Source organism: Stutzerimonas stutzeri, assembly GCF_002890895.1.
In the GTDB taxonomy this organism is placed as follows: Bacteria; Pseudomonadota; Gammaproteobacteria; order Pseudomonadales; family Pseudomonadaceae; genus Stutzerimonas; species Stutzerimonas stutzeri_AB.
Map to the genome: position 1 here is coordinate 1 of NZ_POUL01000013.1, position 115,343 is coordinate 115,343.

General features: G+C 60.5%; 101 protein-coding genes, 3 tRNA genes and 1 pseudogene (1 of these 105 running past the window's edge). 62 read left to right on the forward strand and 43 right to left on the reverse strand.

All coding sequences use genetic code 11. From position 1 onward, the window contains the following. Window positions 1-193: 193 nt before the first annotated feature. The 5 genes from CXK96_RS18750 to CXK96_RS18770 form a co-directional block, all read right to left on the reverse strand. Window positions 194-1,066: a metal ABC transporter substrate-binding protein gene (locus CXK96_RS18750; protein ID WP_102837952.1), complete on the reverse strand. Its 873-nt coding sequence runs from the start codon at window positions 1,064-1,066 to the stop codon at window positions 194-196. Between the two features lie 9 nt (window positions 1,067-1,075). Further along, window positions 1,076-1,894, reverse strand: coding sequence for a metal ABC transporter permease (locus CXK96_RS18755; RefSeq protein WP_180981566.1), 819 nt, complete (start codon window positions 1,892-1,894; stop codon window positions 1,076-1,078). 41 nt (window positions 1,895-1,935) lie between these two features. Further along, complete coding sequence (locus CXK96_RS18760; protein ID WP_102837954.1) at window positions 1,936-2,607, reverse strand: metal ABC transporter ATP-binding protein; 672 nt, start codon at window positions 2,605-2,607, stop codon at window positions 1,936-1,938. A gap of 414 nt (window positions 2,608-3,021) precedes the next feature. Beyond that, on the reverse strand, window positions 3,022-3,777 hold the full coding sequence (locus tag CXK96_RS18765; protein WP_019340774.1) for a GntR family transcriptional regulator: 756 nt from the start codon (window positions 3,775-3,777) through the stop codon (window positions 3,022-3,024). A 110-nt stretch (window positions 3,778-3,887) separates the two neighbouring features. Continuing rightward, window positions 3,888-4,142 (reverse strand): hypothetical protein, encoded by a 255-nt coding sequence (locus CXK96_RS18770; protein WP_102837955.1) that lies wholly within the window; start codon window positions 4,140-4,142, stop codon window positions 3,888-3,890. A 3-nt stretch (window positions 4,143-4,145) separates the two neighbouring features. Here CXK96_RS18770 and CXK96_RS18775 point away from each other — a divergent pair, with 3 nt between their 5' ends. Continuing rightward, a complete protein-coding gene (locus CXK96_RS18775; protein WP_102837956.1) occupies window positions 4,146-5,492 on the forward strand; it encodes an NCS2 family permease in 1,347 nt (448 codons plus the stop codon). Between the two features lie 171 nt (window positions 5,493-5,663). Next, complete coding sequence (locus tag CXK96_RS18780) at window positions 5,664-6,290, forward strand: LysE family translocator (protein ID WP_102837957.1); 627 nt, start codon at window positions 5,664-5,666, stop codon at window positions 6,288-6,290. 188 nt (window positions 6,291-6,478) lie between these two features. Here the strand turns inward: CXK96_RS18780 and uraH are convergent, their stop codons facing one another. After that, complete coding sequence (gene uraH, locus CXK96_RS18785) at window positions 6,479-6,832, reverse strand: hydroxyisourate hydrolase (RefSeq protein ID WP_102838056.1); 354 nt, start codon at window positions 6,830-6,832, stop codon at window positions 6,479-6,481. A 358-nt stretch (window positions 6,833-7,190) separates the two neighbouring features. Between uraH and puuE the strand changes: the two genes are divergently transcribed. From puuE to CXK96_RS18830, 9 genes are all read left to right on the forward strand, one after another. After that, entirely contained in the window at window positions 7,191-8,123 is a 933-nt protein-coding gene (gene puuE, locus CXK96_RS18790) for an allantoinase PuuE (RefSeq protein ID WP_102837958.1), read from the forward strand. Continuing rightward, window positions 8,120-8,635, forward strand: a complete 516-nt coding sequence (gene uraD / locus CXK96_RS18795) for a 2-oxo-4-hydroxy-4-carboxy-5-ureidoimidazoline decarboxylase (RefSeq protein WP_102837959.1) — start codon at window positions 8,120-8,122, stop codon at window positions 8,633-8,635. The genes puuE and uraD overlap by 4 nt, the downstream gene beginning before the upstream one ends. A gap of 38 nt (window positions 8,636-8,673) precedes the next feature. After that, the gene (gene alc, locus CXK96_RS18800; protein ID WP_102837960.1) at window positions 8,674-9,669 is read left to right on the forward strand and encodes an allantoicase; all 996 of its coding nucleotides are present in this window, start codon (window positions 8,674-8,676) and stop codon (window positions 9,667-9,669) included. Window positions 9,670-9,736: 67 nt separating this feature from the next. Then, a complete protein-coding gene (locus tag CXK96_RS18805; protein WP_102837961.1) occupies window positions 9,737-10,261 on the forward strand; it encodes an ureidoglycolate lyase in 525 nt (174 codons plus the stop codon). Window positions 10,262-10,398: 137 nt separating this feature from the next. Next, window positions 10,399-11,652 carry a urate hydroxylase PuuD gene (locus CXK96_RS18810; RefSeq protein WP_102837962.1) on the forward strand — a complete coding sequence of 418 codons (1,254 nt, stop codon included), beginning with the start codon at window positions 10,399-10,401 and terminating at the stop codon, window positions 11,650-11,652. 211 nt (window positions 11,653-11,863) lie between these two features. After that, entirely contained in the window at window positions 11,864-13,213 is a 1,350-nt protein-coding gene (locus CXK96_RS18815; RefSeq protein ID WP_102837963.1) for a nucleobase:cation symporter-2 family protein, read from the forward strand. A gap of 159 nt (window positions 13,214-13,372) precedes the next feature. Then, entirely contained in the window at window positions 13,373-14,923 is a 1,551-nt protein-coding gene (locus CXK96_RS18820) for a cation:proton antiporter family protein (protein ID WP_102837964.1), read from the forward strand. A 212-nt stretch (window positions 14,924-15,135) separates the two neighbouring features. After that, window positions 15,136-16,635: a nucleobase:cation symporter-2 family protein gene (locus tag CXK96_RS18825; RefSeq protein WP_102837965.1), complete on the forward strand. Its 1,500-nt coding sequence runs from the start codon at window positions 15,136-15,138 to the stop codon at window positions 16,633-16,635. 75 nt (window positions 16,636-16,710) lie between these two features. Further along, window positions 16,711-17,532, forward strand: a complete 822-nt coding sequence (locus CXK96_RS18830) for a DUF5020 family protein (protein WP_102837966.1) — start codon at window positions 16,711-16,713, stop codon at window positions 17,530-17,532. Window positions 17,533-17,753: 221 nt separating this feature from the next. On the opposite strand, the gene CXK96_RS18835 is transcribed toward CXK96_RS18830, so the two are convergent. Then, a complete protein-coding gene (locus tag CXK96_RS18835; protein ID WP_102837967.1) occupies window positions 17,754-19,685 on the reverse strand; it encodes a methyl-accepting chemotaxis protein in 1,932 nt (643 codons plus the stop codon). Window positions 19,686-20,026: 341 nt separating this feature from the next. Between CXK96_RS18835 and CXK96_RS18840 the strand changes: the two genes are divergently transcribed. The 4 genes from CXK96_RS18840 (at window position 20,027) to CXK96_RS18855 (ending at window position 25,175) form a co-directional block, all read left to right on the forward strand. Further along, window positions 20,027-20,650, forward strand: a complete 624-nt coding sequence (locus CXK96_RS18840) for a TetR/AcrR family transcriptional regulator (protein WP_102837968.1) — start codon at window positions 20,027-20,029, stop codon at window positions 20,648-20,650. A 201-nt stretch (window positions 20,651-20,851) separates the two neighbouring features. Next, window positions 20,852-22,912, forward strand: coding sequence for a putative bifunctional diguanylate cyclase/phosphodiesterase (locus CXK96_RS18845; RefSeq protein WP_180981563.1), 2,061 nt, complete (start codon window positions 20,852-20,854; stop codon window positions 22,910-22,912). Between the two features lie 62 nt (window positions 22,913-22,974). Then, complete coding sequence (locus CXK96_RS18850; RefSeq protein WP_102837969.1) at window positions 22,975-23,658, forward strand: spermidine synthase; 684 nt, start codon at window positions 22,975-22,977, stop codon at window positions 23,656-23,658. A 131-nt stretch (window positions 23,659-23,789) separates the two neighbouring features. Then, on the forward strand, window positions 23,790-25,175 hold the full coding sequence (locus tag CXK96_RS18855; protein WP_102837970.1) for a diguanylate cyclase domain-containing protein: 1,386 nt from the start codon (window positions 23,790-23,792) through the stop codon (window positions 25,173-25,175). A 36-nt stretch (window positions 25,176-25,211) separates the two neighbouring features. Here CXK96_RS18855 and CXK96_RS18860 read toward each other — a convergent pair whose 3' ends face one another. After that, window positions 25,212-26,099, reverse strand: a complete 888-nt coding sequence (locus CXK96_RS18860; protein ID WP_372239354.1) for a GIDE domain-containing protein — start codon at window positions 26,097-26,099, stop codon at window positions 25,212-25,214. Beyond that, window positions 26,096-26,668 (reverse strand): LemA family protein, encoded by a 573-nt coding sequence (locus tag CXK96_RS18865; protein ID WP_102837972.1) that lies wholly within the window; start codon window positions 26,666-26,668, stop codon window positions 26,096-26,098. Before CXK96_RS18865 ends, CXK96_RS18860 begins: the two co-directional genes overlap by 4 nt. Before the next feature lie 189 nt (window positions 26,669-26,857). On the opposite strand from CXK96_RS18865, the gene CXK96_RS18870 reads away from it, so the two are divergent. The 7 genes from CXK96_RS18870 (at window position 26,858) to CXK96_RS18900 (ending at window position 38,270) form a co-directional block, all read left to right on the forward strand. After that, entirely contained in the window at window positions 26,858-28,201 is a 1,344-nt protein-coding gene (locus CXK96_RS18870) for an imelysin family protein (RefSeq protein WP_102837973.1), read from the forward strand. 171 nt (window positions 28,202-28,372) lie between these two features. Next, on the forward strand, window positions 28,373-29,788 hold the full coding sequence (locus CXK96_RS18875; RefSeq protein ID WP_102837974.1) for a di-heme oxidoredictase family protein: 1,416 nt from the start codon (window positions 28,373-28,375) through the stop codon (window positions 29,786-29,788). 42 nt (window positions 29,789-29,830) lie between these two features. Further along, entirely contained in the window at window positions 29,831-30,904 is a 1,074-nt protein-coding gene (locus CXK96_RS18880) for an imelysin family protein (RefSeq protein WP_102837975.1), read from the forward strand. A gap of 2 nt (window positions 30,905-30,906) precedes the next feature. Continuing rightward, window positions 30,907-32,001 carry a DUF1513 domain-containing protein gene (locus CXK96_RS18885; RefSeq protein WP_102837976.1) on the forward strand — a complete coding sequence of 365 codons (1,095 nt, stop codon included), beginning with the start codon at window positions 30,907-30,909 and terminating at the stop codon, window positions 31,999-32,001. Window positions 32,002-32,115: 114 nt separating this feature from the next. Beyond that, window positions 32,116-33,741, forward strand: coding sequence for a methyl-accepting chemotaxis protein (locus CXK96_RS18890; RefSeq protein WP_102837977.1), 1,626 nt, complete (start codon window positions 32,116-32,118; stop codon window positions 33,739-33,741). A gap of 293 nt (window positions 33,742-34,034) precedes the next feature. Further along, window positions 34,035-35,177, forward strand: a complete 1,143-nt coding sequence (locus CXK96_RS18895; protein ID WP_102837978.1) for an efflux RND transporter periplasmic adaptor subunit — start codon at window positions 34,035-34,037, stop codon at window positions 35,175-35,177. Between the two features lie 27 nt (window positions 35,178-35,204). After that, a complete protein-coding gene (locus tag CXK96_RS18900; protein ID WP_102837979.1) occupies window positions 35,205-38,270 on the forward strand; it encodes a multidrug efflux RND transporter permease subunit in 3,066 nt (1,021 codons plus the stop codon). Window positions 38,271-38,297: 27 nt separating this feature from the next. Here CXK96_RS18900 and CXK96_RS18905 read toward each other — a convergent pair whose 3' ends face one another. The 5 genes from CXK96_RS18905 to CXK96_RS18925 all read right to left on the reverse strand — a co-directional run bounded on the left by CXK96_RS18905 (window position 38,298) and on the right by CXK96_RS18925 (window position 42,275). Beyond that, the gene (locus tag CXK96_RS18905; protein WP_102837980.1) at window positions 38,298-38,528 is read right to left on the reverse strand and encodes a hypothetical protein; all 231 of its coding nucleotides are present in this window, start codon (window positions 38,526-38,528) and stop codon (window positions 38,298-38,300) included. Between the two features lie 198 nt (window positions 38,529-38,726). Then, window positions 38,727-40,376 carry a chaperonin GroEL gene (groL, locus tag CXK96_RS18910; RefSeq protein ID WP_019340747.1) on the reverse strand — a complete coding sequence of 550 codons (1,650 nt, stop codon included), beginning with the start codon at window positions 40,374-40,376 and terminating at the stop codon, window positions 38,727-38,729. Window positions 40,377-40,433: 57 nt separating this feature from the next. Next, the gene (locus tag CXK96_RS18915; protein ID WP_019340746.1) at window positions 40,434-40,727 is read right to left on the reverse strand and encodes a co-chaperone GroES; all 294 of its coding nucleotides are present in this window, start codon (window positions 40,725-40,727) and stop codon (window positions 40,434-40,436) included. 251 nt (window positions 40,728-40,978) lie between these two features. Beyond that, window positions 40,979-41,443, reverse strand: a complete 465-nt coding sequence (locus CXK96_RS18920; protein ID WP_102837981.1) for an FxsA family protein — start codon at window positions 41,441-41,443, stop codon at window positions 40,979-40,981. Window positions 41,444-41,570: 127 nt separating this feature from the next. After that, complete coding sequence (locus CXK96_RS18925) at window positions 41,571-42,275, reverse strand: HugZ family protein (protein ID WP_102837982.1); 705 nt, start codon at window positions 42,273-42,275, stop codon at window positions 41,571-41,573. 100 nt (window positions 42,276-42,375) lie between these two features. Here CXK96_RS18925 and CXK96_RS18930 point away from each other — a divergent pair, with 100 nt between their 5' ends. Then, window positions 42,376-43,134 (forward strand): SDR family oxidoreductase, encoded by a 759-nt coding sequence (locus CXK96_RS18930; protein WP_102837983.1) that lies wholly within the window; start codon window positions 42,376-42,378, stop codon window positions 43,132-43,134. Window positions 43,135-43,190: 56 nt separating this feature from the next. Here the strand turns inward: CXK96_RS18930 and CXK96_RS18935 are convergent, their stop codons facing one another. Next, a complete protein-coding gene (locus tag CXK96_RS18935) occupies window positions 43,191-44,207 on the reverse strand; it encodes a DUF481 domain-containing protein (protein WP_102838058.1) in 1,017 nt (338 codons plus the stop codon). A 129-nt stretch (window positions 44,208-44,336) separates the two neighbouring features. Here CXK96_RS18935 and CXK96_RS18940 point away from each other — a divergent pair, with 129 nt between their 5' ends. Together CXK96_RS18940 and CXK96_RS18945 are read left to right on the forward strand one after the other, a co-directional pair. Further along, window positions 44,337-44,708: an MGMT family protein gene (locus tag CXK96_RS18940; RefSeq protein ID WP_102837984.1), complete on the forward strand. Its 372-nt coding sequence runs from the start codon at window positions 44,337-44,339 to the stop codon at window positions 44,706-44,708. Window positions 44,709-44,744: 36 nt separating this feature from the next. Further along, window positions 44,745-46,445 carry an AmpG family muropeptide MFS transporter gene (locus CXK96_RS18945; protein ID WP_102837985.1) on the forward strand — a complete coding sequence of 567 codons (1,701 nt, stop codon included), beginning with the start codon at window positions 44,745-44,747 and terminating at the stop codon, window positions 46,443-46,445. A gap of 43 nt (window positions 46,446-46,488) precedes the next feature. Here CXK96_RS18945 and CXK96_RS18950 read toward each other — a convergent pair whose 3' ends face one another. Both CXK96_RS18950 and CXK96_RS18955 read right to left on the reverse strand, forming a co-directional pair. After that, window positions 46,489-47,313: a mechanosensitive ion channel family protein gene (locus CXK96_RS18950; protein WP_102837986.1), complete on the reverse strand. Its 825-nt coding sequence runs from the start codon at window positions 47,311-47,313 to the stop codon at window positions 46,489-46,491. 87 nt (window positions 47,314-47,400) lie between these two features. After that, window positions 47,401-47,880 (reverse strand): YajQ family cyclic di-GMP-binding protein, encoded by a 480-nt coding sequence (locus tag CXK96_RS18955; RefSeq protein WP_073302618.1) that lies wholly within the window; start codon window positions 47,878-47,880, stop codon window positions 47,401-47,403. 142 nt (window positions 47,881-48,022) lie between these two features. Here CXK96_RS18955 and CXK96_RS18960 point away from each other — a divergent pair, with 142 nt between their 5' ends. Genes CXK96_RS18960 through CXK96_RS18980 form a run of 5 tightly spaced genes read left to right on the forward strand, consistent with a single transcriptional unit; the run spans window position 48,023 to window position 53,587 of the window. Beyond that, a complete protein-coding gene (locus CXK96_RS18960) occupies window positions 48,023-48,991 on the forward strand; it encodes a response regulator (RefSeq protein ID WP_102837987.1) in 969 nt (322 codons plus the stop codon). Next, a complete protein-coding gene (locus CXK96_RS18965) occupies window positions 48,988-49,905 on the forward strand; it encodes a putative 2-dehydropantoate 2-reductase (protein WP_102837988.1) in 918 nt (305 codons plus the stop codon). Before CXK96_RS18960 ends, CXK96_RS18965 begins: the two co-directional genes overlap by 4 nt. A 42-nt stretch (window positions 49,906-49,947) precedes the next feature. After that, entirely contained in the window at window positions 49,948-51,963 is a 2,016-nt protein-coding gene (locus CXK96_RS18970; RefSeq protein ID WP_102837989.1) for an ATP-binding protein, read from the forward strand. A 15-nt stretch (window positions 51,964-51,978) separates the two neighbouring features. Then, the gene (locus CXK96_RS18975) at window positions 51,979-52,569 is read left to right on the forward strand and encodes a cob(I)yrinic acid a,c-diamide adenosyltransferase (protein ID WP_102837990.1); all 591 of its coding nucleotides are present in this window, start codon (window positions 51,979-51,981) and stop codon (window positions 52,567-52,569) included. Beyond that, the gene (locus CXK96_RS18980) at window positions 52,562-53,587 is read left to right on the forward strand and encodes an ion transporter (RefSeq protein ID WP_102838059.1); all 1,026 of its coding nucleotides are present in this window, start codon (window positions 52,562-52,564) and stop codon (window positions 53,585-53,587) included. The genes CXK96_RS18975 and CXK96_RS18980 overlap by 8 nt, the downstream gene beginning before the upstream one ends. On the opposite strand, the gene CXK96_RS18985 is transcribed toward CXK96_RS18980, so the two are convergent. The 7 genes from CXK96_RS18985 to secA form a co-directional block, all read right to left on the reverse strand. Next, window positions 53,584-54,357 carry an alpha/beta hydrolase family protein gene (locus CXK96_RS18985; RefSeq protein ID WP_102837991.1) on the reverse strand — a complete coding sequence of 258 codons (774 nt, stop codon included), beginning with the start codon at window positions 54,355-54,357 and terminating at the stop codon, window positions 53,584-53,586. The two genes, CXK96_RS18980 and CXK96_RS18985, sit on opposite strands and share 4 nt — an antisense overlap. Further along, the gene (locus CXK96_RS18990) at window positions 54,341-55,468 is read right to left on the reverse strand and encodes a DUF3182 family protein (RefSeq protein ID WP_102837992.1); all 1,128 of its coding nucleotides are present in this window, start codon (window positions 55,466-55,468) and stop codon (window positions 54,341-54,343) included. Before CXK96_RS18990 ends, CXK96_RS18985 begins: the two co-directional genes overlap by 17 nt. Before the next feature lie 229 nt (window positions 55,469-55,697). Then, on the reverse strand, window positions 55,698-57,263 hold the full coding sequence (gene ahpF, locus CXK96_RS18995; protein ID WP_102837993.1) for an alkyl hydroperoxide reductase subunit F: 1,566 nt from the start codon (window positions 57,261-57,263) through the stop codon (window positions 55,698-55,700). Window positions 57,264-57,402: 139 nt separating this feature from the next. Then, the gene (gene ahpC, locus CXK96_RS19000) at window positions 57,403-57,966 is read right to left on the reverse strand and encodes an alkyl hydroperoxide reductase subunit C (RefSeq protein WP_102837994.1); all 564 of its coding nucleotides are present in this window, start codon (window positions 57,964-57,966) and stop codon (window positions 57,403-57,405) included. Between the two features lie 192 nt (window positions 57,967-58,158). Next, window positions 58,159-59,097 (reverse strand): Nudix family hydrolase, encoded by a 939-nt coding sequence (locus CXK96_RS19005; protein WP_102837995.1) that lies wholly within the window; start codon window positions 59,095-59,097, stop codon window positions 58,159-58,161. 78 nt (window positions 59,098-59,175) lie between these two features. Further along, entirely contained in the window at window positions 59,176-60,393 is a 1,218-nt protein-coding gene (argJ, locus tag CXK96_RS19010; protein WP_102837996.1) for a bifunctional glutamate N-acetyltransferase/amino-acid acetyltransferase ArgJ, read from the reverse strand. A 112-nt stretch (window positions 60,394-60,505) separates the two neighbouring features. After that, window positions 60,506-63,244, reverse strand: coding sequence for a preprotein translocase subunit SecA (gene secA / locus CXK96_RS19015; protein ID WP_102837997.1), 2,739 nt, complete (start codon window positions 63,242-63,244; stop codon window positions 60,506-60,508). Window positions 63,245-63,483: 239 nt separating this feature from the next. Between secA and CXK96_RS19020 the strand changes: the two genes are divergently transcribed. The 4 genes from CXK96_RS19020 (at window position 63,484) to CXK96_RS19035 (ending at window position 65,311) form a co-directional block, all read left to right on the forward strand. After that, a complete protein-coding gene (locus CXK96_RS19020) occupies window positions 63,484-63,945 on the forward strand; it encodes a DUF721 domain-containing protein (protein ID WP_102837998.1) in 462 nt (153 codons plus the stop codon). A 130-nt stretch (window positions 63,946-64,075) separates the two neighbouring features. Further along, complete coding sequence (locus CXK96_RS19025) at window positions 64,076-64,540, forward strand: multidrug transporter (protein ID WP_102837999.1); 465 nt, start codon at window positions 64,076-64,078, stop codon at window positions 64,538-64,540. A 107-nt stretch (window positions 64,541-64,647) separates the two neighbouring features. Next, the gene (locus CXK96_RS19030) at window positions 64,648-64,911 is read left to right on the forward strand and encodes a YebG family protein (protein WP_102838000.1); all 264 of its coding nucleotides are present in this window, start codon (window positions 64,648-64,650) and stop codon (window positions 64,909-64,911) included. Window positions 64,912-65,041: 130 nt separating this feature from the next. Beyond that, entirely contained in the window at window positions 65,042-65,311 is a 270-nt protein-coding gene (locus CXK96_RS19035; RefSeq protein WP_102838001.1) for a DUF3509 domain-containing protein, read from the forward strand. A gap of 141 nt (window positions 65,312-65,452) precedes the next feature. Here the strand turns inward: CXK96_RS19035 and CXK96_RS19040 are convergent, their stop codons facing one another. The 4 genes from CXK96_RS19040 to CXK96_RS19055 all read right to left on the reverse strand — a co-directional run bounded on the left by CXK96_RS19040 (window position 65,453) and on the right by CXK96_RS19055 (window position 72,760). Beyond that, on the reverse strand, window positions 65,453-68,074 hold the full coding sequence (locus CXK96_RS19040; protein ID WP_102838002.1) for a LuxR C-terminal-related transcriptional regulator: 2,622 nt from the start codon (window positions 68,072-68,074) through the stop codon (window positions 65,453-65,455). Window positions 68,075-68,350: 276 nt separating this feature from the next. Continuing rightward, window positions 68,351-69,712, reverse strand: coding sequence for a DUF1329 domain-containing protein (locus CXK96_RS19045; RefSeq protein ID WP_102838003.1), 1,362 nt, complete (start codon window positions 69,710-69,712; stop codon window positions 68,351-68,353). A 108-nt stretch (window positions 69,713-69,820) separates the two neighbouring features. Next, window positions 69,821-71,722, reverse strand: coding sequence for a DUF1302 domain-containing protein (locus CXK96_RS19050; RefSeq protein WP_102838004.1), 1,902 nt, complete (start codon window positions 71,720-71,722; stop codon window positions 69,821-69,823). A gap of 480 nt (window positions 71,723-72,202) precedes the next feature. After that, window positions 72,203-72,760, reverse strand: coding sequence for a hypoxanthine-guanine phosphoribosyltransferase (locus CXK96_RS19055; protein ID WP_102838005.1), 558 nt, complete (start codon window positions 72,758-72,760; stop codon window positions 72,203-72,205). Window positions 72,761-72,935: 175 nt separating this feature from the next. Here CXK96_RS19055 and upp point away from each other — a divergent pair, with 175 nt between their 5' ends. The 3 genes from upp (at window position 72,936) to CXK96_RS19070 (ending at window position 75,250) form a co-directional block, all read left to right on the forward strand. Continuing rightward, a complete protein-coding gene (upp, locus tag CXK96_RS19060) occupies window positions 72,936-73,574 on the forward strand; it encodes a uracil phosphoribosyltransferase (RefSeq protein ID WP_102838006.1) in 639 nt (212 codons plus the stop codon). 2 nt (window positions 73,575-73,576) lie between these two features. Continuing rightward, entirely contained in the window at window positions 73,577-74,839 is a 1,263-nt protein-coding gene (locus tag CXK96_RS19065) for a uracil-xanthine permease family protein (protein WP_102838007.1), read from the forward strand. A 93-nt stretch (window positions 74,840-74,932) separates the two neighbouring features. After that, complete coding sequence (locus CXK96_RS19070) at window positions 74,933-75,250, forward strand: YkgJ family cysteine cluster protein (protein WP_102838008.1); 318 nt, start codon at window positions 74,933-74,935, stop codon at window positions 75,248-75,250. A gap of 32 nt (window positions 75,251-75,282) precedes the next feature. Here the strand turns inward: CXK96_RS19070 and CXK96_RS19075 are convergent, their stop codons facing one another. The 6 genes from CXK96_RS19075 to hemA all read right to left on the reverse strand — a co-directional run bounded on the left by CXK96_RS19075 (window position 75,283) and on the right by hemA (window position 80,693). Continuing rightward, window positions 75,283-75,801, reverse strand: coding sequence for an acyloxyacyl hydrolase (locus tag CXK96_RS19075; protein ID WP_102838009.1), 519 nt, complete (start codon window positions 75,799-75,801; stop codon window positions 75,283-75,285). A gap of 84 nt (window positions 75,802-75,885) precedes the next feature. Continuing rightward, window positions 75,886-76,677 carry a glutamate racemase gene (murI, locus tag CXK96_RS19080; RefSeq protein ID WP_102838060.1) on the reverse strand — a complete coding sequence of 264 codons (792 nt, stop codon included), beginning with the start codon at window positions 76,675-76,677 and terminating at the stop codon, window positions 75,886-75,888. Then, window positions 76,670-77,425, reverse strand: a complete 756-nt coding sequence (locus CXK96_RS19085) for a molybdopterin-synthase adenylyltransferase MoeB (protein WP_102838010.1) — start codon at window positions 77,423-77,425, stop codon at window positions 76,670-76,672. Before CXK96_RS19085 ends, murI begins: the two co-directional genes overlap by 8 nt. Window positions 77,426-77,444: 19 nt before the next feature. Continuing rightward, a complete protein-coding gene (gene prmC / locus CXK96_RS19090; RefSeq protein WP_102838011.1) occupies window positions 77,445-78,275 on the reverse strand; it encodes a peptide chain release factor N(5)-glutamine methyltransferase in 831 nt (276 codons plus the stop codon). A 70-nt stretch (window positions 78,276-78,345) separates the two neighbouring features. Then, the gene (gene prfA, locus CXK96_RS19095) at window positions 78,346-79,428 is read right to left on the reverse strand and encodes a peptide chain release factor 1 (RefSeq protein WP_102838012.1); all 1,083 of its coding nucleotides are present in this window, start codon (window positions 79,426-79,428) and stop codon (window positions 78,346-78,348) included. Further along, on the reverse strand, window positions 79,425-80,693 hold the full coding sequence (gene hemA / locus CXK96_RS19100; protein WP_102838013.1) for a glutamyl-tRNA reductase: 1,269 nt from the start codon (window positions 80,691-80,693) through the stop codon (window positions 79,425-79,427). The genes prfA and hemA overlap by 4 nt, the downstream gene beginning before the upstream one ends. 182 nt (window positions 80,694-80,875) lie before the next feature. Here hemA and CXK96_RS19105 point away from each other — a divergent pair, with 182 nt between their 5' ends. The 10 genes from CXK96_RS19105 (at window position 80,876) to CXK96_RS19150 (ending at window position 88,852) form a co-directional block, all read left to right on the forward strand. Further along, entirely contained in the window at window positions 80,876-82,603 is a 1,728-nt protein-coding gene (locus CXK96_RS19105; protein ID WP_102838014.1) for a tetratricopeptide repeat protein, read from the forward strand. Window positions 82,604-82,606: 3 nt separating this feature from the next. Then, a complete protein-coding gene (gene lolB / locus CXK96_RS19110; RefSeq protein ID WP_102838015.1) occupies window positions 82,607-83,227 on the forward strand; it encodes a lipoprotein insertase outer membrane protein LolB in 621 nt (206 codons plus the stop codon). Next, window positions 83,227-84,087: a 4-(cytidine 5'-diphospho)-2-C-methyl-D-erythritol kinase gene (gene ispE, locus CXK96_RS19115; protein ID WP_102838016.1), complete on the forward strand. Its 861-nt coding sequence runs from the start codon at window positions 83,227-83,229 to the stop codon at window positions 84,085-84,087. The genes lolB and ispE overlap by 1 nt, the downstream gene beginning before the upstream one ends. Before the next feature lie 14 nt (window positions 84,088-84,101). Further along, window positions 84,102-84,176 (forward strand) — tRNA-Gln (locus CXK96_RS19120). 53 nt (window positions 84,177-84,229) lie between these two features. Continuing rightward, a tRNA-Gln gene (locus CXK96_RS19125) sits at window positions 84,230-84,304 on the forward strand. 83 nt (window positions 84,305-84,387) lie between these two features. Further along, window positions 84,388-85,329, forward strand: a complete 942-nt coding sequence (locus CXK96_RS19130; protein ID WP_021208703.1) for a ribose-phosphate pyrophosphokinase — start codon at window positions 84,388-84,390, stop codon at window positions 85,327-85,329. Between the two features lie 124 nt (window positions 85,330-85,453). Beyond that, window positions 85,454-86,071, forward strand: coding sequence for a 50S ribosomal protein L25/general stress protein Ctc (locus tag CXK96_RS19135; RefSeq protein ID WP_102838017.1), 618 nt, complete (start codon window positions 85,454-85,456; stop codon window positions 86,069-86,071). Window positions 86,072-86,105: 34 nt separating this feature from the next. Beyond that, entirely contained in the window at window positions 86,106-86,690 is a 585-nt protein-coding gene (gene pth / locus CXK96_RS19140) for an aminoacyl-tRNA hydrolase (RefSeq protein ID WP_102838018.1), read from the forward strand. Window positions 86,691-86,828: 138 nt separating this feature from the next. Continuing rightward, window positions 86,829-87,929: a redox-regulated ATPase YchF gene (gene ychF / locus CXK96_RS19145; RefSeq protein ID WP_102838019.1), complete on the forward strand. Its 1,101-nt coding sequence runs from the start codon at window positions 86,829-86,831 to the stop codon at window positions 87,927-87,929. A 224-nt stretch (window positions 87,930-88,153) separates the two neighbouring features. After that, window positions 88,154-88,852 carry a DNA-3-methyladenine glycosylase gene (locus CXK96_RS19150; protein WP_102838020.1) on the forward strand — a complete coding sequence of 233 codons (699 nt, stop codon included), beginning with the start codon at window positions 88,154-88,156 and terminating at the stop codon, window positions 88,850-88,852. Window positions 88,853-88,860: 8 nt separating this feature from the next. Here CXK96_RS19150 and CXK96_RS19155 read toward each other — a convergent pair whose 3' ends face one another. Together CXK96_RS19155 and CXK96_RS19160 are read right to left on the reverse strand one after the other, a co-directional pair. Then, window positions 88,861-89,976, reverse strand: coding sequence for a metallophosphoesterase (locus CXK96_RS19155; RefSeq protein ID WP_102838021.1), 1,116 nt, complete (start codon window positions 89,974-89,976; stop codon window positions 88,861-88,863). Window positions 89,977-90,382: 406 nt separating this feature from the next. Next, window positions 90,383-90,577, reverse strand: coding sequence for a hypothetical protein (locus CXK96_RS19160; protein ID WP_102838022.1), 195 nt, complete (start codon window positions 90,575-90,577; stop codon window positions 90,383-90,385). 456 nt (window positions 90,578-91,033) lie between these two features. On the opposite strand from CXK96_RS19160, the gene CXK96_RS19170 reads away from it, so the two are divergent. After that, a tRNA-Met gene (locus CXK96_RS19170) sits at window positions 91,034-91,110 on the forward strand. Between the two features lie 77 nt (window positions 91,111-91,187). Continuing rightward, the gene (locus tag CXK96_RS19175; RefSeq protein ID WP_102838023.1) at window positions 91,188-91,415 is read left to right on the forward strand and encodes a hypothetical protein; all 228 of its coding nucleotides are present in this window, start codon (window positions 91,188-91,190) and stop codon (window positions 91,413-91,415) included. 51 nt (window positions 91,416-91,466) lie between these two features. Here CXK96_RS19175 and CXK96_RS21185 read toward each other — a convergent pair whose 3' ends face one another. Further along, complete coding sequence (locus CXK96_RS21185; protein WP_102838024.1) at window positions 91,467-91,685, reverse strand: class I SAM-dependent methyltransferase; 219 nt, start codon at window positions 91,683-91,685, stop codon at window positions 91,467-91,469. A gap of 276 nt (window positions 91,686-91,961) precedes the next feature. Further along, window positions 91,962-92,972 (reverse strand): zinc-dependent alcohol dehydrogenase family protein, encoded by a 1,011-nt coding sequence (locus tag CXK96_RS19185; protein ID WP_102838025.1) that lies wholly within the window; start codon window positions 92,970-92,972, stop codon window positions 91,962-91,964. Between the two features lie 378 nt (window positions 92,973-93,350). On the opposite strand from CXK96_RS19185, the pseudogene CXK96_RS19190 reads away from it, so the two are divergent. Beyond that, window positions 93,351-93,512 (forward strand): annotated as a pseudogene (locus CXK96_RS19190) (phosphate ABC transporter substrate-binding protein); the annotation flags it as partial. A 14-nt stretch (window positions 93,513-93,526) separates the two neighbouring features. Here CXK96_RS19190 and CXK96_RS19195 read toward each other — a convergent pair. Next, a complete protein-coding gene (locus CXK96_RS19195) occupies window positions 93,527-95,458 on the reverse strand; it encodes a sigma-54-dependent Fis family transcriptional regulator (RefSeq protein WP_102838026.1) in 1,932 nt (643 codons plus the stop codon). A gap of 396 nt (window positions 95,459-95,854) precedes the next feature. Between CXK96_RS19195 and CXK96_RS19200 the strand changes: the two genes are divergently transcribed. The 10 genes from CXK96_RS19200 (at window position 95,855) to CXK96_RS19245 (ending at window position 106,973) form a co-directional block, all read left to right on the forward strand. After that, entirely contained in the window at window positions 95,855-96,358 is a 504-nt protein-coding gene (locus tag CXK96_RS19200) for a gluconate 2-dehydrogenase subunit 3 family protein (RefSeq protein WP_102838027.1), read from the forward strand. Window positions 96,359-96,407: 49 nt separating this feature from the next. Next, window positions 96,408-97,985: a GMC family oxidoreductase gene (locus tag CXK96_RS19205; protein WP_102838028.1), complete on the forward strand. Its 1,578-nt coding sequence runs from the start codon at window positions 96,408-96,410 to the stop codon at window positions 97,983-97,985. Between the two features lie 25 nt (window positions 97,986-98,010). Beyond that, entirely contained in the window at window positions 98,011-99,000 is a 990-nt protein-coding gene (locus CXK96_RS19210; protein WP_041014664.1) for a thiamine pyrophosphate-dependent dehydrogenase E1 component subunit alpha, read from the forward strand. 99 nt (window positions 99,001-99,099) lie between these two features. Then, window positions 99,100-100,170: a 2,3-butanediol dehydrogenase gene (locus CXK96_RS19215; protein WP_102838061.1), complete on the forward strand. Its 1,071-nt coding sequence runs from the start codon at window positions 99,100-99,102 to the stop codon at window positions 100,168-100,170. A 13-nt stretch (window positions 100,171-100,183) separates the two neighbouring features. Continuing rightward, the gene (locus CXK96_RS19220) at window positions 100,184-101,206 is read left to right on the forward strand and encodes an alpha-ketoacid dehydrogenase subunit beta (protein WP_102838029.1); all 1,023 of its coding nucleotides are present in this window, start codon (window positions 100,184-100,186) and stop codon (window positions 101,204-101,206) included. A gap of 5 nt (window positions 101,207-101,211) precedes the next feature. Next, a complete protein-coding gene (locus CXK96_RS19225; protein ID WP_102838030.1) occupies window positions 101,212-101,445 on the forward strand; it encodes a lipoyl domain-containing protein in 234 nt (77 codons plus the stop codon). Between the two features lie 2 nt (window positions 101,446-101,447). Then, the gene (locus CXK96_RS19230; RefSeq protein WP_102838031.1) at window positions 101,448-102,149 is read left to right on the forward strand and encodes a 2-oxo acid dehydrogenase subunit E2; all 702 of its coding nucleotides are present in this window, start codon (window positions 101,448-101,450) and stop codon (window positions 102,147-102,149) included. Continuing rightward, the gene (locus CXK96_RS19235; RefSeq protein WP_102838032.1) at window positions 102,146-102,913 is read left to right on the forward strand and encodes a lipoate--protein ligase family protein; all 768 of its coding nucleotides are present in this window, start codon (window positions 102,146-102,148) and stop codon (window positions 102,911-102,913) included. The genes CXK96_RS19230 and CXK96_RS19235 overlap by 4 nt, the downstream gene beginning before the upstream one ends. A gap of 381 nt (window positions 102,914-103,294) precedes the next feature. After that, window positions 103,295-105,427, forward strand: a complete 2,133-nt coding sequence (locus CXK96_RS19240; RefSeq protein WP_102838033.1) for a PQQ-dependent dehydrogenase, methanol/ethanol family — start codon at window positions 103,295-103,297, stop codon at window positions 105,425-105,427. Between the two features lie 277 nt (window positions 105,428-105,704). Continuing rightward, window positions 105,705-106,973, forward strand: a complete 1,269-nt coding sequence (locus CXK96_RS19245) for a carbohydrate porin (RefSeq protein ID WP_102838034.1) — start codon at window positions 105,705-105,707, stop codon at window positions 106,971-106,973. A gap of 63 nt (window positions 106,974-107,036) precedes the next feature. On the opposite strand, the gene CXK96_RS19250 is transcribed toward CXK96_RS19245, so the two are convergent. Continuing rightward, window positions 107,037-107,624 (reverse strand): glutathione S-transferase family protein, encoded by a 588-nt coding sequence (locus CXK96_RS19250; protein ID WP_102838035.1) that lies wholly within the window; start codon window positions 107,622-107,624, stop codon window positions 107,037-107,039. After that, on the reverse strand, window positions 107,621-108,049 hold the full coding sequence (locus CXK96_RS19255; protein WP_102838036.1) for a VOC family protein: 429 nt from the start codon (window positions 108,047-108,049) through the stop codon (window positions 107,621-107,623). Before CXK96_RS19255 ends, CXK96_RS19250 begins: the two co-directional genes overlap by 4 nt. A gap of 111 nt (window positions 108,050-108,160) precedes the next feature. On the opposite strand from CXK96_RS19255, the gene CXK96_RS19260 reads away from it, so the two are divergent. Then, complete coding sequence (locus tag CXK96_RS19260) at window positions 108,161-109,063, forward strand: LysR family transcriptional regulator (protein WP_102838037.1); 903 nt, start codon at window positions 108,161-108,163, stop codon at window positions 109,061-109,063. Window positions 109,064-109,119: 56 nt separating this feature from the next. On the opposite strand, the gene CXK96_RS19265 is transcribed toward CXK96_RS19260, so the two are convergent. Both CXK96_RS19265 and CXK96_RS19270 read right to left on the reverse strand, forming a co-directional pair. Beyond that, window positions 109,120-110,946, reverse strand: a complete 1,827-nt coding sequence (locus tag CXK96_RS19265; RefSeq protein WP_102838038.1) for a sensor domain-containing diguanylate cyclase — start codon at window positions 110,944-110,946, stop codon at window positions 109,120-109,122. Between the two features lie 139 nt (window positions 110,947-111,085). After that, window positions 111,086-113,086 carry a TonB-dependent receptor family protein gene (locus tag CXK96_RS19270; RefSeq protein ID WP_102838039.1) on the reverse strand — a complete coding sequence of 667 codons (2,001 nt, stop codon included), beginning with the start codon at window positions 113,084-113,086 and terminating at the stop codon, window positions 111,086-111,088. Between the two features lie 543 nt (window positions 113,087-113,629). On the opposite strand from CXK96_RS19270, the gene CXK96_RS19275 reads away from it, so the two are divergent. Next, on the forward strand, window positions 113,630-115,343 hold the 5' portion of the coding sequence (locus CXK96_RS19275) for a PQQ-dependent dehydrogenase, methanol/ethanol family (RefSeq protein ID WP_102838040.1). 443 nt of this gene lie beyond the right edge of the window; 1,714 of the gene's 2,157 nt are visible here — the first part of the coding sequence; the start codon lies at window positions 113,630-113,632; its stop codon lies beyond the right edge, outside the window.

A 115,343-nucleotide genomic window follows, 5' to 3' on the forward strand; every position in this document is an offset into this window, starting at 1 on the left:
GGCCGCAGCGCTATCTACGTCGCAGGCTCAAAGCCTAAGGGTGGATACGGCTTCCTGGCCTTCCCCCGATGATCAGTCGGGAACTATCACCCCAACATAGCGTGGTAGTCGAGATACAAGGGTGGATGTCGCTTTCTACATCCACCGCCACGTCGCATCGAGCTCGATCAATGCATGGATCGCGTGATCCACCCTACCGCTTCAGCGCTGCCATCAGCGTTTCAAGGTTGTGCTCGAACATGCCGAGATAGGTGCTGGCCGGCCCTTCGCTGGCCAGCGCATCGGAGTAAAGGGTGCCGCCGACGTTGGCGCCGGCCTCTTCGGCGATTTGCTCGATCAAGCGCGGATCACGGATATTCTCGACGAACACCGCTCGCACACCTTCGTTGCGTAGTTGACGGATCAACGCCGCCACCTCGGCCGCCGAAGGTTCGTCGTGGGTCGACAGTCCCTGCGGCGCGATGAAATCCAGCTGCCAGGCTTGGCCTAGGTAGCCGAACGCATCATGACTGGTCACGACCTTGCGCTGACTGGCCGGCAAGCTCGCGATCTGCGCATCGGCCCTCTTCAGCAAGGCATGCAGCCGGCCCAGGTAGGCGTCACGTCGCGCTTCATAGCCTTCACGATGATCCGGGTCGAGTTGCACGAGCGCCTTGGTGATGTTGCGCACGTAGATCTCGGCGTTAATCAGGCTCTGCCACGCATGCGGATCCGGTACCTGTTCGCCGTCTTCCTCCAGCATCAACGGAACAACGCCCGCACTGGCATTGATGCGCTTTCCCGCAGGATCGCTACTGGCCAGCAGCCGCTCCAACCAAGGTTCGAAACCCAGACCGTTGGCGACGATCAGGTCAGCCCGCAGCAGTGCCTTGGCGTCATCCGGGCTGGGCTCATAAACATGCGCATCGGCATCCGCGTCGACCAGATTGGTCAGTTCAATCCGATCACCACCGACTTGCTGGGCAAGGTCAGCGAGAATGCTGAAGCTGGTGACGACATTGAGCTTTTCCTCGGCATGCAGTGAAAGCGGCAGCCACAGCGTGAGCACAAAAAACAGGTATCGCATGGTGAAACCTCAGACGGTGATGGGAAAAGCGCGCGAGCGCAGCAGGCCTTGAACAGGCCCAGCCACGACCGAAAACAGATAGAAGGCGCCGGCTAGCAGCACGATGCACGGCCCACTGGGCAGGCTGGCATGGAAGGAGAGCAGCAGCCCCAGCCATACGCACACGGCCCCAATCAGCGCGGCCAGCGGCAGCAGCACCGGCAACCGTCTGCTCCAGAAGCGCGCCGCAGCGGCAGGCAACATCATCAGCCCAACCACCATCAGCGCGCCGATGGCCTGGAAGCCAATAACCAGATTGAGCACGACCAGCGTGAGAAAGGCCGCGTGTGCCAACGGCCCGAAGCGGCTGACGCTACGCAGAAACAGTGGATCAAGGCTATCCAGCGCCAGAGCGCGGTAAGTCAGTGCAAGTACCAGTAGGCTGAACACAGCCGTGCCGAGCATGCCCACCAGTGTGGTCATGTCGACCGCCAGTGCCGAGCCAAACAACAGGTGCAACAGGTCCAGCTTGCGACCCGCCAGTCCGAGCAGCAACACGCCACTGGCGAGCGAAATGGGATAGAGCGCGGCCAGACTGGCGTCTTCACGTAGGCCAGTTCGCCGACTGACCCAGGCCGCCGCTCCCGCCATTCCCAGCCCGGCCACGAGGCCGCCGAGGGTCAGCGCCGGCAGACTCAAACCAAACAACCAGAACGCCAATGCCGCGCCGGGCAAGATGCCGTGGGCGATGGCATCTCCGATCAGGCTCATCCGCCTGAGGATGAGAAACACACCCAGTGGTCCGGCACTGCAGGCCAGCGCCACGCCACCAAACAAGGCGCGACGCATAAAGGCGAACTCAGCAAATGGCGACCACAGTAGATCGAGCGTCACGCGACCTGCCCAAGCCGTTGACGGTCGGCCATGAACTGCTGGATGGGCGCGGCGATGCACCCGTTGCGCGCGATCAGCAAGCCGCCGCAGCGCTTTTCGCTAAGACCTGCAAGGTTGTGGCTGACGAGGACCAGAGTCCTTCCCTGCTGCCGCCAGCGCTCAATATGCTGCCAGAGCAAACGCAGCCCCACGTCATCCAGCGCCGCCTCTGGCTCATCCAGCAACAGCACCTGGGCGTCAGTCAGACTCAGACGCGCCAACAGCGCCCGCTGCAATTCCCCGCCGGACAAAGCGTGCAGGCCCTGGCTCTGCAAATCCAATAGGCCCCAATCCGTCAACGCTTGTTTCAAGCGTGTCTGGCGCTCGGCACGCCCGAGACGGCTACGCCAGAAACCGCCGCTGACCAGTTCGGCCAGGCGAATCGGAAATTGCCGGTCGACATGCTGCTGTTGAGGCAAATAAGACACCCCACCCAGAAGTGGAACGCCAATATCGACCCGACCCGCAACTGGACGATCAAGGCCGGCGATGACCTTGAGCAGACTGCTCTTACCGGAACCATTGCTCCCGATCACGGCCGTCAGGCTTCCAGCCTCCAGCGCCAGATCCAGCGGCGGTGTCAGCGCTCGCCCACCCGCGCCCCATTGCAAACCCTGGAATTGAATCATCATCACCTCGGATATTTCGGCACCCGCAACACACCGTTCGACCGTACAAGCGGAAGCGCCTAATGTACTGGTTATAACATAACATTATGCGCATCGAGATCGTCCCGCACAACGGCGATATGCACCGCTAGGGATTGAGGCGCAGCGCGGCGAGCCAGGCGGCACTAGGTACGAGTTGGAAAACGGATAGCGGGCCGACCAGCACCGTATGCAGCCTCAAACGAACGAGACAGAAATTGGTGGGCTTTTTTGACTTAACGCTGGATGGCGGGACGTTTAGCGAAGCGCTGTCCGAAGGAGATAGAGCTCAGTGCAGAGCTGATAGAAAGGTGAGCGCGGACGCGAGAGCGGCGCCTTCAGCGGCTCGGCCGTCAGAGACGCACCGAGCCAATTCCATTTGAAGCTGGAAGAACGCTAGCGGGCTGTACGCGGCTTTTTCTTGGCCAGGGCCAGATGCGAAAACACCGCATGGAGATCATCCGACGCGCTGTCTTCATCGAGGTTGAGCTTGCTGTCGATGTGATCCATGTGATGCATCATCAGGCGCACCGCCTTTTCGCTGTCTCGAGCGGCGATGGCGTCGATCAGCTCGTTGTGCTCATCGAACGAGCAATGCGAGCGGTTGCCGCTTTCGTACTGCGCGATGATCAGCGAGGTCTGCGACACCAGGCTGCGCTGGAAGCTCACCAGCGGCGCGTTCTTCGCCGCCTCGGCCAGCTTCAGATGAAACTCCCCGGAAAGACGGATTCCAGCGCCACGATCGCCGCGGGCGAAACAGTCCTGCTCGTCGGTCACCATTTGCCGCAGCTCGCTCAGCTGCTCAGCGCTGGCATGTTGCACGGCCAGCTCGGTAATCGCGCGTTCCACCATGCGCCGGGCAAAGAAGATCTGCCGCGCTTCATCGACGCTCGGGCTGGCAACTACCGCGCCGCGATTGGGCCGCAGCAGCACCACGCCTTCATGGGCAAGCCGTGACAAGGCGCGACGAATGATGGTGCGACTCACGCCGAAAATCTCGCCCAACGCCTCTTCGCTGAGCTTGGTGCCCGGCGCCAGGCGCTGTTCAAGGATTGCATCAAAGATGTGGGCGTAAACGATGTCGTCCTGTGTCCCGGTACGGGCCTTGCCGCTTCGTGTCGGCTTTTTCAGAGGCTGCAACTGTTCGTTCATGGTGACTCGCGTCGGAATTGTCGGCAGATCGAACTTTACTGCCTTTCGTTACGCAGCTGGGAGTCGCCAACAGCGAAACAAGGAAATAAAGCGCTTTTTATTGTGCACAATCAGTGAATCCAGAAATATTCCAGAATGTCGAGAAGACGCCCTACTTCGTGCTCTTTCACCTCAACATTGCTTAGCGGGAACAGCGAATACGCCATAGTCACCGAAATGCCTGTTGCATTTCTTGTATACAAAAGCATAATCGCGTCAAGCCTTTCTGACCTTTCGGTCAACAAACCGAATGAAAGCGCCCCACCATCACCTGCCCTCGAGAGCCACTGCTCTAGGTGATAGACAACAAGAACGATGAGGAACACCTTGTGGAAACCACCAAGCAGGAACAGCCGGCCCTCGGCCTGCAGCCGAAAAACCCCGGCTTGCTCGACCGATTCTTCAAACTCAGTGCTCACCGAACCACTATCAAGACAGAGTTGCTAGCCGGCCTGACGACCTTCGTCACCATGGCTTACATCATCTTCGTCAACCCGAACATCATGGCCGATGCGGGTATCGACCACGGCGCCGCATTCGTCGCCACCTGCATCGGGGCGGCCCTCGGCTGCCTCCTGATGGGCCTGTACGCCAACTGGCCGGTGGGCCTGGCACCGGGCATGGGCCTCAACGCGTTCTTCACCTATACCGTGGTCGGTGAGATGGGCTACAGCTGGGAGATCGCCCTTGGCGCGGTGTTCATCTCCGGCATCCTGTTCATGATCATGAGCCTGTCCCGCCTGCGCGAATGGTTGCTCAACAGCATTCCAATGAGTCTGCGCTTCGCCATGGGCGCCGGGGTCGGGTTGTTTCTAGGGCTGATTGGCCTCAAGACCGCAGGCATCGTTGTCGACAGCCCGGCCACCCTGCTGACCATGGGTTCGTTCGGCGAGCCCACTGCCCTGCTCGCGGCGGTGTGCTTCCTGATGATCGCCGTGCTCAGCCACCGCAACGTCTTCGGTGCCATCCTGCTGAGCATGCTGGTGGTGACCGGCATCGGCTGGGCAATGGGTCTGGTCGAGTACAACGGCGTGGTGTCGATGCCGCCCAGCCTGGCGCCGACCTGGCTGGCGATGGATATCGCCGGCGCGCTGAATGTCGCGATGGTCAGCGTGATCCTCGCGTTCCTCTTCGTGAACATGTTCGATACCGCCGGCACCCTGATGGGCGTCGCGCACCGTGCGCACCTGGTGGATGAGGACGGCAAGATCCAGAACCTCTCCCGCGCGCTGAAAGCCGACAGCACGTCCAGCGTCGTGGGTGCCTTCGTAGGCTGTCCGCCGGTGACCAGCTATGTGGAAAGCGCTTCAGGCGTTGCCGCGGGCGGACGCACCGGCTTGACTGCGGTGACCGTCGGCGCACTGTTCCTTATCGCGATGTTCTTCGCGCCGCTGGCCGGCATGATCCCTGCCTATGCAACTGCGGGGGCGTTGATTTACGTCGCGATGCTGATGATGAGCGGTCTGGCCAATATCGACTGGAAGGATCACACCGACACCATTCCGGCTATCGTCACCGTGGTGATGATGCCGCTGACCTTCTCCATCGCCAATGGCATCGCGCTGGGGTTCCTGACCTATGCGACGCTCAAGCTGCTGACCGGACAGCGCGACAAGGTTTCGATCAGCCTGTACGTGTTGTGTGTGATCTTCATCGCCAAGTTCGCCTTTCTTTAATCAGGCGAACCAGTGGCCCCACCGTTCCGGCGGTGGGGCTTTTTGACGTTTTGAAGCCTGCGGATTGCGGTTGGAAGAACTGTAATGATGCAACCTGATCCACCCCCGCAGCCGCGTGGTAGCCCAATCCACGCTACCTACATTTTCTAATTGCTACCGAGGAGTGCCGAAATGAGCCTGGAAACCTGGTTGTTGTTTGCGAGCGCGGCGCTGGTGGTCATCCTGATCCCCGGCCCGCTGTCGCTGCTGATGATCAGCAACAGTCTCAACTACGGACTCCGCCGTTCCTGGCCGGCCTTCGTCGGCGGGGTTAGCGCCTCGATCTGCCTGCTCTGCGCCTCGGCGTTGGGCCTTGGGGCGCTGCTGCTGGCGTCGGAGCAGGTATTCAGCGTTCTGAAAATCATCGGCGCCTTCTACTTGTTTTATCTGGCCTGGCAGAGCTGGCAGGAATCGCGCCGCCCCGCCAACGCGCCCAGTGTGGCGACCGCTGAGGTCAGCCCGCGCTTTCGCCAGCTGTTCTGGCGCGCGTTTGGCCTGGGCGCCAGCAACCCGAAGGACATCCTGTTCTTTGCGGCCTTCCTGCCGCAATTCCTCAGTGCGGATCGGCCCTTCATGCCGCAGCTACTGGTGATGATCCTGACCTGGGCGGTGCTGGACCTCTGCTGCAAGCTGGCGTACGGGCTGGGGGCGCATGGCGCGGCGCGCTACCTGCGCACCGGGAAGGGGCAGGTTTGGTTCAACCGAACCAGCGCTGCGCTGTTTGGAAGCGCGGGAGCGGCTTCCTTGATGAGTCGGTGAGGGTTCCATGAAGCGGTGGGTAGGCTTCGCGCTAGCCACCCTACCGGCCTGCGCCAACAGCGGTCAGACACCACCGAACGCCACCTCAAAAAAAACCCGCCATAGAGGCGGGTCGGGGACTCAGGGGAGTCAAGGTTTCACGCATGGGAGAGGTAACCGCCGTACCGATAACGGCACGGCAGGTGCCATCAGCTGCCTCGATAGGTCGAGTAGCTGTACGGCGAAATCAGTAGCGGCACGTGGTAATGATCCTGCTCGGCGCTGATGCCGAAGCGCAGTACCACCACATCGAGAAAAGCCGGCTCGGGCAGCGTTACGCCGCGTCCGCGGTAATAGTCGCCCGCCGAGAACTGCAGCTGATAGACGCCGGAACGATAGTCGTCACCGTCCAGCAGAGGTGAGTCGCAGCGGCCATCGCTGTTGGTCTGGCGCGTGGTCACCAGCTCCAGGCGTTCGCCTTCAACGCGATAGAGTTCAATGCGGATATTGCTGCCTGGGCAGCCGTGAGCGGCATCCAGTACATGAGTAGTCAAACGTCCCATAGATTCCAGCATCAGCGATTGGCCGCCAATGCCCGCCTCCTCTTGGTGTGTGAGTGGTGGAGTGAGTCGAGCATAGCATCCCGCAAGAAAAAACAAAGACAGTTTCTGCAAAAATTGTACACAATTTATAAATCCTCACCTTGGCTCAGTTCCTGCTGGTCAGCATCGGATGGCAAGGCTCTGGCCGGCAGAATATGCAATGAACGCTATGAGGTGAATGCCAAGACCCCAGGTTCAGACGGTCGGCTTGTCGAGATTTTTGATTTACAAACTGCAAAACGTTTTGTATACAATTGAGCCATGACGGTTGCCTGCACTTTACAGCGGCAACCCGCGGATCAAACAAGGAATAACAACAGTGAGCGCAGACTACCCTCGCGACCTCATCGGCTATGCCGAGAATCCACCCCATCCGCAATGGCCGGGCAATGCCCGTATCGCCCTGTCGTTCGTGCTCAACTACGAAGAAGGCGGCGAGCGTTGCGTGCTGCATGGCGACAAGGAATCCGAAGCCTTCCTGTCCGAGATGGTTTCAGCCCAGCCCCTGCAGGGCGTGCGCAACATGAGCATGGAGTCGCTCTACGAATACGGAAGCCGTGCCGGGGTGTGGCGCCTGCTCAAGCTGTTCCGCAAGAACGACATTCCGCTCACGATCTTCGCCGTAGCGATGGCCGCGCAGCGTCACCCGGACGTAATCAAGGCCATGGCCGCCGACGGGCACGAGATCTGCAGTCATGGCTATCGCTGGATCGACTACCAGTACATGGATGAAGCGCAAGAGCGCGAGCACATGCAGGAAGCCATCCGCATCCTTACCGACATCACTGGCGAGCGTCCGCTGGGCTGGTACACCGGCCGCACCGGGCCGAATACTCGCCGGCTGGTGCGCGAGGAAGGCGGCTTCCTCTATGACTCCGATACTTATGACGACGACCTGCCCTACTGGGACCCGGAATCGACGCCCGACAAGCCACACCTGGTGATCCCCTACACGCTGGACACCAACGACATGCGTTTCACCCAAGTGCAGGGCTTCAATACCGGTGACGACTTCTTCAATTACCTGAAGGATGCGTTCGACGTGCTCTATGCCGAAGGCTGTGAAGGCGCGCCGAAAATGCTGTCCATTGGCATGCACTGCCGCTTGCTGGGCCGTCCCGCACGTCTTGCCGCGCTGCAGCGCTTCATCGAGTACGCCAAGGGCCACGAGCAGGTGTGGTTCGCCCGCCGTGTCGACATAGCCCGCCACTGGCACTCGACTCACCCGCTTACTCAGGAACGCAGCCTATGACCCCGTTCAAGACCATCAAGCCGTCCACCCTGGACCGCGACGCCTTTATCTCGACCTTCGCTGATGTCTACGAGCACTCGCCGTGGGTCGCCGACACTGTTTATCAGGCCGGTGTGGACGAGACGCTGGACTACGTGGAGGTGATGCACACCCGCATGTCGCAGGCCATGTTGTCGGCTCACCACGACACCCAGCTGGCACTGATCAACGCTCACCCGGACCTTGCCGGCAAGGCTGCCGTACGCGGCGAGCTGACCGCATCGAGCACCGCCGAGCAGGCCGGTGCCGGGATTCATGAATGCACGGCCGAAGAGTTCGCCCGCTTTACCGAGCTGAACGATGCCTACAAGGCCAAGTTCGGCTTCATCTTCATCATGGCGGTCAAGGGCAGTAACCGGCACCAGATCCTTGCAGCCTTCGAGGAGCGCATGAATAACTCGCAAGAGCAGGAATTCGCCCGCGCCCTGGCCGAAATCAACAAGATCGCCCTGTTCCGTCTGCAGGCGATGTAAGCAAGCACCATCAGACGACACGAAGAGAAGAACAACGTATGAAAAGCTACGCCGTACCTTTCGAAAAATACGTCAACCTGGCCGACGCCCGTCTGGGCACCAAGGCCATCTCCGTCACCGACGACTGGTTCGCCGACGTCAACCGGCTGTTCCAGCCGACGCCGGCCGTATGGAAGGAGGGCGTTTTCGATGACAACGGCAAGTGGATGGACGGCTGGGAGTCGCGCCGCAAGCGCTTCGAAGGCTACGACCACGCGGTCGTTCGCCTCGGCGTGCCCGGCTCGATCAAGGGCGTCGACATCGACACCAGCTTCTTCACCGGCAACTTCCCGCCCTCCGCCTCACTGGAAGCCTGCTTCCTCGCCGAAGGCGACCCGGACGACAACACCCAGTGGACTGAAATCCTTCCCGCGGTAGAGCTGCAAGGCAACAGCCACCATTACCACGAGATCGCGTTCGACAAGCCGGTCAGCCACCTACGCTTCAACATCTACCCGGATGGTGGTGTCGCCCGTCTGCGCGTGCACGGCATTCCGTACCGCGACTGGAGCACGGTTGGTGACAACGAGCAGCTCGACCTGGCCTCGGCGCTCAACGGCGGCCGCGCACTGGCCTGCTCCGATGAGCATTTCGGTCGCATGAGCAACATTCTCAACCCGGGTCGCGGCATCAACATGGGCGACGGCTGGGAAACCGCCCGCCGCCGCACGCCGGGCAACGATTGGGTCATCGTCGCGCTGGGCACCCCTGGCGAAATCGAGCGCATCGTCGTCGACACCCTGCACTTCAAAGGCAACTACCCGGACAGCTGCAACATCCAGGCGGCCTTTGTTAAAGGCGGCACCGACAGCCAGATCGAGACCCAGAGCCTGTTCTGGCGTGAACTGTTGCCGAGCCAGAAGCTGGAAATGCACGCCGAACACGAGTTCAGCGAGCAGATCGCCAAGCTTGGTCCGATCACCCACGTGCGCCTGAACATCTTCCCCGACGGTGGCGTCAGCCGTCTGCGGTTGTTCGGCAAGGCAGTGAAGTAAAAACTCCTGTAGGAGCGAGCTTGCTCGCAAGCTCGCTCCTACATAAACACCAAACAGAGCAGTCCCTATGCGCACACTCAAGATCGAACCGCTGACCAAGGAAGCCTTTGCCCCCTTCGGTGATGTCATCGAAACCGAAGGCAGCGACTACTTCATGATCAATAACGGTTCCACCCGCCGCTATCACAAGCTGGCGTCGGTCGAGACCGCGCAGCCGGACGACAGGGCCATCATCAGCATCTTCGCCGCCGACGCGCTGGAAATGCCGCTGGTCATTCGCATGCTCGAAAGACACCCGCAGGGCAGCCAGGCTTTCATTCCGCTGCTCGGCAACCCCTTTCTGGTCGTGGTCGCGCCACCTGGCGATGCACCTGTACCGGGTAACGTCCGCGCCTTCCGCAGCAACGGCAGGCAGGGCGTCAATTACCACCGCGGCGTCTGGCACCACCCGGTGCTGACGATCGAAAAGCGGGATGAATTCCTGGTGGTCGATCGCAGCGGTTCTGGCAACAACTGCGACGAGCATTTTTTCACCGAGGACGAGCAGCTTCTCCTCGACCCCCACCGGGACTCCGGCCAGGCAACCGATTGATCAGCGCGGGCATGACCGGCGCGGCTGTGGACTAGCCGACACCAGACATGCGTGCTTCAGAACAAGCGGAACACTTGCGACGAGTCGAATAAGAAGAAACAACGGTTGGCGTGCCAGCCGTGCAAGAGGTAATTATCGTGGAAGCACATCTGACCGAATGGCTGAACCTTACTGTTCGCTGGATACACATGATCGTCGGCATCGCCTGGATCGGTGCGTCGTTCTACTTCGTCTGGCTGGAAAACAACCTTAACCGCGCCAACCCCCGCGACGGCCTGTCGGGCGATCTCTGGGCGATTCACGGCGGCGGTATCTACCACCTGGAAAAGTACAAGCTGGCACCGCCACAGATGCCGGACAACCTGCACTGGTTCAAGTGGGAGGCCTACACCACCTGGCTGTCGGGCGTGACCCTGCTGATGGTGGTCTACTACCTCAACCCTTCGCTCTACCTGATCGCGCCTGGCAGTGATCTGGCGCCGGCCATGGCCATTGCCATCGGTTTCGGCTCGCTGATCGTCGGCTGGTTCGTCTATGACGTGCTCTGTGACTCGCCGCTTGGCAAGAAGCCCGCACTGCTCGGCCTGATCCTGTTTGTCCTGGTGATCTTCGCTGCCTGGGCCTATTCGCAGGTCTTCAGCGGACGTGCGGCGTACATCCACACCGGCGCGCTGATCGGAACCATCATGGTCGGCAACGTGTTCCGCATCATCATGCCGGCACAACGTGCGCTGGTCGCTGCCATCGAGCAGAACCGCACGCCGGACCCATTGCTGCCCGCCAAGGGCCTGCTGCGCTCGCGCCACAACAACTACTTCACCCTGCCGGTGCTGTTCATCATGATCAGCAACCACTTCCCGAGCACCTACGGCAGCCAGTACAACTGGCTGATCCTGGCCGGTATCTCGGTACTCGCGGTGCTGGTGCGTCACTACTTCAACACCCGTCATGACAGCAATCGCTTCGCCTGGACACTGCCTGCTGCTGCGGTTGGCATGATCTGTCTGGCGTTCGTCACTGCGCCGAACCGCCAGGGTGGCGTACCCAATGCGGTGCCAACCAGTCCGCGTGAGCAAAGCCTCGAAGCCCAGCAGGCCGCTGCCGCAGCACCGGCCGCGCAAGCCGGCAACAGCGAGTTTGCCGCGGTTCATCGGGTGATCAACGAGCGCTGCACCGTTTGCCACGCCGCGCAGCCAAGCAGCCCGCTGTTCAGCGCAGCGCCCGCAGGCGTGATGTTTGATACGCCCGAGCAGATCCGCCTGCAGGCTGCGAAGATTCATGCGCAAGCCGTGGCCAGTCAGATCATGCCGCTGGGCAACATGACCAACATGACTCAGGACGAGCGCGACCTGCTCGGAGCCTGGATCGACAAGGGCGCGCCGATCGACTGATCGCCGCTCACCAGCCGCGCTTTCGAGCGCGGCTTTTTTTCACCTCTTCAACGCTCAAGCCGCGCTGCACCAGGCGAGGCCTCAGCTCAACCCGAGATCAAGCCCAGCGGACGGCGACAGCCGCAACCCCGAGCACCCTTATACCCGGCCCCGCTCGTTCGGCGGGGCCACCGCGACCATCCAATAACAAAAGCGTCCGAGGTGTTTTTGCATGAACGATGTGACCGAGCGAGAGACCGCACCCGCCACAGAGAAGCGGCTGCCCTTGCTGCAGATGCTGCTGGTGAGTTTCCAGCACGTGCTGCTGATGTATGGCGGCGCGGTTGCCGTCCCGCTGATCGTGGGCCAGGCAGCAGGGCTGTCTCGTGAGGAGATCGCCTTCCTGATCAACGCCGATCTTCTGGTGGCCGGCATCGCCACGGTCGTGCAATCGATGGGCATCGGGCCGGTGGGCATCCGCATGCCGGTGATGATGGGCGCCAGCTTCGCGGCGGTCAGCAGCATGGTAGTGATGGCCGGCATGCCCGGCGTGGGCATGACCGGAATTTTCGGCGCGACTATCGCAGCCGGCTTCTTCGGCCTATTGATTGCGCCGTTCGTGTGCAAGATCGTCCGCCTGTTTCCCCCGCTGGTAACGGGCACCGTGATTACCGCCATCGGCCTTTCGCTGTTCCCGGTCGCAGTGAACTGGGCGGGTGGTGGCAGCGGCACCGGTCAGTTCGGCGCCCTGCCCTACCTAGGCGTGGCGGCAGCCGTGCTGGCGGTGATTCTGCTGATCAACCAGTTCATGCGCGGCTTCTGGGTCAACGTCTCGGTCTTGATCGGCATGGCGCTGGGCTACGTACTCGCCGGCAGCCTGGGCATGGTCGACTTGTCCGGCATCAACGCCGCGCCGGCATTCCAGGTGGTCACGCCGAATCACTTCGGGGCGCCGCAGTTCCTGCTCGCACCGATCCTGTCGATGTGCCTCGTGGTGGTGATCATCTTTGTCGAATCAGCCGGCATGTTTCTCGCGCTGGGCAAGATCACCGGGCAGGAGGTCGACCCGAAGCAGCTGCGCCGTGGCCTGCTGTGCGATGCCGGCGCGACCTTCCTGGCCGGGTTCATGAACACCTTTACCCACTCCTCTTTCGCGCAGAACATCGGCCTGGTGCAGATGACCGGCGTACGTAGCCGCTTCGTCACGGCGATTGCCGGGCTGTTCCTGATCAGCCTGAGCCTGCTGCCCAAGGCCGCATTCATGGTGGCTTCGATTCCGGCGGCGGTGCTGGGCGGCGCCGGCATCGCCATGTTCGGCATGGTCGCGGCCACTGGTATCAAGATTCTTCAGGAAGCTGACATCGGTGACCGTCGAAACCAGCTGCTGGTGGCGGTGAGCATCGGCCTCGGGATGGTGCCGGTAGTCCGCCCTGAGTTCTTTGCGCATCTGCCGCATTGGATGGAGCCGATCACCCACAGCGGTATCGCGGTGGCGACGCTCAGCGCGGTGACCCTCAACCTGCTGTTCAACGTGCTCGGTGGCGCCGAACGCCAGGCGCTCACAGGCGCTGCGCATCACTGACAATACCGTCCCAAATAAGCCCCCAGGCCCGCCATGTGCGGGCCTTATTTTTTCTGCCTTGCTTTATTCTCCAGCCGCCCGACACTCGACAAGCACCGCACCACCGTTAAAATGCCCCGCCGTCCTATCCCCGCCCGCCCGAACGAGAAGGTCTGACCCATGATCGAAGCAACCTGGATCGCCTTCGCATTCATCCTCGGCCTTGCGACACGCTCGATCGGGCTGCCACCCCTGATTGGTTATCTGGCTGCCGGCTTTGCCCTCGCCGCCTTTGGCGAACATTTCGGGGTCGGCCCGACCGACAGTGTGATTCTCGAGCACCTCGCGCACCTGGGCGTGCTGCTGCTGCTGTTCACGGTCGGTCTCAAGCTCAAGCTGAGCAACCTGGTGCGCCGCGAAGTCATCGGCGGCAGCCTGCTCCACTTCGGCATATCCAGCCTGGTGGTAATGCCGGCGATTCTGCTGTTTCTCGACACCAGCTGGCGCGACAGTCTGTTGCTGGCGATCGCCTTGTCGTTCTCCAGTACCGTACTGGCCGCGAAAGTGCTTGAAGGCAAACGCGAACTGCGCGCCTTTCATGGCCGTGTCGCCATTGGAGTCCTGATCATTCAGGACCTGATCGCTCTGGTGGTGATGAGCATCGCCAGCGGCAAGGTGCCGTCAGCCTGGGCGCTGCTGGTGTTCGGCTTACCATTACTGCGCCCGCTGCTGTTCCGCCTGCTCGATCACAGCGGCCACGAGGAACTGATGGTGTTGCTGGGGCTGATGCTGGCGCTGGTCGCCGGCGGTCTCGGCTTTGAATATGTGGGCCTGAGCTCCGAGCTGGGCGCGCTGGCCTTCGGTGCGATGCTGGCCAAACACAAGCGCGCCACCGAGCTTTCCAATTCACTCTGGGCGATCAAGGAAGTCTTCCTGGTCGGGTTCTTTCTGCAGATCGGCATCGGTGGCCTGCCGGACATGAACGCCATGCTCTTCGCCGGCGCAGTAGCACTGCTGTTGCCGCTCAAGGGCGCGCTGTTCTTTTTCCTGTTCCTGCTGTTCCGCCTGCGCGCGCGCAGTGCCTTTCTCAGCGCTGCAAGCCTAACCAACTACAGTGAGTTCGGCCTGATTGTCGCCAGCGTGGTGCTGCCGCAATGGCTTACCCCACTGGCCATCACCGTGGCCCTGTCGTTTGTTGTCTCTGCTCAGCTCAACCGGATTTCACACCCGCTCTACGACCGCTTTGCCAGACGCCTGATCCCTCTGGAGCGCAACACACGCCACCCAGACGAACAGCCGGTGTCGCTGGGCGACGCGCAGATCCTGATCATGGGTATGGGCCGCACCGGACGTGCCGCCTACGATCATCTGCAGAATCAGGGCTGGCGATTGATCAGTCTCGATTCCGACCCGGTAACCGTGGAAAAAAGCAGCGAAAAAGGCCGCCACGTACTGTTCGCTGACGCCGAAGACCAGATGTTCTGGGAGAGCCTGGAGATGAACAAGGTCGAGGCGGTGATCCTGGCGATGAACGATGCGGAAGCGAAGATCATCTCCACGCGCAAACTGCGTGGCAAAGGTTTCGATGGGCTGATCGTCTCCCACGCGATGTACGAAGACATCGCCCAGCAGATCGAGGAGGCCGGCGCGGATCGCACTTACCTGACCATGAGCGAAGCCGGTGCGGGCCTGGCGGAGAACGTCGCGCGGGAACTGCAGCCAAACCGCTGACTGACATTGAATCAAGCCCACCCAGCGGACAATCACTGCCCTGCCAGCGCAATTGTGCACAATCGTTAAATTAATTGTTTCAACAGCTGTTCACAGGTTGTTATAGTCGAGCCCAACCTGACCGAACGAACAGCTTTTCGACGGTCAGTCTACGAGGTCCGTGCAGCCTCGGAAGCCCATGACCGAACAATAACGAATGGCAGGCTTGACTCATGACCGCAACCGAATCCAGGAGCGGTGACGCTCCCAACCAGGACCTGATCTATCAGCTCGAAGATCGCCCGGGTCCGATCCCCGCTACGTTCGCCGCGATACAGCACGTACTCGCCAGCTTCGTCGGCGTCATCACACCGACCCTGATCATCGGCAGCGTGCTGGGGTTGGGCGACTATGTCCCCTACCTCGTGAGCATGGCGCTGTTCGTCTCGGGCCTCGGCACCTTTATCCAGGCCAAGCGGATCGGCCCGATCGGCGCCGGCATGCTTTGTCTGCAGGGCACCAGCTTCGGCTTTCTCAGCGTGATTCTGGCGGCCGGCTTTATCGTGAAGAATCGGGGTGGCAGCCCTGAAGACATCCTAGCCACGCTGTTCGGCGTCGGCTTCTGCGCGGCCTTCGTCGAAATCGCTGTCAGCCGCTATATCGATAAACTGCGCCGAATCATCACGCCGGTGGTCACCGGCACCATCATCAGCCTGATGGGTCTGTCGCTGATCAAGGTCTCGATGACCGACATCGCCGGCGGCTACGGCGCAGAAAACCCAGGCGCCTTGCCGAATCTGGCGCTGGCCGGTCTGGTCCTCGGCACCATCATCGTCCTCAACCGCTTTGGCCTCCCCTTGCTGCGCTTGTCGGCGGTAATCGTGGCGCTGGTGGTGGGCTACGCGGCCGCTTGGATGATGGGCATGGTGGATTTTTCCAGCCTGGCCGCCTTGCCGGCAGTCAGCGTGCCGCAACCGTTCAAGTTCGGCTTTGCCTTCGATTGGATGGCCTTCATCCCCATCGCGGTGATCTTTCTGATTACGCCGCTGGAGACAGCCGGTGATCTGACCGCTAACTCGATGATCTCGCGTGAGCCGGTCAAGGGCCCGCTGTACATGAAGCGCATCAAGGGCGGCATTCTCGGCGACGGTTGCAGCTCGCTGCTGGCCGCGACCTTCAACAGCCTGCCGATGACCACCTTCAGCCAGAACAACGGCGTGATACAGCTGACCGGCGTCGCCAGTCGCCATGTGGGTCTGTATATCGCCGGCATCCTGATCTTGCTGGCGCTGTTCCCGGTGGTCGGTGGCGTGTTGCAGCTGATGCCCAAGCCGGTGCTCGGCGGCGCCACGCTGATCATGTTCGGCACAGTCGCGATCGCAGGCATCAAGATCCTCGCCGAAGCCGGCCTCAACCGTCGCAACATGCTGATCGTGGCAATCTCGCTGGGCCTGGGCCTGGGCGTAGCCGCCGTACCGGATGTGCTGACCAACCTGCCCGACGTCCTGAAGAATATCTTCGGCTCACCCATCACCATCGGTGCGTTCAGCGCGATCCTGCTCAACTTCTTCCTTCCGCGCGAGCCGGAAGAGATGGATGACTACGATCCGGACAACCTGATCGAGGACACGGTTGGCACCAACACCCTGGCCGTCAATATCCCCGATTACTCCAAGGTCCATCCGAAAGCCACCACCACCGACCCATCGGCCCAGCTGACGCCTACGGGCTGACGGCTCCGGCGCCCGGCCTGCGCGCCGGGCGCCTCACCTGCATTCATCACAACAACAAAACCAAAGGGTATCAACATGACCTTCAAGCGCACTTCACTGTCGCTGGCGATGGCCGGCTGCCTGCTGTCCGCCCCGGCCTTTGCCGATGGCATGCTTCACTGGCAGAACAACAGCCTCAGCTATCTCTATGGCCAGAATTTCAAGGTCGACGCCGGCGAGATCCAGCAAACCGTGACCTTCGAGCACGCCAGCGGCTGGAGCTGGGGCGACATGTTCCTGTTCGTCGATAACAAGTGGTACAACGGCCTGTCAGGCGAGGAAGGACACACCTACTACGGCGAATTCAGCCCGCGCCTGTCGCTCGGCAAACTGAGCGGCCAGGACGTGAGCTTCGGCCCGGTCAAGGATGTGTTGCTGGCAGCCACCTACGAGCGCGGCGAAAGCAGCGCCGGCCGCCCCAATCAGACCTATCTGCTAGGCCCGGCTGTCGATCTCAATGTGCCCGGCTTCGATCGTCTGGCCATCAACGTGTACTACCGCAAGCCCGACGGCACCACCCGCCGCGCCTCCGGCCAGTGGCAGGTCACGCCGACCTGGGCGATGACCTTCCCGGTCGGCAAGTCAGACATCCTGTTCGACGGATTCATCGACTGGGTGGTCAACGACGCCGGCTCGGAAAGCAGCGGTGATTTCATGTCGAAGAACCTGCACATCAACCCGCAGATCAAGTACGACCTGGGCAAGGCGCTGGACGGCGAGCCAGGCAAACTCTACGTCGGTATCGAATACGACTACTGGTCTGACAAATACGGCATCGAAGACGGTGGCTTTGTCAGCGATCTGGTCGGCGGCACCAACCAGAACACCGCCAGTCTGCTGGTCAAAGCGCACTTCTAAGCCAGCCGGCGCAGAGGTGTGGAACAAAAAAGCAGCCGAAAAGGCTGCTTTTCTACTGGTCACGTTTTTCAAGCTGCGTCGTTATGGCGTGTCCGGGTAGTGCGCTGAGTCGCGCACGGTTCGATAGCGAGCCCACCCTTAGAACGATCGGCGAGCGAATCGCTGAAGCATTACCGCAATACAGCGCGCCACCGCCCAGTGAACGGGGCGCGTCGCTCAGGTCACAGCTTGAAGCTGCCCATCTGCCGGCTCAGATCGTCTGCCAGGCGGCTCAGCTCATGACAATCTTCTCGACAGCCCTGCACATCACTGGCGGTGGCCTGGGCCAGGTCGGCGATGCCCTGTACGTTGCGGGTGATCTCCTCGGTCACGCTGCTCTGCTCTTCGGTCGCTGCCGCCACCTGTGTGTTCATGTCGCTGATCGCTTCGACTTGCTCGGTGATTGCACTGAGTGACTGCCCGGTGCGCTGACTCGCTTGCACCCCGGTGCCGGTCGCAGCCTGTCCTGCATGCATGGAATTGACTGCGTTTTCAGCACCGCTCTTGAGACCCTGAATCATCTGCTGGATCTCGTCGGTGGACGTCTGGGTCCGGCTGGCCAGGGTCCGTACTTCGTCGGCAACCACCGCAAAACCACGGCCCATCTCCCCGGCGCGCGCGGCCTCGATGGCCGCGTTCAAGGCCAGCAGGTTGGTCTGTTCGGAAATGCTGCGGATCACCGCCAGCACCTTGTCGATGGATGCCACCTGCTGCGCCAGATCGGTAACCGACTCCGCGGCGTGGCCGATATCACCCGACATCTTTTCGATGTGCGCAATCGAATCGCCGACGACTTTCCGCGCGGTGATCGCCTCGCTACGTGCCCCTTGCGAAGCCTGTGCGGCGTTGCTGGCGTTGCGCGCGATCTCCTGCACGGTCAGACCCATCTCGTGCACGGCGGTGGCGACCATGTCGGTCATTTCATGCTGGCGGCCCGCACGGGTCGCGGTGTTGTCCACCACCTGGGCGACCTGTCCCACAGAGCTGCGCAGTTGCTCGCTGGTGCTCAGCACATCACCGATCAACCCGCGCAGGCTACCGATGAAGCGGTTAAAGCCACGGGCCAGATCACCCAGCTCATCAGCCCGACTTTCATCCAGACGACGGGTGAGGTCACCACCACCGCCACCGATTTCAACAAGTGCATTGGTCACCTGACGAATAGGCTTCACCAGCCCGCGCGCCAGCAACACCACGAGACCGAGGAAGAACAGCGCGATACAGGCGCCGATCAGGCTGATGGTCCACAAGGTGCGGCGTGCCTCGGCGAAGATTTCCGCTTCCGGCACTTCACTGACCAACACCCAGCCCAGGCTTTCCAATGGCTGAGCGACCGCCAGAAACGCCTCGCCATCGCGTTCGAAGCGCACCGCGTCGGTTGCGCCGTCGAGGAGCTTCTGCGCCGCTTCACTACCGGTCAGTGCGGCAAGCTCGATCTGATCGTTGTTCTCGGTTTTCGGATGCACCTTGACGCGACCGCCGCCGCTGATCAGATATACCTCTCCACGCTCGCCGAAGCGAAAGTTGCTGATCAGTTCGGACATGCTCTTCAAGCTGAAGCCAAGCCCAGCCACCCCCAGGGTCCTACCGCCCGCCTCGATGCGCTGGTTGATGAACAGGGTGGGCTGGCGAGAGGCCTTGTCGATGTCGATCTCGAAGCGCCGTTTGGTGCCGCTGTCGATCAGGCTGTAAAACCAGCCGTCGCCAGGGGCATTGCGATTGAGGGTGCGTGAGAGCCCTGCTTCCGAATAGTAATTACCGCTATCGAGCACGGCGATGGAAGTCGTCAGCGCATTCTGCTGAGCCTTGACGCCCTCCAGGTATCGGCCCATCGCCTGCGCCTGGTCGGTGCTTTCACCGTACTGCAGCCAGTCCTGAACCAGCGTATTGCCGGCAATCCCGGCCGTGGCGGTGATCGGCGCCGCCAGAGTGCGCTCGATGTCATTGCGGATTGCGGAAATGTTGGCAGGCAGCGCCTGCCCCACCAGATAGCGCTCGGCCAGGCGGTTGACCGCCGACGAATAGACCAGAATGACAATCAGAATACTGGCAAGCAGAGCCGCCCCCATGCTGACGATCAATTGCCATTGAATACTGCGTTGCATGAAAGGCATGTGTGTGACCTCGGTTGTTTTTTAGTAAACGTACACAACCTTGATATCAATGTGTATACATAAATTATGTTTGACGCCAATATCCTATCGGTCAAAACGACCAAGGCTTGATGACCGTTTGGCGGACTGCTGTAGCCAGATCGATTTCCAGTGCTGCGAACGGGCGTGCTGGGCTATGACGTGTGCAGGCGCGACCCCTGACCAGACAGCCGCGCGTTACAACCCAGCGCTCTGGCTCCCCTCGCATCAAGCCCGCCTCTTGCCTTGAGGCTGTTCGGAAGCCGGTGCTAGGATGCGGCGGCAGGCCACCAGGCTGGGTGGTCATGAATCGAACAGGCCCTATGTCCAGTATCCGCGAGCGCAATAAAGAACTGATCCTTCGTGCTGCCAGCGAAGAATTCGCCGAGAAGGGCTTCGCCGCCAGCAAGACCAGCGACATTGCCGACCGCGCCGGACTGCCCAAGCCCAACGTCTACTACTACTTCAAGAGCAAGGAAAACCTCTATCGCGAGGTGCTGGACAGTATCGTCGAGCCTTTGCTGCAGGCATCTGCTCCGTTCAATCAGCCCGGCGAACCGGCAGACGTGTTGCGAGCCTATATCCGCACCAAAATTCGCATTTCCAGGGAGCACGCTTGCGCGTCCAAGGTGTTTGCCAGCGAGATCATGCATGGCGCACCCCATCTGCCGGCCGAGCGTGCCGCACAGCTCAATGCCCAGGCCGCCCACAATGTGGCCTGCATTCAGGGCTGGATTGACAAGGGATTGATGGCCGCCGTCGACCCCCATCACCTGATGTTCAGCATCTGGGCAGCGACCCAGACCTACGCCGATTTCGATTGGCAGATCTCCACCGTAACAGGCAAGACTGCGCTCGATGATGCCGACTATGAAGCCGCGGCCGAAACGATCACACGGATGGTCATCAAAGGCTGCGAGGTAAAGGAAGCGAATCCTGTTGGCTAACGCTGCAATCAAACCGCAATGGGACCTGTGGCATAGCCCTGCGGCGTCGTTTTCCGCTTCAATCAGGATTCGATCAAGGGGGCGGCAGGACACCCGCCAATCTGATACGTTCTGCTTCGCGCCCGCAGCCCGCGTCTTTGACGCATCACACACGACAACCAATACTTGCGCTGGCCACCGGCTCGGAAGAAGGAAATTCTATTGACCGCATTGCGCAACAGTCTGTCCAGAACACTGCTCCGTATCGTCCTGCTGTCCGCGCTTGCCGTTGGCCTGGTACTCAGCTGCGCGCAGATCATCTTCGATGCCTACACGACCCGCCAGCTGATCGATGCCGAAGCTCAGCGAATCCTGCGCATGACCCGCGACCCGTCCACTCAGGCGATCTATAGCCTGGACCGGGAAATGGGTGCCCAGGTCATGGAAGGCCTGTTCCAGCACGAGTCGATTCGCAAAGCCTCGATTGGCCTTCCCGGCGAAGCACCGCTGGCGGCCAAGTCCCGCCCGCTCATGTCGCACTCCTCGCGCTGGTTGACCGACCCGATACTCGGCCGCGATCAGGAGTTCTCGATCCCATTGATCGGCCGCCCGCCTTACAACGAATACTACGGCGATCTGCGCATCACGCTCGATACCGCCCCCTATGGAGACGCCTTCCTCAGGAGCTCGGTGGTGCTCTTCGTCGTCGGCATCCTTCGCGCGCTGGTGCTGGGTTTTCTGCTGTACCTGATCTATGAGTGGCTGCTCACGCGACCGCTGACCAAGCTCATCGAACACATGTCGCGCATCAACCCGGGCCGCCCCGGCGAGCACTCGCTGCCAATGCCAAAAGGGCATGAGCGCAATGAACTGGGCCTCTGGGTCGAGACGGCCAATGGTCTGCTCGCCTCCATTCAGCACAACATGCAGTTGCGTCATGCGGCCGAAAGCAACCTGCAACGCATGACCCGGTATGACTCGCTCACCAACCTGCCAAACCGCCAGCAGCTGCAGCAGCAACTGGACAACATCCTGAGCGAGGCCGCCAGGTTGCAACGCCGCGTGGCTATACTTTGCCTCGGACTCGATGATTTCAAGGGCATGAACGAGCAGTTCAGCTACCAGAACGGCGACCGGCTGCTGGTGGCGCTTGCCGATCGGTTGCGCAGTCAGAGCGGGCGCGTCGGGGCGTTGGCACGGCTGGGCGGTGATCAATTCGTCCTGGTGCTGGTCGGCTTCGAACAGCCCTACGAGGCGGCCGAACTGGCGCAGAAGGTGCTTGACGACCTTGAGCGTCCCGTCACCCTCGATGAGCAACACATACGTTTGCGCGCCACCATCGGTATCACCCTGTATCCCGAAGACGGTGACAGCACTGAAAAGCTGCTGCAGAAAGCCGAACAGACCATGACACTGGCCAAGAGCCGCTCACGCAATCGCTACCAGTTTTATGTAGCCAGCATCGACAGCGAAATGAGAACGCGTCGGGAGCTGCAGAATGATCTGGCCGAAGCCCTTCCCCGGGGCGAGTTTCACTTGGTCTATCAACCACAGATCGATTACCGCCTCAAACGCATCACCGGGGTCGAAGCCTTGCTGCGCTGGTCCCACCCGAGCGGCAAGATGGTTCCGCCCGACACCTTCATTCCCCTCGCCGAACAGAACGGCAGCATCATCGCCATAGGCGAGTGGGTGCTCGACCAGGCCTGCCGACAGCTGAGCGAATGGCATCAGCAAGGCTTCAGCGACCTGCGCATGGCGGTCAACCTGTCCACCGTACAACTTCACCACGCCGGACTGCCGGAGATGATCAGCAACCTGCTCAGCAGTCACAAGTTGCCACCCGAGACGCTGGAGCTGGAGGTGACTGAGACGGGTCTGATGGAAGACATCGCCGCAGCCACCCATAACCTGCACTGCCTGCGTCGCTCCGGTGCATTGATCGCCATCGACGACTTTGGCACCGGTTATTCATCGCTGAGCTACCTGAAAAGCCTGCCGCTCGACAAGATCAAGATCGACAAGAGCTTCGTTCGCGACATGGCGGCTGTCGAGGGCGACACGACCATCGTTCGAGCCATCATCCAGCTGGGCAAGAGCCTGGGCATGCTGGTGATCGCCGAAGGGGTGGAAACTGCCGAGCAGGAGCGCTACCTGATCGACGAAGGCTGCAACGAAGGCCAGGGCTACTACTACAGCAAACCCATTCCCGCAGCGGAACTGACCGCTTTGCTCAGCCAGTCGCTGCGGTTCGAGCGCCGACTCAACTCCGAACACCTGTAAATGCTGTTTGCCGTACCGCGCTTCAACCGCGCCCCTCCAATTTCAACCCAAGAGCGTCACCGATGAAGCGTTTTGTACTGATCGACACCGCCGAGATACCGGATGGCGGCGGTGCCCTGTGCCTGTTCGAATACGGTGACGATTTCGTCATCAAGATTCAGGGCGGCAACGGTAACCAGCTGATGAACACCCGCACGCACGGGTCCGAAGACGCGCTGGCAGAAATACCCTGCCGAAAGATCGCGCATCGGCCACAACCGCGTGTATTGATCGGCGGCCTGGGCATGGGCTTCACACTCGCCTCGGCGCTCAGGCATCTGGGCAAGGATGCCGAGGTTCAGGTCGCCGAGTTGGTGCCCGGCGTGATCGACTGGAATCGTGGCCCGTTGGGCGAGAAATCCGGCATGCCGATCAACGACCCACGTACCCGCGTGCTGCGCAAGGATGTCGCCGAGGTTCTGAAGAGCGAGCCGCACGGCTATGACGCCATCATGCTCGATGTGGACAACGGTCCCGAGGGGCTGACCCGCAAGAGCAACAGCTGGCTGTACTCCTCAACCGGGCTTGACGCCTGCGCCAGAGCGCTGCGTTCCAAGGGCTTGCTTGCCGTCTGGTCGGCCAGCGCCGATCAGGCGTTCTCCCAACGCCTCGCCAGATCAGGGTTCATCGCCGAGGAGGTCCAGGTGTTCGCTCACGGGAATCGCGGCACTCGACACACCATCTGGATTGCCGAAAAACGTAGCTGAAAGCCAAACCGTGGGCGGTAATGGCTTATCGCCATTCATGCCGCTATCGGCTTCAAAGGAGCTCCACTACACTCAAGGCTGACCACACCGATACGTCCCTATACCGCGCAGTAACCAAATTGGTACGTACGATGAAAACCGAATCTCGTCCTTCTCTGGAAACTGTTCTGGATCTCATGCTCGATGCGGTCTGCGTCGTCGATGCCGAGGGCCATTTCGTGTACGTCAGTGCGGCATGCGAAAGCATATTCGGCTATACGCAGGAGGAGATGATTGGTCGCCAGATGATGGAGCTGGTAGCGCCTGAAGACCGCGAACGCACCCAGCTGGCGGCACAGCAGGTGATGTCAGGCCAGCCTAGCCTGCACTTCGAGAATCGCTACATCCGCAGGGACGGAAAACGGGTGGACATCATGTGGTCGGCCCGCTGGTCCGAAGGTGATCAGCTGCGTGTCGGCGTAGCGCGCGACGTCACCGGCCGCAAGCGGTCTGAATCGCTGCAAGAGACGGTCTATGCAATATCCGAGGCGGCCCACAACACCGCGGATCTGACTTCACTGTTCGAACAGGTCCATCAGATCACCGGCCGACTTATCCCGGCGCCGACCTGTTTTGTAGCCTTGAACGCCCCGGATCGGGGCCGTCCGACATTTCCTTACTGCAGAACCGGTGGCGATCCGGCACGGCTTCCCCTTGAGCCGGCGGCGGCGCTGTGTGCGGAGGTTACTCGGACCGGGCGAGCGCTACTACTGACAGCGAATAGCGAGGGGGTCTGCGACAACCTCAGGGCATTGGCCGCCACGGACAGCTTCTGCTGGTTGGCAGCCCCCCTCGCCACCGCTCAGGGCTGCATCGGAGCGCTGCTGCTCAACGATACGGCAGAAAACGCGACCTATTGCGAGCAGGACATAGACCTGCTGCAGTTCATCGCTAACCAGGTCGCCACCGCCATCGAACGCAAACAACTGCAGGCTCGCCTTGAGCGGATGGCGCAGTACGATGAACTTACCGGCCTGCCCAACCGCGCGTTCCTCTTCGACCGACTTAAAACCGCCCTGGCACGGGCGCGGCGCAACGATGAGCGCTTAGCGGTGTTGTATCTGGATCTCGACGGATTCAAACAGGTCAACGATGGTTATGGCCACAGCGTCGGCGACCTGCTGCTGCAGGCCTTCGCCCAACGGCTGACGCAACACATCCGCGAAACCGACACGGTTGCGCGGATGGGCGGCGACGAGTTCGTCATGTTGCTGGAAGGCAGTCCCACAGCAGCCGATACGGCGGTGGTGGTCACGCACATCCTTGCCGCGATGCACGCGCCCATAGACCTCGCCGGCTTGGCGCTGGCGATTCAGCCGAGCATTGGCGTGGCCTACTTTCCCGAGCACGGAACTGACGAAGCCTCGCTGCTCAGACGAGCCGATGAGGCGATGTACCAGGCAAAGTCAGCAAGCGCCCGGCAGCGCTGCAGCAGCTCTCTGGCCGTCGATACCTTGCTCGATAAAGATCAGCGCTAAGCGAAACGCGGAGGACTCACTGGATGTCGCTGCGACTCAACCCGCTACCCGAGCCGCCAGCAAAGCCGCACCGAACAAACATAGCATCGCGCCGCCAGCCGCTTGCCAGCGATAGCGCCTGACGAGCACTTCTTCGCCATGACTGGACAGCACAAACGGCAAGCCCTCGCCAGGGCGCACCAGTTGGTGCAGTGCTTGTCGGCTACTGGCCAGCCGGTGGCGCCGCTGTGCTTCGAGGTCGGCGGCAAGGCGCACACGGTTCCACTCCACCTGGTCGAGCTGGCCGTCTCGATTGTTGTCGAATCGCTGCAACAGCCCTGCGTAGTCTTCTTTCCATTCCCGCACCACCTGGCCCTGGGCGGTCGGTAGGTCGAGGCCCTGCCGACCGCCGCCGGAGGTACGAAAATCACCGATCGCGTACAGCGGCTCATCGGCATGCAACCGCTCTTCGGTGTAGCGGTACTGCCGATGGCCAGTCAGCCAGGCCAGTACGCCACCGGGCGGCGCACTTCTAGGGCGGCGCTGGTTACCGGTCCAACGATCACGCCGCGCGGGAAGCACTTCCGCGCCTCGCGGATCGATCAGACAGTCTCCGGTCGCATCGAACAGCCGCAACAGCTCCTCGCTGCTGCCCTGCTCAAGCACTTTCCAGCTGCCGCGCTTGCCACCGGATTGATACTCCTCGATACGGTAGCGCCACCAGAGGCAGGGTGTGGCCGTCAACGGCGCCATCAACGGCGGCATGTCAGGGAGGCCTCGCAGTACACCGGCCAGCTCGACGTAGCCTTGCGCAGCCGAGCGGATCCGCGACGTCGGCGTATCCAGCAGGTGACGCAATTTTGACCAGCGAGTGATCCACAGCCAGCCGCCAACCAGACACATCGCCACGCCTGCAGCGCTAAGCAGCATTCCGCCCCCGCTCAACCGAACAGCGGTTTGAGGTCGAGATCGGCTTTCTCCGCCTCACTGAATTGCAGCAAGGCTGCCTCTCGAAACCCGAACGTAAGAGCCAGCAACACATCGGGAAACTGCTCGACGCGCACGTTATTGAGATTGACCGATTCGTTGTAAAGCTCACGGCGATCGGCGATGCCGCTTTCCAGCCCGCTGATGCGTTGCTGCAGATGACGAAAGCTCTCGTTCGCGCGCAGTTCCGGGTAGCTCTCAGCCAAGGCGAACAAACGCCCCAGCCCTGCACGAAGCCCGGTTTCCGCCTGGCCAAGTGCGCCGACATCGCCCTGCTCGCGGGCATCGGACACCGCAGTGCGCGCTCTGATCACCTGTTCCAGGGTGCTGCGTTCGTGCTGCATGTACTGCTTGCAGGTTTCCACCAGCTTGGGCAATTCATCGTGACGCTGGCGCAACAACACGTCGATGTTCGACCAGGCCTTGCTTACACCGTGCTTGAGTCGCACCAGGCCGTTGTAGAGAACCACGGCATAAGCCGCGGCGAGAAACAGCAGGACACATGCAACGGCGGCACTCAGGCTCATCAGGGCGACTCCATAAGATGACCAGACTTCAGAGGGGGCATTCTAGCTGCGCCGGCGGAGGCGATACGCGACCTGTCGCACGCATTTTCTTTGCACAAAATGCAAATCTTTCGCATTATGTTCTGCATCCGTTTGTCGCAGCCCTGCTGCCGACTCACTCACACCACCCTGCAAGCAAAGGAACCCGCCATGCTACGCACTCCCGTCTGGGCTACCGCCAGCCTTCTGGCTGTCGCCATTTCACTCGCTGGTTGCGGCGAAGACAAAGCTCCGGCCGAACAGGCCGCTGCCCCGCAAGCCGCCACCACCCAGAGCGAACCGGCACCGGCTGCCCAAGAGACCGTGAACAGCGAAGCCGCGCAGGCCGTGGTCAAGCACTACGCCGATATCGCCCATGCTGTGTTCAGCGATGCGCACACTGCCGCTCTGAAGCTGCAGGATGCCGTTGACGCTCTCCTGGCCAATCCGACCGAAGAAACCCTGCAAGCGGCCAAAGCGGCCTGGATCGCCGCCCGCGTTCCGTATATGCAGAGCGAAGTATTCCGCTTCGGCAACCCGGTCGTCGACGACTGGGAAGGTCAGCTCAATGCCTGGCCGCTGGACGAGGGCATGATCGACTATGTCAAAGGTGACTATCAGCACGCCCTCGGCAACCCTGGCGCCACGGCCAACATCATTGCCAACAAAGAATTGCAGATTGGCGAAGACAAGATCGACGTCAGCGAGATCACCGGCGAGAAGCTGGCCAGCCTGAACGAACTGGCCGGCTCCGAAGCCAACGTTGCCACCGGCTACCACGCCATTGAATTCCTCCTTTGGGGCCAGGACCTGAACGGCACCAATGCGGGCGCCGGCGAACGCCCGGTGAGCGACTTCATCGAAGGCGAAGGCTGCACCGGCGACAATTGTGACCGCCGTCGCGCCTTCCTCAAGGCCGCCACCGAGTTGCTGGTCAGCGACCTCGAGGAAATGGTCGGCGAGTGGAAAGCCGGTGTCGCCGATAACTATCGCGCCAGCCTGGAAAAAGAGTCGGCCGAAAATGGCCTGCGCAAGATGTTCTTCGGCATGGGCAGCCTGTCGTTGGGCGAGCTGGCTGGTGAGCGCATGAAGGTCGCGTTGGAAGCCAACTCGCCGGAAGACGAGCACGACTGCTTCAGCGACAACACGCACAACTCGCACTACTACAACGCCAAGGGCATCCGTAACGTCTATCTGGGCGAGTACGAGCGCATCGACGGCACCAAGATGACCGGCCCAAGCCTGGCATCGCTGGTGGAAGGCACTGCGCCTGAGGTCAACAGCACACTGAAGACCGACCTGGAAACCACCGAAGCCAAACTGCGCGTGCTGGTCGAAAGCGCCGAAAATGGCGAGGCCTTTGATCAGTTGATTGGCCCGGACAACAGTGAAGGTCAGGAAAAGGTTCGTGCCGCCATCGGCGTGCTGGTCCAGCAGACCGGCTCGATCGAAAAGGCAGCTGCCGCTCTGGGCATCAGCGACCTGAACCCGGACACCGCTGACCACGAGTTCTGATACACCCGCCTGGGGAGCGGCGCAATGCCGCTCCCTCCGGCACCGATGCACCCTCCCCCCGAGCTTCATTGCTCGATTGGCCAATCGGCCTACCGCCAAATGCAAATTGCTCTTATTCAACCACCCGTAGCCTGCTAAGATTGCCGACCTTTGAAAGGCTCTGGGCTACCGATGCGTCCGTTCTACTTCCCTGTCGTTGCACTGCTGCTGGCCATGGGCCTGACCGCTTGCGACGAAAACCCGCCGCGCTTTGAACAGGCAGAACCGGGCGAGGCGCTTTCCGGTGGCAGCACCACGGTCATCAAGTCCGACCAGAATGCCTTCTCGATGCCCTCTGCCAACCTGTCACCGGTGCGCCGACTGGACTTCAGCGTCGGCAACAGTTTCTTTCGCAACCCCTGGGTTATCGCCCCCTCGTCGACGACCGCACGCGACGGCCTTGGCCCACTGATCAACACCAACGGCTGCCAGAACTGCCACATCAAGGATGGCCGTGGTCGTCCGGCGGAAGCCGAGCGAGGCAACGCCGTGTCAATGCTGGTGCGCCTGTCGATTCCGGCAGGCGAAGAGCACGCCGAAGTGGTCCATCAGCGAGGCATCGCGCCTGAACCCACTTATGGCGGCCAACTGCAGGACATGGCGATTCCCGGCGTTGCGCCGGAGGGCAAAGTACGCCTTGGCTACAGCACCCATACCGAACGCTTCGCAGACGGCTTCGAAGTAGAGCTGCGTACGCCGCAACTGAAAATTACCGACCTGGGCTACGGCCCAATGCATCCCGACACGCTGTTCTCGGTCCGCGTGGCCCCGGCAATGGTCGGGCTCGGCTTGCTGGAAGCGATTCCGGAGGCGGCGATACTCGCCAACGCCGATCCGGACGACAGCAGCGGTGATGGCATCTCCGGGCGCCCGAACCGGGTGTTCGATCAGGTTACCCGCGAAACCACATTGGGCCGCTTCGGCTGGAAAGCCGGACAGCCGAACCTGAACCAGCAGAACGCTGACGCTTTTTTCAACGACATGGGCCTGACGACCAGCCTGCTGTCCGGCAGCAGCTGCACGCAAGCGCAGACCGAGTGCCTGGCGATGCCCGACGGCGGCGAGCCCGAAGTCAGCGACCATATCCTGTCGCTGGTGCTGTTCTATTCGCGCAACCTTGGCGTGCCGGCTCGGCGCAACGTGGACGATCCACAGGTCCTGGCGGGCAAGACGCTGTTCCATCGCGCAGGGTGCCAGAGCTGTCACATCCCGAAATTCACCACCGGCGAGGCCGCCGAACCGGAACTCGCGAACCAGGTGATCCGCCCCTACACCGACCTGCTGCTGCATGACATGGGCGCAGGGCTCGCCGATCACCGCCCGGAATTCGAGGCCAGTGGCCGTGAATGGCGTACTCCGCCGCTGTGGGGCCTCGGCATGACCGAGGCTGTCAGCGGCCACACCCAGCTGCTGCATGACGGTCGCGCCCGCAATCCGCTCGAAGCCATACTTTGGCACGGCGGCGAAGCGGAGCGTGCCAAGCAGGCCGTGCTTGGCTTTGACAATAACGAGCGCAGCGCCCTGCTGGCCTTTCTCGGGTCCCTTTAAATGCCCAACCATACGCACCCTTGCCCAGTCCTGAGGAGCAACATGTACCGCAACCAGATTTTTCGCGCCGTCACGGCCACTGCACTGGGTCTGCTTTTAGGCGCCTGTACGCCATCCGACCCGTATCAGGAAACAAGCCAGGCACTGACCGACGAGGTTCTGCTACCGGCCTATACCGACTGGGCTGAAGCCAACCGCCGTATGGCAGCCAGCGGCATCGCCTTCTGTGCAGGCAATGAAGATATTAACGATGCGCGCCAGGCGTTCCTGCAGGCGCAGCTTGCCTGGGCGGGATTGCAGCCGCTGCTGATCGGACCGATGGGTGAAGGCAACCGGGCCTGGCAAGTACAGTTCTGGCCTGACAAGAAGAATCTTGTCGGTCGGCAGGTCACCGCACTGCTGAAAAGGAAGCCACAGCTGACCCAGGCCGATCTGGAGAACGGCAGTGTCGTCCTGCAGGGCCTGTCTGCTTACGAGTACGTGCTCTATGACAAAGCCGTCGACCTGAGCGAAAGTGCGACCAAGGCGCGTTATTGCCCGCTGCTGATAGCCATCGGTGAGCATCAGCAAAAGCTCGCAGCCGACATGCTGCAAGCCTGGAAGGCAAAGGACGGCATGGCCACCCAGTTGAGCGAGTTCCCCAACGAGCGCTATGCCGAATCGACCGAAGCGATCGCCGATTTGCTTCGCGTTCAGGTCACCGCCCTGGACGGTCTGAAGAAAAAGCTTGGCGCACCGCTCGGTCGCCAGAGCAAAGGCTATCCTCAGCCCTTCCAGGCCGAAGCCTGGCGCAGCGACGCTACGCTTCCCAGCATCGATGCCGCACTCGCTGGCGCCCAGCGGCTCTGGCTTGGTACCGATGGAAACGGCTTGAAGGCGCTGGTCCCGGCCGAACAGGCTGATCTGGCCAAGCGCATCGACGTTGCCTACGAAACCGCACGTCAGCATCTGGTGGACATCATGCTGCCCTTCAGCGAGCTGATCGCTGACGAAGCCGGCCGAGCACGACTTGACGCGCTGTATCAGGACATCGACGCCTTGCACCGGCTGCACCAGACCGAACTGGCGCGCGCTCTTGGGGTGCAGATCGGTTTCAACGCCCACGACGGAGACTGATCATGAAACGTCGTGCTTTCCTGGGCCTGGGCAGCGCACTGGTGGCCGCTTCAGCCGTCGGCGGCTGGACGTTGACGCATCACACCGAACAACCCTTGCTGCTGTCGGCACGTAACGATGCCGATGGTGGCCACTATGCGGTTGGCTATCGCCTCGACGGCAGCCAGGTTTTCGCCACGCCCGTCGCCGAGCGCTGTCACGATGTCTACGCGCACCCGCACCTGCCGCTCGCCGTCTTCGTCGGACGCCGCCCGAGCCGTGAAAGCTATCTGATCGACAGCCGTGACGGAACGCTGCTTCAGGTACTGGCGTCACCGCCGGACCGCCACTTCTATGGGCACGGCGTCTTCCACGCCAGTGGCGACTGGTTCTACACCACCGAGAACGATACCGCCGAGGCCGGCCGCGGCGTTCTCGGGGTCTATCGTGTCGAGGGTCGTCAGCTGGTGCGCAGTGGTGAGGACTCCACCCACGGCATCGGCCCGCATCAGCTGCTGTGGATGCCGGATGGCGAGACACTGGTGATCGCCAATGGTGGCATCCGCACCGAGGCCGACAGCCGGGAGATGATGAATCTGCAAGCCATGGAACCCAGCCTTGTGATGCTGCGCCGTGACGGCACGCTGCTCAGCAAGGAGCAGCTGCCCGAGCAGATGAACAGCGTGCGTCACCTGGCGGTGGCGGCTGACGGCACGGTGGTGTCGGGCCAGCAGTATGAAGGCGACCCGATGGATCAGGTGCCATTGCTGGCCATCAAGCGCCCCGGCCAAGCCTTCGAAGCCTTCCCGCTAGGCGAAGCGCAGCGCCAGACGATGAACCAGTACACCGCCAGCCTGGCGATCAACGATGCCCTTCGCCTGCTGGCCGTGACGGCTCCGCGCGGCAACAAGGTATTCATCTGGGACCTGGACACAACGGCACTGCGCGAGGAAATCCACCTGCCGGACTGTGCCGGCGTCGCGGCAGTCAAAGAAGGCTTTGTCGTCAGCTCCGGCCAGGGCCGCTGCCGCCTCGTCGACTGCACGGGCAGAGCGTTCGTCAGCACCCCGCTACAGCTGCCCGCGGGGCTTTGGGACAATCACCTGCGACTCGTCTGAAAGCGTTCAAGTATCGAAGCGCCAGGCCGAAAAACCGGCGACGAGCAGTCAGCCCGACTACTCGTTGCAGGCTTGTTTATGCAAGCGCATCCCCTTCGATACGAGAACGCCCAGATGTTCCTGAAAAAATCCCTGCGTGGACAGTTGCTCGCGCTGATCGGCGGCAGCTTGCTGTTGATGCTTACTATCGCGCTCGCCAGTTTTTCGTTTCTCTCCGATGAAATCACGGCCTACCAGCGTCTTCTCAAGGGACCGATCGAAGCCTCGCGCCTCATCGACCAGTCCAACCTCGAGTTCAAGGTGCAAGTTCAGGAGTGGAAGAACGTATTGCTACGCGGTAAATCTCAGGAAAATCTGACCAAATACTGGCGGAGTTTCGAAGAGCAGGAGCGCGAAGTGCAGGCGCTGCTGGGCACGCTCATACAGGCCAGCCAGAACGACCCCGCGCTGGCCAGTCAGATCAAAAGTCTGCGTGACGAACACCTGAAGCTTGGCACGGCCTATCGCGTGGGCCGCGACGCGTTCATCGCGGCTGGCGGTGACCCGGTTGTCGGCGACGCGGCCGTCAAAGGCATCGACCGCGCCACCAGTGAGCAGCTCAGCGCCTTGGTGGTGCAGCTACGCGAGTCCGCGCTTGCCAATTCGGCGACCATCAGCAGGGCCGCAGACCGAACCATTATCGTCGGCTCGCTGATCATGCTTGCCGCTGGCGTGTTGATTGGCCTGTTCAGTGCCTGGCTGGTCAACCGCAACCTGCTCAATCCGATCCGCCACCTGATAAACCATGTTGCGAACCTCAGCCAAGGCAATTTCAAAGAACGTGTCGATACCAGCCGCGCTGACGAGCTGGGCCGCCTGGCGGTAGCGGCCAATGTGCTGCGCGATTTCCTAGCCGACACCTTTACCCGCCTGCAGCGCAGCACATCGGATCTCGACACCGCCAGCGGGGAGCTCAACGCCATTGCGGCCCTGATGGGCCAAGGCACCCGCGAGCAGTTTTCCCGTACCGATCAGGTCGCCACGGCGATGCATGAGATGTCTGCCACCGCGCAAGAGGTCGCGCGTCATGCAGCGGACGCTGCACATGCCGCAGACGCCGCCGACCAGTCGGCGCAACAAGGCGAAGCCATGATGCGCTCGACGATCGAAACGATCACCCACATGCGCGGCGAGATCAGTAACACCGCCAGCGTGATCCGCCGGCTGGAGGCCGACAGCGGCCGTATCGGCAAGGTGCTGGAAGTGATTCGCGGCATTGCCGACCAGACCAACCTGCTCGCGCTGAACGCTGCCATCGAGGCCGCCCGCGCCGGCGACGCTGGGCGCGGCTTTGCCGTGGTGGCGGACGAGGTGCGCACGCTGGCCAAACGTACGGCGGATTCCACGGCGGAAATTCATCAGATCATCGACACGGTACAGACGGGGGCGGTGGATGCGGTACGGGCCATCGAAAACGGCCAGGCCCGTAGCGACGTCGGCGTCGAGCAGGTCACTGAAGCGGGCGGCATGCTCCAGCGCATCACTCTGGAAGTAGAAGCCATTCGTGACATGAATCGCCAGATCGCGACCGCCGCGGAAGAACAGACATCTGTTGCAGAGGACATCTCACGCAACCTGATCGAGATTACCGCCATCGCCACCACCAATCAGGACAATGTAGAGCGCACCGAGAAGGCCAGTCACAATCTGCACGGGCTGTCCGCTCAGCTCAGCGAAGTCACTCACCGCCTGGCGGGCTGACCTCAAACCAAATGCAAGGCCCTGCCCGCGCGGGGCCGTAAGCGCATTCGACACAGCGGCCTGGCGCGCGAAGCGCGCTGTTGACGCCCTCTTCCTGATCCTCAGGCAGCGCCTGATATCCCGCTTTACTTGCACTCGGTTCGCAGCTAACGTCCATTCTCCCTCTCCTACAGGGCCGAATCACGACGCCATGGTTGGTGCATAACTGCGCTGGTCGTGGCTTGCGCATTCGATACGGCTGCGTCGTTGCATAGCCATGGTCAGCCGGCTCATTACTCCAAGGAATACGGAAAATGTTGCGCCGCATGCTGCTGATGCTTGGCGCGGTGATCGTCGTGGTATTGATCCTTGCCGCCCTCAAGTTCAACTCGATCTACACACAGATTCAGCAATTCAAGGCACCAAAGCCGCCGATCAACGTGGAGGTTGTCGCCTCCAGTCAGGAGCCATGGCAAAGCCGGCTTCCGGCGGTTGGCACGCTCACCGCCTCGCAGGGCATCGACCTTTCGGTAGAGATCGCCGGCACCATCAGCGATGTGCAGTTCCGCTCGGGTGAAAAAGTGCAGAAGGGTCAGCCCATCGTTCTGCTGGACAGCGAGATCGAACAGGCGAGCCTGGCAGCCGCGGAAGCGGACCTGCATCTGGCCAAGGTGGAATTCCAACGAGCACGCAGCCTGATCGAGGGAAAGGCCATTTCTCGCAGCGAGTTCGATCGGCTCAACGCCCAGTCACAAAAAGCCGACGCCACCGTCGCCCAGCTGAAGGCCAGCCTGGCGAAAAAGCGCATTCTCGCCCCCTTCTCCGGAACCATCGGGATCCGTCAGGTAGATGTCGGTGACTTCGTCGCTGCCGGCACACCGATTGCCACGCTGCAGGACCTGTCGACGCTGTTCGTCGATTTCTACCTGGCTGAACAGCAAGTGCCTCTGCTCGCCATCGATCAGCCCGTACGTGTGCAGGTAGCCGCTTTCCCCGGTGAGCAGTTCGAGGGCCGCATCGTCGCCTTGAACCCCAAGGTTGAGGTCACCACCCGCAACGTGCAGGTCCGCGCAGAGCTCGCCAACCCTGGCGAGCGCCTGCTGCCCGGCATGTTCGCCAATCTGCAGGTGCTGCTGCCCAGCGAGCAATCCAGGATCGTGGTACCGGAAACCGCGATCACCTACACCCTGTATGGCAATTCGGTACTGGTGGTGAAGGAGGGTCAGCCTCCCGAACCCGAGGAAGGCACCGCGGCGACCGAGACCGACGAACCCTACCTGGTTGTCGAGCGGCGCTTCGTCAAAACCGGCGAGCGGCGCGACGGACGCGTGGTAGTTCTCGAGGGACTCGAAGCCGGCGAGCAGGTGGTCGTTGCGGGGCAGCTCAAGCTGGACAGCGGCGCCCACGTCGCGATTGCCGAAAAGCGCACCCTCGAGCTCAAGCCCGAAGCCCGCTGAGACGCCTATTGAAGGGACATAGACCCCATGGCTTTTACCGATCCATTCATTCGCCGTCCGGTGCTGGCCAGCGTGATCAGCTTGCTGCTGGTGTTGCTTGGCTTCCAGGCCTTCAACAGCCTGGTGATCCGCCAGTATCCGCAAATGGAAAGCGCGCTGATCACGGTGACCACCGCTTATCCCGGCGCCAACGCAGAAACGATCCAGGGCTATATCACCCAGCCCCTGCAGCAGAGCCTGGCCAGCGCCGAAGGCGTGGACTACATGACGTCGGTCAGTCAGCAGAACGTTTCGGTCATCTCGGTCTATGCGCGTATCGGGGCTGACACGGATCGCCTCTATACCGAGTTGCTCAGCCAAGCCAACTCGGTCAAGAACCAGCTGCCTCAAAACGCAGAAGACCCGGTACTGAACAAGCAGGCGGCCGACTCCACGGCGCTCATGTACATAAGCTTCTATAGCGAGCAGCTGAGCAATTCGCAGATCACCGATTACTTGTCGAGGGTCATCCAGCCAAAGCTGGCCACCCTGCCCGGCATGGCCGAGGCTGAGATTCTCGGCAATCAGGTGTTCGCCATGCGCCTCTGGTTGGATCCGGTCAAGCTCGCCGCCTACGGACTCTCGGCCGGCGATGTGAACGAGGCCGTGCGCAAGTACAACTTCCTGTCCGCCGCCGGTGAGGTGAAGGGTCAGTACGTTGTCACCAGCATCAACGCCGATACCGAGCTGAAAACCCCCGAGGCTTTTGCCGCCATCCCCCTGAAGACTCAGGGCGACAGCCGTGTGCTGCTGGGTGATGTGGCGCGCGTCGAGATGGGCGCAGAAAGCTACAACGCGATCAGCTCGTTCGACGGGATCCCGTCGGTCTATATCGGCGTCAAGGGCACGCCGAGCGCCAACCCGCTGGATGTCATCAGCGAAGTGCGAGCAGTGATGCCCCAGATCGAATCGCAATTGCCGCCCGGCCTCAAGGTCACCATCGCCTATGACGCGACGCGGTTCATCCAGGCCTCCATCGATGAGGTAGTCAAGACCCTCGCTGAGGCGGTGGTGATCGTCATAGTCGTGGTCTTCCTGTTCCTCGGCTCAGTGCGCTCAGTACTGATCCCGGTGGTGACCATCCCGCTCTCGATGATCGGCGTGTTGTTCTTCATGCAGACCATGGGGTATTCGATCAACCTGCTGACGTTGCTGGCGATGGTGCTGGCGATCGGCCTGGTCGTGGATGACGCCATCGTCGTGGTAGAGAATATCCACCGGCATATCGAGGACGGCAAAACGCCCTTTCAGGCAGCGATAGACGGCGCCCGAGAAATCGCGATGCCTGTCGTCACCATGACCGTCACCCTCGCCGCGGTCTATGCACCGATCGGCTTTCTGCAAGGCCTGACGGGCGCACTGTTTCAGGAGTTCGCCCTGACCCTGGCCGGCGCTGTGCTGATTTCCGGCGTGGTCGCGCTGACCTTGTCGCCGATGATGTGCTCGCGCCTGCTACGTCACGAAGAGAACCCGAGTGGCCTGGCACACCGCCTGGACCAGCTCTTCGACCGGTTGAAGGCGCGTTACCAGCGCGCCTTGCACGGCACCCTGAACACGCGGCCGGTTGTACTGGTATTCGCATTAATCGTACTCGGGCTGATTCCGCTGCTGCTCAAGTTCACCGAAAGCGAACTGGCTCCAGAGGAAGACCAGGGCATCATTTTCATGATGGCAAGTGCTCCGCAAACGGCGAACCTCGATTATCTGAATGCCTACACCGATCAGTTTCTGGAGATCTTCAAGTCGTTCCCCGAGTACTACTCCTGGTTCCAAATCAATGGCTTCAACGGCGTACAGAGCGGGATTGGCGGCTTTCTGATGAAACCCTGGGATGAACGGGAGCGCACCCAGATGGAGGTTCTCCCCGAGGTGCAGGCCAAGATCGATCAGATCCCGGGCCTGCAGGTCTTTGGCTTCAACCTGCCCTCGCTGCCCGGAACCGGCGAAGGCCTGCCGTTCCAATTCGTCATCAATACCGCCAACGACTACGAGTCGCTGTTACAGATTACCGAGCGAATCAAGGAAAAGGCCCAGGCTTCCGGCAAGTTTGCGTTTCTCGATGTAGACCTGGCGTTCGACAAACCGGAAATCGTCGTCGAGATCGACCGGGAAAAAGCAGCCCAAATGGGCGTCACCATGGAAGACCTCGGCCTGACCCTGGCCACCTTGCTCGGCGAAAGCGAGATCAACCGCTTCACCATTGAAGGACGCAGCTACAAGGTCATCGCCCAGGTCGAGCAGGCCTACCGGGATAATCCAGGCTGGCTGAACAACTACTACGTCAAAAACGAGCAGGGCGACATGCTGCCGCTGTCGACCCTGATCAGGGTTCATGACCGCGCCCGACCGACCCAGTTGTCCCAGTTCCAGCAGCTTAATGCAGCGACCATCCAGGGCTTCCCGATCGTCAGCATGGGCGAAGCCATCGAGACACTGCGCAGCATTGCGTTGGAGGAGGCGCCGCAGGGTTACACCTTCGATTACGCAGGCGCATCGCGCCAGTACATCCAGGAGGGCAATGCGCTGTACACGACCTTTGCGCTCGCGTTGGCGATCATCTTTCTCGTGCTAGCGGCACAGTTCGAGAGTTTCCGCGATCCGCTGGTGATCCTGGTAACGGTGCCGCTTTCGGTCTGTGGTGCGCTGGTCCCCCTGTTCCTCGGCCTGTCGAGCATGAACATCTACACCCAGGTGGGGCTGGTGACGCTGATCGGGTTGATCAGTAAGCACGGCATCATGATCGTCGAGTTCGCTAATCAGTTACGTCGAGATCAGGGGTTGAACCGTCGTGAAGCGGTCGAGGAAGCCGCTGCGATCCGACTCAGACCTGTCTTGATGACAACCGCGGCGACGGTATTCGGCATGGTTCCGTTGATCCTGGCCAGCGGTGCGGGAGCGGTCAGTCGCTTCGATATCGGTCTGGTGATCGCCACAGGCATGACCGTGGGCACACTGTTCACCCTGTTCGTACTACCGGCTGTGTACACGGTGCTGGCAACCCCGGACCAGGCGACAGCAGTGGCCACAAGCGCGCGGCCGTCAGAGGGCCATTGAGCAGAGCTTGGAATACGAGAAAGTTGCTCAGCTGCGCCCTACCAGGCTCTGGGAAAGCCCGTACATGAGCAACAGCAAGTCCTGATCGGGGCGCGCCTCTGAAACAGAGGCGCGGGCAATACGCGGCACCGCGCAATGGCTGCTGAAATCGCTCCTCGCAACCACCTTCGCGTCAGGCTCACTCCATGCCGCCGCACACAGCGACGCAACACCCAGTGAACCGACAAGAAACAATCCTCGAGCGATTTCAAGTTTCATTGCGCAAGCCCTTGTTATTTGGCGATTCGAGAAAATCACCATAGTCGAGCAATTCACCCGGCGCCGAGAAATATGACCGATGGTCGATTTGAGCCCGGAGCGAGTTCATGCGCGCTTCGGCTTTTCGACCCATGACAGCGCGACGCGCAAAAAAAAGCCCCGCACTAGGCGGGGCTTTTTTTAGCAGGACAGGCTGGCTTACATCATGCCGCCCATGCCACCCATACCGCCCATGCCACCCATATCAGGCATGGCTGGAGCAGCCTTGTCGTCGATGCTCTCTGCAACCATAGCTTCGGTAGTTACCATCAGACCGCCGATGGAGGCCGCAGCCTGCAGAGCGGAACGGGTTACCTTGGCCGGATCCAGAATACCCATCTCGATCATGTCGCCGTAGGTGTCGGAAGCGGCGTTGAAGCCGTAGTTGCCTTCACCCTGCTTGACCTTGTCGACCACGACGCTCGGCTCGCCACCAGCGTTGGCAACGATCTGACGCAGCGGCGCTTCAACGGCACGACGCAGCAGCGCGATACCGACGTTCTGGTCTTCGTTCTCGCCCTTGAGCTCGGAGATGGCCTGCAGAGCGCGTACCAGGGCAACACCGCCGCCAGGTACCACGCCTTCTTCAACGGCTGCACGAGTGGCGTGCAGGGCGTCTTCGACGCGGGCCTTCTTCTCTTTCATCTCGACTTCGGTGCCGGCACCGACCTTGATCACGGCAACACCGCCAGCCAGCTTGGCCAGACGCTCTTGCAGCTTCTCTTTGTCGTAGTCGGAAGTAGTGTCTTCAACCTGCTTGCGGATCTGCGCAACGCGGGCTTCGATGTCAACCTGCTGACCAGCACCGTCGATGATGGTGGTGTTTTCCTTGTTCAGCACGACGCGCTTGGCGTTACCCAGATGCTCCAGAGTAGCGGTTTCCAGGCTCAGGCCGACTTCTTCGGAAATCACGGTACCACCGGTCAGGATCGCGATGTCCTGCAGCATGGCCTTGCGGCGGTCGCCGAAGCCAGGCGCCTTGACGGCCGCGACCTTGACGATGCCGCGCATGTTGTTGACGACCAGAGTAGCCAGGGCTTCGCCTTCAACGTCTTCAGCGACGATCAGCAGCGGACGGCCCGCCTTGGCAACGGCTTCTAGAACCGGCAGCAGCTCACGAATGTTGGAGATCTTCTTGTCAACCAGCAGCAGCAGCGGGCTGTCCAGCTCGGCCACCATGGTGTCCGGCTTGTTGATGAAGTACGGAGACAGGTAACCACGATCGAACTGCATGCCTTCAACGACGGACAGTTCGTTTTCCAGGCCCGAGCCTTCTTCAACGGTGATGACGCCTTCCTTGCCGACTTTTTCCATCGCTTCGGCAATGATCGCGCCGATGGAGCTGTCGGAGTTGGCGGAAATGGTGCCGACCTGGGCGATGGCCTTGAAGTCGGTGCACGGCTTGGCCAGGTTCTTCAGCTCGGCGACAACGGCGATGGTCGCCTTGTCGATGCCGCGCTTGAGGTCCATCGGGTTCATGCCAGCCGCAACGGCCTTCAGGCCTTCGTTGACAATGGCCTGGGCCAGAACGGTTGCAGTGGTGGTGCCGTCACCGGCTTCGTCGTTAGCCTTGGACGCTACGTCTTTGACCAGCTGCGCGCCCATGTTTTCGAAACGGTCCTTCAGCTCGATTTCCTTGGCAACGGAAACGCCGTCCTTGGTGATGGTCGGAGCGCCGAAGCTCTTTTCCAGAACCACGTTGCGGCCTTTCGGGCCGAGGGTCGCTTTTACCGCGTCAGCCAGGACGTTGACGCCTGCCAGCATTTTCTTGCGGGCGGAATCGCCGAATTTAACTTCTTTAGCAGCCATTTTGATTCTTCCTCAAATTCTGTTGATGGAACGCTGTTCGCTATAAGCGAGCGCTGATCAGGCTTCTACGACGGCGAGGATTTCGTTCTCGCTCATCACCAGCAGGTCTTCGCCGTCGACCTTGACGGTGTTGCTGCCGGAGTAAGGGCCGAATACGACCTGGTCGCCAACCTTGACGGCCAGCTGACGGACTTCGCCGTTGTCCAGAACGCGACCAGTGCCAACAGCGACGATCTCGCCCCGGTTAGGCTTCTCAGCAGCGGAGCCCGGCAGAACGATGCCACCGGCAGTCTTGGTTTCTTCTTCGCTGCGACGGATCACGACGCGGTCATGTAGAGGACGAAGCTTCATTGTCGATCTCTCCTAGTACAGTGGTTTCCATGCCGATGCATTTCATCGGCGGGTTGGGCAAATCCGGCGGTGCCGGTTGCGGCCCGCAATGCGAGCCGCAGAAGACGGACTGTCAAATCGCGACAGCGACCTTGCGGTGACCGCTACATGCGGGCGCGGAAAATGATTTCAAGGGCGACGGCGAGGATTTTTTGCATTTGACGACAATAAAAAAGGCATGCCGAGACATGCCTTCGCGACAGGAGCGGTGATTATTTGTCGCGACGCTCCCACTCGCCTTCGATCACATTGGGACGTTGCGGTCCACGCTGATCTTCCTGCTGCTGACGCAGGTCATCGGCAAAGGCTCGCCGCCGCTGTGCCTGAGCTTCTACACGACGCCCGACAAACCCGAGGAAGAGTTTGCGGGTCGGCGGAAAGAGCACCAGCAGCGCGATGACGTCGCTGAGAAATCCGGGCAGGAACAACAGTCCCCCGGCAACAGCCATCATCAAGCCTTGAAGCATTTCCCGTTCCGGCAATTCGCCGCGGGCCAGGCGCTCGCGTGCACGCCACGCTGTGGCGAAACCCGCCAAGCGCATCAACAGGATGCCGGCCATGCCACCGATGACCAGCAGCAGGATGGTCGGCAGCACGCCGATGGAGCCGCCGACCTTGATCAGCAACGCCAGCTCGGCCAGCGGGAACAGGAGAAACAGCAGTAAGAAAATTCGCATCGATAATCCTTGGCGGAAGTACGGCTTCCGATTTTGTGTAGATGACGGCGGGCTGCAGCGAATTCAACCCATCCGCCAAACAGGCTGTAACCGGATTATTCTCCGCTGCGCTTACGCGGGCATTAATTCAGTGCCGCGCCATCGCCACCAAGGCCTGGCGCACGGCGCCTGGGCTGGTACAGGTATCCGGAAACGCCAACCAGTGAATGGCCTGACCGATGCTCAGGTGAAAGCCTTCGCTGTCGATGCCGACCATGCGCGCCGCCGGAGCAGACGGCAGGCCTGCCTGCTGTACGTAGTGAGCAATCGCCGAGCTGTGGTCCTGATTCATATGCTCAAGCATGTCGACCTCGCCCCCGCTTGTAGGTGCAAAGGGGTTGGCCAATGCCACCTGATCGAGCCAATGAATCGCGCCGAAGCCGCCGATATAGCGCCAGCGTACTGGCTGCAACACCCAGAAGTCGAAGTCATGAACGCGGTGGTAGTCGCGCGATTCCGGGAAATAACGGTAGTAGCGCTCGGCCGCAGCCTCGACTGCTGCTTCGTCCGTGAGAGGCACCGCCTCGGCCAGCACTGTCAGTCGGCCGGTTGCCTGTACATCCTCGGCACCACGTTCGGCGACCAGCAACGAGCAGCGCGGATCTGCCTGTAGATTCTTCGTGTGCTGGGCGATCCGACTGATCAGGATCAGCGGCCAGCCCTCCTCACTCAGGCAGTAAGGGACCGCTGAGCCAAAGGGGAATCCGGGCATGGCTTTGGAGTGAGTCGAGAGCACGCCGCGGTATTCCTTGAGCAGGAGTTGTCGGGCATGCTTGGCGGCTTGAACGCTCACGGGAGTTCCTCAAAAGGGGCGATTCGGCAGGGCATCAGCATAACGGTTTCGTCAGCGGACGTCGTTTCTCGACGTTGACAGCTATAGATAGGAGATGGGCATGCAGCTGAAAGACAAGGTCATCATCATTACTGGCGGTGGCCAAGGACTCGGACGCGCAATGGGCGAATACCTCGCCAGCAAGGGTGCGCGACTGGCGCTGGTCGACCTTAACCAGGAGCGACTGGACGAAGCGGTGGCAGCCTGCAAGAGCGCCGGCGGTGATGCGCGAGCCTACCTGTGCAATGTTGCCAATGAAGAGCAGGTCAGTCACATGGTAAGCCAGGTCAGCGACGATTTTGGTGGTCTGGACGGCTTGGTCAACAACGCCGGCATTCTCCGCGACGGGCTGACCATCAAACTCAAGGACGGCGAACTGTCGAAGATGAGCCTGGCGCAATGGCAGGCGGTAATCGACGTCAACCTCACCGGCGTGTTTCTCTGCACCCGCGAGGTCGCGGCGAAGATGATCGAGCTGAAGCGGCAGGGCGCGATCGTCAATATTTCCTCGATATCCCGTGCCGGCAACATGGGCCAGGCGAACTACTCGGCTGCCAAGGCGGGCGTCGCAGCAGACACCGTGGTCTGGGCGAAAGAGCTGGCGCGCTACGGCATTCGCGTCGCCGGTGTTGCACCCGGTTTCATCGAGACCGAGATGGTCGCCAGCATGAAACCCGAAGCGCTGGAAAAAATGACGGCAGGAATTCCGCTCAAGCGTCTGGGCAAACCCCAGGAGATCGCCCATTCGGTGGCGTACATATTCGAAAACGATTACTACACCGGGCGCATCCTGGAGCTCGATGGCGGCTTGCGCCTGTAGAACACCAGAAACGAAGCCGGGCGCACTGAGGCGCCCGGTCAATCACGCTATAAGCCTTACCAGCCCACACCGAATCCGATGCTGTAACGGGTTTCGTCAAGATCGCTCTCTGCGCCGCTGACGATGTCTTTTTCGGCTTTCATATTGAGCGACGCCCAGTCGGTCACCTTGTAACGCAGCCCCATTTCGGCGTCCAACTGATAGTCGGCGACGTTTTCCAGCGGTTTGCCAATCTCACCGTTGCTGAATATCTCGAAAGTCTTGCCCACCAGATAACGGTTGTAATTCCACTTCATCGCCAACGAGTAGAACTCTTCCGTGTTGCCGCTGGCGAACTCATAGTCGCTGCGGTTGGCCAGTGACGCCAGCGAGAAGGCGCCCAGCTCGTTGTCCCAGAACTGGTAACCCGGACCGGTACCGATGGTGCGCTGGCGCCGTACGTCCTCGATCTTGTCACGCTTGTATTCCAGGCGACCCTGCCAGAACCAGTGCTCGTCGAGGAAGCGGTCCAGCGCATATTCGGCTTCCCAGTTGTCGGTGGCCGTCACGCCGTCGCGGTACTCACGGTTGTAGCCGCCGGAACCGTTATGACGCCAGAGGCCATGCCGCGCCGAAGTCTTGAATGAAATGTCGTAGTCGTCGGTATCGGTTTCGGCGCGCTTGTAGTCCAGCGCCATATCGACGTTGCCCTTCCAGGTCAGGTCCTGAATGATTGGCTTCGGGTGGATGATCTGTGTGATCGACTTCAACGGGACCGTACGCGGAGCGCCGCCGTTGCTGAGCGTGACCATGCCATCACTGGCCGCCTGTAGTGATTTCGCAACCTCGCCAGACGCAGCGTCTACCTTGACCAGCAACTGCTGATTGCTTTCCAGCGTTGCGACCTGGCTCCATTTCACCGGAATGGAACCGCCATACTCGGTTTCGATGAGCAGCTTGCCGCCATCGAGCACGCTGATTTTGCCGGTCAGGCGATCACCGTTTTTCAGCCACACGGTATCGGCAAATATCGGCAGCGAGCACGTCGAAAGGGTTACGCAAAGCAAGGTTCGTGAAAGCGGACGGGAGAACATAGGCAAGTGGGTGTCTGTGGGGTAAATGAGAAAGGCAGGCATTATCCTTATGCGACCGAAGACAACAAGCGCTGGCCGCTAAACGGAGCCTCGAATCGTGGCAAACCTCATCGCTAATGGAGCCCTTCCATGACAAGCCAGCCGGCTGACACACCACACAGCGATCCCCGCACCGGAGATGCCGAAACTCGCCGAGCCGCGCTCTATCTGGCGCTGGCTCAGATCCCCGAAGGCAAGGTCATCAGCTACGGGGAGCTCGCCGCCGTAGCGGGGCTTGGTCGCGCAGCACGCTGGGTCGGTCGGATTTTGTCGCAATTGCCGGACGATACCCGCCTGCCCTGGCACAGGGTGATGGCTGCAGGCGGTCGCCTCAGCCTGGCCTCCGGCACCGTATCCGGGGAGGAGCAACGTGCCCGACTTCGCGCTGAAGGTGTGCAGGTGATCAACGACCGCGTCGACATACGTCGGCACGGCTGGCATTCGGCGGAGCACAGCGGGTAGAGTGCGCGCTTCATATTCAGCCCCTGATCTGCCTTTATGTCCCGTGAAACCTGGCGCGCCGCGCTAGCCGCCTACGCCAGTCCGGCCTCGCTGACTCTGCTGATTCTTGGCTTCGCTGCCGGGCTTCCAGCGATCCTGGTGTTTTCCACGCTCTCTGTATGGCTGCGCGAGGCTGGCGTGTCTCGCGAGACCATCGGTTTCGCCAGCTGGATCAGCCTCGCGTATGCCTTCAAATGGGTCTGGTCGCCGATGCTCGACCAGTGGCGGCTGCCCTGGATTGGCGGGCTGGGCCGCCGACGTTCATGGCTGGTTCTGTCGCAGGCAGTGATTGCGATCGGCCTGATCGGCATGGCCTTGTGTAACCCGCAGCAGAACCTGACGATGCTGATCGCACTTGCCGTGGCAGTGGCTTTCGCCTCGGCCACGCAGGACATCGCCATCGATGCCTATCGGCTGGAAATCGCCGAGGACAAATTGCAGGCCACGCTGGCGGCGAGCTACATGACCGGCTACCGCATCGCCATGCTGCTGGCCAGCGCCGGCGCGCTGTTTCTGGCCGAATGGCTGGGCTCCAGCAACGTCGAATACAACCAGGCCGCTTGGGCCACGACCTATATCGCCTTCGCCCTCCTCATCCTTCCGGGCCTCGTGACCAGCCTGTTGATCCCCGAGCCACAAGGCGCCTCGCCACTGCCGCACGAGCCGTCCAGGTTCAGTTTCAATCATCAGATGGCGGCGGTCGGCCTGCTGTTGGTACTGCTGATTTCCGTCCCGGCAATGATCAACGCACTGATTGCCCAGGCCTGGCCACGGGCAACGCTGTACCTGCTGTTCATCATCGGTTCGCTATCACCCTGGGGGCGGTCGCTGATGATTCCGGTGCGCCAGATGCTCCAGCAAGCCGGTCAACGTCAGCGCCCGGCACGCTTCGATTTCGTCCACCAGGCCGTTTCGGTGATTGTCCTGATCATCCTCATGGTATCGACCACAGGCATGTTCCAATCCTACTGGGGCGGCTACTGGCCACGCGGCACCATGTATCTGCTGATCTGTTGGGGCTGTCTCTCAGGTCCGGGCCGAATTCTGATGGGCCCGGTGCTGACACCCATCACCGACTTCATCCTGCGCTACCGCTGGCAGGCGCTGTTGCTGCTGGGGCTGATCGCCACCTATCGGATGTCGGACACGGTAATGGGGGTCATGGCCAACGTGTTCTACATCGACCAGGGATTCAGCAAGGATCAGATCGCCAGCGTCAGCAAGCTCTTTGGCTTGATCATGACATTGCTAGGCGCCGCGTTTGGCGGTTTGCTGATCGTGCGCTTCAGCATCCTGCCCATCCTGTTCATCGGTGGCGCTGCATCGGCGGCGACCAACCTGATGTTCATGTTGCTGGTGGAAATGGGCGCCAACCTCAATATGCTGATCGTCACGATCTCCTGCGACAACTTCAGCGGCGGACTGGCCTCGACCGCATTCGTTGCTTATCTTTCGAGCCTGACCAATCTGAAATTCTCCGCTACCCAGTACGCCCTGCTCAGCTCATTGATGCTGTTGCTGCCCAGGCTGTTGGGCGGCTACTCCGGCGTCATGGTTGAGCAGCTGGGTTACAGCAACTTCTTCCTTGTGACTGCGTTGCTTGGCATACCGACACTGGTCCTGATTGTCTGGCAGTGGACGCGTAGCCGCCAGCAACCCAGCAGCGCCGAACCGATGTCCTCGACCGAGCACAGCTAATAAAAAAGCCGGCATCAGCCGGCTTTACTTTTCGCGTCGCAGATCAGCGCTGTACCAGATGCACGGTACGCTGCGGGAACGGAATACCGATCCCTGCGGCGTCGAAGCGCTCCTTGACCAGTTCAGTGAAGCCGAAGGTCACTGGCCAGAAGTCGCCGGTGGCGACCCATACCCGCAGCGACAGATTCACCGAACTGTCGGCCAGCCCGACCACATGAACCACCGGCTCAGGATCGCGTAGCACACGCTCGTCCTCGGCGATCTCCAGCAGGATCTTGCGCGCCAGCTTGATATCGGCGCTGTAATCGATACCGATATTGATGTCCGCGCGACGTCGGGGCTCGCGGGAATAGTTGGTGATATGGCCGTTCGAAAGGCTGCCGTTGGGCACCACGATGGTTTTGTTGTCAGCAGACTTGAGGACGGTGTGGAAGATCTGGATCGAATGCACGGTGCCGGACACGCCCTGAGCTTCAATCCATTCGCCAACCCGGATGGGGCGGAAGATCAGGATCAGCACGCCTCCGGCGAAGTTGCCCAGGCTGCCCTGCAAAGCCAGACCGATCGCGAGACCGGCTGCACCTATCACGGCGATGAAGGATGTGGTCTCGACGCCGATCATCGACGCGACACTGATCAGTAACAGGACCTTGAGGATGATGCTTGCCAGGCTTTCGATGAAGCCATGCAGCGAAGCGTCTACCTGGCGGCGATTCAATACCGTACCCACTTTGCCGACGAGCTTGTTGATCAGCCACCAGCCGATGAGAAAAGTAAGAAGAGCCAGGGTGACTTGCGCGCCGTATTGAATGACAACAGGCAACCAGGCCTCGGAAAGCTCGACCAGGTAATCGACACTGAAATCCATTGAAAAGGGTCTCCATGGGGCACCGAGCGTCCCGGTTAGAGGCGCTCGGCTAATGCGGGAAGTGGCACGAAAACGTGCGCGGGGTGATCAATCGCGGAAGTTGTTGAATTGCAGGGGCATCCCGAAGTCCTTGGCGCGCAATAAGGCGATTGCTTCCTGCAGGTCGTCGCGCTTCTTGCCGGTCACACGCACCTGTTCGCCCTGAATAGCCGCTTGCACCTTGAGCTTGGCTTCCTTGATGTACGCGACGATCTTCTTGGCCAGCTCCTTGTCGATACCCTCGCGCAGCACCACTTCCTGCTTGACGGTCTTGCCGGACGGATAAGGATCCTTCAGTTCCAGACACTGGATATCGATCTTGCGTTTGACCAGGCTCAACTTGAGGATTTCCAGCATCTGCTCCAATTGGAAATCCGCGTCGGCGGTCAGATTGATGGTCAGTTCCTTGAATTCGAAACTGCCTTTGCCACGCAGGTCATAGCGACGGTCGAGCTCCTTGACCGCGTTATCAACCGCATTGGTTACCTCGTGTTTGTCCAGTTCGGACACCACGTCGAACGAGGGCATGGGCTTCCTCCTTTGGAAACGGCGCAAGGGTGTGACCCAGCGCGCTTAGCTTGACGGTTCAAATGCGCCATCATTATAACTGTTCGCGCTGCTCTGGCCCTTCCCTTCCCAGTGACAGCCCTCTCCTTCTCCGAGTCCCTGAATGCCCAACCCCCAACTCAGCATCCTGGTGGTCGACGACGCCAAATTTTCCAGCGTCATGATAGGTCGCGCGCTGACCAAGGCCGGATACGAAGACATTCGTTTCGCTAACAGTGCCAGCGCGGCGTTGGAGCTGATCGAACAACGCCCTGCCAATGTTTTGCTGGCCGACTGGCTGATGCCGGAGATGGATGGCCTGGAGCTCACGGCCCAGGTCCGCCAGCAGGATGAGATGTCCGATCATTACACCTACATCATTCTCCTGACCGGCCGCGACGGCCAGGATGTGCTGAGCAAGGCCTTCGATCACGGCGTGGATGACTTTATCGGCAAGTCGGTGATGAACGACCAGCTCGTGCCCCGGGTGTATGCCGCCGATCGACTGTGCGGCTCACTGCAGCGGCTGATGCGGGAAAACCGCCTGTTGACCGAAAACATCGCCAGCCTGGAGAAGCGCAACCTGATCGACCCGATCACGGGGCTTGGAAACAGCCGTTACCTCCATCAGCGCCTTGGCGACAGCCTGCGCCAGGTCGAGAGCCGCGGCGGTGCGCTGTGCTATCTGCTGATAGGCTTACCGGAGATCCCCAGCCAACGGGAACGCTACGGTGAGCACTTTCATCAGGAACTGCTGCGCGGTGTCGCGCGACGTCTTCAGCAGCTAGTACGTCCGCTCGACGTGCTCACACGCCTGGATGATCGCCATTTCGGCGTGCTGACGCTGATCGACGACCTGCGCGGCTGCTCACCAAGCAGTTTCAAGCGACTCCACGAAGGACTTAACCTCAAAGCGTTCAAGACCGGTGAGGGCTTTATCTCGATCAAGGCCGGTATCGCCATGGTCAGCCTTGATGCGAGTGCGCTGCCGGTGGATCCCAAGCAGGTTATTGCGCAGGCTGAAACATTATTACCTGACGCATACGCCACGGGACGTATCGTGCCCCTGCGCTACAAGCAGCCCGTGTCATGACAGGAGTTTGGCATGTGCTCGGCGCCGGCAGTCTGGGCGGGCTATGGGCTACGCGATTGTTCCGCGCTGGCGTGCCGCTGCATCTGATTCTGCGTAATCCAAAACGGCTTGCCGAATACCACGCCGCGGGTGGTCTTGAGCTGCTCGAGAACGGTACGAGCCGTCTCTATCCAATACCTGCGGAGCTACCAGAAGCCACCACGCCGATAGAACGGCTGCTGGTCGCCTGCAAAGCCTACGATGCGGAAGCCGCTGTCGCCGAGGTTGCACCGCGACTTACCAAACATTCGGAGATCTTGCTCCTGCAGAACGGTCTGGGCAGCCAGCAGGCCATTGCGGAACGGTGGCCGGAGAGCCGCTGCATCTTCATTTCCAGCACCGAAGGGGCCTACCGCCAAGCCGGCTTTCAAATCGTGCATGCCGGTCGGGGGCAGAACTGGCTCGGCGACCCGGTCAACCGCCAACCGCCGCTGTGGCTTGCTGAACTGAACCTGGCAGACATTCCATATAGCTGGTCCGAAGACATCATGGCCAAGCTCTGGCGCAAGCTGGCGATCAACTGCGCCATCAACCCTCTTAGCGTGCTGAACGATTGCCGAAACGGCGAGCTATTGAATCACCCTGAGCAGCTGCACAGGCTCTGCTGCGAGCTCAGCGAAGTGCTGCGAGCATGCGACCAGGTGGACGCAGCCGATGGGCTCGAAGCTGAAGTGCTGCGCATCATCCAGGCGACCGCTCAGAATTTTTCATCGATGCATCAGGACGTGCAGAACGGGCGCCGGACTGAAGTCAGCTTTCTGCTGGGCCAGGCTTGTCGCGCCGCACATCAGCATGGGGTGGTGACACCCGAGCTGCGCGAATTGCTTGATCGGCTCCAGGCGCTCCTTCGCCGTCACGGATTGCCCGACGACTGAGCCACCGCTACCCTGCAGGAACACCCTTCGCCCGTACCTGCCATGACCCTGCGCCAGCGCCTCGAAAATCTCCCGGTCGGCCGCAAGCTACTGATCGCCCTGCTCGTGCTGTTGGCTACCTTGCTGCTGGTATCCAACCTCACTTTCATCAGCGCGGCCTACTGGATTTCACGCCAGAGCGTCGCGCCCCAGGCGATGCATACGCTCGGTGCGCTGTTCGCCACACCCGAACTGAGTAATCGAGCGCTGGAATCCAAAGCCGCCGCTGATGAGCTGCTAGGCAAGCTGAACGAATATGCGCCGCTGCGGGCCGCCGTTGTTTATGACCGCACCGGACGCCGCCTGGCTGAGTTTTATCGTGGCGATCCGCTGGACTTGCCGCACCAGGTGAGCGACCTGCCGGATTGGCAGAAGAGCGAGATGCGCGCCAATCTGCTGATCGAGCTGCCGCAAGCCGCCGGGCCACCTGGCCATTTATTGATGGTCGCCAGCAGCGAGCTGCCAGGCGCGTTCTACACCGGCACCTTTACCGCCAGCCTCGCGATCCTCCTTGCCAGCCTGCTGCTATGGGCGTTGGTGGCCCGACAGATTCGCCGTCTGATCACCCGCCCCATCCGCGACCTGGAAGCTCTATCCCGGCAGGTGACGCGAGACGAGGACTACTCCCTGAGGGCAACACCGAAAAACCGGGACGAAATCGGCCATCTGGCCGATGCCTTCAACACCATGCTGTCGCGCATGGAGGCCCGCGAGCAGCAGCTCAAACGCGCTCGCGACGAGGCCCAGGAAGCCTTTGATCACGCCCAGGGCCTGGCGGAGGAGACCCGCCATTCCAACCGCAAACTGGAATTGGAAGTACAGGTTCGCAGCAAAATCGAAAAGAAACTCACCGGCTTCCAGAATTACCTGAACAGCATCATCGACTCGATGCCTTCGGTGCTTATCGCGCTAGACGAGCAACTCTACGTGACTCAGTGGAATCAACAGGCCAGTGCGCTATCCGGAACGTCCATCGACGACGCCCTGAACCAACCGGTGTTTATTGCCTTCGAGCCGCTGCGCCCGTTCCTCACTCAGATCCGCCGGACATCCGAACATCATCAGGTCGAAAAGATTGAACGGGTCACCTGGGCGTTCAACGACGAGCCTCGGCACTACGCCTTGACGCTGTATCCCTTGATGGGGGGTGGCGGGCGCGGCGTGGTGATCCGCATCGACGACATTACCGAGCGGATCAATATGGAAGAGATCATGGTGCAGTCGGAGAAAATGCTCTCGGTCGGCAGCCTCGCGGCGGGGATGGCGCACGAGATCAACAACCCGCTCGGGGCCATCCTGCACAATGCACAGAACATCCGCCGACGCCTCTCACCCGACCTGGAGCGCAACCGAGAAGCTGCCGACGAAACCGGTGTTTTGCTGGAGGCGGTGAACCAGTACCTGCAACGACGCGAAATACCGCAGCTGCTCGATGGCATTCAACAGGCAGGCTCACGTGCAGCCAAGATCGTCAGCCATATGCTCAGCTTTACCCGGCTCAGCAACCGTCAGCTGGCCGAATGTCAGCTGGGGGTGCTGATCGACCAGGCACTGGAAATCGCCGGTAATGACTTCGCGCTGATCGAAGGCTTCGATTTCCGTGCTATCGAAATCGTCCGTGATTTCGATCCTCAGATTGATCGAGTGCCCTGCATCGGTAACGAGCTGGAGCAGGTACTGCTGAATCTGCTGAAAAACGCGGCGCAGGCCATCCACCAAAAGCCCGAGCGAGTCCGCGGACAGATCACTTTGCGCACACGCCTGAATCCACCCTGGGCTGAAATCCAGGTCGAAGACAACGGCAGCGGCATTCCGGAACACATCCGCAAGCGGATCTTCGAGCCGTTTTTCACCACCAAAGAGGTGGGTCAGGGAACCGGGCTGGGACTTTCCGTTTCGTATTTCATCATCACCAACAATCACAAGGGTCAGATGGAAGTGCAATCCAGGCCGGACCAGGGCACCTGCTTTACCCTACGCCTGCCGCTGGTCTCGCCTAGTGAACCCACCAACAGCTGAACCAAAGGAATCCAGATGGGCAACCGACTCTCGAAGATCTATACCCGCACCGGTGATGCCGGAGAAACCGGCCTGGCCGACGGCCGCCGAGTGCCCAAGGATCACCCTCGAATCGAGGCGATGGGGGAAATCGACACCCTCAATAGCCAACTGGGCCAGTTATTGGCAGAGCTTGCCGAAGGCCAGGCCCGCTGGCCACAACTGGCCGAGCTGATTGAAGTATTGAGCCCATGCCAGCATCGCCTGTTCGACCTGGGTGGCGAGCTGGCTATGCCCGAGTATCAGGCCTTGACGGAGGTCGAGGTGGAGCGTCTGGAAGCTGCAATCGACCACTGGAATCAAGAGCTAGGCCCGCTGGAAGATTTCATCATGCCGGGCGGCTCACGCCTGATTGCCCTGGCCCATCTGTGCCGGAGCATGGCGCGGACCAGCGAGCGCCGTTGCCAGCAGCTCAATGCGATCGAGCCGCTGCGCGCAGTTGGTCTGGCTTATCTCAACCGACTTTCCGATCTCTTTTTCGTGGTGGCCCGGCTGATCGCTCGGCGTCAGGGTTGCCCGGAAATCCTCTGGCATGCTGCCGACGCACCCGCCAATGCAGATGCCTGAGCCAACGCGGCGGCGCGAGCGCGTCATCGACGGGATGCATGCGGCGTGGGAAGTCCTGATCGTCTTGCTGGTGTGTATCAACCTTGGCTTGATCCTGTTCGATAGCCTGTTCATCTTGCAGCCGATCAACGACGCACTGGCCGAATGGGCGCCTGTCCTGCATCAACGCTACGACACGCTGATTCACCAGAACTTCCAGCACATCGACCTCGCCTTTGTCGCGATCTTCATCTTCGACGTGCTGCTGGGCTGGACCGTTGCGCTGTTCGAGCGCCGCTACGCCCGCTGGTACTACTACCCCTTCGCTCACTGGTATGACGTGCTCGGCTGCATTCCGTTGAGCGGCTTCCGCTGGTTGCGGGTGCTGCGCGTCGGCAGTCTGCTGATTCGCCTGCAACGGCTGGGTCTGATCGACATGCGTCGCTGGGCGGTGTTTGGCCTGCTCAATCGCTACTACCTGCTGTTGCTCGAGGAACTGTCCGATCGTGTCATGGTTCGCCTGTTCAGCCGCATGCAACAGGAAATCGGCGCCAGTGACGACCTTTCACGGCGCCTGCTGCAAGAAGTGGTCAGGCCGCGCAAAGAGCGCCTGCTCAACGACCTTTCACGCCGCATGCACAGCATGCTGGAGAGCGGTTACCGGGATAATCGCGGCGCCATCGAAGGTTATGTGGGCGGACTGATCCACCAGGCGCTGCTGAACAACCCTGAGGTGATCCGGTTACGTCGTCTGCCCATGGGGGGACGGGTCGCCGACACCCTGGATGAAGCGCTCGCCGACATTGCAGCGCAACTCCTTCAAGGCGCTGCGGAAGGACTCCAGAGCCCGCAATTTCGTCGACTTGCACGAAACCTGGCGGACGAATTTTTCGAGGCTTGGGTTTATCAGGACGAAAACACCGACCTGGCGCTCGAAGAGCTGCTGGTGGACGTCATAGAAGTGCTCAAGCAGCAAGTGTTGGATCGCCGCTGGAGCCGGTTCGTCGGCCCCATCCAGCCACCTTCGCCGCCAGGCTAGTTCCGGTTGGCGGCGGCTAGACCTTCCTGCTGATCGAGTCGAGCCCCGACCACCATCTCGGTCGCCCAATTGACAAGGATGTCGGTGTAGGCTTTCTGGCAGCAGTCGCTTGTCAGCGCATGATCAGCGCCGAGAATGATCCGGTGCGTCAGCGAGTGCGTCTGATGGAAGGCGGCGCGATAGCTCATGATGGTGCTGTGTGGGACCAGATGATCGTGCTCGGACTCGACGATGAGCACGTCGCCGCGGAACGCGGCACAAGCCGCCAGTGCACGATTCTCTTCAGGCACAACCCGTCTGCCGCGCAACTGATTGAGCAGATCGCGATTTAACTGACGCTTGGGCACCATCCAGTCATCGTCGCCGTACAGCGCCGGAACCCGCATGGCCAGCCACTTCACCGGCCGCATAGTTGTCAGCAACGCCGCCAGGTAGCCGCCATAGCTGGTTCCCACCACAGCGATGGCGGACGGATCGATATGAGGATGCTGCGCCAGCAGATCGTAGGCGGCCAACAGGTCATTCAGATTCTGCTCACGGGTGACGGTCTGCTGTTGCGCCAGCGTCAGGGCATGCCCCCGCAGGTCGAAGGACAAGCAGATGCAGCCCAGGCCCGCGATGCCGCGGGCACGCGTCAGGTCGCGCTCCTGGCTACCCCCCCAGCCATGCACGAACAGCACCCCCGGCAGCTTGGTGGGCGGTGAGAGGAACGTACCGGCGATATGTTCATCATCAACCAGGATGTCTACGCATTCACTCTGAGTTGCCATAATCCTCCACCACTACGTATTTGGTAATGAAACCTACGTCGGCGTCTTCGTCGCGGAACAGGACGGTCGCTCCAGGCGGAACGGATTGCGACTCACCATAGACCTCTACGGTGGACGCCCGTACTGCTCCGCGCTCGCCCTTGATGAATGTTTCAAGCGCAGCGATTTCAGCACCACTTGCGCCCCCGATTCGCCAGGACTGCTCCAGCACACCAGAGCAAGCACGACCACGGCCATCAACGCCCTGCGCAATATCGTAGTTACGACGGGACGCAAAGAAACCACGGAAACACGCCGACGCGGCATCGTCATAGACCTGCGCTTGCATTACGGCCAGTCGAGCCTTCTCCGGCAAATCGAGCTTCAGCAACGCCTCAAAATCACCGTCCGAGACAACCAGATCCGATCCGCCGTAGACCGTCTCGCCAGAATTATCAGGCGTCAGCCGCTGGGTGCCGTAGTAGCTGAGTGTTCTTCCCGCCACCCGGATCTGCCCAACGCTGAACGTCGTTACATGCTCCAGATTGGCCTCGAGTACCAGCCCATACTGGGCCATTTCCTTGGCATCAACGTGTTCCAGAGCATCATCCAGCTGCTGCTCGGTATTGATTCTTTCCTGACCTCGCCCGCCAGTGGCCCGCACCGGCTTGAGCCTCAGCGAACCTTCGTGCAGCAGCCGTCGCCCTGCTTCGCGAGCATCGTCGAGTGAAAAGACGCTATAGCCAGGCAGCACGCTGCCGCTGACACGAGCCGCGAAGTCACGGGACCAGCCCCTCGGCGCATCCGCATCAGGCCGCACAAGCGGATGTGTGATGGCCTTGGTTTCTATGAACCCCTGAGGCACCACGCCACCGAACAGGTCTTCCTCATCATCAAGGCCCAGTTCACGGGCTGCATCGGTACCGATGATGGTGCCCGAAGGCACGAAATACAGTGGGTGCGAATACTCGATGGCCTGGTCGTACTCACCTAGAAAGGTCAGGCCCTTAACTGCAGCAAGACGCTTGGCCAGATGCTCGTGCACGGCCTTTTCATGTTTGGGATCTCTGGCTCTGTTGGCCAGAGTCACTACTGCCCCGCGGGGCATGTGCGGCGCATCCGCATTGATCATCTGAGGGCTCGCTCCATGGACTGCTGGTACATGCACGGCGAGCGGTCAAAAGCCGCCCGTTTCGCTCGTTATCACCCGAGCCAAAGCGGATCCGGTGTAATGAAGTAGACCTTGGATATCGGCTATCTATCCTTCGAGTCGGTCGCGGACTCATCTCGACCGTCCGCAGCCACAAACAAAAAAGGGGAGCAGACCTAAGCCTGCCCCCCTTTCTTTTCTACCCGGACGCTCAGTCTTCGACTGAACTGCGAATCAGATGATCGAAGGCACTCAGCGAGGCTTTCGCGCCTTCGCCAACGGCGATGACGATCTGCTTGTATGGCACCGTGGTGACATCACCTGCGGCGAAGATGCCCGGCAGCGATGTCTCGCCGCGCGCATCGACAATGATCTCGCCGCGTGAGGTCAGCTCTACCGTACCTTTCAGCCAATCGGAGTTGGGCAGCAGTCCTATCTGCACGAAGATGCCTTCCAGTTCCAGCTCATGGAATTCACTGGAGTTGCGATCCTTGTAGGTCAGGCCGATAACCTTCTTGCCGTCGCCGATGACTTCACTGGTCAGCGCACTGGTGATCACGGTGACATTGGGCAGGCTGTGCAGCTTCTTCTGCAGCACCGCATCGGCACGCAGCTGGCTGTCGAACTCGAGCAAGGTGACCTGAGCGACGATACCCGCCAAGTCGATCGCCGCTTCCACGCCCGAGTTACCGCCGCCAATCACCGCGACGCGCTTGCCCTTGAACAGCGGGCCGTCGCAGTGCGGGCAGTAGGCCACGCCACGGCCACGGTATTCCTGCTCGCCCGGCACGTTCATTTCACGCCAGCGTGCGCCGGTGGCCAGGATCAACGTCTTGGCTTTCAGCGAGCCACCGTTCTCCAGCTTAATCTCGTGCACGCCGCCCTCGCTTGAAGCGGGGATCAACTGGGTGGCACGCTGCAGATTCATGATGTCGACGTCGTACTCGCGAACGTGGTTTTCCAGTGCACGAGCCAGTTTTGGACCTTCGGTTTCGTTGACCGAGATGAAGTTCTCGATGGCCATGGTGTCCAGCACCTGACCGCCAAAGCGCTCGGCGGCAACACCGGTACGGATGCCCTTACGCGCCGCGTAGATGGCCGCTGCAGCGCCGGCCGGGCCACCGCCGACCACGAGCACGTCGAACGCGTCCTTGGCGCTGAGCTTTTCGGCATCGCGCGCCGAAGCGCCGGTGTCGAGCTTGGCAAGAATCTCTTCTTCGCCCATGCGGCCCTGACCGAACAGCTCACCGTTGAGGTAGATGCTGGGCACGGACATCACCTGGCGAATGGTGACTTCTTCCTGGAACAGGGCACCGTCGATGGCGACGTGACGGATATTCGGGTTGAGCACAGCCATCAGGTTCAGCGCCTGAACCACATCGGGGCAATTCTGGCAGGACAGCGAGAAATAGGTTTCGAAGTTGTATTCGCCGTCGAGGTTCTTGATCTGCTCGATGACGTCAGGCGCGGTCTTGGACGGGTGACCGCCCACCTGGAGCAGGGCCAGTACCAAGGATGTGAATTCGTGGCCCATCGGAATGCCGGCGAAACGCAGGCTGATGTCGCCACCGATGCGGTTGAGCGCAAATGATGGCCGGCGAACGTCGTCACCGTCGGTACGCAGGGTGATCTTGTCGCTCAAGCTGGTGATGTCTTCCAGCAGGCTGAGCATTTCCTGGGACTTGGCGCCGTCACCGAGGGACGCAACGATCTCGAACGGCTGGGTGACCTTTTCCAGATAGGTTTTCAGTTGCGTTTTGAGATTGGAGTCCAACATGAGCAGCGATCCCCTTCTTAAAGAATTCAGGTAATAAAACGCCCGGACGGTTCACGCCCAGGCGTTGGAGCTCGGACAGATGAATCGTCCGAAAAACAGCAGCTTGGACGCTGCGCCGAGCGCAGCGCCTCTCGGCTGTTTAGATCTTGCCGACCAGATCCAGAGACGGGGCCAGAGTGGCTTCGCCTTCTTTCCACTTGGCTGGGCAAACTTCGCCTGGATGCGCCGCGGTGTATTGAGCAGCCTTCAGCTTGCGCAGAGTCTCGGAAACGTCGCGAGCGATTTCGTTGGAGTGAATCTCAACGGTCTTGATCACGCCTTCCGGGTTGATCAGGAAAGTACCGCGCAGGGCAAGACCTTCTTCAGCAATGTGAACGCCGAAAGCGTTGGTCAGCTGGTGAGTCGGGTCACCGATCAGCGGGAACTGAGCTTTACCTACAGCAGGGGAAGTCTCGTGCCAGACCTTGTGAGAGAAGTGGGTATCGGTGGTAACGATGTACACCTCGGTACCGGCCTTCTGGAATTCGGCATAGCTGTTGGCAGCGTCTTCGATCTCTGTCGGGCAGTTGAAGGTAAAGGCTGCCGGCATGAAGATCAGCACCGACCACTTGCCCTTGAGGGACTCTTCGGTGACTTCGATGAACTTGCCATTGTGGAAAGCGTTAACTTTGAACGGCTGGACTTGGGTGTTGATCAGAGACATCTACTAACTCCTTTTGGGATTCAGAATTTAACGCCGCCTAAGATAGCGCAGGCAGCGAGATATGGTTAATTGATTAAGGAAATTAACCCAATAGACCAAAGCTATCGGAGCCCTCCTCCTCGGCGTCGGCAGCTATGACACTTGGTGGCGGCGACAATTCGAACTTGCTGAACCGACTTCGCTCTGTTGCCGCTATGGCCAGAAAGCGCTAATGCCTGCTACGCCCTGCGCGCCGATCTGCGAAGCCCTTGCCATATCGCTTGGACCAAGGCCGCCCAGCAGGTATGCCGGCTGTGCAAAGCCTAGCAGCAGATCAGCGGCGCACTGCCACCCCATGGGGGTCGCCTCTGGGTGCGAGGCCGTAGCAAGTATCGGCGAGAGCACGATGAAATCAACCCCCATCTGCTTTGCCAGTTCCAGCTCCGCCCTGTCGTGGCATGACGCAGCAAGCCATCGCCCCGGCTCGATCGGCCTTCCGGCGCCGGCGTGCCTAACCAACTGCGAGGCCGTCAGATGCCAGCCGGCGTCCGGAAAATCATCGGCCCACTCCAATGGCCCTTTAAGCATCACCTGCGCGCGCCCGGCGCTCATTTCCAGTACTTGAGACGCCAGCGCCAGATACTCGGCATCAGGTAGAGAGGGGCAGCGTAACTGCAGCAGCCGAGTCCCCGCATCAAGCGCAAGCGCCAATCCGCTTAGCAATTGCTGTGGCGCCAAGCGGTCCGGGGTAATCAGATACGACTTCGGCAAACGAGCCGAAGCGATGATTGGCCGGTTCGCCGCCGGAAAGTCATAACGCGGCAAATCCTCTGCCGCGACCCAAGCCAGAGGCTGCCCTTCTGCGCCGTGCGCCTCGCCGACAAACTCAAGCACTTCCCAGACGTCGAGCAACACCTGCTTGTCCGGATAATCGTGGCGTACCTGTATCAGGGGCCTCGCGGCAGTTACGGCAATCCCCAGCTCTTCGGCCAGCTCCCGAGCAAGTGCGGACTCCGCACTCTCGCCCTCTTCCACCTTGCCACCAGGAAATTCCCAGAGGCCGCCCTGGTGCTTGTCCATGGGGCGCTTGGCGATCAGCACATGACCGTTAGCGCCACGGATCACGCCCGCGGCGACGTGGAGCCGTTTCATCTACGAATACCAAGCGGCGATCTGAGCGCCCCTGGGACCTGCCGCAGCGGTTTGCGCACGCTGGTCACTGCCAGCGGATCAGGTGCGGTATTCGGCATTGATCCGTACGTACTCGTGAGAGAGGTCTGTGGTCCAGATCGTCTCGCTGCAATCACCGCGACCGAGTTCGATACGAATTTCGATCTCTTCCTCAGCCATTACCGCGGCGCCCTGCTCTTCCGTGTAGCTCGGCGAACGACCGCCTTGGCTGGCGATGCACACGCCCCCCAGATAGACATCGATCTTGCTCACATCCAGATCGGGAACACCTGCACGACCAACCGCGGCCAGAATACGTCCCCAGTTAGGGTCGGAGGCGAACAGTGCCGTCTTGATCAGCGGCGAATGCGCGACGGCATAGCCGACGTCCAGACACTCCTGATGGTTACCACCACCGTTGACCTGAACGGTGACGAATTTGGTCGCGCCTTCGCCATCACGAACAATGGATTGCGCCACCTCCATGCTGACTTCAAAAACCGCCTGCTTGAGCTTGGTGAACAGCTCTCCGCTAGCCTCAGTAATCTCCACGACGTCAGCCTTGCCGGTAGCGATCAGCATGCAGCAGTCGTTGGTCGAGGTGTCTCCGTCGATGGTGATACGGTTGAACGACTTGTTGGCTGCGTCCCGCAGAAGATCCTGCAAAACCGACTGAGCGACCTTCGCATCGGTAGCGATGTAACCCAGCATGGTCGCCATGTTGGGACGGATCATGCCGGCGCCTTTGGAGATGCCGGTGACTGTGACCGTCACGCCTTCATGCTCGAATTGACGGCTCGCACCCTTGGGCAGCGTATCTGTGGTCATGATGCCGGTGGCGGCTTCGGCCCAGTGGTTTTCATCCAGGTCGGCCAACGCGGCAGGAAGCGCCGCCTCAATCTTCTCAACGGGCAGCAGCTCACCGATGACGCCAGTTGAAAACGGCAGGATTGCTTCGGCTTCGACACCGGCTAGGGCGGCCAAACTGGCACAACTGCGGATTGCAGCCTGCATGCCGGGCTCGCCGGTGCCGGCGTTCGCGTTTCCGGTATTGGTTAGCAGGTAACGTACGGCTCCCTGAGCTCGCTGCTTCGCAAGAATTACCGGCGCGGCGCAAAAGGCATTGAGGGTAAACACACCCGCAACCGTTGAGCCTTCGGCGCAACGCATCACCACGACGTCCTTGCGTCCAGGTCGCTTGATACCCGCCGAAGCAATACCAAGCTCGAATCCGGCAACCGGGTGCAGTGTAGGTAGGGGACCAAGACCGACAGCCATCGATGCGCTCCTTAAGAAGGAATGGATGGCCTTCGGCCACCGAAAATCAGGGAGAAAAACGCCGCGAGCGGCTAGAGCCGGTCGCGGCGCGGGTCAACACAGACGGATCCGCTTACTGGACCTGTCCATGGCAATGCTTGTACTTCTTACCTGACCCGCAGGGGCAGGGTTCGTTGCGCCCGATCTTCTGCTCGGTACGCGCCGGGGCCACAGCGGCTGCTACATCGCCTTCAGCCTCGGGTTCCTCCTGGTCGGCTTCCAGCGCCGAAACCTCGGCATGCTGAAATTGCATACGCTGCGCCAGCTCCTCAGCCTCGCGGCGCAAACGCTGCTCCTCCTCGGCGGGGTCTTCGCGACGCACCTGCACGTGGGACAGAACCCGAATGCTGTCGCGCTTGATGGACTCAAGCAGCTCCTGGAACAGCGTAAAGGACTCGCGCTTGTATTCCTGCTTCGGGTTTTTCTGGGCGTAGCCTCGCAGATGGATACCGTGACGCAGATGGTCCATCGTCGACAGGTGGTCCTTCCACAAGTCGTCCAGCACACGAAGCACAATCTGCTTCTCGAAGGTACGCAGCGCCTCGGCGCCAGCCAATTCTTCCTTCTCGTTGTAGGCCGCTATCAATGCTTCGAGGATGCGCTCGCGCAGCGTCTCCTCATACAGTTTCTCGTCTTCGTCAAGCCACTGCTGGACCGGCAGCCGCACGCCGAAATCGCTGTAGAGCACCGCTTCCAGACCACTGATGTCCCATTGTTCGGGCAGCGACTGCGGAGGGATGTGCTGGTTGATGGCGTAATCGAGTGCCTCGCGGCGGAATTCGGCTATGGTTTCGCCGATTTCTTCGGCCGCCAGCAAGCTGTTGCGCATGTGATAAATCACCTTGCGCTGCTCGTTCGCGACATCGTCATATTCGAGCAGTTGCTTACGCATATCGAAGTTGCGGCCTTCGACCTTGCGCTGGGCCTTTTCGATGGCGTTGGTCACCATGCGATGCTCAATCGCCTCACCGGACTCCATGCCCAGCGCCTTCATGAAGTTCTTCACCCGGTCAGAGGCGAAGATGCGCATCAGACTGTCTTCCAGCGACAGGTAGAAACGGCTCGAGCCGGCATCCCCCTGACGTCCGGCGCGACCACGCAGCTGGTTGTCGATACGACGTGACTCGTGGCGTTCAGACGCGATCACATGCAAACCACCCGCCTCGAGTACCGCCTGATGACGCTTCTGCCAGTCGGATTTGATTTGTGCGACCTGATCGTCCGAGGGGCTATCGAGCGCCGCAACTTCAACTTCCCAGTTGCCGCCGAGCAGGATGTCGGTACCTCGGCCGGCCATGTTGGTCGCGATCGTAACCGCACCTGGGCGTCCTGCCTGAGCAATGATCTCGGCCTCCTTGTCGTGATGCTTGGCATTGAGCACCTTGTGCTCGATGCCTTCGCTGACCAGCAAGCGCGAAACATATTCCGAGGTTTCAATGGTTGCGGTGCCCACTAGCACAGGGCGGCCGTTGTTCTGGCAATCCTTGATGTCCGCAATGATGGCAGCGAATTTCTCTTCCTGGGTCAGGTAGACCAGGTCGTTGTAGTCCTTGCGTGCCAGCGGCTTGTTGGTCGGAATCACCATCACCGGCAGGTTGTAGATCTGCATGAATTCGAATGCTTCGGTGTCTGCAGTACCGGTCATGCCCGACAGCTTTTTGTACAGACGGAAGTAGTTCTGAAAGGTAGTCGACGCAAGGGTCTGGCTTTCCGGCTGGATCGGCAGCCCTTCCTTTGCCTCGATGGCCTGATGCAGACCCTCAGAGAGGCGACGCCCTGGCATGGTCCGACCGGTGTGTTCGTCAATCAACAACACCTGATTGTTCTGGACGATGTACTCAACGTTGCGGTGGAACAGCTTGTGCGCGCGCAGGCTGGAATACACGTGGGTCAGCAAGCCGAGGTTGTGTGCCGAATACAGGCTCTCGCCTTCGGCAAGTAGCCCTGCCTTGGTCAGCATTTCCTCGACAAACTGGTGGCCAGACTCGTTCAGTTCGACCTGACGTGTCTTCTCGTCGATTGAGAAGTGACCTTCCTGAGTAACGACGCCCTCTTCCTCTTCAATGTGCTGTTTGAGCAGAGGAATCAACTGGTTGATCTGCTGATAGAGCTTGGAGCTATCTTCGGCCTGGCCGGAGATGATCAGTGGAGTGCGGGCTTCGTCGATGAGGATCGAGTCGACCTCGTCGATAACCGCGAAATTGAGTTCGCGCTGGTTCTTTTCTTCCAGGCTGAATGCCATGTTGTCGCGCAGGTAGTCGAAGCCGAACTCGTTGTTCGTACCGTATGTGATATCAGCCGCGTACGCTGCGCGCTTCTCTTCCGGCGGCTGGAAAGGTGTGACGATACCCACTGTCAAACCCAGGAATTCATACAGCGGACGCATCCAGTTGGCATCGCGACGCGCCAGGTAATCGTTCACCGTAACAACATGAACTCCTTTGCCGGCGAGTGCGTTGAGGTATACGGCCAAGGTCGCAACCAACGTCTTGCCTTCACCGGTACGCATTTCGGCAATTTTGCCTTCGTGAAGCGTCATGCCGCCGATCAGCTGCACGTCGAAGTGCCGCATCCCCATAACGCGTTTGCCGGCTTCGCGGCAGACGGCAAAGGCTTCGGGAAGAATTTGATCAAGGGTCTCGCCTTGGCCGAGGCGGGCCTTGAACTCTTCGGTCTTGCTCCGCAACTGCTCGTCGGAGAGAGACAGCATCTGCTCTTCGAGCGCATTGACGGATTGAACCGCCTTGAGCATGCGCTTGACCTCACGCTCATTCTTGCTACCAAAGAGCTTCTTCATTAAAGGCGCAAACATATCGACAAAGACTTCCATGCTGGGGATGGAGGCACGGCCGCAGGGCCACCACGGCTTCGTGCAAAGGGGGCATTCTACTCGGAAACGTTCGAGAGGAAAGGTGCCTACTGCGCAGGCGAGCCAGCCAATGGCGCCAGGAATCAGACGATTCGGTCGCAGGTTTAGCCAGTGATGCCTCGATCAGAAGGTATATGCATGCTTCTGCTAACATGTCGGCTCTTAAGCTACGAGCGTTAGCCATGTCGTTTCGCCCTTTGCCGGCCCGAGCGTCCGCGGCGCTACTGCGCGAGGCCAAACCACTGAAAGCGCTGTTTGGCGAGGCGAGGCGGCTGGATCGCCTGCAACAACTGGTCGACAGCCAACTGCAGCCCGCTGCACGGGAGTTTTGCCGTGTCGCCTCATGGCGCGAAGGTACCCTGCTATTGATCGTTACCGACGGCCACTGGGCAACGCGACTGCGCTATCAGCAGAGACGCTTACAACGTCAGCTGCAATGCATGGACGAGTTCAGCGGCTTGAGCCGTATTCAGTTCAAGGTTCAGCCCCCGGAAACACCGCGGCATAAGCCCGGACCGGCGCCAGAACTGTCGGTGCGAGCAGCAGACAATATTCAGGAAACCGCTCGTGGCATAACAGATCCCAAGCTCAGGGCCGCGCTTGAGCGACTCGCCAGCCACGCCCGCCCCGACAAGGATTCCTGACGTGCGTCCACCAACACGACCACAGGCCGACATCTGAAAGTCGCACCCTGTGCGAGCCGGCGTTAGGATGTTTGCCGGATCACGCTGAAAAAGAGGTTTCAATGGCTAACCATTCACGCGCCCGCTCATCATGCTGATCGGCGCGTTTCTAGTCGCAGCCTGGCTGATCTTACTGATTCGGTATCCACTTCGAGCGGTGCCGATTTCTTTGGGAGCGCTGCTCGGCCTTGGTGTCGTTGCCGCTTGGGTGATCTGGCAAGAGCAACGTGAAGAACATCTGCTTGGTCAGCTCGAGCTGCGGATGTCGTATTCACCGACTAGCTGCCCAGCCGGACAGCCGCTGCGCATCATTCTGGACAACCATAGTCCGAAGCCAATGCGCAGCCTGAGCTGGGAAGTAGCCGCCTACTCGCCCGGCTCAAGCCTCAACTTGGTAACCTCCAATTACGATGCGCCACAATACCGCGGCCCGGGCGACCTGCAACCCGGTCAACGCTGGCACTCCTGCGCCCCGCTACCACCCTTGCGCGCGGGCTACCGCAGCCGCAATCTCGACTTTCGCGCCGAGCGGCTTCGAGGGCACTTCGCTGACTGAGCTGACCAGCTGTCACGCAGACGTCACACGGAGGCTTTTCAATCAGCGCCAGCCAGCATATGCTGTATGGATAAACAGTATTTTTATCAATTGAGCCGGGGTGTTAGATGGCCGTCGAAGTTGTGTACCGCAGCAGCCGGGACCTGGAGCGCTTGTTCATGGATAAAGCCGAAGCCGATCGTCACGACAAAATGCTCGAGCTTGCCGAAGCCTTGGCTGCGGCACTGCAGAAAGCCACACCGTCACTTAGCGAACAGCAGGCTGAAGACATTGGCATCTTCATGGCCCGACACCGTGACCTCTTTGCCAAGGCCTTTAAAAACAATCCGGAAGTACTGCAGGAGCTGCCGGCTTCCTCCGAACCGGCCTGACAGTGCCGGAGCGCTATGCTTAGCCCAGGCCGCTAGTGCTTCCTTTTGCCACAGAGCAACACGCTCAGCGGGCGAAACTAGTTAAACAGCATCAGGTCCATTGGGGGCAGTCATCCAATCAGGAACCGGCATGGACAGTCCATTCAAGAAAATCAGTGATGTGTTTCAGCCAGACTACAACGTCAATTTCAGTATTCAGAAACCCGACGGAAGTATTCTGCTGACGCTGACCGACACGATGGGCGTGGCGGTAAAGCGCTTCATCAGTTCCAGCCAATGGCGGGACCAGCAGCAGCTGGAGCGCCTGATCACCAGTCTCCAGTTCAGCCTCGCCATCGAACGAGGCGGGCAGAACACCTCTTATCGCCTGACCAAGCATTCGCATTCAGCAGCACAGTAAAGGTCAACTTTGTTGCCGGTAGGCTCTGCGCTGCCGATCTTCTGACACAGCTGAAAAATGCCAATTTCTCTGCCGGCGCAGCGGCAGGCAGCGCCCCTCGTTACAACACGCGCTTATCTAGGTCTGCCACTGCTGATCAGACTAAAGCCAGGCCAAAGCCTTAGCGCGCGCCACCGCTTGCGTACGTCTGGCCACCCCGAGTTTGGTGTTGATTCGCCGCGCGTGGGTCTTGACCGTGTGCAGCGAAATAAATAACTGCTCGGCGATTTCTTGATTCGAGCATCCCTGGGCGATGAGACGCAGGACCGTGAGTTCGCGGTTGCTCAGGATGATTTCATCGGCTGAAGCAGCGCTCTCTTCTGGTTCTCGCTCGAATTGCAACAATCGATCACGCAGGCTTTCCCCCTTGCCAGTAGGCAACATGCTAGCAAGCCATTGCGGCTGACGATGCTGCAATTCGTACAGCGGCTTGACCAGATGCTGCCTCGCAGCCTCAGCGAGGGCTTTGCGTAACTCCAGTTCTGCTTCGTCATGCTGGCCATCCACTTGGAGCGCTTCGGCCAGCGTAAAACGACACTCACAGGCCAGGCCCAACCGTTGAGAACGGAGGTTTTGGTCGATCAGTTCGCGCAGCGTGTCGATAGCCAGCGAGCCACGGCCGGACAGTATGTCGATAACCGCAAGATAGCGATGAACTCGTGGAAGTAACTCGTAAAACCCGGACGGTGCGATATAGGTGTGGCCTTCGTAGAGTTCCAGCACCTGTACGAATATAGTCCTGGCCTTCTTCAGCTGCCCTTGATGCAGCCAGGTCACGCCGGTAATCAATGGCAGAATGCCCCGGAAACGCGCTTCCGGCACATGCCGCCACTGGGCCAACCGCTCGGCCTCTCGCAACCAATGGTAAGCCGAAGGGAATTCCTGGCTGCGAGCTGCAAGCTCTGCCAACCCTGCATAGCCGAAGAATACGTACGAATCGCCGCAGGTCTCAGTCTCGGCTCGACCTTGCTGATACGCTTCGCGGGCCGGCTCATCGAGCCCCTGATAGGCGAGCAGATGGCCTCGTAGCAGCTTTAGCCGACCAATAATCGGGCTGTGGCCGACACCGTCGCGTAGCACCATCAATGACTCTTCGAGAACCCCAACGGCTCGCTCGAACTCGCCGGTAATTTCAAGCAGCTGAATTCGATCGACGCTCAGCATCGCTTCATACAGTACGCTGCCCTTGAGCCGGGCAAGCTTCATGCCTTCGCTGTTGTAATGCTGGGCCAACTCGAGTTGGCTTTCGGCTATCGCCTGTTGAGATAACGCCTGATAACAAAGCACCCGTTGTGCCCAAGCGTGATCAGAAAGGACTTCCAGGGCCTGAAGGCAGTAATCCCTAGCCTCCGGCTCACCTCGTAAACGGGCTAGAAAACCCCGCAAAGCTTGCCACTGAGCAAGTAGCTGCGCCTGGCGCCTTGCATCGGGCTGAGGAAAAAACTTCGCCAGATCGGCGAGGCAATCATCCACTTCATCCAAGCGAGCAGAGATGATCAAAGCCCAGCCATGCAGCACGATCAACCGGGTCGTACTGTTGAACAAGTCTTGCGGCAGCTCACTGCGCCACTTCATGAAATGCGAAACGTTGTCACCGATGAGCAATTGCTCCTGTCCGTAGCGCTGCAGGAAGTTGGCTGCGACTTCTGGCTGCCCCGCCCACAGCGCATGCTCCACCGCCTCGCGCATTTCACCGCGGTTGGCAAACCATTGGCAGGCACGCAGGTGCGTCTGGGTGGGCGATGCTACCCCGGGCATGCGTCGCAACATCAACGCCAGCGGCCGCCACAGGCGATACCATTCACCACAATTGTCGGTCTGGCGAATAAACAGCTGGGATGTTTTGAGCACATCGAGAAGATCGCTTCCTATGCCGTCGAGGACATGCTCACACAACTGCGATGAAAAGCGCGGCATGCGCGCCAACGCGAAAAGCGCACGGCAAACATCCTCGGTCTGCCCCTCAAGTACTTCGCGCTGCACGTAATCTCGTAACAGTGAAGTACCGGCAATCAATCGCTCACGAACCGCCTGCTCATCAGCATTCAATAACAGCAAGCTGACTCCGGCCAGCCACCCCTCGCTGCCCGACATCAATTGCTTGAAGGTGTCATCGGCGAGCTCTAGGCGGTGCGCTTTGAGCAATAACCGGAGCTCACTCGCAGTCAGCGCCAGCGCTTCAGCCTCCAGCTCGAACAAGTCACCCTGCAACAATAGCCTAGGCAGCTTCCAAGCGGGCTGCCGACGGCTGCTTACCCACCAGCTGACGGATTCGGGGCCCCTCTCGATAAGCAAGTCGAGGCAGGCGTCGAAGGGCGCTGTTACCTCCCGCGGATAGTCATCCAACATTATCCAAAGCGGTCGCGGAAAATCATTCAGCAGATTAATGAGGTCTTGCTGAACGTCACCGCCCTCCTCAGTCGTGCTGTTCAATACCCGACGAAGTTGGGAATACAGAGCTTCCGCAGAGAACCCTCTACCGCCTAGATCAAGCCAGACCAGATGCGTATCGGCAGGTACCAGCCGCGCGCATTCGTTCATCAGCACGCTCTTGCCGAAACCGGCAGGTGCGCAGATCAAACGCAGTCGGCAGTGGGCTTCTAATAAAGCATCGACGAGTCGAGGCCTTGGTACATGCAACGGCGGGAGCCGAGGGATAGTCGCAATTTGAACCTGCGCGGCGGCTTCTGTGCTGAGGGCACCAGGGTTGAAGCGTACGGACATAGCGAGGTTTCTCTTATTCGTATCAATCCATTGAGGAACGCGTTGAGCGCTGCTGTCAGCACCCACTCCTGGGCAGTCGACGTCTTTCAATCGATGCGCATGCGCCGTAATAACCTGCACGATTGCGGATCTTTTGTCGACTCACCCTACGAGCATACCGCTCTGAATGGATGGGTACCGAGCTCTCTAGTGGCTGAAAAGTATCACTCGCGGCTGACCGACAAATAAAAAAGGCGGCCAACTGGCCGCCTTATTCACCTTACAGATGCTATCTGATTAGCGCACCCCGGCATTACGTAATGCAGCTGGCGTAAAGTCACGGGCCGACGCTTTGTAACCAAACTCATGCGGCTTTTCCTCATTACTCATCCCATTCGCAATGTACCTTCCTGAAATGAGATCGTACAAAGCTTCGAAGGCAAACGCGGGGATCTTGTGCTGGTAGTACTGAACCATATGCGCCTCACCTACCCGCCAAAGCTGACCACGGCCGTCGTATAGCTCTGATTGCACAATGGTCCAGCTATCCTCATCCAAGAAAAAGCGGCGCTTCGCATAGATATTGCGCTCGCCCTCTTTAAGGTTCGCCTCGATCTCCCATACGCGGTGCAGCTCGTAGCGGGCAAGATCCTGATTTACGTGGCCGGCACGAATAATGTCGGAATACGTGAGCTCGCTCGAGTTGATCTCATAGCTGTTATAAGGAATGTAGATCTCTTTTTTGCCCACTAACTTCCAGTCGTAACGGTCCGGCGCGCCACTAAACATGTCGAAGTTATCGGTAGTACGCATGCCATCGGAAGCAGTACCGGGGCCGTCATAGGCAACCTGAGGCGCACGCCGAACACGACGCTGACCAGCATTGTAGATCCAAGCTTGACGCGGTTCTTTGACCTGATCCAGCGAGTCGTGCACCAGCAAAACGTTACCGGCGAGTCGTGATGGAGCCGTTACCCGCTGTTTGAAAAACAGCAATGCGTTCTGTGCGCGTTCAGGGTCAAGATCTGGCATGTAACTGGGGTATGCCGCCTCGTCTTCAAAGTGAACGAGGTTAAAACTGCCATCAGTCTGCGGCGTCGCTTGTACAATATTGCGCCGACCGTTCTGGCCGCGATAGCGTGTTATATGGTTCCATACAACTTCTAACCCATCCTTGGGAATCGGAAACGCATAAAAACGGCTGTCTGCGAAATTGGCTAGACCATTGCCGCCGGATACCAATTCGGTATTCAGCGCGCTTTTCTTGGCCGCTTGATAAATTTCATCCGGTACTGCTGCTGAGCGATGAGTAGGAAAAACCCGAACCTTGTAGCTCTCGGGATATCGCTTGAACATGGCAAGCTGCCCTGCCGTTAGATTCTCTTTGTACTGATCTGCATTCTGCGCGGTGATGACGAATTTAGGCTGCTCGTTTGCGAATGGATTGGTTAGATGCCCATTTTTCAAAGGAGCCGCGTCGGTCGGCAGCCCACCGGTCCATTCTGGAATAGTCCCGTCAGCGTTGCCCGCTTTTTCAGCACCGAGCGGAGTCAATGTAGCGCCGAGTTTTGCGGCTTCCTCAGGGGAGACTGCAGCCATCACACTGCTTGCTAGCAGCGAGAAAGCCAAGACACTGAATAATTTTTTTGTTGTTTTCATACGCTTCCAGTTCCTCTTGATCTTGTTGTGGCCGGAGGCCTTATATGTAGACTGGCGCGTAGCGGAGCTCTCGAAAGAGCTCCGTACGGCGTTACTGAAACAGTCTCCTTAGAAGTTCACACCCATGCTGAGGGCAAGAAAGTCGCGATCAACCAGCGTGTTGTAGTCGCCACCGAAGAAATCGGTATAGGAAAGGCTGGCCGTATAACGGTTCTGATAGACCGCATCGACGCCAACACTCACCGCCTTTGAACCTTCATTGAACAGACCGTTCGGGCCGTAGCCGTCCACGTCATGAGAGAAGGACACGTTTGGCGTTAGGTTTACGCCAGCGAACACGTTGCTATAGTCCGCCAGGGCGCGCAGACGGTACCCCCAAGAGTTAGCAGTAACGAATCCGTCGTCGCCGTAATCGGCTAACTGAGCAGGGTTGAGCACTGAACCATAAATGGCGTCACGCCCATAGCGAAGCTCACTGGTACTTTCGAGACCTCCGACATGTGCGAACCCAACTTCACCAATTACCGTAACGCGGCCCGCGCCTAAAACCTGATCAAAGAAATGCGTGAAGGTTGTTTGAACCTGAGTAATTTCTTTCCTGTTGTATCCACGGTTGTCTGCCCCCTCAGCTGAAGCTATTGGCGAGACCGCCGGCTGACCAAACGCACCGACGAGAGGATTGACGACCGCCAAGGTTACGTCTTGGGTATTAAGCTGTACTGGGGCGTTCGGGCGATAGCTGATTTCGCCAGACCAGGCCGTGCCAGTAGGCAAAGAGGTCGAAAAACTAAGTCCGAACAACCGAATATCTTCAGGGTATTCTAGATAGTAACGGGAGTTTCCTAGCGTAGCACTCTGCAGCAAACCTCCTGCATTAGTCGTAACAGCAGCACCAAGCTGTTGGCGTAAAGCGAGGGGCAGCGCTGCATTCTGAGTACAACCTGCACTTCGCCCTGCCAGACCGCAAACCGTCGCTTCCACCCCCGCGTTAACCCTACCCGCAGCACCTAACACTCCGCTAGCCGTTTGAGTACCAACAAACGGAGAACGGCTGTGGTAATTCATAAAGTATGCGCCGTACTCTGTCGCATCGCCGAGCCACCGCAGTGCTAGTCCAAACTGGCCTGAATCTCGAGCATCCCTATCACCACCACGCGGAAGAACTACTCCTTCCTGCGTATAATCAAATCCGATCCCGTTCGCGGCAGCAATTGGCTCTAACGGAGCGATTGCAGGGCTTCCCACATGGTAGTTGTTATCGCACCCATCCTGCGCAACATCCACCGCAAAGAATGTGCCGCAGTTATCGGCAACGCTTTGGTCCCATTCAAGCTGGTAAAACGCCTCCATGCTCAAGCGGTCAGTGATGCCTTGAGAAACATAAAGCATATTTACTGGAATCAAACCTTCTTTGATTTCGGCACCAGGACGACGGAAAGCAGCCGCATCAAGTGGGTTGATGGAGTTAATTGAATTTCCAATAAACGTACTTTCGCCCCAGCTCACAACTTGTTTACCGAAGCGGACGGTGCCGGGTAAATCGCCTAGGTAGTAGTTGTGGTACAGAAAGGCGTCAAGTATCTGCGCACCCGAGGACTGAGCCGCTTCCTTGCGATTGCTGTCGCTAATATCTTTAAATAAGCGGTCCTCGTCCTTCAGCTCGAAGTCGTACCAGTACTTACCTCGGATAAACGCGCCACTGTCGCGATAACGCAGTTCAAGATCGTGCACACCTTTGAATATCTTTGAGAAGGTTTCCCCTTTCTTGAAGTTTAGGCGTCCATCGTCTCCCGTATGCGTATAACCAGTGCCGCCATTGTTCGTACCGACAAGATCCATGTCTCGATCTGCCATCGACCAGCTGGCACCTATGGACATGGACGAATCGAACTGCCCCTCAATCTCGCCGATATTAAAATTGACCGCATAAGCGGGTGACGCAATGCCCAACGCGACCGCGAGGGCCAGGGTTTTGGGCTGGAAGATTCCTTGCCTTGTTGTTTTTGTCATGAGGCGCTCCTGGTTGGTTCGAAGTACGTTCACCCTACCCACACGGAGGTTGAGGGTTAAGCGCACTAAGGTTTGATTTGCTCTGTAATCCTTAAGTATGAACAGCCTTGCCAGCATTGGTGTTCAGCCGCATATAGGGCTGCCCGCAGCGCAGGCGCTTGTGAGGCTATCCGAGAGCTTAGCCGCCAGCAATACAGACGCAAGCCTCTAAATAGAGCAGTTGCGACGCCTTTCGCGAGAAATTTGCCAGAGCGGCACGCAATTAGCCGCTGCGTGCTCGATAGCCGAGCCTCAGGCGGGCGCGCGTGCAATACAGTCTCAGCATTCGGGCATAGAGTGATGCACAGGAGCGTTACCAAAGCGCAACGCGTGAGGCGAAACGAAACAGATGGCGCGCGTAATTTGACGCGCAGGCATTCGAGGAGCTAATAGGAGAAAGCGCACGGGCCGGCGACGTTGCCCGTGCGATAACGCTATTACTTACATGCCTTTAACAGCGTAGATGCCAGGAGCGTTTCGCCAGTAACCCTTGTAGTCCATACCGTAGCCAAACACATAGCGATCAACACAGCTTAGCCCCACGTAATCTGCTTTCAGATCTGGACGAGCCTTGCGCTGATGGTCCTTATCGACCAGCACCGCGGTGTGCACAGCAGCCGCGCCGGCATGCCTGCAGAAATCGATGATCGCGCCAAGCGTATGCCCCTCGTCGAGGATATCGTCGATGATTAGCACATCTCGATCCATGAACGAGATTTCCGGCTTCGCCTTCCAGAACAGCTCCCCACCGCTCGTTTCGTTGCGATAACGTGTCGCATGTAGATAGGAAAGCTCAAGCGGGAAATTCAGCTTGGTCACCAGCTTGCCGGAGAAGACCAGCCCCCCGTTCATCACACAGAACACCACAGGGTTGCGGTCAGCCAGCTCAGCATTGATTTTCGCGGCCATCGCATTGATCGCCGCTTCAACCTCGGCGTCGGGGTACAGACAGTCGGCTTCAGCCATGATCTGGCGGATGTGTGCTAGATCGACGGACATGGCGATGCTCCAGGACAGTTAGAAGATGAAGCAGCCCGGCCGACTGCCCCTAAATTAAGGGGCGCGACGATACCGATGCGGCCACGCACAGGGCAAGCCCTCTCCTACACATCAATAGCCGGTAACACGTCGATGCATTAATCTACGCCGGTTTATTCGACCGCCGGAGCCAGCCATGACCATTCGAGAGATTCGCCACCCGCTTATTCGCCACAAACTTGGGCTGATGCGCCGTGCCGATATCAGTACCAAGAATTTCCGCGAGTTGGCACAGGAAGTGGGCTCGATTCTGACGTACGAAGCGACTCGGGACCTGCCGCTGGAAAACTACAGCATTGATGGCTGGTGCGGTCCAGTTCAGGTCGAAAAGATTTCCGGCAAGAAAATCACCGTCGTACCGATTCTTCGTGCCGGCATCGGCATGCTAGACGGTGTACTCAGCTTGATTCCAGGCGCCAAAGTCAGCGCGGTCGGCATTGCTCGCAATGAGGAAACCTTGCAGGCACACACCTACCTGGAGCGCCTGGTTGATGACCTTGATCAGCGCCTGGCGATGATCATCGATCCGATGCTCGCGACCGGCGGATCGATGGTTGCTGCCATCGATATGCTGAAAAAGGCAGGCTGCAAGGAAATCCGCGCACTGGTTCTGGTCGCCGCACCGGAAGGCATTGAGGCCGTCGAAAAGGCACATCCGGACGTCACCATTTACACCGCCTCAATTGATGACCGTCTGGACGAGAACGGCTACATCATGCCCGGCCTGGGCGATGCGGGAGACAAGATCTTCGGCACCAAGCAGAAGGACATCTGAGCATGTCGCAACCCTTGGAAGAACCGCTCGCGCGCCAGGTATTAGCCGGCGCCCAGATGCTGTTTGTCGCATTTGGCGCGTTGGTGCTGATGCCGCTGATCACCGGGATGGACCCCAACGTTGCGCTGTTCACCGCCGGTATCGGCACCCTGTTGTTTCAATTGGTCACCAAACGCCAGGTTCCGGTATTCCTGGCGTCGAGTTTCGCCTTCATCGCCCCCATCATCGCGGCCAAGGGAGACTTCGGTCTACCCGCCGTGCTTGGCGGCGTGGTGGCGGCCGGTATTGTCTACATGTTCCTTGGCTTTGCGGTTCGCCTGAAAGGACCTGGGTTCATCGACCGCCTGCTGCCACCGGTTGTGATCGCTCCGGTGATCATTTCCATTGGCCTCGCCCTATCACCTGTCGCGGTCAATATGGCGATGGGCAAGGCCGGTGACGGCAGCGCTCAGCTGGTCCCTTATGCGACAGCAATGATGATTTCGATGCCTGCACTGCTCACCACCCTGCTGGTGGCGGTGCTAGGTAAAGGCCTGTTTCGACTCGTGCCAATCCTCGCCGGCGTCTCGGTGGGCTACGGCCTGTCGTTCATGTTTGGTGTCGTGGATACAGCAGGGATTGCGGCAGCACCTTGGCTGGCTGTTCCGAACTTCGTCGCGCCGGAATTTCACTGGGGCGCCATTCTGTTCATGGTCCCGGTCGCATTGGCACCCGCCATCGAACACATTGGCGGTGTCGTGGCCATCGGTGGCGTGACAGGCAACAACTTCATCAAGAAGCCTGGCCTGCACCGCACATTGCTCGGCGACGGCCTGGCAACCTCGGCCGCAGGCCTGTTCGGCGGCCCGCCTAACACCACCTACGCGGAAGTGACCGGCGCGGTGATGCTGACCAAGAACTACAACCCAAAAATCATGACCTGGGCGGCAGTCTTCGCCATCGTCCTGGCATTTATCGGCAAGTTCGGGGCTGGACTGCTTAGCATCCCAGTTCCGGTCATGGGCGGCATCCTTTGCCTACTGTTCGGCTCGATTGCAGTGGTTGGCTTGAGCACCCTGATTCGCCATCAGGTGGATCTGGCGGAAGCACGCAATCTCATCATTGTTTCCGTCACGCTGGTGTTCGGTATTGGCGGCATGGCGTTCGGTTACGGCGAGTTCAGCCTGTCCGGAATCTCGCTGTGCGCCATCATCGCGCTGCTGCTCAATCTGGTGCTACCCGGCGGTGAGGGCTGGAAAAACAAGCAAATCGAAGAAAATATCTAGTCTGCTAGGCCAGCACGTCCGTGCTGGCTTTTTCCCTTTTCGCGGCGCTCCTGGCTTGCAGCTATCCCGCCGCAAGACGCGTAGACTGCCGCGATGACTCAATCTGCCATTCCCCACCGCCAATTGACTGACGACACAATCAGCTGCAGCAGCTGCGCCGCGTGCTGCTGCCGCCTTGAAGTCATGCTGCTGACCGACACCGGCGTCCCGGAACGCTTCATCGATGAAGATGATTGGGGTGGCCAGGTCATGCGCCGGCTGGACGACGGTTGGTGCGCGGCGCTGGACCGGGACAGCATGCGCTGCACTATCTACAGCCGGCGCCCGCTTATCTGTCGAGAGTTCGAGCTGGGCTCGGATGACTGCCTCGAAGAGCGCAAAGGCTCAGCAAGAGCCTATCTGGACGGCTGACGGCTTACTCCATCAGCTTCAGTATCGAGTTGTCAGAACGAGGCTCGATAGTGCAGCGCGTAAGTTTCGATGCCGTCGTTGGGGTCCTTGATGCCAGCGTTGGAATAGTGAATAGCCCGTAAGCCTATCTCCTGTCCGCCAGCGAAACGCAGGCCGGCACCGAACCGATCCTCGAACTGAAAGGAGGACCCAAGATCATTGTTTTCTATTTCGGTGTTTTCGAAAGCCGCGATGCCGATGCCCGCTTCTAGGTAAGGTTTTACCGATCCAGCGCTGAACTCGTACACGAACACTGGCGCAAGTGAAATGCTGTGATTGCTCGAGGTCTCGTCACCTTCCCAGTAGGTGTAGCCCGCATCCCAATACCCGGTCAGCCGGCCCACGCCCGTCTCGAACCAGCTACGATTGAAATCCATCTGCGCTCCCAGTCGATAAGTCATCGTCGACTCGCCGGTACGCCCAACCGCAGCGGTCAGGTCAAGAGCATGGGCGGCAGCTACCTGGCCCAGCGAAATTGCCGCAACCGCAGCGAAGGAGATCAATTTGTTCATGCGAAATTTCCTTATCGAAAGTGGCCAAGCTTTTCGTTTTTTCAATATTGCTTAAGTACAGAGGGCTAGCGCAGCGGGGAGTTCCTAAGCAGAACAGTAGGAAACTGTACCGTTTTCACCCCAAAGTACTGGAAGAACGCCAGCCAATCGCAGAGGATCGCCGCTGCTCCAAAAGTGCACCACGGCCTCGCATTCGCTTTGCTGTCCGTTGGCTGCCAGCAGGGTTTCGAGATGCCGCGCGACCGCAGCTCCGGTATCGACCAGAGCGACCGTTGCGGGAAGAATCTCGCGCAATAGAGGCTTCACAAACGGATAGTGGGTGCAGCCGAGAATCAGCGTATCGCACCCTTGCTCGATCAGAGGCTGAACCAGGCTCTCCAACAGCATGCGGGTGCCTGGCGTAGCAAGTTCGCCTGCCTCGATGCGTTCGACAAGACCTGGACATGGCTGCGTAATCACACGCACGTCACTGGCAAAACGATCAAGCAACGCTGCAAATTTAGCGCTCTTCAGCGTGCCGGTCGTTGCCAGCACCCCAACTACTCCACTGCGAGTGGCCCGAGCGGCAGGTTTGACCGCAGGCTCCATCCCAACCACGGGAAGCTCTGGATACTGCTCTCGCAAGTCAGCCACGCCGGCCGCCGTCGCGGTGTTGCAGGCCAGCACCAGCGCTTTGGCGCCCTGCTCAACCAGGAAAGCAGCGATGGCCCGGCAGCGTTCGCGGATAAATTCCGGACTTTTCTCGCCATAGGGAACGTGACCACTGTCCGCCACATACAACAACGACTCATGGGGCAGGCGCGCACGGATCTCCCGAAGCACCGACAGCCCACCCACACCGGAATCGAAAACCCCTATCGGCCGGCTGTCAGTCACGGCTGTGGCCACAGACGGTGCAAGCCGGGTCGCGCTTGACCTTGAGCTCGCGGAATCGACTGGAAAGCGCATCTACCAGCAGCAACCGGCCAACCAAAGGTTCACCGAAGCCGGCCAGCAACTTGATCGCTTCAAGCGCCTGCAAACTGCCGATCATTCCAACGACTGGGCCAAGAACACCGGCTTCGCTGCAGGTCAGCTCGGCCTCGGAGCCATGGCCGTAAAGGCAGTGATAGCAGGGGCTGGTCTCGACTCTAGGGTCGAACACCGACAGCTGCCCCTCAAGCCGAATAGCCGCGCCGCTCACCAGTGGTTTCACCGCGGCCACACAGGCAGCATTTACCGCTTCACGAACAGCAAAATTGTCCGTGCAGTCCAGCACCAGGTCTACCGCTGAGACAGCCGCCTCCAGCGTATCGGCATCCATCGCGGCGCGGTGCGGTACCAGTTTGATCAAAGGGTTAAGGGCAGATAGTCGAGCCATTGCCGAATCCACTTTGTGCAAACCGACCGATGCGGTGTCGTGAGCAATCTGCCGCTGCAGATTGGTCAGGTCCAGCCGGTCGAAATCCGCCAGATGCAACTCTCCAACCCCGGCCGCAGCCAGATATAGCGCCACCGGTGAGCCGAGTCCGCCAAGCCCGACGATCAGAACACGGCTCTGCCTAAGCTTGAGCTGACCCTCGATATCGACCTGTCGCAGCAAGATCTGCCGGCTGTAACGCAGCAGCTCGTCGTCGCTCAGCATGCACATTTCCTCTCTTGATTCATGGCAGCCGCCCGAGGCTGACACGCTCGTGGCCACCGAAGTCCCTGCAGCTGGCGACATCAACGAAACCACCGGCGCTCAACAGGCTCCGCACCGCTGACACCTGATCGTAACCGTGCTCAAGTACCAACCAGCCGGATGAGCTCAGGTGATCGGGCGCCTGCTCAATGATTAGGCGAATGTCGTCCAGGCCATCAACACCCGACACCAGCGCACTGCTCGGTTCGAAACGCACATCACCCTGCGACAGATGGGGATCACTGGCGGGGATGTACGGCGGATTGGAGACGATCAACTCAAAACGCTGGCCCGTAAGTGACGAAAACCAGTGGCTCTCGAGAAAGGCTGCATTGCCGAGCCCGAGCCGTTGGGCATTACGAGCCGCCAGCGCAACGGCCTCGGTGACGCGGTCCACACCGGTGATCTGCCAGGCCGGACGTTCACTGGCAAGCGCCAGGGCAATCGCACCGGTTCCCGTACCCAGATCGAGCACGCTCGCCGCACCACCGGCAGGCAGCATCTTCATCGCTGTCTCTACCAGCAGCTCAGTGTCCGGTCGTGGAATTAAGGTATGCGGCGCCACTTCGAGCTCAAGGCTCCAGAAGCCCTGGCGACCCAGGATGTAGGCTACCGGCTCGCCAAGGCGACGACGTTCAAGATGGGCGACAAAGCGGGCCTCGTCCTCAGGCAGCACTTCGCGCTCAGGCCAGGTGCGCAGATAGCTCGGCGACTTGCCCAGCACGGCGGCAAGCAGCCACTCGGCATCGAGCTTGGCGCTCGGCGAGTAGGGTAACTGGGCGGCACGCAGCAGGGAGTCGATTGTCGCCATGCTCGAGGTTTCCAGGATTCAGTTGTACCGCAGTCAGCGAACCTAACCGGTCCGCCGATAAAATGAGCAGTCAATCACCCAGCGCGGCGAGCTGATCGGCTTGATATTCCTGCAACAGTGGTTCGATCACCTGCTCCACGGCACCGCCGACCACTTCGTTGAGGGAGTACAGCGTCAAATTGATACGGTGGTCCGTAACGCGCCCCTGCGGGAAGTTGTAGGTCCGAATACGTTCGGAACGATCGCCCGAGCCCACCAGCAGCTTGCGCGTATCGGAAATTTCCTTGTGCGCCGCGCTGTCCTGCACGTCTTGCAGCTTGGCTGCCAGCCAGGACATGGCCCGCGCACGGTTCTTATGCTGCGAGCGCTCTTCCTGACATTCGACGACGATACCGCTCGGCATGTGAGTGATGCGCACCGCCGAGTCAGTCTTGTTGATGTGCTGTCCGCCGGCACCCGAGGCACGGTAGGTATCGACGCGCAGGTCGGCCGGGTTGATTTCGATCGCGATTTGCTCGTCTGGCTCGGGCAGAACCGCCACGGTGCAGGCCGAGGTATGAATACGCCCCTGAGACTCGGTTTCAGGAACGCGCTGGACCCGGTGCGCGCCTGACTCGAACTTGAGTTTGGCAAAGACGTTATCGCCCTCGACCCGCGAGATCACTTCTTTGTAGCCGCCGTGTTCGCCCGGGCTTTCAGACAGAATCTCGACGCGCCAGCCTTGCCGTTCGGCGTAGCGGGAATACATACGAAACAGATCCCCAGAGAAGATCGCGGCTTCATCGCCACCGGTGCCAGCCCGAATTTCGAGGAACACGTTACGCCCATCCTTGGGATCCTTCGGCAGGAGCATACGCTGCAGCCGAGCCTCAATCGCTTCGAGCTTGCCGCGCGCCTCGGCAACCTCTTCTTCGGCCATCTCACGCACGTCTGGATCATTGTCCTTGAGCAGTGCCTGAGCCCCCTCAAGGTCGGACTGCATCTTGAGAAATTCGCGGTAAGCGGCGATAACCGGTTCGACCTCGGCGTACTCGCGCGAATAGGCGCGAAAACGGGTCTGATCGCTGATCACTTCAGCGTCACCCAGTAACGCTGTCAGCTCTTCGAAGCGGTCCTGCAGGGTATCGAGTTTGTTGAGCAGCGACGCTTTCATGGTTTGTCCGTGCTGTCTTGCAGGGCGAAGAGGTCCTGGACGATGCTCAGTGCCTCCACCCGCCCTTCGGCAGAAAGTTTTTTCAGCTGTACGCTAGGCGCGTGCAGTAGCTTGTTGGTCAATCCCCGCGCCAGCTGCGCCAGCGCATCCTCGGCTGTGCCGCCATTGGCCAGCAACCGCTGGGCGCGCAGCAACTCCTCATCACGAAGGCGCTCAGCGTGCTGCCGATAGGCCTTGAGCACATCCACGGCGGCCAGCTCACGCAGCCGCGCCATGAAATCGTCAGTTCCGACCGCAACCAGCTCTTCGGCAGCCTGGGCTGCGCCTTGGCGGCTCTTGAGATTCTCTGCGACCACCTCATGAAGATCATCGACGGTGTAGAGATAGACGTCATCCAGATCGGCGACCTGCGCTTCTATATCGCGCGGCACCGCGATATCCACCATGAACATCGGTTTGTGCTTGCGTTTCTTCAACGCCTGCTCGACCGCCCCCTTGCCTAGAATTGGTAGCTGGCTGGCAGTCGAACTGATGACGATATCGCTGTTGTAGAGTTCCTGCGGGATGTCGGCAAGCAAGATGGCATGGGCACCGAACTGCTCGGCCAGCGCGCTTGCGCGTTCGAGGGTACGGTTGGCAACCACGATGCGCTTGACGCCCTGCTCGTGCAGGTGCCGAGCAACCAGAGTGATGGTTTCGCCAGCGCCGATCAGCAATGCCTGGCTGCGATCGAGGTTGGCGAAGATTTGCTTGGCCAGGCTGACCGCAGCGAAAGCGACCGAAACCGGGTTTTCACCAATGGCAGTGTCAGTACGTACGGTCTTGGCGGTACTAAAGGTCGCCTGGAACAGACGCCCCAGCAGCGGGCCGACGCTACCGGCCTCGCGCGCCACAGCATAAGCGGACTTCATCTGCCCGAGAATCTGCGGCTCGCCCAGCACCATCGAATCCAGACCGGAGGCCACACGCATCATGTGCCGCACGGCCTGGTCGTCGGTGTGCACATAGGCACAGGCTTTGAGGTCCTCGAGACTCAAGCGATGGTAGTTGGCCAACCAGGCCAACACCGTCTCGGCCTCGAGCTGCTCCTGCTCCAGGTAAAGCTCGCTGCGATTGCAGGTCGACAGAATAGCGGCTTCACGCGTAGGCGTGACACGACACAGCTGCTGCAGCGCCTCCACCATCTGTTCGGGCGTGAACGCCACACGCTCGCGCACGTCCACCGATGCGGTCTTGTGATTAATGCCAAGCGCGATGAAAGCCATGCAGGATCGCTGATTCGAAAACGGAGCGCGCGATTCTCCTACTTCGCCTGCCTCAGAACAACCATTGCCAGACATTGTCTGTTACGGACCAAACCCACAAAACGCTGGGCCCAAGCCGAGCCGTGTGCTTGCCTAGCGGCTTGTGTCATCATGCCGCGACCGCAGATCAGCCTAAGTTTCCTATGAAAAAACTCCTCGCCCTCAGCGCCGCTCTATTACTCGGTGGCTGCCAAAGCTTCATGCAGAGCCCCCCTGACAGCAGCCCGCCAATCGAGGAAGCTACGGCGGAGCCTGCGGCAAAAAGCCCAAGCGAGTACGGCTCGTTCAGCGGCGATACTCTCTATGCATTGCTGGTGGCAGAGCTGGCCGGCCAGCGCAACCGCTTCGACATCGCCTTGGGCAGCTATGTCCAACAGGCCAACGCGACCCAGGATGCCGGCGTTGCAGAGCGCGGATTCCGTATCGCCGAATACCTCGGCGCCGACCAGGCTGCGCTGGATACGGCGATTATCTGGGCGAACAATGCACCGGACAATCTTGACGCCCAGCGAGCGGCAGCCATTCAGTTGGCACGCGCAGGGCGCTATGAGGAGTCGTTATCCTTCATGGAAAAGGTGCTCAGGGGTCAGGGCGACACGCATTTCGACTTCCTCGCGCTATCCGCCGCTGAAACCGATCCGGACACGCGCAGCGGCCTGCTGAAGAGCTTCGACCAGTTGCTGGCCAAGCATCCCGACAATCCTCAACTGAAATTCGGTAAGGCCGTCCTGCTGCAGCAGGACGCTCGCCCTGAAGATGCACTCGCGCTGCTTGAGGAGCAACCGTCCAACGAGCAGGAGATTCCGTCGATTTTGCTCCAGGCACGCCTGTTACAGATTCTCGAGCGTGGCAACGAGGCGATGCCACTTCTGGAAAACAGCCTCCGCCTGCATCCCGAAGATAAGCGCTTGCGCTTGACCTATGCGCGCCTTTTGGTGGAGCAGGATCGGTTCGAGGACGCAATGGGCGAATTCGCCACGCTGGTTCAGCAGCACCCTAGCGACGATGACTTGCGCTTCTCGCTGGCGCTGGTATGCCTTGAAGCGCAGGCCTGGCGTGAGGCGATCGTCTATCTGGAAGAGCTGATCGACCGCGGGAGCCATCTGGACGCCGCTCATTTTAACCTGGGCCGCGCTTACCGTGAGCTAGGCAAAAATGAGCAGGCATTGACCGCGTTCGCCAAGGTCGGGCCTGGCAATGAATACCTGCCGGCAAAACTGATGCAGGCGGAGCTGCTGTTTGCCCTCGGCCGCAACCAGGAAGCGTCGAGGCTGCTGGCAAGCGCTCGTGTAGAGCAGCCTGACTACGCTATTCAGCTATACCTCATTGAGCTGGAAGCACTGTCCGGGCAGCAACAGATAGAAGCGGCATGGGAACTGGCAGAACAGGGGCTGAATGAATTTCCCGACGACCTGAACCTGCTCTACACCCGGGCCATGATTGCGGAGAAGCGTGGCGACCTGGCTCAGCTGGAGCGAGACCTGCGCTACATCATCGAGCGTGAGCCCGACAATGCAATGGCTATCAATGCGCTCGGCTACACCCTGGCTGACCGCACCGACCGATACCAGGAAGCACTTGATCTGATCGAACAGGCTTATCGTATCAACCCTGACGATGCCGCAATTCTCGACTCGCTTGGCTGGGTCAACTATCGACTGGGCAATCTGCAGGAAGCAGAAGCCCAGCTGCGCAAGGCGCTTGAGCGCTTTCCCGACCATGAAGTCGCCGCTCATCTTGGCGAAGTACTGTGGTCTGCTGGCAAGCAGCGCGAAGCGCGCGCCATCTGGGCAAAAGCGCTGAAGGACAATTCGGACAGCGAAGTGCTGCGCGAAACCATCAAACGCCTGACAGGCTCGGAGAAACCCTGACCCATGAAGCTGATGCGTAACCTGCTGATCTCCACCTTTGCCCTGCTGCTGGCTGGTTGCGCCGGTCTTGGTCCGCAGGAATCAGTGGAGGGACCCGGTAATGCCGAGGACTGGAAAGCCCATAAGGCTCACATTAGCGAGATCGATGGCTGGCAGATCAGCGGTAAGATCGGCATCCAGGCCCCACAGGATTCAGGCAGCGGTACCTTGTTCTGGCTGCAGCGCCAGGGCTACTTCGACATCCGCCTTTCTGGTCCACTGGGGCGTGGCGCCACGCGCCTGACAGGCCGCCCTGATGCGGTGGCACTGGAAGTCGCCGGCCAGGGACGCTTCGAGGCCGATTCGCCAGAAGCATTGGTTGAAAGCCAGCTGGGATGGCAACTGCCTGTTTCCCACCTGCTCTATTGGGTACGCGGCCTTCCCGCTCCGGATAGCCGCAGCCGCATTTCTCTTGATTCCAACGGGCGGCTGGCCAGCCTGCAGCAGGATGGATGGGACGTTCAGTACCTGAGCTACACCGAGGAGGACGGGTACACACTGCCAAACCGCATCAAACTGGCAGGCCGGGACCTCAAGATCACACTGGTTGTGAAGGACTGGCAACCGCGCCAGCTCGGACACTGATGCGCGCGCTGACACTTCCCGCCCCAGCCAAACTCAACCTCATGCTGCATATCCTCGGCCGTCGCGCCGACGGCTACCATGAGCTGCAAACGCTGTTTCAATTCCTTGACCACGGTGACGAGCTGACCTTTACAGCTCGAACCGATGGACAGATTCGATTGCACACGGACCTTCCCGGCGTCGGCCACGACAGTAACCTGATCGTCCGCGCTGCACGCCTGCTCCAGACCCACAGCGCCTGCACCCTCGGCGCCGACATAGAACTGATCAAGCGCCTGCCCATGGGCGGCGGCATCGGCGGCGGAAGCTCCGACGCGGCCACTACCCTGCTGGGCCTGGATTACCTCTGGCAGACTCGCCTTGGCGTAGATCGACTGGCGGCTATCGGCCTGACCCTGGGCGCCGACGTGCCAGTGTTTGTCAGAGGCCGCGCGGCCTTTGCAGAAGGGGTCGGTGAACGCCTGCAACCGGTCGAATTGAGCGAACCCTGGTACCTTGTCGTCGCTCCGCAAGTCTCTGTTAGTACAGCGGAAATATTTTCCGACCCAGAGTTGACACGCAATACCCCGGCCATTACAGTTCGCAGCCTTCTTGCAGGGGGCGGTCATAACGACTGTCAGCCGGTAGTCGAGAGGCGTTACCCAGAAGTTCGTAACGCTTTGAGCTTGTTGAACAAATTTGTTCCAGCAAGAATGACCGGCACTGGAGCTTGTGTGTTTGGGAGCTTCCCAAACAAAGGTGAGGCTGATAAAGTTTGCCGCCAACTTCCAGCCGATTTACCAGCATTTACGGCTCAAGGCCGCAACATTTCGATGCTGCACCGAAAGCTCGCAAAGCTGGCACAGGAAGCAAGTGGTTAGAGGTTGTACGTTACAGGGGCGTCGCCAAGCGGTAAGGCACCAGGTTTTGATCCTGGCATGCGTTGGTTCGAATCCAGCCGCCCCTGCCATAACCTTTCGGGGTTAGTACAGCCGGACAAGCACTTTTCAGGGTTACATCTACAGGGGCGTCGCCAAGCGGTAAGGCACCAGGTTTTGATCCTGGCATGCGTTGGTTCGAATCCAGCCGCCCCTGCCAAACATCACGAGAGCTGTTCAAAACGCCTGGCCTTTTGAACAGCTTTTTGTTTCATCGGATCCACCCTCAGGCAGGTACTGCGCGTGTCCAAGATGATGGTCTTCACGGGGAATGCCAACCCCGACCTGGCCCGGCGTGTTGTACGTCAGCTGCATATCCCTCTCGGTGACGCCTACGTCGGTAAATTCTCCGACGGCGAAATCAGTGTCGAGATCAATGAGAACGTTCGCGGTAAGGACGTCTTCCTGATTCAGCCGACCTGTGCTCCCACCAACGACAATCTGATGGAACTGGTTGTGATGGCAGACGCCTTCCGCCGGTCCTCCGCCACTCGCATCACAGCCGTCATCCCCTACTTTGGTTACGCCCGTCAGGATCGCCGTCCGCGCTCCGCACGTGTGCCGATCAGTGCCAAGGTCGTGGCCGACATGCTCGATGTGGTAGGCGTTAACCGCGTCCTCACGGTCGACCTACACGCCGATCAGATTCAGGGCTTCTTCGACATGCCCGTGGATAACATCTACGGCTCGCCGGTCCTGGTTGATGACATCCAGGCTCAGCGCTTCGAGAATCTGATGATCGTCTCCCCCGATATTGGTGGCGTGGTGCGTGCTCGTGCCGTCGCCAAGTCGCTGGGTGTGGATCTGGCGATCATCGACAAGCGTCGCCCGAAGGCTAACCAGTCTGAGGTGATGCACATCATTGGTGATATCGAAGGTCGTACCTGCATCCTCGTCGATGACATGGTCGATACCGCCGGCACGCTGTGCCACGCCGCTACTGCTCTGAAAGATCATGGCGCTGCCAAGGTCTTTGCGTATTGCACACACCCGATTCTGTCCGGTCGCGCCATCGAGAACATCGAAGGCTCGGTTCTCGACGAACTGGTCGTGACCAATACCATTCCGCTGTCCGCAGCGGCGCAAGCCTGTACCCGTATTCGCCAGCTGGACATCGCGCCAATGGTGGCTGAAGCGGTTCGCCGCATCAGCAATGCTGAATCGATCAGCGCGATGTTCCGCTAAGCCCAACGCTTAGCCCTTTGCGCAGAACGAAAATGTGCCCCGCCTCGTGCGGGGTTTTTTGCCCAACCGCCCGGTAGCGCTGGTCGCGAGCGTTTCGGGTGCGTTGTTATCCTGGAGAAACACAATGACTGATTTCACTCTGAATGCCCAAGTGCGTTCCGACCTGGGGAAAGGTGCGAGCCGCCGCCTGCGTCGTAACGCCAGCCTCGTCCCGGCCGTAATCTACGGTGGTGACAAAGCCCCGCAGTCCATCAGCCTGCTGGCCAAAGACCTGGCCAAGATGCTGGAAAACGAAGCCTCCTTCAGCCACGTGCTGACCCTGAATGTCGATGGCCAGAACGAATCCGTTCTGATCAAGGCACTGCAGCGTCATCCGGCCAAGAGCTTCGTCCTGCACGCTGACTTCGTCCGTGTCGTCGAAGGTCACAAGCTGACCGCTACCGTTCCGCTGCACTTCATCAACCAGGAAACCTCGGTTGGCGTGAAGCAGCAGGGTGGCGAAATCCTGCACAACATCAACGAAGTCGAAGTGTCCTGCATGCCGCAAGACCTGCCGGAGTTCATCGAGGTCGACATGGCCAAGGTTGAAGTCGGCCAGGTTCTGCACATGACCGACCTGACTCTGCCGAAAGGCGTTCAGCTGGTCGCCCTGGCACACGGCAGTGACCTGCCAGTTGCCAACGTTCACGCCCCTCGCGTGAGCAAGGAAGACACTCCGAAAGAAGAAGGCGCTGCCGAGTAATCCACTCGTCATTACCTGAGGAAGGGCCTCTGTCGTGACTGCCGTTAAACTGATCGTCGGCCTGGGTAATCCAGGCCCTGAATACGACCAGACCCGGCATAACGCAGGGGCCCTTTTCGTTGAGCGTCTGGCTGCCCACAAGGGCGTCAACCTCAGCGCCGATCGCAAGTATTTCGGCCTGGTCGGCAAGTTTCGCCATCAGGACGAAGATGTCCGCCTGTTGATCCCCACCACCTTCATGAACCGCAGCGGTCAAGCGGTGGCTGCACTGGCTGGATTTTTCCGTATTCCCCCCGAGTCTATCCTGGTTGCCCACGATGAACTCGACATGCCCCCCGGCATTGTCAAGCTCAAACAGGGCGGCGGCCATGGCGGGCATAACGGGCTTCGCGACATCATTGCCAAGCTCGGCAATCAGAACAATTTCTACCGCCTGCGTCTGGGCATCGGTCATCCAGGCCACAGCAGTCTGGTAACCGGTTATGTATTGGGCCGGGCGCCCCAGGCCGAGCGCGAAAAGCTCAACGCCAGCATCGACTTCACGTTCGACGTCCTACCCGAGATTCTTGCCGGTGACTGGACGCGTGCGATGCAGCGTCTGCACAGCCAGAAGGCCTGATCGAACTCGACGCGGGACCGTAAGACAAGGCAACGGCTGAGCGGAAAGCTTGCACTGCAGCGCATCACGAAGCCGTTTAACGCAGTTTGGCAACGCCGGTAGCGCATCCGCTGCCAGCCAGTACCGAGGCAAGACACCATGGGATTCAATTGCGGCATCGTCGGCCTGCCCAACGTCGGCAAGTCCACCCTGTTCAACGCGCTGACCAAGTCCGGCATCGCTGCGGAAAACTTCCCCTTCTGCACCATCGAGCCGAACAGCGGCATCGTACCGATGCCCGATCCGCGCCTGCAGGCCCTGGCCGACATCGTCAAGCCCGAGCGAATCCTGCCGACTACCATGGAGTTCGTCGACATCGCCGGCCTCGTTGAAGGCGCTTCCAAAGGCGAAGGTCTGGGCAACAAGTTTCTAGCCAACATCCGCGAAACCGATGCCATTGCCCACGTGGTGCGCTGCTTTGAAGACGAGAACGTCATTCACGTCTCCAACTCGGTCGACCCCAAGCGCGACATCGAAATCATCGAACTGGAACTGATCTTTGCTGACCTCGACAGCTGCGAAAAGCAACTGCAGCGCGTCACACGCAACGCCAAGGGCGGCGACAAGGAAGCCGTCGCACAGAAAGCGCTGCTGGAAAAGCTGATCCCGCACTTCACCGAAGGCAAGCCGGCCCGCACGCTGCTGAAGAAGCTGGGTGAGGACGAGATGCAGCTGGCCAAGGGTTTCCACCTGCTGACCAGCAAGCCGGTAATGTATATCGCCAACGTTGCCGAAGACGGTTTCGAGAACAACCCGCATCTGGACGTGGTAAACGCCATCGCAGCCGAAGAAGGTGCCATCGTGGTGCCGGTGTGCAACAAGATCGAAGCGGAAATTGCCGAACTGGACGATGGCGAGGAAAAGGACATGTTCCTCGAATCGCTCGGCCTCGAAGAGCCTGGTTTGAACCGCGTGATTCGTGCCGGCTATGAACTGCTCAACCTGCAGACCTACTTCACCGCTGGCGTGAAGGAAGTCCGCGCCTGGACCGTGAAGATCGGCGCCACCGCCCCCCAGGGTGCCGGCGTGATCCACACCGATTTCGAGAAAGGCTTCATCCGCGCCGAAGTGGTCGCCTATAACGACTTCATTCAGTACAAAGGCGAAGCCGGCGCCAAGGAAGCCGGCAAATGGCGCCTGGAAGGCAAGGAATACATCATCAAGGACGGCGACGTGATGCACTTCCGCTTCAACGTGTAAGCGAAATCGCCAGCTCGGCATGCGCTTGATGCAACTCTCAAAAAGCCTCGCTCACGCGGGGCTTTTTGCATCCCGAGCCGCAAACTCGTCCTGCTGAACAGTCGGGAAAAGCGTCTGCTCCAAGCATCTGACTGACGACCGGTACGGAATCTGACCATCATCCGCGGAATATTCGCCCCGCTTGCGCGGTCGGAACAGGCAGACCTGCCGAAGCCGGAGCCCAGATGAACAGCCTCACCGAACCACCGCTGCAGCACCTCGACGACGCCTTTTTCGACCGGGACGCGCAAGTCGTCGCTCAGGCATTGCTTGGAACCGTCATTCGCCACTGCGTAGACGGGCTGTGGTTGTCGGCGCGCATCATCGAGACTGAGGCCTACTACATCGAAGAGAAAGCCAGTCATTCATCGCTCGGCCAAAGCCCCTCGCGGCGCGCCATGTTCATGCCAGCCGGCCATCTCTATCTTTATTATTCACGCGGCGGGGACTCGCTCAACTTCAGCGTGCAAGGGAACGGCAACGCCGTCTGCATCAAGGCTGGATATCCATGGGTCGACTCGCTGTCATGTGAGGAATCCATCGAACGCATGCGCACCAACAGCCCCTCGGCCGCAGGCGGCCCACGTCCCCTGACCCGGCTCTGCTCCGGCCAGACACTGTTATGCAAGGCCCTGGGGCTGAAGGTTGCAGAGTGGAATGCCCAGCGCATGGACCCTGCCAGACTGCGCGTGGACGACATTGGCGCACGTCCGGACATCATCCAGACAACACGCCTGGGCATCCCGGCCGGCCGCGACGAGCATCTGCCCTACCGCTTCGTGGATGCGGGTTTTGCCGCGCACTGCACACGCAATCCGCTACGCCGCGGGCAACAAGAAGGCCAGGATTACGCGCTGCTGCGCCGCGAGTCATTGGCGAGCTAGTTTCTGACTCAAACAGCCCTGACCAAACGAATTCTCGTGATCTCCGACGGCGCACCAAAGCGCAGCGGCGGCCCCCAATAACCCGTGCCACGGCTGATATAGATCTGCATCTCACCGACGCGCTGCAACCCTGCCACCCATGGTTGCTGCCAGCGCACGAGATGCATCCAGGGCCAGAACTGCCCGCCGTGCGTATGCCCCGACAACTGCAGATCGCAGCCCACCTCCGACGCGGCCTTGGCCGAACGGGGCTGGTGCGCCAGCAGGAGTCGCGGCACGTCATCGGGCGCACCGGCAAATGCTGCGACCGGATCGCTGCGATGGCTGGGACGAAACAGCTCGGCCGAATAATCGGCGATGCCTGCCAACACCATACGTGCGTCGCCGTGTTCGAGCTGAACATGACGATTGAGCAGCACGGCCATACCCAGCCGCTCGAACTCGGAAATCCAGCTGTCCGCACCGGAGTAGTACTCGTGATTGCCGGTCACCACATACGTACCATGCCGCGCGCTTAATTGCGCCAACGGGGCAATATCATCGGCCAGATCGGCAACGCTGCCATCTACCAGATCACCGGTAATCACGATGAGGTCCGGCGACAGCCCGTTGACCCGCCTGACGATCGCATCGATGTAGTCCTGCTTGATCGTCGGCCCCACGTGGATGTCGCTGAGCTGCACGATGCTGAAGCCCTCCAGCTCAGGCGGAAGATCTCGCAGCGCGATGCTGCGTTCAACCACACGAGCCGTGCGCCGTGCATTGAGCACACCGAACAGGGTGACCGCTGCGACCGCAACGATCACCGCCAACGCTGAGCCTCGCCCAATAGCAGCCGACTCCCAACCGAGCAGCGAGGCCACCACCAAAACAAAGGCGCGCAGCAATGCGAAAATCGCCAGGCTGGAAAAGATGCCCATCGCCAACAACCCGGACCACGCCAGCAGCGCACTCCCGGCGCCGCGCACCAGCACGCCGAAACGCATCAGCACAGCCGAGAGCAAGAGATAACCCCACGCCAATACGCTACCGAACATCCCGAGGGACAGATCTGGAATCAGCGTGACACCGACGAACACATGCAAGCCAATCAGCAGCGCAACAACTAGCAACCGCCTGTTCATGCGTTAACGTCTCTAAAGCAAGGGTGGAGTATTGTTACGCACCCTGGCGGCAGGCGGCGTAACGGAATCGAAAAGAACTTGTACCACGCTTATGCCTAGGATCCCCGTCCGTAATGCCCAAGCACGGAAAAGCGCGGTGTCTCAGGCACAAGTCATGAGTGTATGGCCAGCGCCATCAGTGACAGACGTTGACCGAAACTACTCACCCGTTCAATTTCGATCCGTTGAGGGGCTGGATTGACTGGGTGCCAGCTCAACTAAAGTCGCGGGCAGTCGCCAGCCGTAAGCGACTGATCTGTCGCGCAGAAGCGGCGCGGTGACCCTCACACCTGGATACAGAGCCGGAGCGCGCTAGCCTCACAGCTGCAAACCGCCGGCACGCCTATCGATAAGCACAACCTAACCGCTACATAACGCCGGGATCAGGCATCGGGTCCGGAGGTGGCGGCTCTTTTTCCAGCTGCTCGAGTACTTCGTCCGGTAGAACACCGCCATCGTCCAGTTCAGTGTCACTCTCGGCGTCGTCGAGGTCGTTCATCGGCGATTCGTCCGCCTGCCAGGGATGGAGCGGTGGATCGCTTGGAAAGGTAATGCTGAGCATGATCGATCTCCTAGCATATGTGCCTGAGGGATTAGGCAGGTCTGGCGATGCATCGTTCGGACCGGTCATCTGTGACCCGTCCAGGCATGTTCACCCTGGAACTCGCTCAGGGCACTATGGAAACAGGTGATCCTCGCAGCCAACGTGGTATTGCGGCTGTAAACCGCGTCGGCCGGCTGAAACACCCTGACTTTCGCCTCGACTAGCACAAGCGCGAACACCTCGCTGCCAGCCTCTAGCGCAGGTGCTGCGAATGACAACGAGCAGAAGCATCAGATCGCCGCGCCCGACTGCAGCGAGCGCCTGGCCACCCTCGTATTCCCGCCAAAATGGACTTGATCGACAGCGCACCGACGACGGTCGGACCGGTGGCATAAGCATTTGAAAAAGCAGGTAGAAAAAGCACACCCTGAGGGTTGACACGCAACCGCTCGGCGCGAATAATGCGCGCCACTTGGCTACGTAGCTCAGTTGGTTAGAGCATAGCATTCATAATGCTGGGGTCCGGGGTTCAAGTCCCTGCGTAGCCACCAAATTCAAGAAAGGGTTCAGCGAAAGCTGGACCCTTTTTTTGTGCTTGCCGTTTAGCCAGCCGCATCGAGAGCGCACCATGAGAGACGACTTCGACAACATCCGCGCCGAGCGCGAAACGCCCTATCGCACCGTTGCCGCCCCTACCAACCAACATGCCGGTCTCTGGAAACAGATCGCGATCGGCATCGTGGTTGGGCATCTGTCGTTGGGGTTGATCGGTGCTGTGGTCTGGATGGTGGCGGCGCAGCTGCTTATTGCGGATGTGCACATCGTTGCGCCGTGGGCAGCACAGCCTCAGGGATGAATGGGATTGCTTTGACTGAAACAGGCTGTCCCTAGCAAATGAAACTGAAATCTATCCCTTCCTCATTGCCGGCCGCAGCGCATGCCGCGGAGCAGGCATTCCATGACCCTGTCTGCGCCCGAGATCAAACGTGTAACGCAGGCCGCTCTTGCTAATCTGGCACTCGGCAGCCACATCGACGAGCAACAACTCGGTCGTCGCATTCGGCAGACAGCGTAGCTGAAGCAATAGATGCCGGGCAGAGCTCTGCTGCCAGATCCAGAGTAGCAACGAGTGCCAAGAGCATCTGCTTCAGTGCCTCCGGTTTCATCTCGCTCCGTTCATGGAACAGCACCAACAGCACGCCGCTTAGCAACCAGTCGACGATCAATTTTCCAAAGCCCGGGTGAAAGCCGCGTCCATGGAACAGCCGCAGACGTCATCGGCCACAATGGTCTGGGCGGCGGACAGATGGCCTTGCAAGAAATGAGAGGCTTGAGAGTCATACACGAACATCGCCGGTAGCGTTGCCGCACATTACAAACGCTGCCGCCGCCGGTTCACGCCTCAGATATCCAGACAGATCTTGCCGAAGTGCTGGTTGGTTTCCTGGTAGCGGAACGCCTCGACGATATCGTCCACTGCGAAATGCTTGTCGATCACCGGGCGAATGCCATTGGCATCGATGGCGCGGATCATCTCCTGCTGCTGTGTGCGGCTGCCGACCAGTACGCCCTGCAGACGCAACTGGCGCACCAGCGCCGGCACCAGCGGCAGCTCGCCGGCAACACCGGTGAGAATACCGATGACCGAGATGTGCCCGCCGATGCGCGCGGCCACCATGGACTGCTCCAGCGTTGCCGGGCCGCCCACTTCGATCACATGGTCGACGCCACGGCCGTCGGTGAGCTGACGCACCGTCTCGCCCCAGGCCGGCGTGCTGCAATAGTTGATCAGATGATCGGCTCCCATCTCGCGCAGGCGCTCAAGCTTCGCATCGCTGGACGAGGTGGCAATGACCGTGGCACCAGCCATCTTGGCAAATTGCAGGGCGAAGATGGAAACACCGCCGGTGCCCTGGATCAGCACACTGTCGCCGGGCTTCAGCTTGCCGTCAGCCATTAGCGCACGCCAGGCGGTGAGACCGGCGGTGGTCAGGGTCGCCGCCTCGGCATGGCTGTAGCCCTTGGGTGCATGGGTGAACGAGGTGGCACGAGCGGTGACCATCTCACGGGCATAGCCATCGATGCCATCGCCAGGCACCGTGGCGAAGCCTTCGATCAGCGGTTCACCGGCCAACCAGTCGGGGAAGAAGGTGCTAACCACCGCATCACCAACTACGAATTCACTCACGCCCGTACCCACCGCGACTACCTCACCAGCACCATCGGCCATGGGTATGCGCGGTTCGCTCGGCCCCCACATACCGCTCACGACCGCGAAATCGTGATAGTTGAGTGAGTTGGCGCGCAGCCGCACGGTGATTTCACCGGCCCCTGGCGTGGCCGCCTCGCTGGTGCCGACGACGACCCGGTCGTAGCCGCCCCCGGGCTGTACGAATATCGCTTTATGGCTCATGGATCGCTCCTCTGCTAACGGGATGATTTAAATGATAATCGCCGGCACCGGCATCGTTCTGCGCGCCGAAGTCTGCTGCCAATCGCTGCACGAGCATCGCTTGAATTCGCGACAGCATAGCCAATGCGCCATCGGCGATGCGGGCGCAGACCAACCTCCTGCGACATCGTCGAAAGCGCGTTCGCCAATAATCCATGGCGCGCCCAAAGACCGCCTGCTGCTGCACGTATGCGCTTCGCGTGAACAGTCCCGACGCGCAACGGGCCAATTACAACGTCAGACCGCTCTTCTGGTTGCAGGATGAACACGACACTTCCCACACCAACAGTGGCAGGAATGATCAGCCTTATGACAAAGCCTGCTGCGCGACGGCGATCGATGCGCGCCGACGCCACCTACGAATACCTGCCCGACCTCATGCCTGCCGAAGCCAACATCAAGGCACTGGTGCACCAGCCCTACCCACTGCACAACTGGAGCATCGCCTTCGATATCGCCGCTGAAAAAGCCTCGCCGGCGGAACAGCCGGTCAGCGAGTAGAGCCCTGGCGCCGTTCACACCGGCGCTTCGATACCCAGCACGCGCATGCGCCGGTACACCGTCGGCCGCGACACGCCAAGCTCCCGTGCCACCGCGCTGACGTTCCAGCGGTGTCGACGCAGCTGGTCGCGCAGTGCCGACGCCGACTCAGGTTCGGAGGGGGCTGCCGACTGACGGCAGCGCGCCAGAATCGGTGGCAGGCATTCGTCCGGCAGGTCCTGCACCGTAATTTCATCATCCTCACAGGTCGCCAGCGCATACTGCAGCACGTTGCGCAGCTCGCGGATGTTGCCCGGCCAGGGATAAGCCAGCAGCGCACTCATGGCATCGCCGCGCAGATGCGGGTTACCCGGGCGGCCCTCGGCGAGTTCGGCGAACACTCGCTCGATGAGGAAGCCCTTGTCGGCGCGTTCGCGCAGCGGTGGCAGTTTCAACGCCGCGCCGTTCAGGCGGTAGAACAGGTCCTCGCGAAACGCCCCACTTTCAACCATCTGCCGCAGGTCGCGGTGGCTGGCGGCAACCACGCGGATATCCACCTTCACCGGTTTCTCGGCACCCAGTGGCATCACTTCCTGTTCGGCCAGCACCCGCAACAGCCGGGTCTGCAAGTGCAGCGGCATGTCGCCAATTTCGTCGAGGAACAGCGTGCCGCCGTCGGCCTGCTGGATCAGCCCGCGCATGCCCTTGCTACGGGCACCGGTAAAGGTGCCCGAGGCATAACCGAACAGTTCGCTTTCGATCAGCGATTCGGGCATCGCGCCGCAGTTGATCGCCACGAAAGGTTTGCTGCGCCGGCAACCGCTTTCGTGCAGCGCCTTGGCCAAGCGTTCCTTGCCGGTGCCGGTCTCGCCATTGAGCAGCACGTTCAGCGGCTCGCTGCATAGACGTTTGGCGCGGGCTAGCATCTTGCGCATCACCGGGTCATCGTCGGCCAGGGCATCGAGCGCGGCATGCCCACCGGGCACGCTGCGTTCGGCCGGCTCCGGTGCACGGCGACGCGGCTCCATCAAGGCGGCGAAGAACAGCTGGTGGCGATGGGTGCGAAAGGCGCGAACTTGGTCGTGACTGGCGTAGGGGATACTCAGCACGTCGCTCAACTCGCAATCGAACAGCTGATCGATGCGCGCCTGCGGCAGAGTGCCGAAGGGGCCCGGCATCATCAGCCCGTGCTCGGCCAGCAGACCGCGGGCGGCTGTGTTGCCGGCGAGCAACTCGCCATCGTCACCCAGGGCCAGCAGGTAGCGCCGGTTGATCAGGACAAATTCGCGGGAACCGTCGAAACAGAGAATCGGCCGCTCGCGGTAAACGCGCATGAAGTAGGCGTCCTCGATCATTCGCGCGTACTGCTTGACCAGCTGCAGGGCAAAGGTCTGGGAATCCTTCGTCGGAGGCGAACGCAGCGCAGAGATATCCAGCACGGCTAGCAACTGCCCGTGCGGGTTGAACATGGGCACGGCGGTACAGGTGAGGTTGGTGTGCCAGACGCTGAAATGATCCTGCTGGTGACAGGTCAGCGCCTGCTGCTCCTTGATACAGGTACCGACTGCACAGGTGCCGGCGTGGTCTTCGCCCCAGTCCGAACCAAGGAACAGGCCGGTCTTGCGATGCGCCTTCTCGTCGGCCGGATCGCCGAGAAACTGCACGGCGATGCCTCGGTTGTCGGTTAGGAGGATGACGTAACCCAGCTCTGCGATCTGCCGGTACAGCTGCTCGACCCCGGCGCGGGCAACGTTGATCAGCTCGTCGGCCTGATCCTGATGTTCGCGCAGCACCTGCCGCGGCACGAAACGGGCCTCAGCCGGGTGCGCCGGGTCCAGGCCATAGTCATGCACGCAGCGACGCCATGATCGCGCGATGATCGGGTCGCGATCACCGGGCAGATGCGGTGCATTGGCCAACGACAGCACTGCATCAACATGATTGACAGGACCGGATAGCAGGTTCATGCCTCCTCCTTGAAGCGCTCGCGCCAGATCTGACGCGGGCGACTCCAGCGATACATTTTATTGTTGTGCGATAAGCAGAGGATAAACCATTGAGCCGAACAGACCATCCTGAACTTTAGAAGCACTTTATCTATTCATGTTATTTGCCGCTGCACTGTAAACCGCTTTACAGCGCTTTACAGGTGTAACGCCTGAATTGCTTTACACATTGAAGGCTGCAACACCACGAAATTATTGAAAACGCCTATAAATCAGCACCTTAAGTTAATTAAATGTCTTTAACTAAAGTTGGCATGACACCTGCTTTTACTGTTTTGCGGAACACACTCTTCGCATAACAAGATCGCCAGCATTCCGATCAGCACGGAACTGCCGGTAATAATCAGGAGCTATGTCATGCACGATTCAACTCGCCCGCACGGCACGCTAAACCGGCGACGTTTTCTGTCCCTTTCAAGCCAGTCGATGCTGGCACTCAGCCTGTCGCAACTGATCCCGGTGAACCTGCTCGCCGATGAGCGGCTGCCAGCCCTACCCGATGGCTTATTGCGCATGGGCCGTGACGTCTTCCCCCACGCGTTCATCAGCGACCACCACTATGTGCTGCCCTTGCTCGGTCTGGTGGGCGAGCAGCCAGCCCTGGTCGCTCGCGGCCTGGACGAACTGCAGCAACAGGCGCGCAAAGCCTACGACTCGCCATTCGAACAGCTTGACGAGGCCGAGCGCGTGGCGCTGCTGACCGACATCGAAACCACCCCGTTTTTCAAGGCCGTGCGCAGCAGTCTGATGTTCGGCCTGTATGACAACAAGGCGCTGTTTCCGCTGTTCGGCTACGAGGGTTCGTCCTGGGAGTACGGCGGTTACGTCAACCGTGGCTTCGACGACCTGAACTGGCTCTGAACGCCCCGTGCACACGGGATAACAACAAGAACAAGATGAGGAACACCCCATGGCAACTTTTGCCCAGGACGACGATGGCGTCGTGGTGATCATCGGCTCCGGTGCGGGCGGCGGGACGCTCGCCAACGCGCTGGCCAAACAGAAAATTCGCAGCGTGGTACTCGAAGCTGGCAAGCGTTTCAGCCTCGACGATATCGAGAACGACGAGTGGGCGATGTTCAAGAAGATCTCCTGGCTCGACAAACGCCAGGCCGCCGGCGGCTGGCACCTCGCCGAGAATAATCCAACCCTGCCCGCGTGGATCGTCAAGGCGGTCGGCGGCAGCACGGTGCACTGGGCCGGCATTGCCCTGCGCTTCCGCGACTTCGAATTCAAGATGCAGAGCATCAACGGCGACATCGCCGGCGCCAACCTGCTCGACTGGCCGGTGACGCTGGACGAGATGGCGCCCTGGTACGAGAAGGCCGAGAAGCACATGGGCGTGACCGGGCCGAGCACCGGCATGGACTATCACCCCTGGCACAACTCCTTCAAGGTGCTGGCCACCGGTGCCAAGCGGGTCGGCTACAAGGAGATCCTCTCCGGGCCGATGGCAATCAACACTGAGCCCTACGACGATCGCGCCGCCTGCCAGCAGCTCGGTTTCTGCATGCAGGGCTGCAAGATGGGCGCGAAGTGGTCGACGCTCTACACCGACATTCCCCGCGCCGAAGCCAGCGGCTACTGCGAGGTGCGGCCGCAGTCGATGGTGCTGCGCATCGAACATGACGCCAAGGGCCGCGCCAATGCCGTGGTCTACGCCGATGCCAGCGGCACCATCCAGCGGCAGAGGGCCCGCGTGGTCTGCGTGGCAGGCAACTCCATCGAGTCGCCGCGGCTGTTGCTCAACTCCGCCTCGGCGATGTTCCCCGACGGGCTGGCCAACTCCTCCGGCCAGGTCGGCAGGAACTACATGACCCACACCACCGCCGGCATCTTCGCCGTGATGCCCAAGCCGGTGAACATGCACCGCGGCACCACCTGCGCCGGGGTCATTTCCGACGAGTCCTACAACGATCCGTCGCGCGGTTTCGTCGGCGGTTACCGCCTGGAAATCCTTGCTCTCGGCCTGCCCTTCCTCTCCGCCTTCCTTGACCCCACGCCCCAGGGTTGGGGCCGCCAGTTCACTTCGCGGATGGAGAAGTACAACCACATGTCCGGGGTCTGGCTGTGTGGCGAGGACCTGCCGCTGGAGAACAACCGCATCACCCTGCATGACAGCGAAAAGGACCAGTACGGCCTGCCGATCCCGGTAGTGACCAAGAGCGACCACCCGATGGACGCCGCCATGCGCAAGCACGGCGTCGCCGCTACCGCCAAGTGCTACGAGGCCGCCGGCGCCACCGACATCATCGAGCTGCCGCCCTACCCGGCCAGCCACAACATGGGCACCAACCGCATGAGCGCCAAGGCGCGTGACGGCGTGGTGAACAAGTGGGGCCAGAGCCATGACATCCCCAACCTGTTCGTCTCCGATGGCAGCCAGTTCACCACCAGCGGCGGCCAGAACCCCACCCTCACCATCGTCGCGCTGGCCCTGCGCCAGGCCGAGCAGATCGGCCGTCTGCTCAACGAACGCGCGATTTGACACGTCACTACAAGGGAGTCCACCCATGACCCAGCCCAACAACTCGCAGCGCCTGTGGATGTACGAGCAGATGCTGACCAGCCGCTACATGGAGGAATCCATCGAGCGCATCTACATGGAAGGCAAGACACCGGTATTCAACATGGCCAAGGGGCCGATCCCCGGCGAGATGCACCTTTCCAACGGCCAGGAACCCTGCGCCGTGGGCGTCTGCGCCCACCTCGAGGCTGCGGACATCGTCACCGCCACCCACCGCCCGCACCACATCGCCGTGGCCAAGGGCGTGGACCTCAACGAGATGATGGCCGAGATCTTCGGCAAGGCCACCGGCCTGTCTGGCGGGCGCGGCGGGCACATGCACCTGTTCGATGGCCGGGTGAATTTCTCCTGCTCGGGGATCATCGCCGAAGGCATGGGCCCTGCGGTCGGCGCGGCGCTGTCGCGGCAGATGCAGGGCAAGCCCGGTGTGGCCGTTTCCTTCATCGGCGAGGGCGCAGCCAACCAGGGCGCCTTCCACGAAACGCTGAACCTCGCGGCGCTGTGGAAGCTGCCAGTGGTGTTCGTCATCGAGGACAACGCCTGGGGCATTTCGGTGGCCAAGGCCAGCGCCACCTGCATCGCGCAGCACCACGTGCGCGCCGCGGCCTACGGCATGCCCGGTGTGTTCGTCGAGAACAACGACCCGGACGGCGTGTTCCGCGCCGCCGGTGAAGCCATCGAGCGCGCCCGTGCCGGTGGCGGCCCGACCCTGATCGAGATCGAGACCTATCGCCTGGCCGGCCACTTCATGGGCGACGGCGAAACCTACCGCCCCGAAGGCGAGAAGGACGGCCTGATGAAGAAGGATCCGATCCCCGGTTACCGCCAACGCCTGATCGACGAAGGCGTGATGAGCGAAGCCCAGGCCGAGGACATCGCGGCTCGTGCCCGCGGGCGCATCGACGAAGCCGTGCAGTTCGCCCGCGAAAGCCCCTACCCGCGCCCGGAAGAGGCGCTGGAGAAGGTCTTCGTGTAGCGCAGGTCAGTCCTGAAGACCGCAGAAGCGAGCCTGCTCGCGAAACGCGGACACCAGCAGAACAACAAGAGGAACACCACCATGAACAGCCAAGCCACCATGACCGCCGCCGTCTGGCACGGTCGCAAGGACATCCGCCTGGAACAGGTGCCACTGCCCGGTGCGCCACAACCGGGCTGGGTGCAGATTCGCGTGCACTGGTGCGGAATCTGTGGCTCCGACCTGCACGAATACCTCGCCGGCCCGGTGTTCATTCCGGTGGATGCGCCGCACCCGCTCACCGGCATCAAGGGCCAGTGCATCCTCGGCCACGAGTTCTGCGGCGAGATCGTCGCCACCGGTGAAGGCGTCGAAGGCTACGCGCCGGGCGACAAGGTCGCCGCCGACGCCTGCCAGCATTGCGGTCAGTGCCGTTTCTGCAAGACCGGCCAGTACAACCTCTGCGAACAGCTGGCCTTCACCGGGTTGATGAACAACGGCGCCTTCGCCGAGTTGGTCAACGTGCCGGCCGAACTGCTCTACCGCCTGCCCGAAGGCTTTCCGCTGGAAGCCGGCGCGCTGATCGAGCCGCTGGCAGTCGGCATGCACGCGGTGAAAAAGGCCGGCAGCCTACTCGGCGAAACCGTGGTGGTGGTCGGCGCCGGCACCATCGGCCTGTGCACCATCATGTGCGCCAAGGCCGCCGGTGCCGGCCAGGTGATCGCCCTGGAAATGTCCGCCGCGCGCAAGGCCAAGGCGCTGGAAGTCGGTGCCAACCGGGTCATCGACCCCAGCGAGTGCGACGCCATCGCCGAAATCAAGGCGCTCACCGGCAGCTACGGTGCTGCCGTGTCCTTCGAATGCATCGGCCATAAATCCACGGCAAAGCTCGCCATCGACGTGATCCGCAAGGCCGGGCGCTGCGTGATGGTCGGCATCTTCGAGGAACCCTCGGAATTCAACTTCTTCGAGATCGTCGCTACTGAGAAACAGGTGATCGGCTCGCTCGCCTACGCCGGCGAATTCGCCGATGTCATCGCCCTGATCACCGACGGCCGCATCGACGTCACCCCGCTGATCACCGGTCGCATCGGCCTGGACGACATCCTCGAACAGGGCTTCGAGGAGCTGGCCAACCACAAGGACCGCAACGTCAAGATCATCGTCAGCCCCGGCGCATTGGCCGGCTGAGCAGGAGAACCCCATGACCACAGCAGCGAAAGAAAGAAAGCTCAGCATCGCCCGCGCCATGGCCGAAGCCGTGGCCCAGGAGATGCGCCTGGACCCGAAGGTGTTCGTGATGGGCGAGGACATCGGCCAGCTCGGCGGCGTATTCGGCAACACCCGCGGGCTGTATGACGAGTTCGGCAAGACACGCATCCGCGACACGCCGATCTCCGAAACCGCCTTTATCGGTGCCGCCGTGGGCGCCGCCTCGGACGGCATGCGGCCGATCGTCGAGCTGATGTTCGTCGACTTCTTCGGCGTCTGCATGGACGCCATCTACAACCTGATGGCCAAGAACACCTACTTCTCCGGCGGCAAGGTGCCGGTGCCGATGGTGCTGATGGCCTCCACCGGCGCCGGCTACTCGGACGCCGCCCAGCATTCGCAGTGCCTGTACGGCACCTTCGCCCATCTGCCGGGCATGAAGGTGGTGGTGCCGAGCAACGCCTACGACGCCAAGGGCCTGATGACCGCGGCGATCCGCGACGACAACCCGGTGGTCTACCTCTTCCACAAGTCGCTGCAGGGCATGGGCTGGCTGGGCACCGAGAAAGGCGCCACGGTGCCGGTGCCAGACGAGCCCTACATCGTCGAAATCGGTAAAGCGAAGACCGTGCGCGAGGGCCGCGACGTCAGTCTGGTCAGCCTCGGCGCCGGCGTACACCACGCCCTGCGCGCTGCCGCGCAGCTGGAGAAGGACGGCGTCAGCGCCGAGGTCATCGACCTGCGCAGTCTGGTGCCGCTGGACCGCGAGCACGTCATCGCTTCGGTACGCAAAACCGGCCGGCTGATCGTCATCGACGAGGACTACCACAGCTTCGGCGTCAGCGGCGAAATCATCGCCAGCGTCGTCGAGCACGACATCGGCATGCTCAAGGCGCGCCCGCAGCGGGTGGCCTTCCCCGACATCCCTATCCCCTTCACCCCGGTCATGGAGCAATGGGCCCTGCCCAACGCCGACAAGATCGTGGCCGCCTACCACGCCATGCATAAGGAATGACGTTTATGAGTACCCCCATCGTGATTGCAGACGACCTCTGGGAAGGCGACGCCGAAGCGGTGATCACCTCCTGGCTGGTCAGCGAAGGCGCCGAAGTGGCCGCCGGTGACCTGGTCGCCGAGGTCATGTCGGAAAAGGCCCAGTTCGAGATCGAAGCGCCGGCTGCCGGCGTACTGAAAATCATCGAAGAAGAAGACGCGGTGATCGCCAAGGGCGCGATCATCGGCCAGGTGCAATAGCCATGACTCAACTGGAGAATCTGCCCGAGCGCGCGCCCGAACGGGTGCCGCTCAAGGGCATGCGCAAGATGATCGCGGCGAAAATGCACGAAAGCCTGCAGACCACCGCGCAGCTGACCCACCACAGCGAATGCCGGCTGGATGCGCTGAAAACCCACCGCGCCGAGCTGAAGGCCGCGGGCAGCGCGGTGTCCGTGCAAGACCTGTTGCTGCTCAAGGTGATCGAGACGCTGCAGGCCCATCCCGGGCTCAATGCCACGCTGGAGGATGAGGTGATCCACCAGCACGTGGCGGTGCATCTGGGCCTCGCCATCCCGCTGCCAGGCGATCTGCTGGTCGCCCCGGCGCTGTTCGACGCCGAACAGCTGGACGGCGAAAGCCTGTGCCTGGCGCGCAAGGCGCTGGTAGACAAAGCCCTGGCCGGCAAGCTGTCGGTCAAGGAGCTGACCGGCGCCACCTTCACCGTCTCCAACCTGGGGCTGTCGCGGGTGCACCACTTCACGCCGATCCTCAATCCACCGCAGGTGGCGATCCTGGGTGTCGGCGGCATTCAGCGGCGGCTGGAGCTCGGGCCCAGCGGCGAACTGGTGGAAGTCGAGTGGATGGGCCTGTCGCTGACCTTCGATCACCGCGCCGTCAACGGCTCGCCCGCCGCAGAGTTTCTCGATGACCTCTGCCAGCGTATCGAGGAGTATGCGGCATGAACGGCATCGCCCGGTTCAGCGTGGGCGCCGGCCTGAATGCCGAGCGGGCTTTGCTGCAGCGCGTCTGTGACGGCCTGTTCGACTGCCAGCTGCTGCTCTGGCGCCCCACAGGCCAGGCGCTGGTGATGCCCGGCAGCTTCGAGCGCCGGCCCGGTTTCGCCCTGGCCAGCCAGCGCTGCGCGGCGCAGGGCTGGCCGATCCTGCTGCGCGACACCGGCGGCGAGCCGGTGCCGCAATCATCTGCCGTGCTCAACATTGCCCTGGCCTGTGCGCTGCCTAGCGGCGACGAGCCCGGCAACCGCATCGACATCGCCTACCAGCGGCTACTCGAGCCCCTGGCGCTGTGGCTGGCGGAGAACGGCCTCAAGGCCGGTGTGGGCGCGGTGCCGGGCGCATTCTGCGACGGCCGCTTCAACCTCACGCTGGAGGGCCGCAAGCTGGCCGGCACCGCCCAACGCTGGCGGCGCAGCCGCGATGGACGCCCCGTGGTGCTGGCGCACGCCGCGCTGCTGATTGAGGACTGGCGCGAACCCATGGCTGACGTGGTGAACCGCTTCTACCACGCCTGCGCCAGCGACCTGCGCTGCCAGGCCGAAAGCCATCTGGCGCTCGCCGAGCGACTGGCCGATGCCTGGGCCACCGCCACATCCCTGCCCGAGTGCTACCAGCGCGTACTCGCCTGGCAGGGCCTGGAACTCGGCGCCCGCGCCAGCACTTATCCGCCCGAAGGCCTCGCCGCCGGACGGCACTCCCCCTTGCTTTGAATAAAAACAACACGGCAGGCCATCCAGGCCGGCCATGCATCGGAGGAAACACCATGAGCCACCCCACCCCTTACCCGCTCCAACGCAGCAACACCCTGCTAGGACGATGTACTGCGACTCTCTGCGGAGCGTTACCGCAGCGACGCTACCGTCATTAGCGCTGGCAACCCAAACGCAACCAAACCGGATTTCTAGTTATAGAAGTTTAAATAACTAATCCAAAAGCAGTGATATACGCACACCCATGTTGCTCGCCATTACAGCGCGCATCAGTGGAAGCCGCTTTGCCAATAAAACAAATATCAGAAGAGTTTTAGCAGCGGACGCTCGTTTAAGGAATGCCTGAAACGAGAAAAAACCCCATACAAGGAAATAATAAAAATGAAATTCAAACAGTCGAGTTTAAGGGTACAGATAATCATGGCGGCCTCGCTTCTTGCGGTCACGCCACTGCACGCATCAGACAGAGTCATTACCGACAAGGAATTGTCTGACGAGTCGAACACCAGCGATTGGCTGGCTTACGGGCGGACACACTCTGAACAGCGATTCAGCCCGCTCAAAGACATCAATGTAAACAATGTCAGCGGGCTCAAGCCTGAGTGGTATGCGCCACTGCCGGATCGATCCGATATCGTCGGAACACCTTTGGTTGTCGATGGCGTCATGTATTACGTCGGTGAAATGAACAGGACACGTGCATTCGATGCACGCACGGGCAAGATGCTTTGGGAATATGACCCACAAGTTTCCAAAGAGATCATCGACAACAACATGAAGAAGGTCTTCTGGAAGCATAACCGCGGCCTTTCAACCTATGGTGACAAACTTTTCATCGCCACTTGGGACGGCCGTCTGATTGCGATCAACAGAAAAGACGGCAAGGAAGTCTGGCAGACCCGAACCTTCGATCACGACCAGCCGTTGAATATCACAGGCCATCCCAAGGCCTTCGACGGCAAAGTATTTGTAGGCAATGGCGGAACAGAACTTGGCCCGATGCGCGGTTATGTGACCGCCTATGATGCCGAAACCGGCAAACAGGTCTGGCGTTTTCATATCGTGCCTGGCAACCCTGCCGATGGATTCGAGGATGCTGCTCAGGAGATGGCTGCCAAGACCTGGACTGGCCGGTGGTGGGAAAACGGTGGGGGCGGAAATGCCTGGCATGGCTGGACTTACGACGAGAAATACAACCAGCTCATCTTCGGTACAGGTAACGGTGGGCCATGGAATATCAAGGTGCGTAGTCCAGAGGGTGGCGATAACTTGTTCCTGTGCTCTCTCGTGGCTGTAGATGCGGATACAGGCGAATACAAATGGCATGTTCAGACTGCACCCGGTGACACCTGGGACTACAACTCAAACATGGACATCGTGCTGGCCGATCTGAAGATCGATGGCAAGGATGTTGATGCTCTATTGCATGCGCCGAAGAACGGCTTTTTCTATACGATTGACCGCTCGAACGGTAAAGTCCTGTCCGCTGAAAAGTTCGTAGACGCTAACTGGTCTACCAAGTATGACTTGAAAGAACAGCGCCATATTGTTGCGGAAGACGCCAGGTATCCTGATGGGGAAAAGAATATCTATCCTTCGGCATTCGGCGCTCACTCATGGCATGCGATGTCTTATAACCCTGAGTTGAATCTTGCCTTTATACCCACCAACCATTTAGGCAACACCTTCAAGGACGACGGCAAGGATACGAAGCCTGGCCACAAGATGGCGAGCCACAAACTCTATCTGGGCCTGACCGGATGGGAATTGACCAAGGACCCGCATGAATCTCGTGGTTCCTTGCAGGCCTGGGATCCAGTCAAGAATGAGCGTGTGTGGCAAGTAAACCAGAAGAGCCCGTGGGGTGGCGGAACCCTGACCACGGCCGGCAACCTGGTTTTCCAGGGCCAGCCTGACGGCATGTTGAAAGCCTACGATGCGCGCACCGGCGACGAACTTTGGTCTTATGACGTGGGCCTTGGTATCTCTGCACCACCGATTACCTACAAGCTGGATGGCAAGCAGATGGTTTCCCTGCTGGTGGGTCCTGGTGGTGCATTGGCCTCCAACTTCGGCGGCTCCGGTGAACTGGGCTTTGAAAGCCATGGCTGGAAATACGGTATGCACGAGCGCCGCATCATGACGTTCTCGCTCGACGGAAAAGCGGTCGTTCCCGAACAGCCTGCACCGCAACTTACCAAGCCAATCATCGACGAGAAGTTCAAGGTCGACGCCAAGAAAGCGGAAGCCGGCGCAGGTGCTTTTGCGGAAAACCTCTGTGTTGGCTGCCATGGCGCCGGAGCGGTCGCGGGGATGAAAGCACCCGATCTGCGGGAGTCGCCAATCCTGCTATCAGGCAACGAAAAAGCCTTTGAGCATGTGGTGCGCGGTGGCGCGTTGCTAGCCAATGGCATGCCCAAGTTCCCGGATTTGACGGATGCCGAGCTGGAAAGCATTCGTCACTTCGTTCGCCGGCAAGCGCACGACGGTGTGAAGTCGGGGGGAGGGCATTAGTCCTTCAACGCCAAACCGATCACCTATCCGGTAATCCCGAAAAGCGATTGAGTTTGGATAAGCCCGAATCCAAGTGATGGAACGAGCATGCCACAGCGTTCACTCGCGACCGGTTCGGGCTTTTCAAAACGGTAAACACCGACAACGCAGCCAGCGTTACCGAGCCACAGGTAATGACCCATGAGCACAAGCGCTTGCGAATACCGTTCATGCCATAGGCCTTCCAGCTAACGATATTCGCGACGCTCCGCATCGTCACATCCGAAGGATCAGAACAATGACAACAAGCCTGCGCTTCGGCAGCGGCATTCTCGCCGCCTGCCTGATCACTTCTGCCCACGCGGCCGAGTATTCCCCCGATCAGTTCCTCTTCGGCGACTGGAACGGCAGCCGCACCCGCCTGCATGAATCCGGCGTCGACCTGCAGATCACCTACGTCAACGAGCTGGCCTGGAATACCCAGGGCGGCGATGACCATACCGGTACCTACTCCGATCAGCTGATGTTCGATGCCGCGCTGGACCTGGACAAATTGCTCGGCTGGTCCGGCGCCGGATTCCGCTTCACGGTGGTCAACCGCAACGGCGAGAACCTCAACGCCGAGGCCGATCTCGGCGTCCTGCTGCAACCCCAGGAAATCCATGGCTACGGCAGCGTCACCCGGCTGGTGCAGTTCTATTACCAGCAGGCGCTGCTGGACGACCGCCTGCTGGTCAAGCTCGGCCGTTTGCCCATGAGCGGCGAGATCTACCCCTTCGCCTGCCCGTTCCAGAACCTCGGCTTTTGCGGCACGGTGCCCGGCTATGTCACGCCGAACTGGTTCACCTGGCCGATCAGCCAGTGGGGCGCCACCGCGCGTTACCAGCTGGATCAAGAGTGGTCGCTGCAGACCGCGCTTTATCAGGTCAATCCGCGTTTCACCGAGCGCGAGCAGGGCCTGAATTTCGGCAGCCCGTCGGGCACCACCGGCTACCACGCGGTTGCCGAACTGGGCTGGACGCCGACCTTCTCCGGCCAACCCGGCGCCTACCGTCTGGGCCTCTGGCGCAATACCGGCGATTTCGAGGACATCTACCGTGACGCTGCCGGCCGGCCGATGGCGCTGTCCGGCGCGCCAGCCGCCGAACACGACAAGGCCACTGGCGGCTATCTGATGGCCGAACAACAGCTCTGGCAGAGCAGCGCGGTGGCCGAACGACGCTTGAAGCTGTTCGCCAACTTCATCCAGTCCGACCCGGACGTGACCTATATCGAGCGCATCTGGCAGGTTGGCGGCATCCTCTCCGCCCCCTTCGCCTCGCGCCCGCATGACGAGCTCGGCCTGGGCCCCGGCCGCCTGGAGATCAACGACGACGCCGGCAAGCGTCGGCGTGAACAGGGCGAGCCGGTGCCGCACGTGGAATACCCCGCGGAACTCTACTACCGCGTCGCCCTGACGCCCGCGCTCTCGCTGACGCCGAACGTCCAATACTTCCACCAGCCCGGCGGCTTCGAAGAGGCGCAGGACGTGGTAGTCATGGGTCTGAAGACGGTGGTCAGCTTCTGAACCCATAGCGCGAACGGCGACCCGCGCTATCGGGTCGCCTGTGCAGTCAGCGCTGCTGCAGGGTCAGGGCTTGGGCAGATAGCCCGGCAACGCTTCCAATCGCTTCATCCAGTCCGCCACGTGGCTATACGGCGTGAGATCCACATCGCCCTCCGGTGCCAGCACCACATAGGGGTAAACCGCACAATCGGCGATGGTGGGCCGGTCGAGCGCCAGCCAGTCGTTGTGCTGCAGATGGTCGTCCAGTTGTTGGAGCACTTCCGGTGCCTTCGCCAGCGCCGCGGCCTTGTCCAGTGGATAACCGAACTTCTGCACCAGCCGCGCTGCATTCAGGCTGTGCTGGATCTCGTTGGCGGTGAAGGACAGCCATTGCACGATCTCCGCCTGCCCGCGGGGATTGTCCGGCCACCACGCCAGGCCGCCATAAGCGCCCGCGAGATAAACCAGAATGGCCTGCGAGTCGCGAACGACATGCCCGGCGTCATCCAGAATGGGTAATTGCCTCAGCGGGTTCAGTTCGGAAAGTGGCGGCCTCTTGTGTTCGCCATTGAGAAAATCGACGGCTATCAGCTCCAAATCGATGTCTGCCAGCGCTGCGAACAGCCGCACCTTGTAGCAATTGCCGGACGGACCCAGGTCGTACAGTTTCATTGCGCACCTCCTCTGATGAGCTGATTGAATTCAAGAACGTTGCCGTCGGGGTCGCGAATGAACAGCGCGATCCGTCGCGGGCCGATTGGATGCGGCCCCTCGGTAATGACGATGCCCTGCTGGTCCAGCCAGCCCTGAAGAGCCTCCAGATCATCGACGATAAAGGCAGGATGAGTCATGCCGGGCCGCTTGACCGGCGCATCCAGCAGCACGTTGTGCGAGTCCTGAGCACGCGCACCGTTGAAGATCAGGTTGATGCGCACGCCATCCGGGCTGAGCATTTCATTCGCCTCGAACAGCGGAAAGCTCGCGCTTTCGACGAAGCCCAGCGCCTGGTAGAAGGCCATCGCGCGCGGCCTGTCGCTGACACGAATGCCGATGTGGTCATAGGCGACAATGCGAGCGGGACTGGCTGACTGATTCATGTGCGAAACTCCAAAGACCTCAGTCCCTGCAGTCTCAACCGGAAAGCGGTTTTCTCCTATGCTGCCACCCTGACAACATCTATGCAGCAATCGCACTAATCGAAGGTGGCAATGGACAAGCTCAAGGCGATGGCCAATTTCGTGAGGATCGTCGACAACGGCAGTTTGAGCTCGGCGGCTGAGGCGACCGGGCAGTCGGTGGCATCAGTGGTGCGCTCGCTGGCCGCGCTGGAGCGCCAGCTGGGCGTACGACTGTTGAACCGCAGCACACGGCGCATGGCGCTTACTGACGAAGGCACGGAATATCTCGCCTGGAGCCGTCGCATGCTGGCGGACTTCGCCGACATGGAGCAGCGCCTGGAGGCCAGCGATGGCGCCGTGCGCGGCCTGCTGCGTATCACCGCGCCGATGGAGTTCGGTCAGCGTTACGTCGCACCGCTGGTGAACGAATTTCTCAAGGAACATGCAGAGATTCGAGTCGAGCTGAACCTGAGCGACCAGATCGTCCCGCTGCTCGACGAGCGCCTCGACCTCGCGCTGCGCATCGGCCACCTGCCCGACTCAGCCATGGTCGCCCGGCAGATCGGCAGCACCCGCCTGGTCACCTGTGCCAGCCCTGAATACCTGAGCGCCGCCCCGCCCATCGACACACCGGCCGCCCTCGAGGACCACGCCTGCATCGCCTTCGCCGGCCAGGGCCGCCACTGGTACTACCGCCACGGTGAAAAGGAACAGGCCGAAGAGATCACCCCACGTCTGACCTGCAACCAGATCCGCGCTGCCAGCCTGGCCTGTGTGCAGGGCGTGGGCATCACGCGCCTGATGCACTATCAGGTCGCCGATAAACTGGCTGACGGTCGTCTGGTGAGGCTTCTTCGGGATTACGAACCTGAGGACCTGCCGATCCAACTGGTCTACCCCCACGCCTTGCAGCTGTCGCCTAGGGTGCGGGCCTTCGTCGAATGGGCGTGCCCGCGATTGGAGCGCTTGATGCCGGGGCCGGATGAGAGATAAAGGGTGCGTTCAGCCGGTTAGCTGCAGTGGACTCCTCTCACAGCGAGCCCTGCTATTCATGCGTACTCACTAAGCGCCAGACAAACCTGATTGCGCCCTTGCGCTTTCGCTCGGTACAAGGCCTCGTCGGCAGCTTTGGCGTAGGTTAGCGGGCTGTCGCCCGTCGTGGGAATCCAGGCAGCGACGCCGATGCTGACCGAAAAGCGAATAGAACTGGCAGGCAGTTCAAGCTCCAGCTCGGCCACAGCGACCCGAATCTTTTCGGCAATGGCCTCAGCACTAGCTGCACTCATGCCGTAGAAAATTACCGCAAACTCCTCTCCGCCAAGACGAGCCGCAAACTCGTTATCGCGTCGGCTGAATGTCGCAAGCGTAGCGCCCAGCACAGCGAGACATTCGTCCCCCACACCATGACCGTACTGGTCATTGATACGCTTGAAGTGGTCGATGTCGAGCATCAGGAAGGCGAGACACTGGCCTTCCGCACGGCCCCGCTCGATCGAAGCGCTCACCCGTTCCTCGAAGCCGCGCCGATTGCTGACGCCAGTGAGCGGATCGGTGCTGCTCAACCGACGAAGCTCCTGATTAGCTTGCTCCAACTGGTGCGTTCTCGAAGCGACTCGGTCTTCGAGCAGTGCATTGGCTTGCTCCTGCGCGACCAACAGCGCTTTCTGGGCGCGCAAACGGGAGGCTTTTTCTCGGTTGATGCGATCGGCCAACGCGATGGATAGAAGCAGGAATTCCAGTACGAAGCCCATCAGTTGAGCGGAACGCACGTAGCTGCTCATGGGAATCAAGCCTGCCATTGCCAACGTGAGGCACAGCGTGGTCGCAACCAACCCTGACCACGCGACGAGGAAGAAACCTGCAGAGGCATTACCCCGCAACCAGACGAGGAAAGCGATGGATAAGGCCAGTACACAGGTAATGAAGCCGCCGTGCTCGATATAGAGGTAGCCCATGGCCCAAGGGTTAACGACAGATACCAGCGCGGCGACACCCCAGTAAGCAATCACCAGATTGCTCAGACGCAGAACCCAGCCGCCTTCACCCTTGAGGTTCAGAAACTGCCGTTCGAAAAGACCTGCTGCGAGGAATGCCAAGCTGACGGAGAGGAAGTTCGAGCGTTGGGCGAACCATTGCCAGTCTGACCAAAGGAAGTACGGACCGTAGCCATACTCGCTTGCGACATAGAACGCGGCCGACGCCAGATACCAGCAGTAGGAGATATACGACCGGTCTCTGGTGAATATAAAAAGCGAGGCGTTGTACAGCATCATGACCAGCATAGCGCCAAAGAAAGCGCCCATACGCAGGTTCTCGTTACGCTCTTCCAGATTGAACGCGGCCAGGTCGATGAGCCGAATGGGAAGAACCATAGGCTGCGTAGCCTGCAAACGCAGGTAAACCTCAGCTGCACCGGGCGGCAGCGTGAGAGGCAAAACCAGTACTGGACTCTTGAAAGCCCGTTCTGACGGGGTGACAGTACTGCCGGTGCTGACCACCTCCGACCAGCCACCACTGGCATGGCCCAGCACTCGCGCTTCGACTCTTTCAAAGCTCCAGTCGATGAGGAGCAAGCGCCTCACCGCGTCCGGGCTGGGATTGACGAGGTGAAAACGCACCCATGCCCCCGCTGGCTGGTAGCCGATGTTGAGGGTCGGTTTTTCGTTTGATTGCCATGCACCCGCATAGGCGGCGCCGGCTACTGCGCTGAATGTCTCGGAATCAGGCGCAATCAGATACTCGAGGTTGATATCCCGGTTGTCGAAAGACTGCGCGGTTGAAAGGTCGGTTATGGGTAACGCATAGGAATTGGCGCTACCCCACCCCAAGACTGACAGGGCAAACACGCATACAAGGCAAACCAGAAGTCGCTGCATGTTGGCTGACGCGCTCGGAAAATGGAGGATGCGAGTGGTGGCTCATGCGATACGACCTCTCGGTCTGATATCGACCGATCGCCGCGCAGCTTGATAGCTGCGAACGCACCCACAGCGCATCGCCCCAAGATTCAGGCCATTAGTTGAAGGTCAGCTTCGCCCCCGCATAAATCGTCCGCCCTGGAGCAGGCTCGTAGTAGCGGCCGAAGTTATCGTTGATACGCAGGTTGTCGTAGTAGTCGCGGTCCAGAAGGTTGTCGATGCCGATGTAGGGCTCCCATCGCTGATCGCCCCACACCATCCGCCAACCCAAGCGGGCGTTGGTTACCGCGTAGCCGGCCACGCGGTCGCGGTTGGCGTTGTCCGCGTACTGATGGTCGTAGGCATTGACGTTGACTCGTGCATACCAGTCGTCACGGTCATAGCTGACTTCGGCGAACAGGCTCTGCCTCGGAATCCCCGGGATGCGGTTGCCGTCGTAGCCCTGGAATTGGTCGAAACGGTAACGGTTGTAACTCCATGCACCGGTCAATCGCCAGTAGTGTCCCAGCAACCAATCCCCGCTGAGTTCGACACCGTCGCGGCTTGAACGCCCCGCGTTGGTGTAGAAGGTGCGTCCGTCGACTTCCGGCACCAACTCATCTTCGATACGCATGCTGTAGAGCACCGCTTCGTAGCGCAATCCCGGATACTCACCTTTGAAGCCTATCTCGCGGTTGACCGCCTGCGCTGGGCCAAGCGATGGGTTGAAACCGCCCCCGGTTGGGTTGGCCATTTCGTTGATGGTCGGCGTCTCGAACGATGTCGCGTAACGCATGTAGGCCACATGATGGGCGTCCAGTTGCCGGCTCAGCCCCAGACTGTAGTTCCAGTCATCCAGGTTGCGCTCGCCCGAGGCATCGCCGTCGCTCAGGTAGCGGTCCTTGGCTTCGAGCCGCACGCTGTCATAGCGCACGCCGGCGGTGAGCAGCCAGGCGTCGCCCAGGCTCAGCTGATCTTCGATAAACACACCCCGGCTGTCCGCTGTTTCGCGCTGGCGCTGAGTCAGGGCGCCGGTGATGCCGCCGGGCAGGTTGTCGTTGCGCGAGCGCTCGTCCCGCTGGCTTTCCAGGTCCATCCCAACGGTCAACTGATGTGGCAGGCCCGCCAGTTCCCGGTTAAAGGTGCGCTGGGCACCCACTCCGGCAAACCAGCGGTCGTAGGCTGTCTGGCCGTTGTTCTGCAACGGGAGGCGGTTGCTGAACTCGCGCTGGCCGTAATAACTGCGCAACTGGTAGGTATCGCCGCCTGCGGCCTGGCCATCCCAGACCAGCGAGAGGCGCTGCTGCTCGACAGTTTCGTCAGCATCGAACTGAAGGCTCTGCGGCCGCGCCTGGGAACGCTCCGCCCGGACCTGGTCCAGGTTCAGCCCACCGGGATCTTCGGCTCGGTTGTCGATCGCATGCAGGGTGAGGCCGAGCGTGCCGCCCTCCCCTTGCCAGCGCAGCTTGCCGGTGAGGTGGTTGGTTTCAGCGGTACCGTGCGTGCGATAGCCGTCGAGCTGTGTGGCGTTGACGGCGAGCAAGGCGCCCAGTGATCCGGCGCTGCCACTGGTTTCCGCGCGCATGCGGCGATAGCCCAGCTCGCCGCCGGTCACCTCGACCTGCGTGAACGGCGTATCCCCTGGCTGTCGCGTCTGGATCGCCAGTACGCCACCGGCAGCATTGCCGTAAATGGTCGACGAGGGTCCGCGGATCACCTCGATGCGCTCCACCAACGAGGTATCCAGCCCATCCATTTCGGTCTGCCCGTCAGGCATGGTCAGGGGCACCCCGTCGACCAGCACCCGCACGCCACGAACGCCAAAACTGGAACGGGAACCAAAGCCGCGAATGGACAAGCGCATGCCCTGGGCCAGGTTGTAGCGGCTCTGCGAAAGCGCGCCCGGCACAGGCCCGAGCAGGCTGTCGAGGGTGAGCAGCTGCTCACCCGGATGATCCTGCGCCGACACGGCGGATACCGCCATCGGCAAGGTAAACCAGTCGGACTCGGCTCGGGGCGAGCTCACCAACAGGGGATCGAGGGTGAGCGGTTCGCTCGTCTGCGCGAGCAATGGTCCGGTAGGCAACAAGAGCGATCCGGCAAGTAAGAGTCGATACATGGTTGAACCTTGTTGTTATGGGGTGACGTGGCTGTCGCCAACCGCTGTTGCCAGGCAAACCACTGAATTGCCCTGGCCAAGAGGACGCGATTGGGCAGCCTCGGGAACAGGCGCACCGGAACGCGCGTTCAAAGTACAGAAACCACCCGATGCGGAAAACCCTGCAGAGGCCTGTGCGTCTTTAACGCAACGCACATGCCAAGCAAGCCTGAAGACGTCACTCGTTGCCGTTTACGCCTCCGCAACGGCTTGCCAGCCGGCAGTCCTGCTGCCTCGGCAGGCCATTCTCAATCGCCGCCTCTGCATCCAGTCTGCGGATAACAGGCTGGGAGGCGCGCGCCTTTGTCGCAGCCGCGCGACAGTTGTCGCAGCCGCGCAACGGTTTGGTTGCGACAAGCCGCGTAAGCCGCGGCGACCGCGACCCGCGCCAGCCAGCGCCATAGCTGGCTTTGCTGCCAAATCGAAACGGCTGGCACAGCGGTTGCTCTCCCTGAAAGACCTGCCCCACGGGGCGGCCAGACCAATAACAAGAGAGAGCCTGCGATGAAGCACCTAGATCCCTACCTGGGCCGACGGCCCACCACACTGCTTGGCGCCAGCCTTGCCGCCCTGCTGTCCCTGCCGCTGCACGCCGCCGAAGTCGACGGTAAACGCATCGCCAATGCCGACGCGGAGCCCGGCAACTGGATGAGCCACGGCCGTGACTATGGCGAGCAGCGCTTCAGCCCGCTGAAGAAGATCACCGACGCCAACGTCGACGATCTCGGGCTGGCCTGGAGCTACAAGCTCGACATCGACCGCGGCGTGGAAGCCACGCCCATCGTGGTCGACGGCGTGATGTACACCACCGGGCCGTTCTCCATCGTCTACGCACTGGATGCACGCACCGGCAAGGAAATCTGGAAGTACGACCCCAAGTCCGACCGCGCCCGCGCGGGTGAGGCCTGCTGCGATGCGATCAACCGCGGCGTGGCCGTGTGGAAAGGCAAAGTCTACGTCGGCGTGCTCGACGGTCGCCTCGAAGCCATCGACGCCAAGACCGGAGAGCGCGTCTGGTCGGTCGACACCCGCTTCGACAAGGACCGCAGCTACTCCATCACCGGCGCGCCACGCGTCGTCAACGGCAAGGTAGTGATCGGCAACGGCGGCGCCGAATTCGGCGTGCGCGGCTACGTCACCGCCTATGACGCCGAGACCGGTGATCAGGCCTGGCGCTTCTTTACCGTACCGGGTGACCCGGACAAGCCCGCCGAAGGCAAGGGCATGGAGATCGCCAAGAAGACCTGGCACGGCCGCGCCTTTGTCGAACAAGGCGGCGGTGGTACGGCCTGGGACTCCTTCGCCTATGACCCGGAGCTGAACCTGCTCTATATCGGTGTCGGCAACGGCTCGCTGTGGGACCCGATCTGGCGCAGTGAGGGTAAGGGCGACAACCTGTTCCTGTCCTCCATCGTTGCGGTCAACGCCGACACCGGCGAGTACGTCTGGCACTACCAGACCACGCCGGGCGATGCCTGGGACTACACCGCCACCCAGCACATGATCCTGGCTGACCTCGAGATCAAGGGAAAACAGCGCAAAGTGCTGATGCAGGCGCCAAAGAACGGCTTCTTCTACGTCATCGATCGCGCCACCGGCGAGCTGCTGTCGGCCGAAAACATCGTGCCGATCAATTGGGCCAAGGGCGTCGATCTGAAGACTGGCCGGCCCATCGTCGACGACGAAGCCGCCGCTTACTGGAAAGGTGAGAAGAAGGCGAAGCTGGTCCAGCCGGGCTTCTGGGGCGCGCATGACTGGCACCCCATGTCCTATAACCCGAACACCGGGCTGGTCTACATCCCGGCGCACATCATGTCGGCGTGGTACGAGCACGTGCCGGATGCGCCGGCGCGCAACAAATTCAAGAGCATGTACCAGCTGGGTCTGAAGACCGGAATGATGCCCGAGGACCCGGAAGGCCTGGGCAAGTACGCCGACACCTGGTCCGGCAAGCTGATCGCCTGGGACCCGGTCAAGCAAGAGCAGGCCTGGGAAGTGCCCTACGTCACCATCTTCAACGGCGGCACCCTGAGCACCGCCGGCAATCTGGTGTTCGAAGGCAGCGCCGACGGTCGCGTCATCGCCTATGCCGCCGACACTGGAGAGAAGCTCTGGGAGCAGCCGGCCGCCAGCGGGGTAATGGCCGCGCCCATCACCTACAGCGTGGACGGCGAGCAGTACGTGACCTTCATGGCGGGCTGGGGCGGCGCCTTCTCCA

Bases quoted from the DNA above. Each gene is read 5' to 3' on its own strand.
- CXK96_RS18945 (WP_102837985.1), top strand. From the start codon at position 44,745: ATGTCCCGTGAAACCTGGCGCGCCGCGCTAGCCGCCTACGCCAGTCCG.
- CXK96_RS18985 (WP_102837991.1), bottom strand. From the start codon at position 54,357: ATGGCAACTCAGAGTGAATGCGTAGACATCCTGGTTGATGATGAACAT.
- CXK96_RS19220 (WP_102838029.1), top strand. From the start codon at position 100,184: ATGACCACAGCAGCGAAAGAAAGAAAGCTCAGCATCGCCCGCGCCATG.
- CXK96_RS19255 (WP_102838036.1), bottom strand. From the start codon at position 108,049: ATGAATCAGTCAGCCAGTCCCGCTCGCATTGTCGCCTATGACCACATC.
- CXK96_RS18820 (WP_102837964.1), top strand. From the start codon at position 13,373: ATGATCGAAGCAACCTGGATCGCCTTCGCATTCATCCTCGGCCTTGCG.
- hemA (WP_102838013.1), bottom strand. From the start codon at position 80,693: ATGGCTTTCATCGCGCTTGGCATTAATCACAAGACCGCATCGGTGGAC.
- CXK96_RS19065 (WP_102838007.1), top strand. From the start codon at position 73,577: ATGTCGCAACCCTTGGAAGAACCGCTCGCGCGCCAGGTATTAGCCGGC.
- CXK96_RS18930 (WP_102837983.1), top strand. From the start codon at position 42,376: ATGCAGCTGAAAGACAAGGTCATCATCATTACTGGCGGTGGCCAAGGA.
- upp (WP_102838006.1), top strand. From the start codon at position 72,936: ATGACCATTCGAGAGATTCGCCACCCGCTTATTCGCCACAAACTTGGG.
- CXK96_RS18970 (WP_102837989.1), top strand. From the start codon at position 49,948: ATGACCCTGCGCCAGCGCCTCGAAAATCTCCCGGTCGGCCGCAAGCTA.
- CXK96_RS18840 (WP_102837968.1), top strand. From the start codon at position 20,027: ATGTCCAGTATCCGCGAGCGCAATAAAGAACTGATCCTTCGTGCTGCC.
- CXK96_RS18880 (WP_102837975.1), top strand. From the start codon at position 29,831: ATGTACCGCAACCAGATTTTTCGCGCCGTCACGGCCACTGCACTGGGT.
- CXK96_RS18905 (WP_102837980.1), bottom strand. From the start codon at position 38,528: ATGAAACTTGAAATCGCTCGAGGATTGTTTCTTGTCGGTTCACTGGGT.
- CXK96_RS18750 (WP_102837952.1), bottom strand. From the start codon at position 1,066: ATGCGATACCTGTTTTTTGTGCTCACGCTGTGGCTGCCGCTTTCACTG.
- CXK96_RS19265 (WP_102838038.1), bottom strand. From the start codon at position 110,946: ATGCAGCGACTTCTGGTTTGCCTTGTATGCGTGTTTGCCCTGTCAGTC.
- secA (WP_102837997.1), bottom strand. From the start codon at position 63,244: ATGTTTGCGCCTTTAATGAAGAAGCTCTTTGGTAGCAAGAATGAGCGT.
- CXK96_RS18920 (WP_102837981.1), bottom strand. From the start codon at position 41,443: ATGCGAATTTTCTTACTGCTGTTTCTCCTGTTCCCGCTGGCCGAGCTG.
- CXK96_RS18870 (WP_102837973.1), top strand. From the start codon at position 26,858: ATGCTACGCACTCCCGTCTGGGCTACCGCCAGCCTTCTGGCTGTCGCC.
- CXK96_RS18950 (WP_102837986.1), bottom strand. From the start codon at position 47,313: ATGGATTTCAGTGTCGATTACCTGGTCGAGCTTTCCGAGGCCTGGTTG.
- CXK96_RS19105 (WP_102838014.1), top strand. From the start codon at position 80,876: ATGAAAAAACTCCTCGCCCTCAGCGCCGCTCTATTACTCGGTGGCTGC.
- CXK96_RS18830 (WP_102837966.1), top strand. From the start codon at position 16,711: ATGACCTTCAAGCGCACTTCACTGTCGCTGGCGATGGCCGGCTGCCTG.
- ahpF (WP_102837993.1), bottom strand. From the start codon at position 57,263: ATGTTGGACTCCAATCTCAAAACGCAACTGAAAACCTATCTGGAAAAG.
- CXK96_RS19050 (WP_102838004.1), bottom strand. From the start codon at position 71,722: ATGACAAAAACAACAAGGCAAGGAATCTTCCAGCCCAAAACCCTGGCC.
- CXK96_RS19075 (WP_102838009.1), bottom strand. From the start codon at position 75,801: ATGAACAAATTGATCTCCTTCGCTGCGGTTGCGGCAATTTCGCTGGGC.
- CXK96_RS19230 (WP_102838031.1), top strand. From the start codon at position 101,448: ATGACTCAACTGGAGAATCTGCCCGAGCGCGCGCCCGAACGGGTGCCG.
- CXK96_RS19225 (WP_102838030.1), top strand. From the start codon at position 101,212: ATGAGTACCCCCATCGTGATTGCAGACGACCTCTGGGAAGGCGACGCC.
- CXK96_RS18990 (WP_102837992.1), bottom strand. From the start codon at position 55,468: ATGATCAATGCGGATGCGCCGCACATGCCCCGCGGGGCAGTAGTGACT.
- CXK96_RS19260 (WP_102838037.1), top strand. From the start codon at position 108,161: ATGGACAAGCTCAAGGCGATGGCCAATTTCGTGAGGATCGTCGACAAC.
- CXK96_RS18965 (WP_102837988.1), top strand. From the start codon at position 48,988: ATGACAGGAGTTTGGCATGTGCTCGGCGCCGGCAGTCTGGGCGGGCTA.
- CXK96_RS19005 (WP_102837995.1), bottom strand. From the start codon at position 59,097: ATGAAACGGCTCCACGTCGCCGCGGGCGTGATCCGTGGCGCTAACGGT.
- CXK96_RS18850 (WP_102837969.1), top strand. From the start codon at position 22,975: ATGAAGCGTTTTGTACTGATCGACACCGCCGAGATACCGGATGGCGGC.
- CXK96_RS19135 (WP_102838017.1), top strand. From the start codon at position 85,454: ATGACTGATTTCACTCTGAATGCCCAAGTGCGTTCCGACCTGGGGAAA.
- prmC (WP_102838011.1), bottom strand. From the start codon at position 78,275: ATGGCGACAATCGACTCCCTGCTGCGTGCCGCCCAGTTACCCTACTCG.
- CXK96_RS19045 (WP_102838003.1), bottom strand. From the start codon at position 69,712: ATGAAAACAACAAAAAAATTATTCAGTGTCTTGGCTTTCTCGCTGCTA.
- CXK96_RS18975 (WP_102837990.1), top strand. From the start codon at position 51,979: ATGGGCAACCGACTCTCGAAGATCTATACCCGCACCGGTGATGCCGGA.
- CXK96_RS18890 (WP_102837977.1), top strand. From the start codon at position 32,116: ATGTTCCTGAAAAAATCCCTGCGTGGACAGTTGCTCGCGCTGATCGGC.
- CXK96_RS18915 (WP_019340746.1), bottom strand. From the start codon at position 40,727: ATGAAGCTTCGTCCTCTACATGACCGCGTCGTGATCCGTCGCAGCGAA.
- CXK96_RS19040 (WP_102838002.1), bottom strand. From the start codon at position 68,074: ATGTCCGTACGCTTCAACCCTGGTGCCCTCAGCACAGAAGCCGCCGCG.
- CXK96_RS19205 (WP_102838028.1), top strand. From the start codon at position 96,408: ATGGCAACTTTTGCCCAGGACGACGATGGCGTCGTGGTGATCATCGGC.
- CXK96_RS19085 (WP_102838010.1), bottom strand. From the start codon at position 77,425: ATGCTGAGCGACGACGAGCTGCTGCGTTACAGCCGGCAGATCTTGCTG.
- CXK96_RS18960 (WP_102837987.1), top strand. From the start codon at position 48,023: ATGCCCAACCCCCAACTCAGCATCCTGGTGGTCGACGACGCCAAATTT.
- CXK96_RS19195 (WP_102838026.1), bottom strand. From the start codon at position 95,458: ATGAACCTGCTATCCGGTCCTGTCAATCATGTTGATGCAGTGCTGTCG.
- CXK96_RS19250 (WP_102838035.1), bottom strand. From the start codon at position 107,624: ATGAAACTGTACGACCTGGGTCCGTCCGGCAATTGCTACAAGGTGCGG.
- alc (WP_102837960.1), top strand. From the start codon at position 8,674: ATGAAAAGCTACGCCGTACCTTTCGAAAAATACGTCAACCTGGCCGAC.
- CXK96_RS19200 (WP_102838027.1), top strand. From the start codon at position 95,855: ATGCACGATTCAACTCGCCCGCACGGCACGCTAAACCGGCGACGTTTT.
- CXK96_RS19155 (WP_102838021.1), bottom strand. From the start codon at position 89,976: ATGAACAGGCGGTTGCTAGTTGTTGCGCTGCTGATTGGCTTGCATGTG.
- lolB (WP_102838015.1), top strand. From the start codon at position 82,607: ATGAAGCTGATGCGTAACCTGCTGATCTCCACCTTTGCCCTGCTGCTG.
- CXK96_RS19020 (WP_102837998.1), top strand. From the start codon at position 63,484: ATGTCGTTTCGCCCTTTGCCGGCCCGAGCGTCCGCGGCGCTACTGCGC.
- CXK96_RS19150 (WP_102838020.1), top strand. From the start codon at position 88,154: ATGAACAGCCTCACCGAACCACCGCTGCAGCACCTCGACGACGCCTTT.
- CXK96_RS18955 (WP_073302618.1), bottom strand. From the start codon at position 47,880: ATGCCCTCGTTCGACGTGGTGTCCGAACTGGACAAACACGAGGTAACC.
- CXK96_RS18935 (WP_102838058.1), bottom strand. From the start codon at position 44,207: ATGTTCTCCCGTCCGCTTTCACGAACCTTGCTTTGCGTAACCCTTTCG.
- ahpC (WP_102837994.1), bottom strand. From the start codon at position 57,966: ATGTCTCTGATCAACACCCAAGTCCAGCCGTTCAAAGTTAACGCTTTC.
- CXK96_RS19215 (WP_102838061.1), top strand. From the start codon at position 99,100: ATGACCGCCGCCGTCTGGCACGGTCGCAAGGACATCCGCCTGGAACAG.
- CXK96_RS18755 (WP_180981566.1), bottom strand. From the start codon at position 1,894: ATGCGTCGCGCCTTGTTTGGTGGCGTGGCGCTGGCCTGCAGTGCCGGA.
- CXK96_RS18805 (WP_102837961.1), top strand. From the start codon at position 9,737: ATGCGCACACTCAAGATCGAACCGCTGACCAAGGAAGCCTTTGCCCCC.
- argJ (WP_102837996.1), bottom strand. From the start codon at position 60,393: ATGGCTGTCGGTCTTGGTCCCCTACCTACACTGCACCCGGTTGCCGGA.
- CXK96_RS18780 (WP_102837957.1), top strand. From the start codon at position 5,664: ATGAGCCTGGAAACCTGGTTGTTGTTTGCGAGCGCGGCGCTGGTGGTC.
- CXK96_RS19210 (WP_041014664.1), top strand. From the start codon at position 98,011: ATGACCCAGCCCAACAACTCGCAGCGCCTGTGGATGTACGAGCAGATG.
- CXK96_RS18760 (WP_102837954.1), bottom strand. From the start codon at position 2,607: ATGATTCAATTCCAGGGTTTGCAATGGGGCGCGGGTGGGCGAGCGCTG.
- CXK96_RS18835 (WP_102837967.1), bottom strand. From the start codon at position 19,685: ATGCCTTTCATGCAACGCAGTATTCAATGGCAATTGATCGTCAGCATG.
- ispE (WP_102838016.1), top strand. From the start codon at position 83,227: ATGCGCGCGCTGACACTTCCCGCCCCAGCCAAACTCAACCTCATGCTG.
- CXK96_RS19055 (WP_102838005.1), bottom strand. From the start codon at position 72,760: ATGTCCGTCGATCTAGCACACATCCGCCAGATCATGGCTGAAGCCGAC.
- CXK96_RS18895 (WP_102837978.1), top strand. From the start codon at position 34,035: ATGTTGCGCCGCATGCTGCTGATGCTTGGCGCGGTGATCGTCGTGGTA.
- groL (WP_019340747.1), bottom strand. From the start codon at position 40,376: ATGGCTGCTAAAGAAGTTAAATTCGGCGATTCCGCCCGCAAGAAAATG.
- CXK96_RS19030 (WP_102838000.1), top strand. From the start codon at position 64,648: ATGGCCGTCGAAGTTGTGTACCGCAGCAGCCGGGACCTGGAGCGCTTG.
- CXK96_RS19240 (WP_102838033.1), top strand. From the start codon at position 103,295: ATGAAATTCAAACAGTCGAGTTTAAGGGTACAGATAATCATGGCGGCC.
- CXK96_RS18765 (WP_019340774.1), bottom strand. From the start codon at position 3,777: ATGAACGAACAGTTGCAGCCTCTGAAAAAGCCGACACGAAGCGGCAAG.
- CXK96_RS18900 (WP_102837979.1), top strand. From the start codon at position 35,205: ATGGCTTTTACCGATCCATTCATTCGCCGTCCGGTGCTGGCCAGCGTG.
- CXK96_RS18940 (WP_102837984.1), top strand. From the start codon at position 44,337: ATGACAAGCCAGCCGGCTGACACACCACACAGCGATCCCCGCACCGGA.
- CXK96_RS19175 (WP_102838023.1), top strand. From the start codon at position 91,188: ATGAGAGACGACTTCGACAACATCCGCGCCGAGCGCGAAACGCCCTAT.
- CXK96_RS18865 (WP_102837972.1), bottom strand. From the start codon at position 26,668: ATGAGCCTGAGTGCCGCCGTTGCATGTGTCCTGCTGTTTCTCGCCGCG.
- CXK96_RS18885 (WP_102837976.1), top strand. From the start codon at position 30,907: ATGAAACGTCGTGCTTTCCTGGGCCTGGGCAGCGCACTGGTGGCCGCT.
- CXK96_RS18815 (WP_102837963.1), top strand. From the start codon at position 11,864: ATGAACGATGTGACCGAGCGAGAGACCGCACCCGCCACAGAGAAGCGG.
- CXK96_RS18855 (WP_102837970.1), top strand. From the start codon at position 23,790: ATGAAAACCGAATCTCGTCCTTCTCTGGAAACTGTTCTGGATCTCATG.
- CXK96_RS19025 (WP_102837999.1), top strand. From the start codon at position 64,076: ATGCTGATCGGCGCGTTTCTAGTCGCAGCCTGGCTGATCTTACTGATT.
- prfA (WP_102838012.1), bottom strand. From the start codon at position 79,428: ATGAAAGCGTCGCTGCTCAACAAACTCGATACCCTGCAGGACCGCTTC.
- CXK96_RS19035 (WP_102838001.1), top strand. From the start codon at position 65,042: ATGGACAGTCCATTCAAGAAAATCAGTGATGTGTTTCAGCCAGACTAC.
- uraD (WP_102837959.1), top strand. From the start codon at position 8,120: ATGACCCCGTTCAAGACCATCAAGCCGTCCACCCTGGACCGCGACGCC.
- CXK96_RS19270 (WP_102838039.1), bottom strand. From the start codon at position 113,086: ATGTATCGACTCTTACTTGCCGGATCGCTCTTGTTGCCTACCGGACCA.
- CXK96_RS19160 (WP_102838022.1), bottom strand. From the start codon at position 90,577: ATGCTCAGCATTACCTTTCCAAGCGATCCACCGCTCCATCCCTGGCAG.
- uraH (WP_102838056.1), bottom strand. From the start codon at position 6,832: ATGGGACGTTTGACTACTCATGTACTGGATGCCGCTCACGGCTGCCCA.
- ychF (WP_102838019.1), top strand. From the start codon at position 86,829: ATGGGATTCAATTGCGGCATCGTCGGCCTGCCCAACGTCGGCAAGTCC.
- CXK96_RS19185 (WP_102838025.1), bottom strand. From the start codon at position 92,972: ATGAGCCATAAAGCGATATTCGTACAGCCCGGGGGCGGCTACGACCGG.
- CXK96_RS19070 (WP_102838008.1), top strand. From the start codon at position 74,933: ATGACTCAATCTGCCATTCCCCACCGCCAATTGACTGACGACACAATC.
- CXK96_RS18875 (WP_102837974.1), top strand. From the start codon at position 28,373: ATGCGTCCGTTCTACTTCCCTGTCGTTGCACTGCTGCTGGCCATGGGC.
- CXK96_RS18980 (WP_102838059.1), top strand. From the start codon at position 52,562: ATGCCTGAGCCAACGCGGCGGCGCGAGCGCGTCATCGACGGGATGCAT.
- CXK96_RS19245 (WP_102838034.1), top strand. From the start codon at position 105,705: ATGACAACAAGCCTGCGCTTCGGCAGCGGCATTCTCGCCGCCTGCCTG.
- CXK96_RS19235 (WP_102838032.1), top strand. From the start codon at position 102,146: ATGAACGGCATCGCCCGGTTCAGCGTGGGCGCCGGCCTGAATGCCGAG.
- CXK96_RS18825 (WP_102837965.1), top strand. From the start codon at position 15,136: ATGACCGCAACCGAATCCAGGAGCGGTGACGCTCCCAACCAGGACCTG.